The following is a 115,343-nucleotide window of genomic DNA, read 5'->3' on the forward strand; positions in this document are numbered from 1 at the left end:
AATAAGTTATCATCAACGATCGTTTCCTCTGCATACGTTCCAAAACGTGTTGTTTCTGGACGAGCAAAAACCTTGTCTCCAACTTTCCAATCCGTTACACCGCTACCAACTTCTGTGATAACACCCGCAACATCCCAGCCTAAAATAATCGGAAATGGCCAGTCAAACATTTGTTTTAAATAGCCTTCTCTTAATTTCCAGTCAATCGGATTGATTGATGTTGCATGTTCTTTAACCAGTACTTGATGTTCTTTTAATCCAGGTAATGTTACGTCTTGTTCGGTTAATTCATCTTTGCTTCCGTATTGATTGATGACTACTGCTTTCATATTTATGATTCCTCCGTCTATTAAATAAAATGTGAACTCAGTATACTCCTTATTTTTTATTTAGGTAAAAAATATGCTTGTTAATAAGAAAGCAGATATGACTTTGACTATGTCCCTCAAAATCATACTTACTTTTCACTTAAAAAATATAGTAGCGTTTCAAACTTACTTTTTTGACCTATAATCAATGGAAAATAGAGGCAACTACATCTAAGAATGCATCGCAACAAATACTAATAATCTCTTATATTGATCTGTTTTTGGACCATGAACCTTTATATATATAAGTCACTACTTAAAATTAAAACTAACTATTTTATTTCTTTCGTCCTAATTTCGTAATATTTTTAATTTTGTTTTCGTCACTAGAATGTGCCAAGAATATTCAAATTAATTATTTAGTAACTTATTTATTTCTTTAAACCATTTTAATTATATATATTAACCAACTTAAGAAATACTTAGATATATTGATGTTGTAAAAAATAAATGGTATTCTGATTAATATAATTTTTATTTTAATTATAAAAGGAGGAATTCGATGAAAAGGTCTAATATGGTTGTTTTTTTAGGAATCATTATTTTGGGTGTTTGTGGAGGTACTTTTAATGACGCTTTTGCAACTGAGGAAAATAATTTTCCAGTAAAAACAGAAGTGGTTAGTGAGAACATTAAAACTTATCTTGAAAATAATTTGGCAGTATATCTAAACGGTATGTTAGAAATTGAAGGGACCTCAGATACCTTAAAAGATTATGTATTAGGCGTTCCATTTTCTTTATTGGACGAAAATACTTCTAGTAATTCCATTGTGTTTCCAGTCTTAAAAAATGAGTCAGTTGTTTACACATTTTTTTGAAAGATGAGAATGGGAAGTATACAACTAAGTTGTCGAAAATGTTAGTTGATGAATTGAATTTTTTGAAAAGGAAGGATTTTTCAAAAGGGATATCTTTAATTGCTTCTGAAAATGGAGATATTTATTATGAAAACGATGGAGAAATCACCTTGTTGTGGTCTAGCCCAGAAGCTTTATCAGAAGGAAATCAAACAGATCCAGAGAACGTCTTATTAGAAAAAGTAAAGAATTCAGATTTGGAGATCATTAATTTAAATGAGAGCTTAGAGTACAATGTTGATGGCATAAAGTTACGTTCTACTACAGTTGATAAATTTGGAACAAGAATTAATTGGAAAATATCAGAAACTCAAGGTGACGATAAATGGTGTATCGCTTATGCCGCAGCAATGATATTAAATAATAAAAATGATGCACGCCCCACAAAAGCTTCTGATATAGGTAAATGGGGTAAAAGAGGTAAAAATGTTGGTTTTACTGATGATGAGATGGTTAAGTATGCAAATACCAGAGGGGTTTATCCAAAGCTTTTATCTCGACCAACCACTTGGAGTGAAACTATAACTCAGCTTAGAAAAAGTAACGGAGTGTTAGGAGTTTGGGAATCACAGGTCCATACTTGGCATGCAATAGATATAACAGGAACTTATATGTCAGATACAGCAAATGGGAGAAAAAATGTATTTGTAATTTGGAATCCTTGGAGAACGTATGTAGAATTAATTGATGCTCCTACTAATAAACCTATAAAATATATTGCTAACTCAGATCGTACTTATACTTGGAGAAGGTCCATAACGAATTGGTAGAAAATAGTTTATGGCTAAATAAAAAGAGGCTTGTTAGAATGAGTGTCTTTTTCTACAATAATTAGTTTGAATAGGATATAGATGGAAAAATACTCTAAAATGCAGAAAAGAGGAAGTATGAAAAAAAAATTATTAATTATAGTGGTTTTAACTTGTTCTATACTAGCTTCTTGTGGACTCACTACTAATAATAGTGTTGAAAATAATACATTTTCTGGTGTATGGGTGTTAGATTCAGAGCAAGATAAAAAAATGACTATATCTAAAAATGAAGCTATGCTATATGATTTAAATTTGAAAGAATTGGGTTATGAGGATTACAAAAATATGTCGATCGAACGAGAAAGTTCTTCTGAGTTAATAATTATTTCGAAAAATAAAGAGACAAAGATAAGTATATATAAAAAAAAATCAGATGAACTAGAAGTGTACATCGCTGATAATAAAAGAGCGGGGGAAACACCACCTTTAAAATTCAAAAAGGGTTAAATAATCATAGTGAAGAAAATCGTTACTATTACAATAATGAGCGTATGAAAAAGAAATTGAACTGGAAAAGCCCTGTTCGCTCTTGAAAAACAGCACAACAAACAGCTTAAAATATATTTCAATAAAGCAAAAAGAGGCTAGAAGATAACTCGTAGAGTTATGTTCTAGCCTCAATGTCTAACTTTTTTGGATCACTACATTTACCTAAAATCGTACCGGTTTTTATAATTATTTTTCTATTTAAAAGCTAATCCAACTATATCTTCTTATTCATAACGTAATGATTCAATTGGATCGAGTTTCGCTGCTCTACGTGCTGGTAATGTTCCTGCAAGGAATGCAATTCCCATAATTACCAAAATGATCACGGCAGATGAAGAAGCTGAAAATTGGATCAAGGTAAAGCCTGACAATGATTTCAAGAATGAATCAGCTGCGATTTGATTGATCAACGCACCTACACCGACTGCTCCTAAGATACCTAAGAGAGAGCCTAAAAATCCGATCAATGCCGCTTCTACACTGAAAATCGTAAAGACTTTCCCACTGCTTAACCCCATTGCTTTCATCAAACCGATTTCTCTTGTACGTTCTTGAACTGACATGTATAACGTGTTGATGATTCCAAAGCTTGCGGCTAATAATGCAATTGCTCCAAACATTGTTAAGACACCTGTGATTGCATTGATCACATTTCTGATCATGCCGATTTGGTCTTCAACAGTTTGACCCATATAGCCCGCTTTATCTAAACGTTCTTTTACATCGGCGATTTCTATTTTTGTTACATCTTTGCTCATCTCACCAATGATCAGTCCATATTGTCCTGTCATCGCTTCTGGTAAGCCTTCTTCGTTGATTTTTGAAATTTCATCAACAAGAGAACGGTTCAATAAAGACATTCCACCTTGGATCAAGCTTGTATTACGTACGCCCGTAATAGTAGCTTCCACTACTTTTTCTTCTCCAGTAGCTGCAGAAGACGCTGCAATTTTAACTGTTTTACCAACCGCATCTTCACTTGATTTATAGCCTAAAGATTTCACATATTCTGGCGCTAAATTGAGTTGAAATTCTGAACTATTTTGATCTACTGCCTTACCTGCTTCAAGATCTACACTCAATTCTTCTAGCATCGGCATTCCTGAAAAAACGTATTTTTCATTGTTCTTTCCTGAAATATAACTTGTCGAAACGGATTTCAATGCTTCTGCATTTTTGATTCCTTTGATTTTTTTTATTTTCTCAAGATCTTTACTATCTAAAGCTTCTTGTTGTTGTATTGAACTTGTCTTTTTATTCTCATCATATTTTTGTGGTTCACCGTCTTCACTAGGTCCCCCAGTCATTTTGGGCTGGATCATGATTTGATTTTGACCACCGACGCTTCCTACTTGTTTATCGATATAATCATTGACACCAATATTCACACCTGTTGTAAGTGAAATGGTAAATGCCCCTATAAAAATGGCTACGATCGTTAAAACCGTCCGCCCTTTATTGCGCATTAAATTTGAACTGGCTGATTTTAAAATATCACTAAATTTCATCTACTCGTTCCCTCCCACAATTAAACCGTCACGCACATGGATTTGTCGATCACAGCGTGCCGCAAGTTCTGGATCATGAGTGACAATAATCAGTGTGATCCCTTTTTCTTTGTTCAAATCAAATAATAACTGCTCGATCTTATCACCCGTTGTGGAATCTAAGTTTCCTGTCGGTTCATCTGCAAAAATGATCTTAGGATTATTGACCAAAGCACGCGCAATACACACGCGCTGTTTTTGACCACCAGATAAGTTGTTGGCCTTATTGTTGATTTTATCGTCTAATTCAACAGCTTTCAACGCTTCAAGCGCCATTTCTTTGCGTTTACCATTTGAAATGCCACCGATTTTTAGCGGTAACATTACATTATTTAAAACCGTATCTTTAGAATTCATAAAAAATTGCTGAAACACAAAACCGAATTGTTTGTTTCGTGTTTTGTCCAATTCTTTTTTGCCGATACTCGTTACATCTTGGTTATTTAATAAGATCTCTCCTGAAGTTGGTTTATCTAATAGTGCTAAAATATGCATAAAGGTTGATTTCCCTGATCCGCTTTTTCCGATGATCGCAACGGATTCACCTTCTTCGATTTTTAGATCTACGCCTTTTAATGCATCAAATTTTGATTCATTACGGCCGTAACTTTTTTTTATATTTCTTGCTTCAATTACAGACATTATTTCCCCTCCACTAATTCTCTCTCTTTTTTTATTACGTAATAATTGTCTACCATTATTCCTCTTTTTTCATTTTACATCTCCTTACTTCTCTTACCATTCTGAAGGAACTCGTCATTCTTGTCATGGTACTTAAGACCTATATTTTCTAGACTTAAGTAGGAGATAAAAAAACAACACCTAATAGCTATTCATACTAATAAGTGTTGTTTTTTTGTCCTTCTGATAACACAAGTTGAAGGATTATTTTTTTATTAATGTCAATAAATCCAAGGTTCGACTTGCTGCCATTTGTAAGTTTATTTTTGCTTCATTCATCGCTTCTTCTAACGTTGTGATTCTATCAACAATTGGAATGATCACAGAAATTCCTTTTTCATAAAAAAGCTTTTGATCTCCATTAAAACTTCCGACAAACGCAATAACTGGTACCTGATATTTTTTGGCAATGCCGCCAATTCCAACTGGGACTTTCCCTTGGAGACTTTGATCGTCCATTTTTCCTTCACCCGTAATCACTAAATCAGCATGTTTAATCGCTTCTTCTAAATCCGTCTGTTTTGAAATAAACTGAAATCCTGAGTGAACGTTTCCCTTTAAAAATACTCTGATAGCAAAACCAAGACCTCCTGCAGCACCATCTCCTGCTACTGACTCGTTCATTTCACACATTCTTTTCTGATAGTTCTTCATGCCACACTCATACTTATCCAATTCATTTTCGGCTAAGCCTTTTTGTCGTCCAAACATATAGACAGCACCTGTTTCACCTAGCAATGGACTAGTCACATCAGAAGCAATATGAAAAGAGATTCCTGACAAACGTGGATCTAAGTGTTCTGATGAGAAATAAGCAACTTTTTCTAAACTACTTCCCTTAGCTGGCAATAACTGATTTTTTTTGTCAAAAAATTCGACACCTAAAGCCCTTAACAGCCCAATCCCACCATCAACGGTTCCTGTTCCACCCAAGCCTATTACGATTTCTTGTGCGCCTTGATCGATTGCTGCTAAGATCAATTCTCCTGTGCCGTAAGATGAGGTATTCAGTGGATGAGTTGCTGTTGTTCCATCTAAATATTGAATACCAGATGCTGCAGCAGATTCGATCACAGCTATTTTTTCAGAGTGGAACCAGCCAAATTCAACTTTTATTAGCTCCCCGTTTAAAGCATGGATTTTTGTTTCAATTTTCTGACCATCACCATTTTTTACAATTGCCGCTACGGTTCCTTCACCGCCATCTGCAATCGCTACTTCTTTGACCATGTGTCTTTGTTCAGTAAACACTTTTGCAATGATTTGATTTGCTTCAATACTTGATAAAGAGCCTTTCATAGAATCAATAGCTGTTACAATATTCATATTCAGCCCTCCTTTGTCTACTTGTTCTATTCTTTATTTTATCATCCTTTGAGAAGTGATGCCCACAATAGATGACTGGATGTTCAATAAAAAAGCCCATAACAACACTAACGATCAGTTTTGCTTTGGGCTTTTTTCATACTATTTTTCTAACATTCGATAACCAATCCCAATTTCAGTCAAAATATACTCTGGTTCAACGGGATTATCTTCGATTTTTTTGCGAATATTAGACATGTTTACTCTAAGGGTCTGGCTTTCATTACTATACGGTCCCCAAACTTTCTGAGAAATAGAGGTGTGCGTCAGTACTTTTCCAATATTTTCACCCAGAACCTGAATGATCTTGTATTCGTTTGGCGTCAGATGGATCACTTTTCCTTTTTTGCTGACAGTGTGGTGTTCAATGTCGATGCACAAGTCACCATTATTGATTTGTTTCACTTCTAGTTTGGGATCAGAATTACTTGAGGCATGTCTTAACGCCGTTCTGATTCTAGCGAGTAATTCTGGTGTTCCAAAGGGTTTCGTAATGTAATCGTCTGCTCCTAGATCCAGCGCTTCAACCTTATTATTTTCATGATCACGAGCTGAAATAATGATGATCGGTACAGGAGACATTTCACGAATTTTCTTTAACACTTCTATTCCATCTTGATCTGGCAACCCTAAATCAAGTAAAATCAGGTCTACCGACCACATCCGAAAAGTCGACAATCCTTCCAAAGCTGAATGTGCTAAATGGATCGTGTGCTTTTCTTTTTCTAAAACAGCACCCATAAATTCAGCGATTACATCATCGTCTTCAACAATCAAAATCGTCGCCATTAATTTTGCTCCTTTCGCTCTAGTGGTAAAGTGAATGTAAAGATTGCACCGCCTTGTGGTCTGTTTTCAGCAGTAAGCGTTCCGTCGTGCGCTATGATGATCGTTTTGACAATCGATAAACCAATTCCCATTCCGCTCTTAGAATCCACTGGTGTACTTTGTTTGGTCAGCCCACTAAACAATAATTTGAGTTGCTCTTTGGTCAACCCTTTCCCTTGATCGGCTATTTCAAACGCGATTTCTTTTTCAGTTAAAGAAACTGTCACAACAATTGGAGACTCACTGTTTGAATGTCTTATGGCATTTTCCATCAAGTTAAACAAAACTTGCTCAATCAAGATAGAATCCATTGGCACTAGCACAAATTCGTCTGGTAGTGAAACATTGATTTCACTAGTTGGATAGCTTTTTCTAATGCGTTGAATCGCTGAGGCCACAACTTCTTCTGCAGCTTCTTTGCTTTTTGCGACTTTCATTGTTTCTTCATTGATCCGAGTGATCGATAATAGATTTTCTACCATGCGGATCAGCCAATCCGCATCATCTTTGATTCCCACAAGTAGTTTACGTTTGGTTTCTTCTGGGAGTTTGGCTGTGTCATTATCATTTAAAATAGTTTCAACAGATCCTGAGATTCCTGTAAGTGGCGTACGCAAATCATGAGAGATTGCTCGTAATAAGTTCCCGCGCATTCGTTCTTTTTCACTTTCAAATAAAATTTGCTGCCGCTCAGAAGTCAGTTTATTTTGTTCGATTGCTAGAGAGAGTTGAGTAGAAACCAATTCTAAAAAGCTGATGATTTCATCAGTAATCGGAATTTCTTTGCTTTTTTCGATCCCAATCACCGCTAATGTGACACCATTTGATAAAACCGGTAAATAGAGCGCTTTAGCCCCCATCAATGTGTCTGTACCGTAACCGGCTTCTTTTTGATTCATGAATACCCAATTAGCAACAGCTAACTCTTCCAAACTTCTTAAAGGTCCTTTAATTGGCGCCCCTTCTGGATTTTTCAATTCTTGCTCCCCATACAAAACGACTTCTCTATCGAGCATATTTGATAAATATTCAGCTGTTGTGGCTAAGATTTCTTTTTGATCATGGGTGACTAGATATTTTTTATTCAGTTCATACAAAATCTCTAATTGATGTTCACGTTTCATAGCATAAAAAGCTTGTTTTTTGATTTGCATCATTAAATTGCTGACCAATAAAGCAACTAAAAGCATAAAAATCAAGGTGACTGGATATCCTTGTTTATAAACAGTTAAAGAAAAAAGAGGGTCAACGAAAAACCAATTAAACATCAAAACACTAGCAATCGAGGCCAATGCTGCCCACAAATAACCTGTTGTGATCCGTGCCACTAGCAGAACAAAAAGAATATAGATCAAAATTAAATTCTGATCGCCGATATGATAATAGGAGCCTAATTCAGAAAGTAACGTTGCTACCGCAAGCAATCCCAAGGTCATATAAAAATCTTTCCAAGTAAATATACTATGTAAAGTCTTTTTCTTGACGGCGTACTTATTTAGTAAATACTTATTGGATTGATATGGAACCAAGTGGATATCAACATCTGGAATAAACGCGACTAGTTCGTCTTCCAAATCAGGTCGGTACAGGCGAATAAAACGAGAGCGTTTGATTGCTTTACCCATTACCAAATCAGTAACACCCCGCATTTTCACATACTGCACAATTGTATCCCGCTGGTTATCACTTTCTAAGGTGACGACTTCACCACCAAGTTTGGCTGCGAGTTTTGAATTATCCGATTCTGAATGCTCAGACATATCCTCTAAAATCTCTAAAGCGATCCATTCCGTGCCTAAAGCTTGCGCTAAACGAGCTGTCCAGCGCAGACATTTTTTGGTCATGTCTGGATTTTTTTCATCAATGATCGTCAGTAATTTCGAATGGATACCGGTACTTTTTTGGGTTTCCTGCTGATTGCTTGTATTGATATGATCTGATGCTTTTCGAATCGCCAGGCCTCGTAATAATGTTAGATTATCTGCTTTAAAAAAATTGGCCATGGCTTTTTTAGCATTTTCTGAATGATAGATTTTTCCTTGTTTCAGTCGCTCCAATAACTCTTCAGTCTCGATATCGACTACTTTCAATGAGCTCGTTTCAAAAAAGGTATCTGGTACTGTTTCAGAAATATGAACCCCTGTCACTTGTTCCACGATATCGTTCAAACTTTCAATATGCTGCACATTGACTGTTGTATAGACATCAATACCTACTTTTAGTAGTTCTTCAATATCTTGGTATCTTTTTCTATTTCTAGCTCCGATTGCATTTGTGTGGGCTAATTCATCTACCAAAATAATATCTGGTTTAGCTTGTAGAGCTTCGTCCACATCAAATTCATTGATTGTGATGCCTTTGTAGTCGTATTTTTTGGTTTGCATTGTAGGTAATCCCGCCACCAATGCTTCAGTTTCTGGACGAGCATGAGGTTCTACATAACCAAGTAAGACTGATTTGCCTTCTGCAAGTTGTTCGTGGGCTTCTTTTAACATAGCGTACGTTTTCCCGACACCTGCCGCATAACCGAAGAAAACCTTCAGTCGACCAGACCTCAGGCTTTGTTCGTTTTTCTTCCATTTTTCTAATAGCTGTTCTGGATCCAACCGTTCATCTTCCACTTGTTATTCCATCCTTTATTCAAAGGTTGAACCAGAAGTGCTTCACTCAGATAAACTAAGAAAATGTTCCTTCTGATCCAACTGTTTATTCAGACTCATCCAAAGATTGATTGACGCCTAAAACATTGACACGTTTCGAATCAATAGTCCCTATTTTAACGCCAGTGATATTTTGTTTGATTATAGCACGGACTTGGCTATTTTTCATATTTCTAGTGGTAGCGATTCGATCAACTTGCGTCATTGCTGCTTCTATTGAAATTTCTGGATCGACACCGCTTGCTGATGCTGTGACTAAATCAATGGGAACTTGCTTTTTGTCCGCTTCTTGTACACGTTTTTCCACACGCATTTTTTGCTCCTTGGAAACAGGGGACAGCTGACTGACTTGATCGGAGCGTCCATGTAGATATTTTTCTTCTGTAAAGGACTGTCCCATCAGTTTTGATCCTATGATACTTGTTTTCCCTGCGTTCTCTTCTTTGATCAGACTACCATTTGCTTGATTTGGAAATAAAACTTGTCCGACAGCCGTAACTGCTGCAGTGTAGATGACACCGCAGATTATGGTAAATAATAAAATACTTTTCAATGAAGTGATCATTATTTTTTTCATGAGATTTTCTCCTTAAATTTAAAGGTGAATAGGCTCGTTCTGCCTTGACAGAAAAATAGGAAAAATCGAGAATGGCGTTCTTTGCCATAATCTATTTTTATCTTTTTTCCGAAAGGCTAGCCTATGAACCTAGATAGAGTTAAAGGTGAATAGGCTCGTTCAACCTTGACAGAAAAATAGGAAAAATCGAGAATGGCGTTCTTTGCCATAATCTATTTTTATCTTTTTTCCGAAAGGCTAGCCTATGAACCTAGATAGAGTTAAAGGTGAATAGGCTCGTTCAACCTTGACAGAAAAATAGGAAAAATTGAGAATGGCATTCTTTGCCATAATCTATTTTTATCTTTTTTCCGAAAGGCTAGCCTATGAACCTAAATATAATAAGGTAACACTGTTCCGCTTCGCTACATCTTGTATTTTTCAATATCCGTTCATTCTATTCTCTGTGTGCAAAAGTACAAGCTTAATACAGCACAAAAGTCAAAATAATATCGATCAACTTGATGGCGATAAAAGGTGCTATAACACCGCCTAATCCATAGACAAGTAAATTGTGGCTCAAGATTTTGCTAGCTGGTTTTTCTTTGTACGAAACACCTTTTAACGCCAACGGAATCAATGCTACGATGACAACAGCATTATAGATGATCGCAGATAAAATCGCAGTAGTTGGGCTAGTTAGCTTCATGATGTTCAACGCATCTAATGCTGGATAGATACTGAAAAACAATACTGGAATGATCGCAAAATATTTGGCAATATCATTGGCGATACTAAATGTCGTCAAAGCGCCGCGGGTCATCAATAATTGTTTCCCTATTTTGACGATACTGATCAATTTGGTTGGGCTAGAATCTAAATCGATCATATTTCCTGCTTCTTTCGCTGCTTGCGTTCCAGTATTCATTGCTACAGCAACATCTGCTTGTGCTAATGCCGGTGCATCATTTGTCCCATCACCTGTCATTGCAACTAAGTGTCCTTTTTCTTGATAGTCACGAATCAAGCTCATTTTATTTTCTGGCGTTGCTTCTGCCAAAAAATCATCCACGCCTGCTTCAGCAGCAATTGCGGCTGCGGTCATCGGATTATCTCCTGTGATCATGATCGTTTTGATGCCCATTTTACGCATATCTTCAAATTTTTCTTTCACGCCATTTTTGACGATATCTTTTAAGTAAATCACACCAAACACTTGATTGTTTTTGACTACAACGAGTGGTGTTCCTCCTTCATTGGCAACACGTTGAACGATCGTATCACATTCTTCTGGATAAAGATTCCCCATTTCCTCCACATATTTTTTCATCGTGTCGGCCGCGCCTTTGCGAATTTCGTCTCCTTGGTAATTGATGCCACTCATTCGAGTTTTTGCGGTAAATTCGATAAATTCGACTTCCATATGATTTAATTCACGGCCGCGGATATCAAATTTTTCTTTAGCCAAAATAACGATACTACGACCTTCTGCTGTTTCATCTGCTAAAGAAGAGAGTTGAGCAGCATCTGCTAAGTCATATTCGCTTATACCTACAACCGGGATAAATTCACTTGCTCGGCGATTGCCTAACGTGATCGTTCCTGTTTTGTCTAATAACAAAATATCTACATCACCAGCAGCTTCAATTGCGCGTCCACTCATTGCAATCACGTTTTCTTTGTTTAAACGACTCATTCCAGCTATCCCGATAGAAGAAACTAATGCGCCGATCGTCGTTGGTGCTAGACAAACTAATAATGCAATAATCGTTGTTAAAGCTAATGCAGAGCCGTTACCGACAAGTTCACTTGAAAATTTGGTAAAAGGCAATAAAGTTGCTGAAACAACTAAGAAAATGATTGTTAGCATAATCAAAATAATTTGTAACCCAATTTCATTTGGTGTTTTTTTCCGTTCCGTTCCTTCTACCATGGAAATCATTTTATCTAAGAAAGATTCCCCATTTTCAGCAGTCACTTGGATGACTAGATAGTCAGAAACAACTGTTGTTCCGCCAGTTACAGCACTACGGTCACCACCAGATTCCCGAATCACTGGTGCAGATTCTCCTGTGATGGCACTTTCGTCCACCGAAGCCGCACCGTCGATTACATCCCCGTCCATTGGAATTTGTTCATTAGCTGCTACATAAACAAGATCCCCTTTTTTTAATTCTGATGATTTTATTTCCGTGAATTTTTTTATATTTGCTTCTTCTATTGAAGCTACCTTGTGCGCGACAACATCTTTCTTCGCTTGTTTTAAGCTTTCTGCTTGCGCTTTCCCACGACCTTCGGCAATGGCTTCGGCAAAGTTAGCGAATAAAATCGTTACCCACAAAATGACCGCGATTGCTAAAATAAAGAACGGTTCTGCATCTGTGTAACCTACAAATGTTAGAAAATAAAGAATCGTTGTTAAAATCGCTCCTAGATAAACCACTAACATGACTGGATTTTTTAGTTGAATCATTGGTGCAAGTTTTTTAAAGGATGAGTTGAACGCATCTATATAAACAGCATATTTATTTTGTGTATTTTTCACTTTGTTCCCCTTCTTTACTTTATTTTGTCATAAAGTGTTCTGCGATTGGTCCTAATGCCATAGATGGCAAGAAGCTTAACGCGCCAATCACTAAAATCACAATGATCAGCATCGTTACAAATGTTGCATTTGTCGTTGAAAGTGTTCCAGATCCAGTTGCTACGATTTTCTTTTTCCCTAAATTGGAAGCAAGGTAAATCACAGCTAACATCGGAATAAAGCGAGAAAGAATCATGATGATTCCGCCCAGTATATTCAAGAATGCCGTGTCCGTAGTTAATCCTGCAAAAGCACTTCCGTTGTTATTTGCTAATGAAGAAAAAGCATAGAGAATTTCAGAAAATCCGTGCGGTCCTTGATTGGTCAACCAAGACATGGCTTGAGGATTCAAAATGAACAACATTGTGCCGATCAAAGTCAATAGCAGCGGTGTTAAGATGACTAGACAGGCCATTTTCATATCGAAAGGTTCAATTTTTTTACCTAAATATTCTGGTGTTCTTCCGACTAGCAAACCAGCAATAAAAATAGCTAGTAAGATGAAAACGATCATTCCGTAAAGACCACTACCTGCACCGCCAAAGATGATTTCGCCCAACTGCATCAAGAACATTGGGATCAATCCGCCGAGTGGTGTAAAGCTATCAAGCATTGCATTGATGGAACCATTAGAAGCAGCAGTCGTACTAACAGCCCAAAGACTGGACCAACCAATACCAAATCGCGTTTCTTTTCCTTCCATGTTCATTTGACCGATCACATGATTGAACTGTGGTCCGTAATATTCACTTAACGTTACACCGATCAATGCTGCGATTAAAAAGCCAAGTGACACGATCATGATCGTTCTGCCTTGTTTCCAATTTTTCACAAATAGACCAAAGGCCACGATCAAGGCTGCTGGAATTAAGAGGATTGCACTATTTTCGATAAAGTTACTGATCAAATTAGGATTTTCAAACGGATGTGCAGAGTTTGCGCCAAAATAGCCACCGCCATTTGTACCTAATTGTTTGATTGCGACTTGACTGGCCACTGTTCCCAATGGCAAAAAGATTTTTTGTCCTAATTCCAAACTAGTTGTTTCAACTGAACTGGCGAATGTTTGAACCACGCCTTGAGAAATCAATAATAAGGAAACGACAAAAGAAATCGGTAATAAAATATAGAGAATAATTTTCGTTAAATCTTGCCAAAAATTGCCGATTTGTTTTGTTGTCCGATTTGTGAATCCACGAAGTAAAACAAACAATACCGCAATCCCGACAGCTGCTGAAACAAAGTTTTGCACGGTTAGTCCAAAGGCTTGTGTAAAGATCGATAGCATATCTTCTCCAGCATAGGCTTGCCAGTTTGTATTAGTAACAAAACTTGCTGCTGTGTTAAAGGCTAATGAAAAGCTAGTCCCAGGAAGTTTTTCTGGATTCAATGGTAGAAATCCTTGCCCTAAAAGCATTGTCATCAAAAGAATGAACGAAAAGAAACTAAAAAATAAAATGCTCAAGGCATACTGTTTAGCAGTCATCTCTTTTTGCGCTGATGCTCCTAAAAATTGATAGATCTTCGTTTCGATTGGGCTAACGATTTTTGTCATAAACGTTTTTTGATTAGTCATCACTTTATGGATATAAAAACCGAGCGGAACGGCTAAACCGAGTAAGACGATGAAAAAAATAGCTTGTTGGATAATAATTGCACTCACTGTTGATCCCCCCAAAATAGTTGGTAAAATAGATAAATAAGCAGTGTTCCTGCGATAATTCCAGTAATAATCGTCATCGAAATTCCTCTCCTTCACTTGATGGATTTAGGATATCAAATTTCATATAAAGATAGTGTTAAAGTTTGTATTAGGTCTTTATACCATCTTTACACTAGTAAGGGCTTTCATTTCAATTTAAAACATCCGCAAAAAAATATTCACTCTTAACTTTGCGTATTTTACTTTGTCGCCTATCTTACAGTCTTGCGACTGGATGGAGGTGTCCTCTTTATGTTCGTAGCGTTAATCTGTCCGCTTCTTGTTGGAATTTTAGTCTCGTTATTTGAGTATTGGCTGAATAAAAAATATAAGAAGTAACAGTAGATATGGCGACATTAGCCAAAAAAAGCCCCTGGAGAGTACCATTCTCCAGGGGCTTACTCTTTATGTTCTTGCATAGCAAATTCATTATACCATGAGATGATTATTGATATCAAGAACAAAAAAATTATTTCTTACAAAAATTTCTCAATATCCCCAGCAATTTTTTCTGGCTCAACAGTGGGCGCAAAACGTTTTACTACATTACCATCACGATCGACTAAAAACTTAGTAAAGTTCCATTTGATCGCGCCCCCTAAAAGTCCGCCTTTTTCACCTTTCAAAAAATCATACAACGGATCAGCATTTTCCCCATTCACATCGATTTTCCCGAATGTCTGAAACGTCGTTTGATACGTCATCTGACAAAAATCACTGATTTCTTGATTGGTTCCAGGCGCTTGATGTCCAAATTGATTACAAGGAAAGTCTAAAATTTCTAAGCCTTGTTCACGATACTTTTTATATAAGGCTTCTAATCCTTCATACTGAGGTGTAAAACCGCAACCTGTCGCTGTATTTACGATCAGGAGTACTTTTCCTCGATACTTTTCTAATGAAACGATTTCATCATTTGTCGTTTTTACTTGATAATCATAAATACTCATTTTACTACTTCCTCTCCAGTTATCTGTCTTAATTAAATAGTAGCTAGTTGGGTGTTTTTCGTCAAGGAAATAAGCTTTACTAGTCACGGATCAAAAAAATTTCTAAATAAAAGATAGAAGCTAAGACATAACTCTACGAGCTTATGTCCTAGCCTTAAGGAATCCGAATAAACGCTTCTGTATCAACTTCTATCTGGATCTAATTTTAACTAACCTTTCTTTTATTCAACGATTCCTTTTAGTTCAGCTACTTCTGTATCGATTTCATGCCATTCATTCATTATTTTTTTATATCGGTAACGAATGATTACTGCCGCAATAACACCAATCGCGGTCAACATGATATTCAATCCAAAAATCAGTGAAACATCGATTTTTTCTAGTTGGCCTGTAATATACGGTATAATCATTACAGACACCGACGTTGCAATCGAATAGTAACTGGTTATCCGCCCTTTCCCTTTTGAAAATAACTCTAACAGTACTGCTAATCCCAATTGCCAGATTCCACCTGCTGCAAAAACACCGATACCGATCGAGCCAATCAAAAACATCGGCACACTTGGAAATAATGTCATTCCAATCAGTAAAAATAATGAAATCAACGTACACCAAATAAGTAACAATGTCGGTGCAACACCCCGTTTTACGATCAATGACGTTAAAAATACTGATGCAAATGAACCGATACTATAAGCACTGACCAACACCAAACTATTGGAGTGATTCATAAGATGCAATGACTCTGCAAAAGAGGGAACCCACAAAATAAAAATATTGAACGTCGATACACACGTAAAACTGAAAACCAACAATGCCAGCCCTTCAACTTTAAATAGTGGTTGCTTTCTTTTCTTCGTCATTTCTTCTTTAACTTGTGGTGCATCTTCTTGTATCTCTGCTCTTTCTGGAAACCCAAGTTTCGAAATGTAGAGCAGATTAAGAAATAAGCCTAAAGCGCAACCGATAAAAACAAGGCCAAAGTAGATTCCATGATTCAACATAAAACGTGTTAGCAAAGGTAAAATAAATTGCCCTAAAGAAATAAACGCTTTATTCAAAACACTAAGAGAACTGTTATCTTTTTCGTCAGGATAAGCTTCCATCAATGTAGGATAGGTACTTGTATCTAAAAAAGCATTACTAAATCCTGCAAACAAAGCGAAAAAGAGCCCTTGTAAATAATTTTGACTTATTAAAATTCCTAGAAAAAAGATCAAGTAACTAATAATTCCCAACTGTACTGTTTTCTTACGTCCAAATTTATCTGAAGAATACCCAGCAAAATACAAAATCAGCACGCGTCCTAAACCAATACCACTAATAACCAATGTCACTTGCTGGACAGTTGCTTGCCAACTATCCATTAAAGCATTAAGATTTTGAGATAAAATAATTGCCGCCATACCTTGAAATATAAAATTCGTATATAAAGAGCCGATCAAAGGGGTGTAGTTTTTTTTCGTTGTCTCCATTGCCATTCTCCTAGCTATTTAAAATTGACTTTGCTCATCTTTTCACTATCTATAGTTTAAGAAGAATTGTCCATAATATCTAATGCTTTATTTTCATGTAATCGATAAATTCTATTTATCAATTGTTTTTTTTACTTACACTGCTTTACTGGTTAATTAATTATCCTATTATTGCTCACACTTAACTACAAGTCAACTGTTAATTTTTTGTCGTATAAATAATTAAACAAGAGGCCAGGACATCACTCTGCGAGATATGTCCTGGCCTCTTGTTTTTAGAAAAGATAACTCAAATCACTTGAGACTGTTGGATAAAGCATAATCATTTCGTTCACTTTATCAGCTGGTAATTTTTGGTTGACCATCAGAGTAAACAAATTGATCAACTGGTCTGCTTCATTGCCTAAGACTGTTGCTCCAACTAATAATCCTGTTTCTTTTTCTGTAACGATCTTGGCTTTTACCAGAGGCTCATTAAGATGCTTATAAGTAAACCATTGAGATAAATCTAATACTTCAACCTGATAGCTTCCATTTTCCAAAGTGACAAGCTCTGTTAAACCAACTTGTGCCAGTTTAGGTGAACTAAAAATAATAGTCGGTAAGGCCGGATATTTAATGGTTTCTTGTGTTTTTCCGCTAAGAATTTTAGCCAAGTATTGACCTTCAAAACTGGAAACTGGTGTTAATTTAGGCTCATTTTTTTCTAGGCAATCACCTAATGCGTAGATTGATTCGACCGCGGTTTGCAAAAACTCATTTACTCTGATTCCTTTATGCGTATAATCGACTCCAATTTTTTCCAAATCTAAGCCCTCAACATTCGGAATACGACCCGTTGCACAAAAGACACGATCAACGAATAACGTTCCTTGACTTGTTAAAGTAATTTCAATTTGCTCACTTTTTTTAGTAAGACCTTCAGCCGATTCGTTAAAATGAAAATGAATCCCTCGAAGTGAAAGATTTTCAATCAACTCTTTAGTCAGCGCTTCATCAAACCCTTTTAAAGGCCGATCATTATGATGGAGTAAATGAACTTCACTCCCACAACTTGCAGCAATATTGGCAAGTTCAAGAGAAATATAACCACCGCCGACAAAAGCAATTTTTTTAGGTAACTCTTTCATATTTAAAAAATCAGTACTCGTATCAAAATTTTCTTTTCCAGGAATATCTAAAATAGCTGGTCGTTGTCCAGTAGCTATAATAAATGCATCCGATTGATACTCTTTATTTTCTACGGTGATCGTATGCTTGTCTTTGAAAGAGGCAAATCCTGTGATTGTTTGAATCCCTGAACTTATTAATCCCGATTTTTGTTCAATCGGTACAGGCTGAGTAAAGGTTTCTTTGAACGCCATTAAATCACGCCAATTGATTTCAGGTCGCGCATCAAAGCCTTTATTTTTTAGTTGCACCACGTTGTCTCTAGCTTCAACAGCACCATAAAGAACTTTTTTAGGATCACAACCTCGGTTGGGACATGTTCCTCCCCACAAATCAGCTTCTACCACAGCAACTTTTTTTCCTTCTGCCACTAAATCATACGCCGCAGCCATTCCACCTGGACCACTGCCAATAATGATCACATCGAATCTTTCCATTGGGATATCCTCCTTCATTTTTTAACTTATTCAAGTTCTATAAATAATTAGTTTCATATAAACAATACGGGTTTATTATAGCAAGCGTTTAGAAAAAGTGCATATGATAGGACCTAAAAAAATCGCTTAATGTCAACAATCCAGACCATTAAACGATTTTTTAGTTTTCTACATATATTTATTTTGAATCAACATTTTACACATTGCGTCCATTTTCCTGAATGACTTTTTGGTACCAGTAGAAACTATCCTTTTTATAACGTTTTAGACTGCCATCTTGATTTTCATCTTGATCAACATAAACAAATCCATAACGTTTTTGATACCCATTCAACCAACTAAGTAAATCGGTATACGACCATGTACAATAGCCTAATACTTCAACACCATCCGTTATTGCTTCTCTGATTGCATGAACATGATCATTTAAATAGTTGATACGATAATCATCGTGAATTTCGTTATCCTTCGTTATTTTATCATACTCTCCAAGTCCGTTTTCTGTAATCAAGACAGGAATTCGATAACGACTGGTAATTCTTCTAAGACCGATACGCAGCCCTTCTGGATCAATTTCCCAATCCCAATTTGTCCGTTCAACAAAGGGATTTTCTACACGTTTAAAGACTCCAGGAAGTCCAGATTCTTCTGATGAACCTTTTTCTCCTGTCGTGTTCATTTTTCCTAAGCCGACACCATCTAGTGGATTAAAAACAACTGTATTGGTTTGATAATAATTGATTCCAAGAAAATCAGGTTTGCCTGCTGCTAAAAGTTCTTCGTCACCATCCTCTATGGTCGGGGCTAACCCTTGTTCTTTTAGCATTTTTAACGCTGAAATCGGGTATTTTCCGAATAAATAAACATCCATCCAAAAATGAGCATTTAAATCCTCTGAATCTTCCGCTGCTAAAATATTTTTGGGATCACTATTAAGTGAGTAATTAGGACCGTATGCAAAACTTGGCCCAATAGAGCCTGGCATATTTAGTTCATGGAATTTTTTTATGACCGATGCATTGGCAAGGTTAGCATAGTGATTCGCTTGGTACATTCGTTTAGGATCGCTCACAGCTGGCGGATGAGATGCCATCAAGTAGCCATGACTGATAAAGATATTTTGTTCATTCAAGCTGATCCAGTATTTCACTTTCCCTCGGAATGCTTCAAATAGCACTTGTGCATAATTTGTAAAATCTTCAACAATTTTTCGCGATTCCCATCCCTGATATTCGTCTTGAAGTGCTTGAGGTAAGTCCCAATGATAAAGCGTTACTAACGGTTCAATTTGATTCTTGATGAGTTCATCCACTAAATCGATATAAAATTGTAAGCCCGCTTGATTGATCTCACCACGACCATTAGGAAAAATACGCGTCCACGCTATTGAAAAACGGTACGCTTTCAATCCTTGTTCTTTCATTAAAGCAACGTCTTCTTTATAACGGTGATAATGATCAACTGCTACATCGCCATTCGTCCCTTTGAATGTCTTGCCGGGAATTCGGACAAATTCATCCCAGACAGAAACCCCTTTCCCCTCTTCATTCCAAGCCCCTTCAACTTGATAGGCAGCTGATGCGCTGCCCCATAAAAAATCTTCTGGAAATTGATCTAATTGTTTATGCTCCATCCTATTTACCTCCATTTTTATTATCTTTCTCTATTATAAGCTTAAAAAAAAGATTTGTACTACTATTTATCTATATAATTGTTTTAAAAACAATTACTCAAAACATGTTAAAAAATTATTTGTTCATAAATAGAATTATTTTTTAATTCACATGTTTTTTTATTTTCTTTTTCTCAAAATAAAAACTTGATAATATAATCAAGTTTTTTTCCTCTTTGAGTGTTACCTAACATTGTGCTATACTAATATCACCTTATAGTATAGTGTTTTTATTATAAATTTAGTATGAAAGGAGCGAGATTTTTTGGAAGAAGAATATTCACGTCGAAAACAACAACGTCCAACATCCACATCAAATAAAACAATCTTAATCGTTATTTTATTATTAATAATAAACACCTTTGTATTAGCTATATTGTTATTTTTAAATGTCCAAGCAACTTCTAAACAAGAAACACGATTGGAGAATATCGAAAAGCAAGTCAGTTTACTTGATAAAGAAAAAAAGACTAACAATAGTGCAACTTCAACAGATAGCACAAAACAAAATGATTCTATCAGTGAAAGTTCTACTAAAATAAGTAGCTCAAACGATACCAGTTCGACTATAGAGAGTTCTAAACAAGCAGTACAAACAACTCCTTCATCAGAGAATAATGAGGATGCTACAGAACCTACAACGGCCCATGCAGCAACTACTTATACCGTTCAGTCTGGCGATACACTGTCTGCGATTGCTGAGAAAAACAACCTGTCTCTTCAAGATTTAATGACAAAAAATAGTTTAACTGATTCAACTGTTTATATTGGACAAGTATTATCATTGCAATAGATCACTCTTTCCCCTACATAGTTTTATCTAAATGTTACAACAAAAATCTATATGAGGTATTAAACGCCTCATACAAATAGAATAAAAACAAATGTGAGTTGTAGGTCTATTATTTATTAAGGTTTTATTCAGATCACTCAAAAAGATTTCTAATTGTTTTAATAGCTACTACGTTTCTAAATAAAACAGAGAAAGTAGGTGAAAACTTACCCTTTCTCTGTTTTATTTTTATTAGTCTTCAATTTTTAAAGAGCTCAATCTATTTTGTAAGCATATTATTCATATCATCAATAAATTGAGAATAATTTTTTTGTAGTGAACTATCTGTTCTATCAATTTTTAGAGTTTGTTTGTTAAGAATTTCTTTTTGCAGTTCATCCGCTAGCTTTTTGAAATTTTGATTACTTTCTTCAGAATACGTACGTGATTGGTATTTACTTTGACGAGAGTATTGTTTTAAGTCGGCATCGTTGATCTCTTCTTGTGTGTCTGCGAAATACTCGTCATATTTGGCGTCTATTATTTTATTTGTGTCTTTATCTTTAATAATAATTAAACGTCCATATAATCCTTCGCCTAATTCCTTCGTCAATCCGTAATATTTTTCCTTTGACTCATTTGCTATTCTCTCTGATAGTTTGTTTGCAGCAGGAATGTATCCATTTCTAACGCTGTTAGACGACCCTCTAACAGAATAAAAATCTCCTGTTAAAGAATTTTGTTCCAACATTTGATGTTCAAGAAAAGTCATCGCATTAACAATGGTTACTAACGTAATATCTGTTCGATTGTTTGCTGCTTGAAAATCTGCGTACCCTGATAATCTTTTTGTTTCACCTGCCCAATCAGCAGAATAATAATTGTCTGGTCCTTTTTCATCAAACTCAATGGCAATCAATTGATCATCTTTCTTTACTACATCCAAACTAGCGACATATCCACCATCAAATTCATATTCTTCATGATAATAATCGCCGATAATTTCGCCAAGTTCTGGTCGGCCTGACCAATACATTTTTTCTTGTTTTTCTTTTCCAGTATAAGCTGTTCCCTCATACGCACCATTCGTTGCACCAGTTACAACATCAAAAGAATAAGTATGATTATTTTTAGAAAATTCTCCTAAAACAGTCTCTACTGGAGCATCACTTTCTTTTGATGAATTAGCTGTCACAGCAGTCGCACCTGTCGAAGCTTCTATAGGAGCTTCCGATTTTTCTGTAGATGCTGCATTGTTTTTATTCCTAGGTTCATCCGGTTTACATGCGCTAACTAAGAATAATGTTAGTAGTAGAGGGATTATCTTTTTGTTCATTTGTTTCTCCTTCTTGTTTTTTATTTACTAGAGGTTGGGACAGAAGCATTTAACTTCGAGAAATAAGAGAGAATTCACGAAAATTGTTCTTTAATTTTTTGTGAATGTCAACCTATGCCCGAAGGCGTTGCTTTTACTCCCACCGGTTATTCGGATTCCTTAAGGCTAGGGTGACTCGTAGAGTGATGTTCTAGCCTCGTTCTATTAATTTTTTTGAATAAACAAAAAACTTATTTTTATACAGTTCAAATAATTAAATTATGTGCTAGTATTGCAATGAACAGAATTCATTTAATTAGTAATTATAGATATCCATTGCTGAATTAGACACGATACTATTATTTTAGATATTTTTTTTACGTGTGAAAATAAATAAACTTGAATGTACTAACATGCCTAAAGTAAATAAAAGACTATTGCTTTGCTCTCCTGTTTCATCTCTAGGAGCATTCGAAGCCAACAGAACCCCTACTGTTAATAAAAGAATATAATTTTTCATTCTTAATTCCCACCTACCTTATCCTAAGAACTATAAGAAACTTAATTTTATCACAATAACATATCTATATATTCTCATTTTTATCTAAAATATTAAAAATAATTGATAAAAGAATCTACTGAGCAACTATTTTTAACGGTCATCTGGTTAAGTAAATAGGATTCAGCATATTATTTGTCTTAGATATTTTATGAACGAGCATTTTTAAGTAATAAAATAGGATAGAGAAAAATCTCTACCCTAAACTCTTATCTAGCATAACTTTGTGGACTACTCACACTTTTTACTTTAGCCGCTATTCAAATCTGAATAGTAGTTTTTAGATTCAGATCCATAGTCTTAACTTTAATTTATCTATTCTTTTTCAAAGTTAAATACGCTTCACGAGCATCTTTTGAATCTTGTGCCATCATAGGATAGGCTTTTTTTATGTCGTTTGCAGTAATAAAAAAGAAAATAATTGCTATAATTTCAATTGGGAAGACAATCAAGCCAATTAGCCCTAAAGTAGCATCTCCTGTTCCACCACTGGCAATTTCTACAAATATTGGAACTAAAAATACTATTCCTAAAGCATTGACTACATAAATTAGTATTGGTGCAACATACTTTCTTTTAGATATCAATTTTAGTTTACTTGCGCCAATATTTGCAAGAATAGTAAAGACAAAAAGAATCATTCCGACGTTACTCAGATTAACATCTAGGAAAGACAGTACAAATATCACTATATAGACTATAGGTATAGCTAAATAATACCCATACGTTTGATAGGGTCTCGTTTTTTCCTTCATTTCTTGCTTTGCAACCTTTAAATTTTCTTTCATCATTCGTTTACTCCTTTATTTAAATTCATTCCTTCAATTATACCATTTCTGATCCTTATAAGTACATATCAAAATGATAGTTAAAAAATAATTCTTCTTACCTTTAAAACGATTGTTTTAAAATAAAAAAATAGCATAAATAAATTCACCTTATAAAACATGTATTGAATTTAAATCAATACGCCACTTTTTGTATGCTATAATATAGTTATTATTATATTGTAAGGAGCATACTCATGATTATTGTACCCACTAAGAAAGCATTACCATTATTTAACGATTTTTCAGTATCAACAAATACGTCAAGTTCGAATGAACGTTCTTTCTTTTCTTGGCATGCTAATTACTTCACTTTAGATAGGAAGAAAATTTTAGTATTGGTTAATGACTTATCTTTTTCTCCGATTGTTCTAGCTGATATTAATGCAAAAAACAAACAACACCTTCCTACTTATATTAAGGAAGGCATTGAACATGTTTTTGGTTACAGCACTGATAAATCTTATCAAATAAAAAAATATTTTCTAAAAGCTGGTAGAATAGAAATTTCATATGCTTTCAATCGTTCTGTTATTAGTATCAATAACAATATGATTCAGCTGTTAAAATCTTATCCAGAAAATATTGATTTGGATTCAAAATTACAGCCTTCTGAAATGGAATTTCTTGCTAGAACACCTTACCGTAGTATGACTCCTGAATATTCATTTAGTACGGATGTTGTAAAAAAAGAGTTGGATAAGCTATAGTTTTTTATAGCTTATTCGGCTCTTCAACTTTAATTTTATCTTTTTTGACACAAATTACTTTTTCTTTTTACTAAACAATGCAAAAAAAACGGAATCATAAAAATTTACAATTGCTTCAATTAAATTTTCCATGTCAACTACTCCTTCTCACCCTTTTTGGGACACTATAAACTGAACTTATAAGTCAAATAACTAACAAGAATGTATAACCCATATAAACTACCGACTATAAGAACAGGGTAAAGAATATCTCTTATTCTAATTTCCCCCGACTTAATGGCGTTGTAACCTATAACAATTAATTGAACTAAGTATGCTAACATCGATATCAAGTTTAAAAAGTTCCATCTAATATTAAACCCCATACTTAAAATCAAACTGAGAACACTTACAATCCACCCAAAAAAGAAATATTTATATTTTAGTAATTTACTTATAAACTTTTCCATAAAAACATCCTCACCTAACTATTTGATCCATCCTTTTTGAGAAAACAAAGGATTTTTATTGAACTTCAAAATCATCTGTAATATAGGACATTCTATGATTATGAATTTCAAAAAAACCTTTCTGTGGAACATCTAAATATATTGATTCTTTATAGTCCAAACCTACTAGGCACCCTCTCAATACTCTCCCTAATAAGCCATGAGACATAACAATAATCGTTTCTTCTTTTGCTTGCTCAACAGTATTAATCCAACTTTTGCATCTTTTTATTACTTCTGTATAGTTTTCTCCATCGGGTGAACAAAAGTACCAATTGAACGCATCCACATCGGGCTCATTGTTTCTTACCTCTTGAACATTTTTACCATTCCAAGAACCTATGTTTACTTCCTCTAAGTCATTATCAAATGTAATATTAGCATTTGTTAGTCCTAACTCAGTCCTAATAATTTCAGCACTTGCTTTTGCTCGTCCTAAAGGGCTTGAATAAAATTTTATAGAATTTTCTTCTTTTTCGATATCCAACTTGCGCTTAAGCAACATAGCATTTTCCCTTACCTGTCTTACACCTACCTCTGTTAGTGGAGAATCGAGAATGCCTTGATACTTACCTAGTTTGTTATACTCTGTTTCCCCATGTCTTAGTAAAAAAATTTTCTTATCTTTTAATAGCTTCATTATTTAATTTTTTTAAAGTAATTTATTTACTGAAAAAAAATTTTAATATTAAAATAGCTTAAAATCATTTATTTTAATTTGAAACTTTAATTTTTTTTTTAGTACGAAGATTTATTTTTAAATTGCTATTAAAGAATCTTTATGTTAGGATTAAATTACTAATTAAAGGAGTGTTTAATATGAAAAAGAAATTATTTTTGGTTGCATGTCTATCAGTCTTTGGCTTGTTTGTAGGAGCTAGTTCAGTTACTGCAGAAGAAACAAACAACTTAACACAGGAGGTTTTTGGTAAAACTCCTCGAACATCTAAAATAATCCGTGAAATTGAATTAGATCCTGGAGAACAGATTGAATTTAAAATACCCACCTTTTGTTATAAATTAGACCAGAATTCTTATACGACAATGATGATCTTTAAGTTTAAAGCAGATAATCCAAACAACGATTTTTATTCGTTAAAAACTTATTACACGCATCCTAATCAGGACACTTACACAGTTGACTATATGCTAGACAACAAAGACAACTATGTCCATGAAACATATACAGATTTAACGTTTGTAGATACTATGGATTTCGATGAAGGTAAAGGGACGGAGACATTCCAACTCACCAATCTTTCAATTGTACCTATGAAATTTAAGATCGGTTATTCGTCTGATATATATGATACGTCAGCTGGTGAATCATCCAATTTTGGCAATATCAATTTCAAATTATAATAGTATAGAGAAGGAGAAAGCTCAACAGCTATCTCCTTTTTATGTTGTTCTGAAGCTTTACCCGGACTCTCCGAGCTGATTCTACTTTCGTTGAATCATATTCTTTTATTATAGAAAGTCCTTGAATCGACTATCACTTCTTTTCGTTTTATGTTACTCTGCCTACTGATTTTCTTTGAGAGTCTGGACATGTTGACGTTTTTACAAAAAAAGCAAAGTGTTAACATTTCATGCATTTGGTTTATTTTTGATCCTTTTTGGGTATCCCGTTTAGTCTTTTGTCTCAATGTTTCTTGAATTTATTAAATAAGCTGTATGTAAATCTTGTGAGTATTGAACGTAACCATCTGAATCGAAAGCTTCTTCCATTTCGTATTCTTCTGCTTCTAAATAGGCTAGTGCTTTTTCCTTAGTTTTGAATTTGCTAAATGTTGCATTCATACCATCCTTTTTAGGAAATTTTGTGTTTTATCCAAATTTTGAAATTAAAAAACTATTTTTTATTAAAATTGACACAATAGCCATGAAAGACCAAACATGACAACTATTTCTAAACCAACTTCAAACCACATATATTTCCTTTTTAGAAATGTATTGCCACTCTGATATTCTTTTGGCAGAGTAAGAGTCAATCCCAATCCGCATAAAAACAACATCGTATTGACTAGTATATAGCTGTTACGATGACTAGTATTAAATTCAGAACTGTTAAACATATAGTAAATATAGAAGGAAAGTAATAGCAATCGTATTACCTTTATCACTTTTATTTTTTTCATTGACATACTTTATTCTCCTTTACAATCCTTTTTGGGAACTCCTACTAGTCTTGGCTAATTGATTCCTTAAATTTAAATATGCCCTCTGAATACTCAAACTTCAAAATACAGCAGTTAGAAAATTTGATTGTTTTAATTTGCTCTTGAGATAGCCATTTCTGAATAAATCGATACATAGAACCTCCATGACTAACACATAGTACATTATGATGACATTCCTTTTCCATAACCTCAACAAGAGTAGCATTCATTCTGTTTTGTACTTGTTCACTAGATTCTCCGGCGTAATCTACAAAAAAGTCTCCATATGAGGTCTCACCTGCTTTTATTTTAGGATTTAATTCTTCACTTTCACTCTCAAATAAACCGAAGTTCCATTCTTTGACTCCTTTTAACCGTATAACACTTTTGTAGTCACATACTATTTCTGCAGTATCAACCGCTCTTTCTTGTGTCGACGAATACACATGATCAAAAATAATATCATAATCTAAAAAGTAATCCCTAGCAATCTGAGCTTGATTTATTCCTTGCTCAGTCAAAGGCGAATCACTTGCTCCTTGAATTTTGCCCAACACATTAAATAGTGTTTGCCCATGTCTCATCAAATATAGTGTTTTCATACTCCTTATACCTATCCTTCATTTTATATTTGTATTTTTACTTCTATTACTAATGGTTTTTATCTATTAAATTATTTACATTCTCAATAATATTATACCTTAATTCTTACTTTCTTTAACTTTTATATTCTCAATTAAATTTTTGACATGTACATCGTACTATACTAAAATAAACTAAATGTAAAATTCAGGAGGCATCTCATTGACAAATTTAATATTTTTTTCTATACTAACGTTTTTTGTAGTCACACTCACTTTCACATTTTTATTTTTCTTTAAATTAGTACAAAATAGGAATTCTGTTTTTAAGTTCTATGCTGAAACTTTTTCTATTACTTCAAAAAAGTTAATTCAGGAGAGACAAAAAAACAACTTACTTATTTTGAGTAATTCTTTAATTCAATTCAAAAGAAATTACATACTTTCTAAAGTATTTAAAGTATTTGCTATCCTTTTGTTCGTGTTAAATATTATTATGCTTTTAAACAGATTTAATATAAGCATATTTTTGATCTCGGATGCTCTTATGTTTTTATGTTTATCTGTTTATTTCACTTTTTACAGAAAATTAAATGCAATAAGTTACCATTTTAATAACTATTCGTCTGAGAATGATTCGGGTCATTCAGCACCTTCAGTAACAACAATTCCACAGTCAATATTTATTACAATAGATAATAATCTAAAAAAATTAGTAATATCCTTATATATGCTTACATTCTGCTTATGCTTATTCTCAATATTTGCCTATCTAATGATTTAAAAAGAGCTTGGGACGTAAGTCCCAAAAACCTTAAAATAAAAGACCGAAAATCGTAAAAAATGATTTTCAGTCTTTTATTTTTTAGATTATTGGGAGAATCCTTCATGTTTTCTAGCTTACTTAGCCTATATTTCCTTAAATTTACTGCGATTAACGCGAATCCAATTTCATTGTGTGCCTGTTGTTTCCCTCGAACAGAGAACCGAGTGAACCCTAAACAAGCCTTCAAATGTCCGAAAGCTGGTTCGACGTCAATTTTTCGTTGACGATAGAGTTTACCTGTTTCTTCTTCTGAAAGCAGCTGTTGAATTCTTGCTTTAAAGTATTCCCAATTCATGTTCTTTTGAATCTCACGATTCTTGTCACTCTTCGCTTTTGTACACTGGCTTCGAAGAGGACAATTCGAGCAGTCTTCACATTCATACCGTTTTAAATAACGTTTAAAGCCATATTTATCTGTACGAATAGAATAGTTTCGAAAATTCATTTTTCGTCCGTTTGGACAAAGAAACGTATCATCTAATTCCTGATACGACCAGTTTGCTGGAAGGAACGGATTTTGTTTAAACTTTTTCTTCTGTTCTTTATGGTACATGGCATAAGTGATGAGTGGTGTTCGCTCGTGATCCTCTAAAACCGCTTGATAGTTTTCTTCTCCTCCATAGCCGGCATCTGCGACAATATAGTTTGGCAGATCAAAGAAACGCTCTTTTAAAGTGGTTAAAAAAGGGCGCAATGTTCGTGTATCTGTTGGATTTGAGAAAAGATCATAGCCTAAAATATACTGACTGTTCGTGGCGATTTGAAGATTATAACCTGCTTTCAACTGACCATTTTTCATATGATCGTCTTTCATGCGCATAAAAGTGGCATCTAGATCAGTTCTAGAGTAACTGTTTCGTTGCCCTAAAATCTGTCTATGTTTTTGATAAGCGAGTTTTCGCTCTTTAAAGTCCTTGAAAAGTGTCCTTAATTTTTTAGGAATTTTTCGTTTAGAACGGATTGATTTGCGCGTAATTCCATCCTCTGCTTGTTCGATTTTTTCTGTAAACTTTTCGACAACATGCGCGAGATTTTCTTCAATCTTACCTAATTCAGTGACAGATAATTCTTTTGAGGACTCTCGCTCAATTTCAGGAATAATTTGATTCTTTAACAATTCATCGTAGAGAAAATTTGATTTTTCAGTAAGCTTTTTATTAAAGTTATCAATGGATTTTCTCCAAACAAAGGTGTATTTATTGGCGTTGGCTTCAATCTTTGTACCATCGATAAAAATGGCTTCTTCATCGATTAATTGTTCCTTGACTAATTGGCTACGGAACTGGACGAAGCACTCCCGAAGGAGTGCATTCACTAAAGGATTCACTCGAAAACGATTGATGGTTCGATAACTAGGTTGATAACTTTGAGTAAGCCACATCATGCGAATACTGTCTTTCGTCAAGGCTTCAATCTTGCGACCAGAAAATACAGATTGTGTGTAGGCACATAAAATCATCTTCATCATCATTTTCGGATGATAAGAAGAAGGCCCCATTTGATGATGAAAAGGAAGAAAGCGTTCCTCCGGAATACTTTCAACTAATTGATCAATGACAAACGCAATATCGTTTTTTTCTAACTGAAAACTAAAATCTAGAGGAAGAACGACTTGATTTGTGGTATAATTTTTAAACATAAGAACACCTCGCTGACTTATTTGTTTAGTCACTTTTATTTTAGCAAAGGTGTTCTTATTTTTGTACAAAAAAACAATCCAGATGCCAATCAATTTGACTGGTATCTGGATTTTTCGTTAGTACTTACGTCCCAAGCTCTTAAACTTTAAAGCTGTGTTAGCATTACTAAAAATGTTGCAGCTAATCCTCCAAGCACTTGGGCTGGCAGTGTTGCTACTAATAAAAATCCAGCTGCTACTAATGAAACAGCTCCTACTCCATATATAATTAGAGTATAATCAAATGAACCCACACCGTTTACATCAACAATATCATCATGTATTTCCTTATACTTGGGATCCGGAATTGGCGAAGGTGATAATGCCGTTAAATATATTTCAGCTGTTAATGATAGTTCAGATTTAATAGTACGTCTCCCAACAGATTCTTCTACTTCTTTTTTTATAATAAGCTTCAAGCCAATTTTACCATTACGAGCGCAGACCCCTGTCTCAACAACTCCATTTCCAATTGTAGGTGCTAACCCATTTATAATTTCATCAATTTGATTGTTTCCTTGAAGTTCTAAAATATTGTTGTATTTGTTTAATTCTGCTTGTAAAGGATCAGAATATTTAATTTTCTCAACTTTTCCATTAGATACAATAATAGAGTATCCAGCTTTGTTGTTGACTACTTTCCATGAAGCCTCTGCTTTAAAATAAATATCGACCAATGGTGCTGGCTTAATATGGTATTCCTTATCTAAACTAAAATCGACATCTTTTATAAACATATCCCACTTTAATTTTTTTAAAAGCTGTGTCGCATGATATTGAACTACACTTTCAGTCGGTGTGTTAAAGTATTTTGTTCCAAAATCTCTTCCAGATACTGCGACGTTATCAATTGGAAATCCTAGGTTACTATGTTCATAAAACTGATCAAATGCCCATTCTTTGGGCATCGAAAACCCTAAATTACCACTAAAACCAGTAGACATATCTGAAACAAAACAGTTAGTTACTGCACCTGAATCTACAGCTTTCTGACATACATTTCTAGTTCCGTAAATACCAACTTTATACATTCCATGTGCATCGATTGCTTCTTTTACTTTATTGATATAAGGAATAACTGTTCCCTGAATGTCACCGTCCTGAATATCTACATCAACTGCAAAATATATGGTAGTTCCTGCCGGAAACCCTAAAGAAAAAGCTGTTCGAAAAGCAATTGAACCATCATAGTTCCCTTGTCCGCTGCTAAAATATGACTCTTCCCATCCTCCATCCTGATAAATAGGAAAAATATTTAATCCTGAATCCGTGATATTTTTAATTTCGGTCAAGGTCAGATTCTTATCTCGCTTGTTGGCACCAACTCCTACACTACCAGTTAAGTATCTCCCTACAATTGAAAATCCATTATTTTTAATGACTTGTGCTTGCTGCTTTGTCAACTGTGTGGCCATATCACATGCCGAAGCTGATCTGTTTGTATTACCAGCACTTGAAAGTAATCCCTTGATTACCGTCATATCCGCCACCTTATTATAGGGTGGCAATTTCATAAAATATCTGAAAGAATAGACTTCTTCACCTAGACTAGCCGTAAATCTACCATCAAAATTTCCAGCTTCATTGAATCCGTTTACATACAATGCCCACTGCAAGATTTTAACAAAGTTTCCACTATTGCCTTCTACCAAAGTTGGTGTTTGAGCTGTAGTCCCTGGTCCATAATAACCATTTGCTGTTTCAGGTCCCATACCAAGCTCTGCCTGAAGAGCGTAAATTAACGCCTCATTTGTTTCTCGTTGGTAGATTCCATCACAAGGAAGTAGTCCAAAGTATTTGTTATACTTTTTATTTAGTTCTTGTTGCATTAAACGAATATTGACATCACCTAATAAGGCAAAGGCACTCATATCCAATAATGCTTTCATTAACATTGCTGTTAAATAGCCATCCGGACTTAAACCAGCCATTTTTTGAAACTCTTGAACAGCTTGTTTAGTAAATTTAGTATAGACACCATCTAGTGCTTCTGTACCACTAACTCCAGGATTGATTCCTTTGCACCAAAATCCACCTTGTAAAATTTTAACAATATTTTTTTTAGGATTGCCACCATCTTTAAATGTAGGCTCTACCTTTTCTTTAAAATATCTTTCCGTTGTGGGTCCAAAATTATCAGAGGTCGCTGTGATCCCCATCTCTTGTTGCAATGCTCTTCTTAAAGCATAAATTGTACGCCATCCAGTTTTACCATCTTGAGGTACCATACCAGTTTCAAAAGAATAAGTTTTATTTAACCATTTTTGTGTTTCAAAAACCATTTGATCCATATATATCCTTCTTTCTTGTTATAATTTTTATATCACTGCGCAATAATATAATTTGAGTATAACAAGAACAATATCATCTAACCTGTTGATTCTCTCCCCAAAATCTCCCAATAAAAAGAATAGTGGAATTGTAAATTTTTAGATAAATACTCTCCTTACAATATCTTTTTTATGCTCAAATTTCTGATAGCGGATTTAGTAAACTGCACGATAAAAAAGCCAAAAAGATTCCCATCTTTTTGGCTCCTTTTGGGTAGATAATACATTGCTTGCTTCTACTTCATATTGAATGTTTCTTCTATAAAAATCTAAAAATATAATTTAATATTTCAATTAGTCAATATTTGCTATTTGAAAGCCTTGATGTTGCACATTTGAACTTGAATAGTGAGTATACATAGTATTTATTCCAGGAAAATATCTGTATGTATCAGCAGATAAAAAATTTCCTGATAGGCTTCCTGAAAAAGTTCGTGTAGCTTGTTGTGCAGTGCCCACCATCGCAGAATCATAACCTGAATAATATCTTAAATATGGTCCTCCTCCTGTAGATTGGTAGACTGTATTTAACGAGTTCCATCCAACGCTTCTTGAAAAATGACCATTCACACTAGCTCCGTAAGGCATACTTTTATAATTAAATGACCAAGAAACACCTCTAAGCATTTGATTGAAGTTACTTTCACCTTCATTTTCCGATAATATCTCTTTGGCAGCTTCAACTGTCACAGCATTTGGTGCTGTTTCGCTATCAACAGTGATCATTTCATCTCTGTTAGCACCCAACATTCCAATAGTAGCTTTCCCATGTAAAAATGTACCATCTTCCAATTCCACAACTTTATCAGTGTCTTTTAGACCATTGAAAGCAGCACCCTCTGCTGATACTTTAGCTACTTTTACTGGATCTTTGTACTCAGCAGCCTCAACTTTATTATTGGAAATAAAGAACATTGAACCAAATAAAACAACAAATATTAATTTTTTCACTTATAACTCTCCTTTTTTAAGTAACATATACAAATAAATTAACTATGTTTATTAGCCAATTCATTTATTTCATCTTTATGAGCTTCAATCAGGGCTTTGAGATTATAGACTGTTATACCATTAGGATCAGTAGCAGTATCTATATTTTTTTCGTCAGAACCTATATTTTTAATACCAAACTTTCCATTTAAGACCTCTCCATCAGAAGTTACAACCACCCTATCCGAATCTTTATTAAATTGATCTAACAACGATATGATATCAGCAGCATTGGCGTCTTTAAAAATAGTATAAAGTTTTTCTCCATCGGCATCTTCAAAATCAACAATATAATCATCCTCTATGGTATTACTTTTTGAGCTTGAGTCAACATGTGAATCTTCAGTTACTGTATTCTCTGTAGCACTAGCTTTATCTGCATCTTTAGTTTGTGAAGTGTCTCTACTAAAAACAAAGCTTGTTCCTAATAATACCGCTGATACAGTAACTACTAATACGCCTACTATTTTGGCTTTCATATTGAACATCTCCTTTTGCAAATTACACTACTTTAATTAATATATAATATACCATATGCCAATTTAAAAAACAATTGGTAGATTTATAGCGACTTATAAAAAGTACTCTCATGTTCTTTTCTGCTAATGTATTGTTTGTTTACACTTTTTTGTTAAAGATTTGCCTATGTTATTACAAAGAAGCATATCTAGATAAAGTCAACTTTTTTATTTTTAAGTCATACCTTTTATGTACCTATATCTCAACTTTTTTTACACCTAAATTTCATTCACAAAATAGTCCTAAGCCACTACTAACAATAGCAAAATATACCTATACTCTATTCAAACTTTTTTACCCTATAGAATTTCTTTCATTGAAAACCTGACTCAACGTACTTATGTAAGATTCTGATTATTTACACATATAATTTACAACAAAAAAGTGATCTCGTTGCAACTGCACAAGATTACTTTTGACTATACCCTATTTTTACAAACGGAAGTTTTGTGTTTTATATGATTTTCCATAACCTTCATAAAATTTATCTATACTTTCTACAGAGGTATCTGTCAATTCATATACGGATTGGATAAATCTTTTCTTAATTCTTGTTGGAATAGTTTCGTACATATTATATTTATGTTGGAGTAACTGATATTGATAGTTCAATAAAAAATTAGTATAATTTGTTGGAAAATGACTTTTCAATATAGATAATTCACGATAACTAATTATTACTTGTTGATATGGATTAAATTTTCTTTTATCTAATAAGTCAACCACAGAATAACCAGAATGAAAATAATAGTGAATGAACTTATCTAGAAAAACCTGTCCTTTTTCTATTGTTAGTCCACTTAATAAAAAAAATTTATCCCATGAAAGTCTATAGTCACTTTCAGGATAAATATAAGTTTCTGGATCTGCAAATTTGCTGTATCTTTCTCTTTTTATAGCTATTAGATAATTTCGACTTCTAAATTTTTTTCTTTTACTATACTTAATCATATTATTTTCCTTTCCAAAGCATAAATTCTATTAACTTGATAAACAAAGCGAAAAAATGCTATAATAAAGACGAAAAGAGAGATATGCGCTAACATATCCCTCTTATGTAGAACCGTTTAAGACGGTAGCATTGTTTAATTATCTAAAAGATAACCGCACTCGGCTAAAAGTAGACGGTTATTTCTTACGATTAGTCAATAGCAAAAGTGGTCTTTTTTGGCTCTTTGTCAACTAATGTTGGTGAAGAAAATCCAAAGAATTAAATCAATGATGAAGCCTAGAGGGAAATGCCTCTAGGTTTTTCTATTTGGTTGAAAAAGAACAGACCCAAAGCATAAAGTAATTCTCAATTTAAAATTATAGAAGTTACGGAAGCCGTAGGCATTTCTCTTTAATACTTTGATATGGTTATTCAAGCATTCTAACGGTCCGTTGGAATAAGGCAAATCCAACGCATTTTTAATGCCCGTTTGAACTTTTTTAAAGGTAGTAATTGTTGTTTGATAATAAGCTGGAAGCCTAGAATAATCTTGTTCTAATAACACGTGAAACCGTGTGTAATCTCTTGTTTGTATGGCATAGAGAAAATCCTGATAACAGGTATAGCCAGCTTTTAATTCTTCATCATAGGCAAGTAATCGATCCACGAGTTCGGTTTCTGTTAAATAAGCACGGAAGGAAGGACGCCATTGGCGTTTTTCAAAATGGAGCTTCGATTGATTCTTTTGAAGTAGTTTCCAGTATTTCTTCAAGTGACGGTATTTTTTTGCTTCTACAGATCCTTGATGGAGAAAGGTATTCATTCGTTGAATGCGGTGTTTTAAGAACGTTCGCCCAATATGTTGCACAATATGAAAGCGATCAAGAACAATCTGAGACTTGGGAAATAGTTTCTTAATTAAAGAAAAATAAGGCGCATACATATCGCAAACAATGTATTTTACACCTTCACGAACAGATAAAGAAAATCGTGAGAAATAGCGTTCTAAAAAAGGCAACTGGCGGTTTTCAACGACATCGAGTAATTGCGTTGTTTGTCCATCCATCATAATGAAACTCATAGAGGCAGCGACTTGTTTCACTGATTTAAATTCATCAAAACAAAGAACTTCTGGCAAGATGAGTCGATTGATTTTTAGGGGTTCGTAAAACTGTTTCAATACGCGATAAACAGAGGAAACAGAGACCTTCTTTTGACGGGCAATTTCGGTCATAGACGAAGTGTTTCGTAGACGCTCGGCAATCGAAAGCTTAACTTTCTTAGAGATCGAGCAACACTTTTCGATAAGACTTGTTTCAGCGACAAAAGTTCTATCACAAGAATGGCAGAAGAAACGACGTTTCTTCAAGCGTAAGTATGTTTGGTATTCAGAAACATCATTCAGTAAAATCAGACAGGTTGTAAAGCTCCAACGAATAATCGATCCGTCTTCATGGGCACCACAATGAGGACAGGAGTGCGCTAAATAGTCCAACGTACCAGAAAACTCCTGGCAGATCCGTCCTTTAATGCGTTCTTTTTTTAAAGAATTTTCATTAAAAGTAATGTTTAAGTCTAGAATATCTAAGGTTTCTTTGATAAGATTTGTATAGGACATCTTGATTTCCCCTTTTGATTGGTTTTAGACGACTTAATTCTAAAGGATATCAGGGTGTCTTTTCTATTATTTTGCATTAAAAAAGATGCCGGTGATTGTTCACCAACATCAAAAAGTATAGAGCCTCTTTTTTCTTTATTGAAATTAGCCTTTTTTTATTGCCTTTTGACCTATTTTAAACAATTGGAATGTAAATATCGGTAAAACTCTTATCCTTTAGATTTTTAGGTGGTTCTGTTATATACATTTCAAATGGTACTGCATCTCTTGGTTTAGCTTTATCTTTGAAGAGCCATTCTTGATACATATACTGCCAAGCTTCTCCATATTGGTTACTTGACATTTCAAAATGACCCACAGCAAATTTTCCTGAAATGCTAGTTTCACAAATGTTTCCACTTTCAACAACTTTTGCATTTTTCGGTATAGTCATACCCACACTGGTTCTAAGATTTTTTTCATCTGTAATGAACGGATTATCATCATAAATTGTCAAAACTTTTGTTTTGTCAGGGTCAATTAAATTATTTGTAGTAGCAAAATCGAATAATTCATTGAATAGCTTCTTACTCTTTCTTCTAAACTCAACGTAACTTCCTCTAAATCGAATGTAGATAATTCGTTGGTTTTTTAGTTCCTCTGTAGTGATATTGATTGGTTCAATCATAATAATTCCTCCTTATTTTTTATATACCTATTATTTCATGAACCAATTACTTTTTCTTGTCAATTCTTGCTGTTTTCTGTAATTAACAGGACTTATTCCAAAATGTTTTTTGAATGTCCTACTAAATGAACTAGAGTCATTATATCCATATTCCACAGAAATAGTAATTATGGAAATCTTAGGATTAACACATAGAAAAATGGCAGCGCGTTCCATTTTAAACCTAGTCACAAATTCATTTACTGTTTCAGAAGAATATTTTTTGAAAATTCTATGGAAATGGAATTCAGACAAATGAGCATTTCGTGCTAAGTCTTTTAATGATATTGCTTCTTTCAAGTTATTTTCTATGTAATCTTCAGTTTTATTTATTAATCGAATATATATTTGCCTGGAGCTGACATTTTCAGTTTTATCATCCATATTTATCTTGTCCTTATTAAAAGTATTCATTAATTAGATAGATTAGTTCACTATTTATATCTAGCCTATACAGATTTATTATAACAATCTTTTCTAAGTTTAAACACGTTATAGAAGTTTTTTTAGTAAAATCATATATCTTGTAAAAAGGGTACAGTAAATAAACCTAGCCCAATACTCAAAAAATTTATTAAGCTATAGCTTTTTCATAACTATACAAAGTCTCTTTTTTTATTAAATAAAATAATATCCTTAAGAATTTATTTATGGTAGCTATGACTGCAACTTTATGACATTTATTCATTGGCTCTGATTTTAATCTATAATAGTGTTCCTTGATATGATTATCTTCTATAGTCTTTGTCCGAATCATATTTATAATTACTTGATATAAAATTTTTCTAAGAATCTTATTTCCTCGTTTGTTTATCTTGTCACGCATTTGAAACTTACCTGACTGATATCTTCTTATATCTATCCCAACAAAAGCATTTATTTGTTTTGAATTATCAAAACGTCTAATATCCCCTAATTCAGCAATTACTCTTACTGCAGAGTTTATGCCTACTCCAGGGAAACTAAGGAGAACATTATACTCAGGTAATGATTGAGCTATGTTATCCATTAACTCCGTAATTTCATTCTTTTGATCTACAAGTTCTTGATATCTATAGGCATAGTGTTTAACTTGTAAAATTACTGGATGGAATTCATCGACAGCTGGAAAACTATTTTGTGCTGCTGTAATTAGCATTTCAGCCTTTTTTTGTGCTCGAAAAGAAGATAGATTTTTTTAGTATTTTTTAATATTTTATTTTTGATAATGGTTTTAGAATCCTTAAGAACAAGATTAGGATGTGGATATATCTGTGCTATGTTTAAAAACAAAGAACTTTTAGTTGTGAATACTTGCTCTAATTCGGGAAATGTGGCTTGAACACAACTATGAAGTCGCCCCCTCATAACCGAAAATTCCTCATCTATTTCAGAATAGTACCGTGAAAGCTGTTTTAATTCGTCATATTTTTGATCAGATTTTTTATAAAAATTACTTTTACTTTTCATATGAGACAAAGCAAGGTTATGAGCATCTACTTTATCATTTTTATTACTACGTAAAGTTTTAGATTGAAAACTTGCTTCCAAAGGATTCAATTTTGTATAGCGATATCCTTCTTCCATAAAAAATCTCTCTAGTGCTTTGGAGTCTACACCCGTGGCTTCAAATACTATTTCTAACGTGTTTGAATCAACCTTGGTGTATTTCGCAAACAACTGTTTTAAATGTATGAACGATTCAACTGTGTGCGGAATCCACTCTTGATTAATACAATTTTCTTCATCATATAAAACCATAAAACTTTTTCCCATACTAATATCAAACGCTGCAACATACTTCATAAAATATCCTCCTACATTAATTAGTTGAAGAACTTTACCTAGCTCTACCGATTCCACTTTCTTTACACGATCTTGTAGATCCAACATATTAAAAACTGATTCAATTAGAGATAGTAAAGACACCCTGTTTTTTTTACGAACTTATCGTTCTAATAACCGTTCGAGTTATTCTTCACTTTAACTATAAAAAAAATAGTTATGTAAGCCAATGCCTTAGCTTACATAACTAATCTTAATATGTTTTTTTTGTCTTTTTTAAGCAAGTCTACAACCAACTTAATCAAAGCAATAGTAAACATACCAAAGCTTATAATCAGTTGTATTGTTTCCAATGCTGACAAAAGGCTTCTCCTTTCGTAGATTTAGTACATACAATCATATGCACCACCTCCTCAAAGATAGCCACCGTCTCAACTTCTCTACTATTAAATTATAGCATAATACACGCCTTCATAAATTATTTTTTTATCTTGCCCCACAAACGAATGTTTTTGGTATAAGTATATTTAAGTTTATCTGACACAATCCGTTTGTATCAGATTTATTTTTAGAGAACTTGATTTTATTTTTTAAACTTTACTATAGATTTTTTTAAAAGAATAAATATTTTATAAATTCTAGAAGTATTAAATGAAGTGGATAAAAAGCATAAAAACCCCATTTAATCCAACTTGGAGAATATCCTCTATTTCCATTGTAATTTAATAATAGATAGCCTACCGCTAAAAAACCAGTTGCCCCTATAAGTTCAGTTATGTAACTTAAAGAATTCGAGGCAACGAAAACCCCTACAACCGCTATTACTTCAATAATTAAAAATAACGTGAACATGATTATTTTAATTCCTCTATCATTATGAAATTTGTAGAAAGCCCATATCAACATAATACCTAAAACATTCCAATCAGATAGGATAGTAAGAAAAATGAACAATACAATTATAAGAAAGTGACCCCATGAACTTTTAATTTTTTCATAATAAATTAACATTATAAGCCCCATAAGAAGAGTAAAAAAAACGTTATTTGGTATATCGATAAGAGAAAATGGATAATCAGGATTACGCAGCAAATAAAATGGATAAATAGATATTATCCAAAATATTGCTAGTCTTATTACGTATTTCTTAACATTTTTCGTATAATGATATCCTTCTACCAATAGATATGCCATGATAGGGAAAGTAAATTTTCCTACAAATTCAGAAATGATATATAAAGGTAATGTTTGAATAGTATGACCCCATTCAAATAAAATACCCATATGGTTTATTAGCATTGCTATAATTGCAATTATTTTCAAATGAAAGCCATCTAATCTTTTTTCCATGAGTTAACACTCCTTATTTTAAGTTTTTTTTATTTTTGAAAACTGTTAAAATACCTACCAATATCATTAGGCTCCCTAAAACTATTAATAAAAAAGACTTTTTTTCACCTGTCTTTGGTAAATATTTATCATTGTCAGTTGAACTTATAAATATATTATTTTTACTTGGTTCTGTCGTACTCGGTTCTGTCGTACTTGGTTCTGTCGTACTTGGTTCTGTCGTCTCCTTTTTATTACTTACTAAAATCTCTATAGTTTTTAAAGATGATTCTTCTGTTTTACTAAAAGGAAAATGTTGCTCTATTAGTTTATATCCATCTGGAGCCTTTGTTTCTTTAAAGTAATAATCCCCTGTCTCTAAATTTTCACAAATAACTATTCCTTCTTTATTTGTTTTTAAATGCTCTTTGACTAACACGCCGTTTGATTTATATAAACTAAATTCAGCTCCTTCTAAATATTTATCTTCATTGTCAGAATCTACTTTTATTAATTTAACACTACCTTTTTTTAATAACGGAGGTTGCCAATCCCACTTATGTGTTTCTCCTGCTCCTAAAAATTCATTAACTATAATATTTCCATCTATATTTTTACTTCCCTCTAACTTTGCTTTGGGTGCTAAAATACTGCCTAACCAAGTTGAGTTTATAAAGATATCTCCATTATAAACATTCATATCTTTAGAAAAAGTCCATAAAACAGTGCTATCTGTAAAATTTGTTGTTTCTTTGTTTCCTCTATAACTTCCATCAGTATATTCAAATTTTATTTCAGAATTAATAATATAGTTATTATAAGATCCTACATCAATTATTAAATATATATTTTTGAAAGAGCTTTTACCATCATTTTTTTCAATACCTTTAAGTGTTAGAGGTGTGTTGTATATTAAAACATCTGGATCTAAATGAATATAAACATTTGATGAGTTTATGTTGCTTACATCTATCTCTCTTTTGTTAACATCGGAAAAATCGCTATTGCTTACATTAATATGTTTTGTTGTATTATTTATAATTTTATAGCTAAAATCAGATAAATTTGAAAATTCTGAATCAAAACAAATATATTCTGGAAGATTATATTTATCTTGGTATATATCATCTCCACTTAATCTATCTAGACTCACATTTTCTACCAGTGGTCGATCAAAATTTGTTAAGTCAATAGATGTATCTTTTCCAAATATCATCTTCGTATGATTCTTTATTCCTGAAGCAGCATTTATTTGTTTCACTTTCTGAACATAATTGATCTCTGTTCCTTCAATACCTTGCGTTCCAAAATTAGCATCCCCACTTAATTTACGTGTAGCTATATTTCCGTTAGTATGATTTTTTAAGTTTATTTTGTTAGCAAATATATGAAAATAATTAGCAGCACCTAGATAAGTGGTCTCAGAGCCAGAAACATCATTATAAAAAGTGCCCCCATAACCTGTATCATCTTTATTGGCTACTGAATATACTGCATCTGTTGAATTCATAAAAATCCCTACCAAAATTAAAACACTAAACAAACAATTACAAATAATCTTTTTCGTCATTTTTATTCTCCACTTTCTAATAAATTTTTTTAGTTAATCTATTAAGATATACTCCATAATCCACTCCCTTCTTAATCAGCTTGTCATATGTATTGAATTTTAGTCAAATAGTATTTTATGTAGTGAAAAGGTAGCTGCGAAAGTAAAAAGCTCTTTAAAATTAAATGAAACAATTGCTAATTTGTCTTAACTTACAAAAAATAAATTTGGTTAGCTTTTTTAAATAGTTACTACTTAACGGAAATTCTATGGCACCAGAATTTCCGTTAAGTAGTATCTTTCTTAATTTAAACCAAAAAATTCATACTAATAAAAGGTTATTCTCAGATAATTAGATAGACAAATATTTATTATAATATATCAGAAAAAGAAATTTATTTTGATAAGTTTTTTGAAAGTTATCAACAGTTAAAGAACATAATTGAAACTTGTACGTATTACTAAGATTAGAATCTCTTAAAATACAACTCAAGTCACAAAATCCTTTCTAGTTCAATTAGAAACAATAATTAAACAAAAACTATAGTGAAGAATTTTCTCCATAAAAAATCAAACTTTTTGAAGTCACTACACAAAATTAGAAAAAGATAGTCTTTTTCTAAAACCTATATACAAGTGAAATTTTACTATTGAAGAAATTCTATAATTTTATCAAAAGCTAGTTGTTTTGCTCCAACTTGACAATGTTTTTCTCCTCCATCTTTCTTTGTAAATAGAACAGTTTCTATCTTGGACGCCTTAGTTAGTTTACTTTGTAAAAAACCTGTTCTATAGGTGGGAACGTACATATCATCATTACCAGCTAATAATAAAACATCCTGAGTAATATTTTTTTCAATACCTTCTAAAGTAAAATCTTTTAAATTGATTAATACCTCTGAGATACTACTTCTACCAAGTATTTCTTTAGCTTTAGTCAATTTAAATTGTAGATCAATATTTTCCTTAGCATATTGACCTACCAGTTCATCAAACTTAGATTTAACACTAGATTGAGACAAATCAGGAATTCTTTTCAATTCGGAGGGTGCTTTCATCAAGAAAGAATCAATCATGCAGTAAAATGTATCAAAAGCAATTACTGTTTTAACTCTATTATCAAAAGCCGCTGCTCGTAATGCAAGATACCCACCCAGAGACATTCCCATTAATGTAACCTCTTCAAGCTTTAAATAGTCTAAAACAGCACCAATCGGTTTTTCCCATTGATAAGTCATGGTTAATCCTTCTTTTAATGGAAGACCTTGACCAGGACCTTCAAACATCACAATATTATAGTTTGTTAGACTACTAAGATGAGATATGGATAATCTGATTAATTCTTCTATATAAGAATCAAACCCCCCGTGAAATACCAACCATTTTTTTGCATTTTTCTTTTTTATTATTGATACGGGCAATTTCACCCCTTCATAAGGAATTTTTAAAAAATCTAAATTGCAATATCCATCTATACTCTTATAAAAATTTTTCTTAATTAAATTATATGTTACCTCTTTTCTAGGATCTGTTTCTGGTAAAAAGAATTCTGCTAAATTATAGTAAGCAGTCGCTAACTCAAACTGCTCGTTTTGGTGATTTTTTTTACCTAAACTAGACCATTCTGTATACCAATCTTCAAGATCAAAAATTCTCTCACAAGATTGTTGTATTTGAGCTTGCACTTGATTATTATGCAAATAGGGTTCCATAAAACGATTAATTTGGAAGTCCAATTGCTCGTTTTCTAAATATTTTTTAAACATATTAATCCCTCCTTGTTTTAAATACTATAGCACTTATAGTGTGATATAATAGGTGCAATAAACACAAAATGTCCAATATTGGACACTTTGACTAATTTTGTATAGTTAAGAGGTATAAAATGGACTTACGTGATAAGAGAACCTTACTCTCTATAAAAAAAACATTTTTCGACTTACTTTTAAAAAAAGACTTAAAAAAAATTACTATAGATGATATTTGTAATCAAGCAATGATTGGGCGGTCTACATTTTACAATCATTTTCATGATAAATATGAGTTTTTAGAAAGAGAAAACCAAAAAATTTGTGAGATTATAAATGATACTCTTAAAGAAAGGTTTCTATTTGAAGATGTAGAAGATATATTTACAGAACTTTTTAATTCTATTGATACTGATTCTTTTATGATTTTAATTGAAATACAAGAAGAAGGAGTAAATCTGAAAAAAGACATCCATAAAATTCTTGAAACTCATTTCACAAAATTTGCTACAGAGATTTATTTAGAAAAAAATGGAGTATATCAATTGAATTTTCAAAAGAACTATTTTGTTCTATTGCACTTACGTTTATTGAAAGTACGATAAAATCGGGAAATATAAAGCAAAATAGTAAATTTATTAACAAAGTTCAAAAAGAATTATTTTACTAAAAACTCTAATTTGACCAATTATTTTGAGTTCATTTGAAAAGTTTAATTACTCATAGAATTGCAATCCCCTTCGAAATCAAGAAATTTTTAATCTCCTTTTTTTATTTTGAACAACTCTATTAAACACTAAAGAACCTTACAACAGAAGTATTCATAAAATGATCAATTACCTATACCCTATTGAACTTTTGTCTAACGAAAAAGCATCATGATTTTATTCATGATGCTTTTCTCCATTTTAAGCTGATTACTGCTTTTACTACTCAATCCATTGATTATCCGTGTTTGAAATCGATTGAAAGAATCGTTAATAACTCTGTTGCTCTTATTTGTTCTTATTCACTTCTACATATGTCCCTGCATGTGGCACATATCTACGTTCACACTCTGGACAATCAAAATAGGAATGTTGGTATACTTTTCTTGCCAGTTTACCACAATTACACTCCACGTAAAATGGCGTGGTTCTATTGTAGTTATCGATTGGAATTTCCCAACTATCATATACTGCTCGAGCCATTCTAACTTCCTCCTATCTATCCTTTTTGAGAATATTTTTCCACGTTCTCAAATGTGGTGGTAACATCTCTCTTTTTATTTCAATTTTCCAAATAAAATATAAAGCATATATACTTAAGAAAAAAATACCTACTAATATTGATAGTCGTAATAACAAGAATAACAAGTAAATCATTTTGAACCTCCTACCTATCGTTTTGGGGAAATCCTACTAGTCTTGGCTAATTGATTCCTTAAATTTAAATATGCCCTCTGAATACTCAAACTTCAAAATACAGCAGTTAGAAAATTTGATTGTTTTAATTTGCTCTTGAGATAGCCATTTCTGAATAAATCGATACATAGAGCCTCCATGACTAACACATAGAACATTATGATGACCTTCATTTTCCATAACCTCAACAAGAGTAGCATTCATTCTGTTTTGTACTTGTTCACTAGATTCTCCGCCGTAATCTACAAAAAAGTCTCCATATGAGGTCTCACCTGCTTTTATTTTAAGATTTAATTCTTCACTTTCACTCTCAAATAAACCGAAGTTCCATTCTTTGACTCCTTTTAATCGTATAATATTTTTGTAATCACATACTATTTCTGCAGTATCAACCGCTCTTTCTTGTGTCGACGAATACACATGATCAAAAATTATATCATGATCTAAAACGTAATCCCTAGCAATCTGAGCTTGGTTTATTCCTTGCTCAGTCAAAGGTGAATCACTTGATCCTTGAATTTTGCCCAATAAGTTAAATAGTGTTTGTCCATGTCTCATTAAATATAGTGTTTTCATACTCCTTATACCTATCCTTTATTTTATATTTGTATTTTTACTTCTATTACTAATCTCTTAAGGTTACTAGTCCTTTTTCTGTCATGTCACCATAAAAAGTTAATCCTAGTATATTTTTCTTTTGAAAATCTTTAAACTCCATTTATTCGCCTGCTTTCTTAAGATTTTTGGTTTAATTAAAAACACCATATATGTCATAAAAAGTTTTTTTGTGAAAGTTAATTTCATAAATTTGATTAATTTAGAAAAAGATCCTTATTAATTTCTTTTTTTCATAATAATTATAACTAGTACCATAATTAAAACCAGACATCCTAATATAATGAAGCCAATAGAAACTTTTTCACCTGTATTTAATAATCTACCTGAAGTTGGAGGGTCATTTAGCTTATTCATCTCATTGGGTTTTGTTGGTTCATCAGGAATCATTACCTTTTGTGTATTTCTAATAAGAATATTCCCCTGATTCTCATTATTAATGGATACGTCATACTCAGAAGGTACATCCACTTCTTTAACTGTATATACGATGTTCTGATTATTTTCTTTTTCTACTAGATCCGTCCATGTTGTAGTCCATTCGTTAACTTCATTTAGTTCTACTGGATCTCCTGATTGTTTCCCGTTTACATATAGTTGAACGTGAATACTGTCAGGACGAATTCCATCCTGATTGTTATTATCATCCCAAGATTTTGTCACTGTTACGCTTGTTTTTCCTGGCGTATATTGATTAGTGATCTTTGTTCCTTCAATAGTGGTTGAGTATTCGGGTACATTATCTTCTGTTACAGTGTATATAATTTCATAGCCTGCTTGATACTTTGGTAAGTTTGTAAAACTATAGGACCAATTATCTTTTTCACTAACTTCTTTAGAGTCAATTTTTACACCATCTGATAATAAATTAACTGTAATTTTATCAGGTCGTTTGCCATCTTGGTTATTTCCATCTTTCCAAATTTTATTCCCGCTGATTTCAGTTTCTTCAGTTATGTGTTTATTCGTTATAATGATATTCCCTTGATTTTCATCATTGATTGTAACTGTATAATGAGTATTAGTGTCTACTTCTTTCACAGTATAAATTATAATTTTACCTGATTCTTTTTCTGCTAGATCCTTCCATGTTGTAGTCCAGTCATTGCTTTCATTTAGTTCTACTAGATTTCCTAATTCTTTCCCGTTTGCATATAGTTGAACGTGAATATTATCAGGACGAATTCCATCTTGATTATTATTATCATCCCAAGATTTTGTCACTGTTACGCTTGTTTTTCCTGGTGTGTATTGATTGGTAATCGTTGTCCCTTTAATAATGGTTGAGTAGTCTGGTACATTATCTTCTGTTACAGTGTATATAATTTCATGGCCTGCTTTATATTTAGCTAAGTTTGTAAAACTATAGGACCAATTGTCTTTTTCACTAACTTCTTTAGAATCAATTTTTACACCATCTGATAATAAATTAACTGTAATTTTATCAGGTCGTTTGCCATCCTGATTATTTCCATCTTCCCATATTTTATTTCCATTAACTTCAGTGATTTCTGGTATATGTGTATTCGTTATTGTTGTTCCGTCGATAGTTGAAGTGTATTCTGGAACTTTAGTTTCATTAACTGTATAAATGATTTCCTTTCCATTTTTATATTTTGGTAAATTTTCAAACTGATAGATCCATCCTTGTTGTTCAGTCACTACCTTTGTTTGGACCCTCTCTCCATCTGCGAATAAATTGACTAAAATAAATAATGGTCGCTTGCCATCTTGATTATTCTCATCACTCCACTTTTTTGTTCCTTCTAAATTAATTGTTTCTGGATTATATGAGTTTTTTAAGAGAATAGCTTTTCCTTCGTCTGTATCCTTAATTGTTAACTCATAATCGGAATCTAATTCTTCTCTCGAAGTGTAATATAATTTATTTTCTTGCTCATCTTCAATCGGTAAATTGGCCCAAATATATTCCCATCCATTTTCTTCATTCAATATTTTTCTTTCACCAACTTTGATTTCATTACCCGTAGTTGTAACATCATTAGTAGTATATTTATATGGTTTATCGCTTTGATATAGTTGTACGAGTAATTCTACGGGACGTTTTCCATCTTGATTATTTGAATCATCCCAGTGTTTCAATACTGAGAATGAAGTTTCTGATGAATTTAAAATAATACTACTTCGTGTAGTTAAAACTTGTTTAATTTGTTGATATCCTCCTATAGGTTGTACGCCATTAGAAACAAATATCAAATGAAATGGCTGTCTAGTTTCAAGTATTGTATCCATATTAAAATAAATAGCTGTATCATCTGCCTTGTCATCATCGATAAATGATTTCGGTATATTAATATAAATTGTACGATCCTGATAATTTTTTTCAATCGTTACTTCTTTTGTGATATTTATTGTTTTAGAATGTTTATATAATTCTACTGTAATATTTGTTTCTTCATCCCTGATTTGAAAAAGTTTTTCTGTTTCAGAGTCTAAATTGTCTTCAAAACAAAGTTTATAATTATAATTTTCTCCATCCTCTCCATTCGGTTTTATTTCTTTCGCATTTATTTCTATATTTTTCATTTTGTCTATAACCTCTTGATAAGAAACATCATTAACTGGTTTCGTTTTTGCCTCCTCGTATAGTTCTTTCACTAACGGGTTAGAAGTAATCAATTTATCATCAAATTGTCCACCAGTAAATTTCCAAATAACAATTTGAACAGCCGCATATCGTGTCAACTCGTTAGCATCACTATATGAAGGAACATTTTCAATAGAAGCTTTTTTTTCTTGATTTTCATAGAATGTATCCATTAACCATAACACGGGGCCTGACATCTTTTCATCCAAATCAACTTTATACTCATTTCCAGTTGGATAGTATTTACTCTCATCTAAACAAAAATACAAATTATTATCATCATCTACTATTGTATATAACCTGGATTTTAACATGTCCAAATGTTTTAAATTGACATCTGAATTATCCTTAAGATTTACATCCCGTCGAACATTGATTATTGGACTAGGAGGTAATATGGTCGATTCCGCTTGCACAACTTGAGAAACACTAATAAATCCTGCTATTATGAATACTGAGTATATAAATTTTTTCATTTTTTTTCCTTCTTCCTCATTATTTATTAAAAGAATACTTTAAAATATAGATAAAAAATATTTAAATATTGTCGTAAACTCAGACATTTTTCATTTAAAGTCAAAAAAGGCGTTATTTAATAAATTAATTAACAGTAGGTAAGTTCTTATAAAAATGAATTATATACTTCAAATTATATAATATCATTAAAAACATTAGTTACATAATGATTTATTTTCTATTCTTAATATATACTGATTATCTCTGGCTATAAGTAAAAAAAACTAGTATACACTCAATTTTTCATTTATAATTATTTATTGTGAAAAGATAGCGATTTCATTGATATTTATATTTATTGTTACAACAATCATAACAAAATATTGAGAATCGACTATTTTTATTACATACATGTTTTTCACTAACTTCAATTCATAAAGATATCCCACGTATTTTCTATACGTGGGATACTCAATTTAATATGGCTCTATACTTTCTGATGTTGGTGAGAAATCACCGGCATCTTTTTTTAATGCAAAATAATAGAAAAGACATCTCGATATCCTTTAGAATTAAGTCGACTAAAACCAATTAAAAGGAGGAAATCAAGATGTCTTACACCAATCTTATCAAAAATACCTTAGATATTCTAGACTTAAATATTACTTTTACTGAAAATTCTTTAGAAAAAGAACGCATTAAGGGACGAATTTGTCAGGTATTTTCTGGTACATTAGACTATTTAGCCCACTCCTGTCTTCATTGTGGAGAGAAAGAAAAAGGAAAGATTATTCGTTGGGGCTATACGACTTGTCTTATTTTAATGAACGATGTGTCTGAGTATCAAACGTATTTACGCTTGAAGAAACGCCGTTTCTTCTGTTATTCCTGTGAAAGAACGTTCGTCGCTGAAACAAGTCTGATCCAAAAAGGGTGTTCGATTTCTAAGAAAGTGAAGCTATCCATTGCCGATCGATTAAGAAAGGTCACGTCTATGAGTGAGATTGCGCGTCAAAAGAAGGTCTCTGTTTCTTCTGTCTATCGCGTCTTGAAACAATTTTATGAACCGAAAAAAATCAATCGCCTGACCTTGCCTGAAGTCCTTTGTTTTGATGAATTTAAATCGGTTAAACAGGTCGCTGCTTCTATGAGTTTTATCATGATGGATGGTCAAACAAAGCAGTTAATTGATGTCATTGAAAACCGTCAATTGTCCTTTTTACAACGTTATTTTTCACGATTCTCTTTGTCTGTTCGTGAACGTGTAAAATATATCGTTTGTGATATGTACGCTCCTTATTTTTCTCTCGTCAAAAAATTGTTTCCTATGGCTCAGATTATTCTCGATCGCTTTCACATTGTCCAACACATTGGACGAACCTTTTTAAAACACCGCATTCAACGAATGAATCTGTTTCTCCAGAAAGGAACTGTAGAGGCAAAAAAATATCGACACTTGAAGAAGTGCTGGAAACTTCTTCAAAAGAACCAATCGAAGCTCGATTTTGAAAAACGCCAATGGCGTCCTTCTTTCCGCACCTATTTAACAGAAACAGAACTCGTTGATCGACTCCTTGCATATGATGAGGAGTTAAAATCTGGTTACACCTGTTATCAGAACGTTCTTTATGCGGTACAAACACGAGACTACACAAGATTCCACTCGCTATTAGAACAAGATTGTTCTGGACTTCCCGTCTATTACCAAACAGTTTTTTCTACCTTTAAGAAAGTTCAAAATGAAATTAAGCATGCTCTAGAATTATCCTATTCCAATGGCCCATTGGAATGCTTGAACAACCATATCAAAGTGTTAAAGAGAAATGCGTATGGGTTTCGTAACTTTTATAACTTTAAATTGAGAATTGCTTTATGCTTTGGTAACGTTCTTTTTCAGCCGAATAGAAAAACCTAGAGGTATTTTCCTCTAGGCCTTACAATAATTGATTTAATTCTTTGGATTTTCTTCACCAACATTAGTTGACAAAGAGCCTTTAATATCTATTAGAAGATTAAATAACTAATGAATTACAAACTTACTAGATTGTTCCATTTAATATTTTAAAAAATTTTTTATTCAAACATTTTCTTTGTGGCCTTCAGCAACGTAGGAATATCCTTATCATATCTTGGCGTTTTTACTAATTTAGACATTGGCACACCTGAAAAGTGGAAAGCTGCAATTTCACCAGAACGAACGGCACTTTGTTCGGTAAAAATCATTTGATAGGGTTGTTCTACAAACTCTCCAGTAAATGCTAGGTTTGTTGAATGTTCTGGAATAACTTTCGGTCTGTCTATCTTTGCTCTATTATTAAATAAAGCTGAAGCATATGGCATGTATACCGGTATATTATTAATAACACTATCTAATATTTTATCTTCTTTTTCAGCAATATTGATTGGACCAGGATCCACTTTAGATAATTGACCAATCAATTCTTGTACCATTTCTTTACCGGTCATTTTAATGTATTCCTTCTCAACAAATTCACCTTGACGTCTAGGATACAAGAAATATCCCCAAATAACTGTTTCATTTGGTTTTTGTGTTGTAAAGTGTGGTTGATGATGAACCACGATAGACATATTGACATCTTTTTGTCCTAATGGTGTTATTGGTATAGTTGAAACAAATGAATTTAGCGCATTCCCCGGAGTTTGAGTCGTGATTCTGATGATTTCATTTAGTAATAAATGATCTTTAGAAGTCAATGTAAAACTTACCCATTCACTTGCATCTCGGTCGGTAAAAAATTTATCCGGATTACCTAAATTATAAAATTTTTCACTGATATTTTTCCAAAGTGAGGAAGCCGCGCCATAATCCATATTTTCTGCTGCTGGCGTATCATAATCACCTAAGGTTGCTGAATCAGTAATCGAACCATTTGTGAAAATAACAGCTGTATCTTCATCAATTGACAAGTAATGATGTTCATTTGTTACTGTATCAATCATTTTAATTCCCGTTACAGTTATTTCATCTTGCATTTGAGTTTCTTTAAAATCAAAATCGGTCACTAAACGATTCAAAATAATTTCGCACCCTTGATCTTTCAAGTAGTTAATCAATGGCAACATGATACTTTCAAATTGATTATATCTCGTACGATTTACCCCTACTAAATGTTCAATTTGAGTGAATTCATAAATCATTTGGTGCATATACCGGCGAAATTCTTGTGCAGAACTTCTTGTTCTAAAAGCAAACGTAGTTTCCCACATAAACCAGAAGTTTGTTTCAAAAAAGTGCGGATCATCTTTAAAATATTCTGCAATTGTTATATTATCTAATTTTTCTTCTTCAGTGTCAGGCATGGAAATTAGTTTAGTCAATAGTGCTCGGTCAGTATTATTAAAACCTAATTTGCCACCATCGATGATTCCTTTTCCCCCTTCAAGTAAACGTGCTTTGTCGTATGTTCGATGTTTCGAATCAAAATCTCTGGTATCTTCTTCAGCCGTCATATTCGGTTCAGTTGCTGAAGGGATTCTACTCAATAAGTCCATCAAATCAACATACGTACGGTAGTTCAACATTCGACCACCACGTGCAATATACCCTTTGGTATTTTCCATCGGATGATTTTCATTCCAATATTCATCAATTACGGTATCAGTCGGTGCTCCATCATTTGATCCATGATCATCTAATGAATAAAATTTGATTTGAGAGCCACTCCAACCTCCTTCTTGAATGAGATAAACGGCCGCAGCCATATTTGCGATTCCAGCACCGATCATTACAGCTTTATTTTTTTTCATGATATTTTCTCCTTCCTATCTTGATTTTTATTTACTAGTATCATATTCATCATACAAATAACTATCATTGTCGAGCAAACCAGTTTTTTTACCTAAATACAGACTGCCAAGTGTTAATACTCCAAGACCTACACCAAATACGAATAATTTGTTTTTCATAAGATTACCTCTTTCTTCAATTTTTTCATGTAGCTATAAAAATTTAAATCGAATGTATATTTTTATTTAATAACTATTAGTAACTATAGCTTATTGTATTAAAATTATAGAAAAACTAATAAATTATTTTGAACTTACTTACATTTTTTCAAAGTGAATAGTATTTTGACTAGATTGATTAAGTTGCTCAGAATAGTTTCTAGTATCTACAATATTAGAAGGTTGACAAAGCATAACCACTAATATAATCCATCCTATTATAGGGATTAAACCTATCAAAATCCATGCAGCAGATCGGTTTGTATCGTGTAAGCGACGAGCTGTAAGTGTTATTTGTGCTATAAACATAATTAAACCAATAATCATTGTAAATGGATTAACATTTGTAAAATCTAAATAAGAAGTTCCTACTATAGCAATACCTGTACTATAAAATAGAATATTGAACAATATACTATAAACTATAGTTGGTATCCAGTATTGCTTCCTTGTAGCTGTGTAATTCCATTTAAACATGTCTTTCCAAAAATCTACTAATGCATTCATTGCCATCGTCTCCTTAAACTATTTATAAATTAATTATATTGCAAGTAACGGTTTTTTTTCATTAAAGTTTGTCGTTCTTCACGACAATTATAGCAGTATTTATATTTAGCTAATTGGATAATATCTAATTTAGTGGACAGGATTATAGATATTTCTTAAATAGACAAAATAAAATTATAAAATGATTTTTAGGTTAGATTCGCTATATCAAAAACGAATGTTTTTGGTATAGATAAAAGACTATCTATTAAAAATAGTCTTTTCCAAATTCAATAGTCAGTTAATGAATGACTAATTCTTCTCTTCTTAAAGTTTGAAATTCAAATAAGATAGGATTTATTCTTTGCCTAATTTCTTCATATTGATTTTTGTACTCTTCTATATGCTCTTCATTGACATCTAATAGCATAAATATTCCTTATTCAGTTTTTAATTATTTCTAATTTGATTAGCGGTAACTTCAATCACACCCAACGTAGTATTATTATCATCAACAAATTCCACTTCATAAATGCCATTGGTTTCATTCAAAATCATAACAATAACACCTCTTGTATTTGTTGGAATTTTTTTTGTAATATCCTCAGTACTATAAACAATATCATATTCTTTAAACATTATTTACTCCTATCTTTTTGTTGGTATTGAGGTTACTAACCTAATAATACCATCATTATTTTGAATCCATACAAATTCTATATTTATTGTTTTTCCATTTGCTCCTTTGACTGGAATAATTTGACTATATTTAGTTCCGTATTCAGTAACTGATGTCTGTTTTGCTTGATCACGACTAAATACTATTTGCTTACTTAACTGACTACTATTACTTTTGTTGAATCCTAAAGCTTTTTCAAACCAGTTAGCTTTTGAACTACCTACTGGATGTTCTTTGTTTAATAGATATCCATTTAATTTAGTTTCAACACTTTGTTGTGTGGCAATAGGATTTTTAAGTTGATTTGCATGATTAAATGTTTGAGCATTTCTAATGGCTGCAACAGTCAATCCTACCGACCAGACAGCATCCAAAACACCTGATTCTTTTAATTTTTCTACAAGGTCTTGTCCATGAGATAATGCACCTAATCCATAGATACGATCGTTTTTATCAAAGTAATTGTGTCCTGATTTTTGAGCATCATTTACACGTTTAGATAATTCTGTAGGCGATAATTCGAGAACATCCAATCCGTACTTTTTAACTAACAATCCTAAATCATTTGATAATTCTTTTTCATTAATTCGAAACGAGTGACCATTTTTCTCTAACATATAATAATCGACACCGTAATCTTTATCAACGACATGGATAATCGTTGCATCTTTTAACAATTCTTTATCACGTTTTTCAATCGTTTCTTCTCGAGCTGTCCACTGACTATTCAACGCTGTCGCCCATGTCATATCCGTAATCTTTGTATGATCAAAGGTTCCTGTAGACGAATTCCACGCTTTACCCGCCTGCGATAGCCCTGTAGCTATGGAACTATTTATTGAGGATATCTCAGAAAATAGTTGTGGCGATTGCGCATGGAACTCTCTCAATTTACGTAGTTTTTCTTCAATTTTCTTTTTTGCTGATTCATACATACCAATGACCATCGCATTTGATGCAAGTTGAAATGATTTTGATAAATCAGGTGTTTTGCTAGAATTAATTTCATTTCGTGTAGCCTCTGCTCGACCTAATAGTTGACTCACTTCACGTAATTGCTCTTCAAGTTCTGATTCTTTTAAACTAGCAGAATCAACCTTTGCTACATAATCTTCTGGAAACTTCTTTACTGCTTTTTCTACTGCCTCAGATAAAAGAATACCGCCTTTTACAAGCGGTGCTAATACCGCACTAAAATAATTTTTCCCTGAATCATAGGCTTTTCCTTTTAATGAAGGAGAACTCGATACAAAGTCCGTGATAGCTTTCGTTGCTTGATTATACCCCTCCACTTGATTTTTACATAGCTTACTAACACTTGATGCCTGCTCTTGAGAAGCTGATAGATACATATCAATACTCATTCTCTGATTCCTCCTTTTGGAATCGTTGTTTCTCATAAGCAAGATCGTCTCGTTGTCTTTCAATGGTTCGTTTTTGCATGTGCAGTTCATCACCATCTAATTCCAAACGTTCCATTATTTGTCTTGATTTTTGAGAAAATTCATCCAATAAGGATTCGAAAAATGAGCGTTCGTTGCTCTGTTGAAATTGATACGTCAACCGTTCGAAGAAACAGGTTGCATCCCTAAATTGGTCACTGTACTGTTCTTGGATTCGTTGTAATTGCTTTCCCTCAGAAATAAGTGTATCTTCCTTATCTAACAACGTTCGTTCTTTTTGTTGTATGTCTTCTAAACGGGTCATTTATTCCCACCGCCCAAATTAAAAGACTTAGATAATTCATTGTCCATTGCCTCAAAATCCTTAGCGACACTTTGGATATTCCCCGAAGCAGTATGAATCGCCTGTGCTATTTTAGTTGCACTTTGTTGGCACATAGTAATCGCTTCTTGCGCCTTGGCATTACCTGCGACTGTCGTTTGAGAATCTTGTGTGACAGAAACAGATTGAATTAATTGGTCTGTCGCATTCTTTAAAGATGTTGCTTTTTGACTTGCTGTCCCTAAATCACTTTGAATCGCCATCTGTCCATACTCCTTTAATTACTATATGTAATTAAATTGTACCACAATAACAATTAAAATTTAATAAACAATAAAAATAGGTAAATACTTGTCGAATTTCTATAGTCTAATTTTTTGAGCTTGCTTATGTTTCCGATAGCTTTTGCAAACTAAAAAATATAATTCAATACTTTATTTTATGCAATATAGGTATACCCTATTGAACTTTTGTCTAACGAAAAAGCATCATGATTTTATTCATGATGCTTTTCTCCATTTTAAGCTGATTACTGCTTTTACTACTCAATCCATTGATTATCCGTGTTTGAAATCGATTGAAAGAATCGTTAATAACTCTGTTGCTCTCATTTGTTCTTATTCACTTCTACATATGTCCCTGCATGTGGCACATATCTACGTTCACACTCTGGACAATCAAAATAGGAATGTTGGTATACTTTTCTTGCCAGTTTACCACAATTACACTCCACGTAAAATGGCGTGGTTCTATTGTAGTTATCGATTGGAATTTCCCAACTATCATATACTGCTCGAGCCATTCTAACTTCCTCCTATCTATCCTTTTTGAGAATATTTTTCCACGTTCTCAAATGTGGTGGTAACATCTCTTTTTTTATTTCAATTTTCCAAACAAAATATAAAGTATAGATACCAAAGAAAAAAATACCTAATAATATTGATAGTCGTAATAACAAGAGTAACAAGTAACTCATTTTGAGCCTCCTATCTATCCTTTTTGAAACTATAATTTTTTATCTAGCTACAGTGTGAGATCTAGCGGAGGATATGAATAAAAAAAACGAACTATCGACAATGTCAACCTCTGATCTGCCTTTTAAAAGTTGCACCCTATATGAATTTAGGTGGCAGCTTACATAGCAAAATAACTTCTATATACAATACTTGAACATCCCAAATTATATAAATACAATTTGTATTCTAATGTGTTTCGGTGAAAATATTTTTACTTTTTCATCCTAAAGAACGATTTCCTCCAGATTCTACCCTTCTTTATGATTAAAATGGTGAATGATTTTAGGAATAACCACTCGTGTATATAACCAAATAATAATAAAAAAAGTACCAGGAAGTATCCAAACAGTAAATGATTTTATTGGCTCATCACGAATAAGCTCATTAACAATATAGGTTATATAACAACTACAGAAAAAGCATAATAACATATTTTTAATATAATTTATTTTTAATTTCAACTTTCGACTTACTTCTTCATTGTAATTCAACTCATAATTATCGGTATTTATTAGCAAGGTAATAAGTGTCCCAAAAACACCTAATTTCCCAGTTTTGTCAGCAATTATGACTAAAAAAGACAACACAATAATTATAGGTAAAAATACTAAAATACCTTTTATCTCTCTTTTCATTTTACACACCTCTATCTATGTCATACAATTATAATATATAATGTAAATTTAATGAAATGGAGTGGGAATTTTGATTGCAAACTTTAGAGATTTAGGTGGACTTACTGGTTATAATAATCAGATTATAAAAACAGGAAAAATTTTTAGGAGTTCCCAATTGAGTGGATTATCAAAAGAAGAAATGGATGATTTAATCCAGCTAGACATTAAAACAATTGTTGATTTCAGAAACAAATCTGAAAGAGAGCAAAATCCTGACGATCCTATTCCTAATGCAACATACGTATCTATTGATGTTCTTGATAATTCCAACGATTTAAGTCCAGATATAACTACCATAATGAATAATGCCAATCAAATAAACAAGCTTATGGATACAATCTATGCAAGTTTTGTTACGTCTGAAACTGCCAATAAAGGATACAGCAAATTTTTAGAATTAATTTTAAGTGATGAAGGAACTCCGCTTGTCTTTCACTGTACTTTTGGTAAAGATAGAACAGGGTATGGTGCAGCCCTTATTTTAAAAATATTAGGCGTATCTGAAAAAGATATTTTATCTAATTATATAGACAGCAATCAGGAGCTCAAACAATTCAATCAAGGACTTTTAGATCAATTAAAAAAAGCATATGGATTCTCTGATGAAAACATTCAGGAAATTACCCCTCTTTTGCAAGTCAATAGTAGTTATTTAGAGCATACTTTTTTAACAATCAAAAATGAATATCAGGATTTTGATTCTTATTTAGAAAAAGCATTGGACTTCGATCAATCAAAATTAACTCTATTTAGGAAAAAATTTTTAGTTGATGAGTAAAAGAATGGTCTTACATTAGAATTTGTTCTCCTTTACTAAACTAAACAAGGACCTAGAGAAATTTCTCTCTAGGTCCTTGTTGAATTAGTATACCTTTTTAAATTTTTTCCAACTAATTCAATACGTCATTTCATATTATAGTTTCGGCACTTCTGATAAAGTCCATTGGATCGTTCCTACATAATCCCCAAGAGTATTTCCCGTACTCATTGATGCTGGATTATAAATTAGCTTCACACCATTTGACTTATCTGTTTCTCCCCATTCTGAAGAAATATTCACACTGCCTTTTTTTGTTCCATTTTCAATAATAGAATCTGATTCGCTCAACATTATTGAATTTTCACCATTGTTGTTATTATATTTCAAGGCGTTTGGCATAATCATGTTCGTGGTATCATTCGTCATTGATTTTGTCACCTTTGCAGATAAAACCCAGCCAGTCGTTTTAGAAGACCTTGTATCTAATACTGTTAAGTCATTATCTATAGTTGGATTATCAACGGTTTGCACATCACTCGATACCTTTAAGGAACCAAAATCGATTGTTTGTGGCGTCGAGGTTATTTTTAGCACCCCATCAAATGTATAGGTTGCTGTATCCCCTTTTCCCGAAATAGTGATCGTTGTCATATCAGGTGATTTAATTAATTGATGGTTCGAGGTAGTTAAATCATTGATTACCTTTTGAACGTCACTATTTTTATTTAGGTCTATTGCTGTTCCTACTGGAGCTTCTATAACAATAGGAGCATGCAGTTGATTGTCATCTAGATCAACAAAATTGATCGTCAATGACGTGTCTAAAATAACATCTGTGGTAACAGTATTTGACTCCTTCTCAAAGGTACTCCCTACATCATCTTTTCCAGTGGCCTTTGCTGTATTACTAATCGTAGTTAAAAGATTCGTTCTATTAACTTTCGCTTTGAATGTAATCGTAGCAATATTTTCACCAGAAGCCGTTTTTGGTAGAATCGTTCCTAGAGGTACTGTTAATTTACGAGAAACTTTTTCATAGGTCGCATTGCTAACTGAAGTGCCATTGACCTTGACATCTGCTGTTGCTGGATCATAATCTAATCCTTCATCCACAATATCTGTCAGATTAACATCCTTCCAATTAATTCCACTACCTGCTATTTCATCATTCGAAACGTTTATCGTAAAGGTAAGTGTACTTCCTACTCCTATTTTATCCGTATCTGATGAAAAACTTTTCGCTACAGTCGCTTGAGTAATCACACCTTTTTCTACAACATAAACAGTTGCAGGGGCAAACTCAGCATCTCTGTATGTTGTTTTATTGATTGGATTTCGATTACTATTACCTATGCGAGTATTTTCTAGCCCTACTGTATTGAAATCAGCTGGTAATTCTGATGTATTCTCCAAATATATACGAACTTTGTCCCCAATTTTATATTTATTTGCTAAATCAAAATGCCAATTCCCAGAAGCATCAGCTTTTCCTGCTTCTTGAATAGCCCCATCATTGACTTGAATGTAAACATTAGCATTTTCTTGAATCCCAGAAGCAGTTAATTCAGAGTCAACATCTGTTATTTTCCCTTTCGTTAACTGGATTGGATCTGGCGGTGACACTAGAAGTACTTTAGTGCTTGATTCATCTGCAGTTCTGTAAGGAATCATTTGGCCATTGCCATTGTCGATTTTAGAAGCAATCCCAGTTACATCATCATTGCCAATTTGGAATCCTGGTATCTTATGATTTTCTTTTGTCCACGTTACATAATTATCTGAGCCACTGTACCCTGTATACGTATTTCCTAATGTATCCGTAAATGCAATTTGTGCTATTCGATTTGCATCTGCGTATACATTATTCATTATCGCATCCCCATTAGGATCAAATGGATTAGACCCACCGGCAGCTACTTGACCTAATAAGACTTTTGCTTTTTGACTATAATCTGCTGTGGTCACATAATCCCATTGAATTTCAGGAACAGAATTTAAACCATTGATACGTCGATATTGATTTCGTACGAATGTATTTTGTAACCCACTATTGGAACTAGTTGCTTTAGCAGCATTTGAGTTACTATTAATACTAAATGTCTCTACATTTGGATACGTCAAATCTGGCGCAGCTGTTGTAGCTGTTGCTGTCTTCCATAACGAAATATCAGATGAATTAACATTAAAATTAAACGTACCACTCGTATTAAACCCTAACGCTCCAGCAGATGCTAAATTTGTTATGTCAAAACTGTCAGGATTATTAATAGTAACAGTTGCATTTGAACTACTACGATTAGGGGCGTAATAGCCAATAACACCTGAATAACCACTAGTATTTCTAGAATTATTTCCGACAATATTGACATTACTGTCTTTATTAAATTCAACTGAAATATTGTTAGGAGTAGAATTTGTTCCTCCGTTTGTACTATTTGACGAACCTAAAGCAATAGTTGGAGAATTAGTACTTCTTGAAAGTAAATTCACAGTAGAATTGTTTTGTGCTATAAATTTCGCATTATCTACGTTAAAACTTACAGCTGAACCAGCAACATTTGCATTAAATGTCGCACTTTCTCCAACATTTATCTCATCAAAAAATTCATAAATCGCAGGATATCCTGTTCCAGTATTCGTATTGTGTAAATAAACGAATGAACCTTGTCCAACTTCAAATTTTCTGCTACCAGTAGAATTTGGATCACTTGCTTTTAACGTATTATCGATAAACCAGATCGTTGAATAGTTGTAGGCTGCTATTTCACCTCTATAATACGTATGCGGATCAATATCTATCCCACCTGCATAAAAATTTTCAGCTCCAGTGACAATTTGATTATATCCCCACATACTAATTTGAGCACGATTTCCACCAATTAATCGTCCACCTACTCGTTGATTTGATGTAGGTCTACTTGAATCATAAGGAGTGGTTACATTTCCTACTCGATAGCGCCATAATCCTCTTTGTACACCATAACCAGCGCCCGGTCCCCATTCTCCATTCCCATTAATAAAAGACCAAGCAGTTGATAAATTACCTTCTAAAGCACCTACAGAAGAGTTGTTGATAATACTAATATCATGCATATGAAAAACGGGAACATCTGAAAAGTTTTTAGTAAATACGTCCAAACTTCTTAAAGTATCAAAATTCAAAGAACCATTGGTCATAGTCAATGTATAGTTATTTCCATCTAATTCTAATGATTCTGTTCTATTTAGTCCAATAGCCGTATTATATGTGATATTGGCGGTCAATATAATTTTAGAAACGGTATTGTCTTGAAACGCTGCCCTAAAATCTGCCCATGTCCCGACACTTTTAACATTAGTTTCTGGCCTAAAATTGTATTTTTTATTCCATGCATCATTTTGTGTTGCATTTAATGGAGAAAATTTACTTTGATAAGTCGTTTTCGTCATTGCGCCAGTAATTTTATCATTTTCTAGTGATCCAGCGCTCGGACTAATCGAACCAGATACAGTTTCAGCTGATTCCTGATCTGCTTTTATTTTACTAGTTGTTACATAAGTAAACAAAATAGATAAGCTCATGCAAATAAACACTGTAGCTATTACTATTTTTTTTATTTTTTTCATTTAATTCTTCCCTCCTAATTTATTTATACAAAAAGTCGTAGGAAGTTAATTGAATATAGTTGACTTTCAAAAATTACTATGAATAATATTCTTGTTCTATTTCTTTGTCTTCTATATTTTTACTACACTTAAATAACATGAACCATTAAAAATACTACTTATTTATCCGACAACTTACTTCCTATTCTTTAAAGAGGCTAGGACATAACTCTTCGAGTTATATCCTAGCCTTAAGGAATCCGAATAAACGGCGGGAGCATAAGCTACGCCTTCTGTTCCAAGCTTAAAATCATTTATAAATAGTGATTAAATTAAGCACCTGGTGTAGCTTCTGGTTCAGTCGGTGTAGCTGGTGTAGCTGCAATTGTCCATGTCACAGTTGAAGTATAGTCACCTAATGTCATTGACGCTACTGTTGCTTGAGGAACAGTTAGTGTAACGGATGAACCAGTTGTGTCAGTTCCAGCTGGCGTAACGCTTGTTCCAATTACAGCATTCGATGCATCGTAATCAGCACTTTGGCCGAATTCCATTACATACGTACCTGCACCTTTACCTTTAGCTGCATTTACTACAGTTACTGCACTTCCATCTTCACCTAATGTGAATGCTGAAGAATCAAATGCAGGAGCGATGTCTTTATTGATTGATTTTGTTTCAATCAACGAATTAGTATAACTAATTGTTGCACCACCTAATTTTTTAGAACCATCAGCAAGCGCGAATTGTTTTGTCATCGCTGCAGTGATTGTATAGCCTTCGTTTGTACCTCGGATATCAGACCAAGAAACTAATGCACCACGTTTTTTATCAGAAGGTTTTCCTTCGCTATCTAAAAGTGTAATTGCCGCCGCATTATTTTTAAGCTGAGCATTACCTGTTTTAATCGTTCCAAATTCTAGATCTGTTGTATTTGTGATCGCTAATGGTCCAGTTTCTCCTGGTTTTACTCCTGGTGTACTTGGATCAATATCTGGTCCTTGATCTGGATTTTCTGGATCAACGATTGGATCTTCAGGTTTTGCTTCCCCTACTTCAACTTTTACGTGACCATTTGATTCTGCAGCATTAACAGCGCTTGGTGCTACAAGACCCAGTGCCAATGCAGATAATAATGTGATAGAGCTTAAACTTCTTAATTTCATTTTGTTTTCCTCCTTGGAAAAAAGTTATTTATACAAAAGAGAGATTCTCTGATGCCGATATTAAGTTGGACCTGCAAGCAATGTCCATGTTAAAGTTGTTGAATATTCAACAGGATAAATTTTTGTCTCTTTAGGAATAGTTAAAGAGATGGCCGAATTTTTAAATTGCGGCTTGTTATACGCTTCGTTTATTAATTGATTTCCCTCCGCATCTTTTAAAGGCGTAAGCGTAGGTTTTTGGCCTTGCTTATTTTCTTTAGAAGCGCCAAATGCGATTGTCCAAGAACCTTTTCCCTCATTCTTACCAGCGGAAGCAATGGTATAGGCTGTATTAAATGCATCTACAGAAACAGAATCTCTTGTAACCAAAGGTGTTTGACCTGTTCCATTAGTATTCGCCCATCCATTATCAAAAGATAATACAGCACCTTTTAATTCTTGGTTACTAAGATCTTGAATAATTGAATTATGGAATTGATTTTTTTGAGTCAACTGTAATTGCCAACCATCATCTGGACGAAAATCAGATACTTGAATGTAGTATCCACGTGCTGAAGTATCATCTAAAAATAATTGAGCTAATGAATTAAATTTTCTATCTTTAGCATTCAAATCCTCAGAACCAAAATTCAAAGAAGAAATATAATCAATTCGCAATGCCCCAGTAGTTGATGGTCCTTGTCCTGGATTTACAATATTTTGAGGATTTTCAGGATCAATAATACCAGAAGTACCCGAGTCCTCAACTGAAACTCTGCCATTTTCCTCAGCAGCAAAAGCTGGGACTGAATTGATTGTAAGAAGAACTAATAAGAAAAGAACAGATTGAATTTTATTCCTCATTATTAGACCTCCTTTTTTTCAAAAACCATACAAATAAAATACCTATACCAAGAATTAAAACACCTAAGAGTATAATGAATCGGCTGGCTTTTTCACCTGTATTAGGAAAAAGTCCCTGTGGTTTCTTGTGCGGCGTACTTGAATTTGAATCACTTGATGCCTTGCTGTCGGTACTACTGGTACTGCTAGTATCATAGAAAATAATTTTCCCATCTACATCTGCTTGTCCACCATTATCAGCAGTGGCAACAGTAGGAATAAAAATGGCGATACATAAAATACATAGTAATACTACTTTTTTTATCAAATTTAACACCCCTTTACTTTTCTAAATAATTGAAAAATTACTTTTTAATACTCCTTTGATATCAGAACTTTCTATTAGACCATATCTACGGCTATCATTTTTAAAAAAACGATTATCGTTTAACACTAAATACTGATTATTCGGAATTTCCATTTTGTTAATAAGATCATACAACGTAAAATCTTCTGTAAAAAAACCTCCCGCCAATTCGCTTTCACTAATTTCTTTACGAATAAATAGCTCTGACTGTTCTTTTCCATTTACATAAAGGATGTCATTTTTATACCGTATGTTTTCTCCTGGCAATCCAATAACTCTTCGAATTGAATACGTAGAATTCTGTTTCATCAAAACAATGTCAAATCTTTTTAATTCATGATCTCCTTTTTCAAAAAGAGCAATATCATTTATACTCAACGATGGACTCATTGAATACTCTCCAACTTTTTTTACTGAAAATTTAATATTAAACAAACAAAGAAAAATAAGAGTAGAGATTGTTAAAATAGATACGACTCGAATCATCAACTTCATTTCTAGTCCTTCTCTTTTGCACCATTTTCTAAAGAATTTGCATTGATTTTATAAAATTCAAACGCTTTGTTCTCACTATCTTTAACTCTTGCTAATTCAGCTTTATAGGATTCTAATACGTTGTTTTTATTGCCGTAAAAAGAATTCATATCTCTTGTTGCATTCATCCCTAATTGCCCAACCATGCTATAATACTTATTGATCAATCTCTGCCCTTCCTTCGTATTCGAAGTATCTGCTTGCTTATTTGAATAAGTGGCCATTGATAAAGCTAAGTACTTGATATTTTGTTTGCTTGACTCTTCATCTTCAGAAACAGAAGCTTTTTCTATTTCTTTAGAAAAGTCATCCACTAAAAAATACCCTCGAACAATCGAATCGGAATCTAAAGATGCAACATTAATTGTTTGATAATAAATAAAACCAAATAATCCAGATAATACAACTATCTCTAAAATAGATAATAAAATTACTTGATTTCGTTGCTTTCTCACTTTTCTTTCTAACTGAGCTCTTCTTTTCTTAAATCTTTTTTTATTTTTCTTCTTCTTTTGTAAAAAAATGTTCAATTTTTTTTTTTTCAAAATCACTAATACTATGCTAAGAATCCATAAAAAGAATAATATTAACGCTGTAGTAATTAATGTTACTTGAATCATTTGAGAAATCTTCATACGTCAGACTTCGACTTTCTTTTTTTCTTTTGAACGTTGTTCACCTTTTTTTTCTTTTGCGCTTTATTCGCTCTTTTTTTCTTTTTCACAAAAAAATAGTAAATTGCTGTAACGATACCAACAATAACTATAAAACCTGTAACGATCGCTAGGATCAACTTCCAGTCAACGGTCTCTTGCGTTAATGCTGAATTTTTTTCATTGTATTTATCTGCATCTTTTTTTGTGATTTCAAATTCTTCTTCCCAATTCCAAGATTGACTACCGATCAGAGCATTTACTCTAGCTACGTACTTTCCTGGTACCATATCCTCATTATTCATTGATATCGGAAAATCAAAATAGCTATTCGGTGCCATTTCAATTCCTGTTTGTCGCGCTTCATACAGAATTTCTTTACTACCCGATTTAGATATTTGAGCTTCTAATGTCATGTTTGCTTCATATGTTGGGACACTATTTGCTATACGAGTAAAAATAGTATTGTTATAATTTCGGTCTGCTGCATATGTCTTTCGATAGGCTAAATCAGGTTTAACTTCATTTTTGTTTTCTCTCAATAAAATCGCTATTACATAAGCATATTCATTCTTCACTCGAGATCCATTTGCTTGTTTTTCAGTCGTATCATCGTCTTTCGCTTTTAATGTCAGCCCACCTGCAATCACTCCGTCATAAGCAATTTCAGGCATCTTAATTGATACTTCTAACGTTTTTGTTTCTTTTGGCTTCAATACTATTTCTTTTTCGGTAGTAACGATATTGTTAAAATCTATAGTCATTGACTCATCTTTATCGATATTTTTTTGATTGTATTCTATGACCCCGTTACTGTTCGTTTTTGCTGAATCTAATGTTGTTTCAATTGTTTGCTCTTTATCAGACAAACTAGTAATATTAATTTTTAATTTTTGCTCTTGTTTTGGAGTCATCATTAAATCGAAGTATCCAATTTCTGCGTCTAATTGATTATCAGGTTTTTCTATCCTATATGTATAAGCCATTCCAGTATCTGTTGCATAAGCAACATTTGGAGATTGCCAAATTATAAATGCTATAAAAAAAAGCGATAATATACTATTTACTATTTTTTTTTTCATATGAACTCCTTCAGTATCTTGATTAAATTAATAAATTGAAATTTCAACTATACTGTAACGAATTTTTTAACTAGCTTAAAGATATCGCTATTTTTCCGTCAACCTATAGCCTTTACTTCTTGTAGTTTTAATTATAAATTCATTACTTTCTTCTATTTTCGCTCGCAAATGAAAAATAACATTCGAAATCCTAAAATTCGAATCCTCTTTATCGTAGTCTATTTTAGGCCAGATCTTTTTAAAGATATCTTCATAACTCAACGTTTCATCAAAATGACTAAATAGCAGATGAATAATTTTATATTCATTTCGAGTCAGTTGTTTTTCTTTTCCATTTATAAGGACAGATTGATTCGTTGTACTGAGAAAAGAAGAATAGTTTTTTCCAAGAGTAAGCTTTGTTTCTTGCTGTTGAACGCGAGAGAGTGTATTCTTAATTACATACGAGCGTTTTTTTAATTTCTCATAAGAAGTGAATATATCATTTGCTCCTAATTTAAATAAAATATCTTGCTCTTGTTCTAACAATTCAGGGATCAATATCCATATAAATACACTAGGATTCAATTTCGAATGTAATAACCAGTTAATAGTTTCAGCCAGTCGGTTATCGTTGTTTAAATTAACAATCAATCCATCTACATGATAAAATTGTTTTTTATCATTGAATGAAACTAATTGATAACGTTCTTCTGGAAATAACTGTGTCAATTTTTGTTCTAACTCTTTTTGATCTGATAAAATGCCAATTTTTGACACATCATTCACTCCTTTTCCATTTATTAAACAATAATATTCTATCTTTTTTTATCAAAATTCTATAAAAAAATTATCTTAATTGTTTCTTGGAATTTTATATACTAAGTAATCAACTGTAAAATCAAGTTAGGTAAGTTATTCAACTGCTTTTTTGACTATAAATGACGGCTTAAAAATAAAAAGAAAAATAAAAAAGCATCTGTTTTAAAAAAAAACAATACTACATAGTTCATATTTTTTATAAAACACCAAATATAGAAAACGCTACCAAAAAAGAGTATGGCAAAAAGCCATAAATAAAAACGACTGTTTTTTTATTTACTCTTTCAACTGTATTTTTTTATTTTGCTTGATCCATCTGTGCAATCACTCGTTGTCGACTTTCAATCAACGAGTCTGTATAAACATCCAATGTCGTCTGGGTGGAACTATGTCCTAATAATTTGCTTACGGAAGCGACATCCCCGTTGGTCTCAATACATCGCGTCGCAAAAGTATGCCTTAATTGATGAAAATGCACGGAAATAATCCCACATTTCTTTCGAATTTTGTGGAAATAATAGGTCAATAGTCTTGGCTCACACGGGGTACTTTTATTCGAACAGACATATCTACTTGTGGTTTTTCTCTTCCATTTTTTTAAGTATTTATACAATGTATGACTTATCGGGACTATTCTGTCGGAACAGTCCGTTTTTGAACGATCAAAAATCAATTGTGTGCGTTCCCCTCCTCCTATGATAGGCACACGTTGCAATGTTTGGTGGACATGAATCGTTCGGCGCTCTAAATCAATATCCTCCCAGCGTAATGCAGCGATTTCTCCAATACGAAGTCCTGCATTCAGCGCTAACAAAACGGGTAATCCTTTATACAGCGGTAATGCTTTGACGTTTGTTTCTAATTTAGTTTGTTGGGCTCTGGTTAATGCTTTTGCATGGACTTTTTGCTTTTTGGGCAATCGAATTCGCTGACAGGGGGTTTGGATGATCCGTTCTTGTTCATAGGCCTCATTTAATGATTTTTTGATGATCTGATACAATACATGAATGGTGGTCGGCTTCAAACCCTGATATTGCCACTGATCAATCAGTTTTTGTAGCTGTTCGCTCGTTAGTTCATTTAACGAAATCAGTCCGATCGTTGGAAACACATATTTTGTCAATTTATAAAGATATGTGCTGTAAGTAGCACTTTTTAGACAATGTTGGTGTTGCGTCAGCCACTGAAGAGTCCATTCCTCATAAGTACACGTACTTTCTCCACGGAGTTGAACAATGGTTTGGTACTTCAATTTATAAGAATATAAGCGATTTTTCACTTCAGTATATGTTTTTCCATAAAGATAGCCATATTTTAACTGGCCATTTTCTTTACGTCCTTTTTTATAACGGCCTTCCCAACGACCATCTTTTCGTTTATAGATATTTTCACCTTTACGTGCCATGTGATTCTTCCTTTCTTGACGGCTTATTTGACGGCATTAAAATAAGTAAAGCAAAGTCTTGTTAATAAAGGGTTATCGACGTTTTTTATGAAACATATAAAAAAACTATTGTATTTTCCATTTTTTTTATCTATAATTAATAAAGAAATCACAATATTTTACTTAGTATATAAAATTCCAAGACATAAATCTTTCTCTCATTTACGTCTATTTATAAATTTCAATGAACTCACAAGAGAGCTATTTTGCTTAAAATAGCTTATTTTTGTGTCTTTTCGGGTTTATATTCTAAATTCTATCTATAATTATTTCATTCAAAAAACATTATGACAAAATATCATTTTATTATACTATTCATATAAATCATTCATAATTATACAAAATTATACTTTTCTTATACTTTATATATCATTTTTTTGGGACACGATGATTAGCCACTAAAAAAAGAAGCTAAGATATAACTCGTAGAGTTATGTCCTAGCCTTAAGAAATCCGAATAAATAGTGTGAGTAGAAGCAACGCCTTCTAAACTAGAAGCACTTTAATGAATCGTTGTTCTTTCCTTCATATTCAACATAATAATCTGCTAATGTGGTTTAGTTCCGCCCCTTTGTGTAACTGTCCCTTTCAAAAGAACTACTTGCTATGTTTCCAAAACGTTTGACTCTCTGAAAATTTTATCGCATTTGTTGTGGTTATTACGACCACATTGAATAGTTCATACCCTTATACTTTTGATTGCAGCGAATTTCAACTCTTCACACTATTTTAGACAAAAAATTGGTTTATCTAGAATAGTGCAGCGGTATACCAACTTTATGTTATTACATTATCAAAAACTGTACTATTGATTAACACATCGTGAGACTCATTTTGTATGCTCATCGCTAAGTATGGAAGTAGCTGCTTTATTTCTCTGGATACATTTGATCCGCTAATTTTTCTATTCCTTCTAATGATTGATAGCCATAGCCAAACATATAATTATAATCAACCGCATAAATTTGTTTATTTTTAACTGCTTTCATACTAGAAAGTTTTTTATTTTTCAGTACAGAATCAATCATTTTTTCACCGGAGATTCCGCCTTTCATCGTTTGCCAATCGGCCACGATCAAGACATCAGGATCTGTTTCAATCAATTTTTCCACGCTGACTTCGCCTTTTTCCTCTTTAAAGACATTATCCAATTTTACCATTTTAAAAATATCGTTGAAAAATGTTTCGTTGTGAGCAGGATAGACATATAATTCGGCTGGATCTGTTGTATGAAGATAGGCAAAGGTTTGATCGTCTTTGATTTTAGTTAATTTTTTATCTAAGGTTGCTTGACGTTCTTTCAGCTCAGATTTGAATTCATCCGCTTTATTCGTTACATTGAAGACTTTGCCTAAATTATCAATATCATCATAAATCGAGTCAAACGTACCGTTCGTTACAGAAGAGTTCAATACGAAGGTTTTTATTCCCATGTCATTAAGTGTATCAACGGTACCTACACCCCAATCTTGATTATCAAATAATCCACCTCGCCCGTATACTAAATCTGGATCAACGCTTAAAGCCACTTCTTTGCCAATATAGTCCGTTGATAAATGATTCAATTCATTAAACTCTTTTTCGACTGATTTATCTGGCTCACCGAAAACAGCACCTACACCGACAATTTTATCTTTTAATCCTAAATGCAATAAAAGTTCTGCGGCAGGCTGTGTGTTCGCTAAAACTCTTTCAGGTGCTTTATCAAACGTTTGATCTTTCTTTTGCCAACTTTCTGCGCCTTCTGCTTTGGAAAAGTTCTGAATCGTTATAGGATACCCTTCACTTTTTGGGGTTTCAACAGTTTTTTGTTCTTTTGGACTACAAGCTGTCAACATTGTAAAACCTAATAAACTAAGAATAAGTGCTTTTTTCATTTTTTTCGCTTCCTCTACATATAAATTTAAATATAATCACTAGTCCAACGAATAGGCAAACCCTATACGATGCGTCACGGGATTTTGATAAATCGTACATTTGACGCTATATATTTCTTCGATCAATTCAGCTGTAAATAAGTCTTCTGGTTTTCCTTCAGCAATTATTTTTCCCGCTTTCATCGCATAAATATAATCACAATAATGTGCGGCTAATTCTAAATCATGAAGTGCGGCTAAAACACCAATTCCAAGATTTTTCACACAACTTAATATTTCTAGTTGATAGCGAATATCCAAATGATTGGTCGGCTCATCCAGTATCATATAGCTAGGTTGCTGTGCAATCGTTCGAGCTAAAATCACACGTTGCTTTTCACCACCAGATAATGACAAGAAACTTCGATCAGAATAGCTGGTCAAATTCGTCTTAGCCAACGCATCCATCACAATCTCAATATCTTCTTGTGTATCCGATTCTAATAATTTTTTATGCGGTGTTCGACCTAATAAAACCATTTGAAAAACGCTTAAATCAAAATTCAATTCATTGAATTGATTCACTACGCCTAATTTTTGAGCTACTTTTTTTTCAGAAACAGCTAAAAGATCCAATTCATCTAAAAACACACGACCCGCTTTTGGCTTAATTCCTTTATAGATTCCTTTTAACATCGTTGATTTACCACAGCCATTCGCTCCGATGATCCCCACAAATTGTTTCTTTTGCGTTTGAAAAGAGATGCTTTTAACGATCGATTCTTGCCCAATCAATATTTCTAAGTCTTTTACAGTTAATTCCATTGTTAGCCTCCGAAATTGTAGCCTTTTTTGACAATAATGTAGATGAATAACGGTGCACCGATCACTGATGTAATAATTCCAATCGGCAGTTCAACACTTGGAATCATGATTCGTGACAGTAAATCAGCCCAAATCATAAAAAGAGAACCCGACAATGCCACGATCGGTAGCAGCTGTTTATGATTTGACCCGATAAACCCACGTACGATATGAGGAATAATCAATCCCACAAAACCGATCATACCAGAATAGGCTACAATCACACCCGTCAAAAGAGCAGCTAAAAGTAAATATAATTGACGGTATTTGCTCAAAGGAACACCTAGCGTAATTGCCGCTTCATCGCCTAATAACATGACATTCAAAATACGATGTTGGAATAAGAAGAAACCTGTGATCACAATAACCGTGATCGATAAAACAGCCAGCTTGTTCCAACTCGCAGAAGCCAAACTCCCCATTGCCCAAAAGGTTACGGTCTTCATGCCTTCAGCGTTATTCGCAAGATACACAATAAAGCTAGAAATAGAGCTGCACAATGCGCCAATCACTGAACCCGATAGAACCAATTTGATCGACGTCATCCGACCACCGATTCCTGATAAAATAAGTACACCAAAAGCCGCTGCCATCGCACCGACAAAGGCACCAAAAGCCAAGCCAAATTGTGCAAAAATACTTCCCGTGCCAAATCCAACTAAAATGGCAAAGGTCGCTCCCAATGAAGCGCCAGAAGAAATACCTAGAATATACGGATCAGCTAAAGGATTTTGAACAACAGCCTGCATTACAGCACCCGTTATTGCCAACCCCATTCCCACAAAAACAGCTAGGATCACTCTTGGCGTCCGAACAAACCAAATAATGTTTACTGCAGAGTTACTGGTGATTCCATCAAGGGATCCAAGTCGTCCGCCAGATAACTTAGTTAAAAGTATCTGAAATACATCTTCCATCGAAATATTCGCTTGTCCATTAATCAATGAATAGAGAATCGAAAAAAAGATCAATAGTACTAATAATAATAGAATCCACGGAAAAAGATGTTGATTTTTAGTCTTGGATTTTGTATTACTTACCTTGATTACCTGCAAAAAAATACGCCTCCTGTATATCTGAGCTACCCATTGTTTTCACTCATCTTTGCTATTTTCTCAGACAATTGTGTTGTCCATTGTTCCACCGGTTTTCGACGACTTGTCGGTAGTTTCACCTTTTCCTCTACTGCGCTGATATCAAGTAAACCGATGATTTGTCGATTAGTTTCCACACCGACTGCTTGTTTGAATACTTCGTCAAAAATCACTGGGATCGTCCGCCAAGTGACACCGATTTTTTTGGGCCAAGCCGCTAGTTGAAAATTTTGGATAAAGGCTGAAACGGCCCCAATTGCTTCCAAGTTCAATTTTTCACTTTCATGTATGGGCGCTGTGACAATCAATGTCACAGGGACATCCAGAAAATACTCTTGTGTTCTTTTTTTAGCAGTTGCTAGATTTTTCTGATCGTAACGTGCCCAAATGTCTAATCTATCATAGCTTTCCATAATTTTTTCTACAAATAACTGACGATCTGCTGTATCCTTAATGATAATTACATCCCAAGGCTCTTCTTTCGAATGATAAGGGGCATAACTGGCGCTTCTTAATAGTTCATCTATAACTTCCATAGAAATCGCTTGATCCGATAATGTTCGAATTGTTCGGCGCTCTCTAATGACTTGTTCGATTGATTCAATATCCATCATTTACTCCTATTCTTTTGTCATTATATATTTGGTAGCTCTGTAGAATAAAACTTCGTATTAATTGAAATTGAAAATCATTCTCAATTAGAATTTAAGAGTACCATTTCACTATTTTTTTTGCAAGTTTCTTTTTCATTTTGAGAGCATAAAACTTTACTTATTTTAGACTATAGAATGTTCTTCTATCTAAACAAATAGGCAGCTACTTTTGAGAGAATATTTTCAGTTCGTCAATACATAGGAATGAATGTATTTGCCTTAAAATTCTTTTCTGCTTACAAAAAAACTATAGCTAAAATCGTTAGATCCGATTTTAGCTATAGTTTAACTTTTATACGATCAACTCTTAATTGATTTTGCGTAACTGGAAGAACGAAACAAATTCGCCAATTCCCATAAAAATAAGAATACCACCAAATAATTGGAAAAGTACCAATAAACTGCTGAATGGATTAAACGTTAAAACTAATCCAGCAATAATTAAAATCACACTGTAAATCAACATTGGTAACCAGCTGACATTTACATATGCACGTATATTCACAGCTTGAATTGCACGAATGACTCCAACAATTACAATTATTAAACCTAAGAAAATCGGTAAAATACTTACAATTCCTTTTGCAAACACAAGTACGATCCCTGCAATCACTAATAACACAATTCCACCTAGAAAGCTCATGCCATAGGTACCTGTTGCCTTTTTCACTTTAAACCCATCATAAAGATTTAAAACACCCATAATCGCAATATACGCTGATATAAAATAGACAGCTACTTGAAATACACTTCTTGGATTAAACAAAATCAATAATCCAAAAATCATATACACAATTCCACGTAACAGTGCATATTTTCTTAGTTGCTCCATAACGTTATTCATTAGTATCTCCTCCAGTAAAACTTTACTTGATTCTAACTTATATTGTATCGAATTTCTTAAAATAAAACGAATAATATGAATTATTTACTGTTATTTTTATGAACTATGATAGATTAATTAGCTATATTTGAGAGGTATATCTTTTATAGGATACGTTTTAAATATAGTTGATTGCTATTTAAGGATACTGATTTAGCAAAACTAAACTGCTTGTATTAGTTCTGAATGGAACTAGACTTGTTAGAAGTGGTTAGTATGAAAGCTTATATTAGTATTTTAATTTACTAGGTCTATATAGAGCTAGACATAAAAACGGCTATGGAAAATCCAAACGAATCATATTTCAATCCACTAGCTCTATACAGAGCTAGACAATTTGACCCAATAGCGTTGGGTAAATGGGAAGTAATTTCAATCCACTAGCTCTATACAGAGCTAGACGAGAGAAAAAGGAGATCATTAAAATGACTAAATCAATTTCAATCCACTAGCTCTATACAGAGCTAGACGTGCTTTTGGCATCGCACGGTGTTGCCTCTTAGCAGGATTTCAATCCACTCGCTCTATACAGAGCTAGACTGCCTGAATTATTCCTTAACGGGACTGTTGGCTATATTTCAATCCACTAGCTCTATACAGAGCTAGACAGATACATACGAGTTAGAGGTGTACCCGAGATAGATTTCAATCCACTAGCTCTATACAGAGCTAGACTGATATCACTCATTTTTGTCATCCTTTCTTTTGGATTTCAATCCACTAGCTCTATACAGAGCTAGACTTGCTTCCGTTTGGGTTTTTGTCTTGTTGACCCATTTCAATCCACTAGCTCTATACAGAGCTAGACTTAGTACAATTATTGAACAAATGGTTTTTGAGAAAATTTCAATCCACTAGCTCTATACAGAGCTAGACTAAAACGCTAAGCGAACAGGCTCAAATAGAAAAAATTTCAATCCACTAGCTCTATACAGAGCTAGACGAGTTCACGCACAATGTTGATAAACCAGAAGAAAAATTTCAATCCACTAGCTCTATACAGAGCTAGACGTAATTAGTGATACACTTCTAACCAGGTAAAAAGTATTTCAATCCACTAGCTCTATACAGAGCTAGACCTTATCGAGCGATATTATGGACGCTGAACAAGCTATTTCAATCCACTAGCTCTATACAGAGCTAGACATATTCGATTGGTCAGATACAGGCGTTGACTTGGAATTTCAATCCACTAGCTCTATACAGAGCTAGACCGTGAAAATGGCAAAAATATATAACATATTTTTGTTATTCCACAAAATAATATTTTTAAAATTAAATTTAAATGAGAAAAGAGCCTTTCTTTGCTGAAAAACAGTTAAATTATGGTGCGAATCTCCCAGTAATTTCATGTGCACTTAGGGTTCGCACCAAATTATATTTACTCTTTTAAAATATCAATGGTGCTTCTACATCAAAGCTTTCCTTTGCACCTATATGCTCTACTTTATTTTGATAATTATTGCCTAATCGATATATACGCAAACTATCTAACTCTTCATCAATTAAATCAATCAATTCGTTTTTTAATTTCACTAACTCAGTTGCATCAACAACACATTCAAAAACAGAGTTTTGAACCCGTTGTCCGTAGTCTTGGCATTTCTTTGCTACTTTTCTCAAACGACGAGGACCATTTTTCGAACTGGTCGCTACATCATAGGTAATCAATATCAACATTTAACGTCACTACTTTCCTAATTTAAGCTAGTCCACAAAGTTTTGTAATCACTTGTGCCAACACGCCACTTACCGTATTTTGAAAAAGATCAGAAAGAAATTCAGTTTTATGCGCTCTAATTACTGCTTCAAATTTACTGGTATTTTCTTCTTTAGCTGCCAGCAAAGCTTCTTGACTTGCTTGTTTTACTGGGCTGTCGATTTTAATTGTTGCTATAATTTTTTCTAATGAATCTTCTATTACTGGCCAGTCATAGGTTTCCATCGTTTCATTTTGTACAGATGTATCCATCTTACTTTTTGAAGTAGCTGATTGAATGGAACTATTTGTCATATCTCGGCCTACCTTAAATGAATGATCATCTGTTTGATTAAAACTTTCTGTAATATGATTCGTTTGAGAATGATCTTGTTGAACCCCAAAATTCACATTACTATGGCTTCCATTAAACACCTGCTGATCCCCATTCAATATTTTTTGTTCTGCTATATTTATAGTATAGTCACCGTGTTTACTATTAAATGCCGCTTCAATCAATGATTTCACTTGATCTAAAAATGTTTTATCTTTGAACATCAAACGATATGTCTGCCCTGAATTCAAAATAAAGAATAAATAAATTCTATTTTCCATGTATTTCTGATAAACGAAGAAAATATACCCACCAGAAATAAGTAATCCCACTATTCCAATCGTTTTAAAATTTTCGCTAAATAATCCAACAAATGAAATTAGCAAAAGAATAATGATCCATTTAGAGATTTTAAATTTTAATTTACCATCATAAATTTGCGAAATATTGCTTAGTTGCATCGTCATATCTTTGAATTTCAACAAATTATCCTTTATTGTTAATTGTTCTGTGATTATTTCTTTATCTGATGTTCCAAAAATTTTGCCAAGTTCTTCATTCATTCTAAAAACTCCTTTTCTTACTCCATTATAGTAGCTACTTACCAACTTAAAACAATCATCACTTCCATAAAAATGGGGGATAGCCATCTAAATCATCTCTTAAAAAACGACTTAAAAGCAAAGCTTGAACATAAGGGACTAACCCCCAATTGATTTTTTCTCCTAAAAATGGATGCTGAATGCTTTCTTGCTTCTTTTCTTGCCAATGCTGAAAGAATCTTCGTCTGCCTTCATCCGTCAAAATAACAGCACCACTTTCTTTTTTAAGAAAATCTTTTCCAGTGATCATTTTCTTGTTAATCAACGTTAATACAAATCGATCCGCATAAATACCTCGTAGTTCTTCCATTAAATCTAATGATAAAGAAGCTCGTCCTGGGCGATCTTGATGCATAAACCCAACATAGGGATCAAGTCCGACCGTCTCTAAAGCGGCTGCACATTCTTGTGCCAGCAGAGTATACGCTAAAGAGAGCATAGCATTTACATTGTCTAAAGGTGGTCTGCGATTTCTACCATAAAAACCAAAATCAACTTTTTGCTGTAAAATCATTTGATCAAACAATAGAAAATAACGGTTTGCTGCTTGTCCTTCGATCCCTCTTAGTGATTCTAGATCTCCCACATGGCGAATATCACCAATATATTTTTTTAGTTCACCAGAAATCTGTTTAAACCGTTCAACATCTATCCGCATCGGATTATCTCTCGTTACTCGCTCTAACATCCAGCGCTGGTTATATAATTTACCAATAATAAAATGCTTTGCAATCGCCAAACTTGCTTCTTCGTTGTCAGATATACGATATTGTTTTTTTCGTAAGGTTACATTTCCAGTCGTTCCACCTGTGACCCGGCTGCCAAACTTTCCTGTCGTTGTTAAAAATGTCAGCCCAATATTTTTCTCAGCACATTTACGCATCAATGCTGGACTTGCCCCCAAATAACCAGTTGTTACGATTGCTTCTAGATTATGAAGAGGGACTCTTCCTAGCTTTGTCTCTGCTTTTAAAATAACAATATTTTCTCCATCTAAAGCTAAATACGTTTCAGGTGTTGTGACAAATAACGTATTCAATAACTTTCTCATTCACATAACCTCCGATCTAAATAGCCTTTGACGGTTTGAACATTCATCAGCTTAGGCAAACAGATATTTTGTAGAGAACATTTTTTACAGAAATTGCCTGTTTTTACTTTAGGTGTGTATCGTCTTTGCCAATATTGATGCATTTCTTCAACATTTTTTTGTAGTTCTTCACGTAAAGCTGGTGTAACCGCAATTTCTTCTCTACGTTTTGTTTCATGATAATATAAATATCCTTTAGGAACGTCACAGACTAGCATTTCTTCTAAGCAAACAGCTTGAGCCGTTAATTGTAAGATATCGCTAAGTTCCTGTTTCGGTTTGCCATGTTTGTACTCGATTGGAATAGGTGAAAAAGTGCCTATTTCTCCGTTTAAAGATACACCATTTGAGTCTTGAACAAATTCAACTACATCACAGATTCCAGTAATTCCTAGGGTTGGCGAATGGATAGGCAATGCACGAACAATCAAGTGATCTTTGCGCTTTTCTCTAATCGTCGGCTGATCTGCTTTTTCGTGTAAATATTGTCCTTCTAGTGTTAAAACATTTTCTTGCCATTGTTGTTCAATATGGATCAAGGCCCATTGTCGGCGGCAAAAAAGAAAATGCTGGATACCTGAAATCATTAAATAATCTTGTTCCTCATACATATCACAGACCTTCGATGACGGTGAGCTCGATTCCTTCTAGTGATTCCACCGTTACTCTGTAATCGTCAAATGATTTCGCGCGATCAACTTCAGGAATTTTTTCAATTTTTACTGAACGATGAACTTTTGCTGAAGAAGCTTTGCCCATCTTACTTGGATGTTCCCACCAGTAAACTTTTTCGACAGCCATACTACCATCTGGGCGAGCAGATGATGCGTCATTTTCGAATAAAGTGGTTAGAGCTTCTTTGATTTTTTCTGCATCATCCGTGGTGAAGCCCGTTTTTTCTGCTAGTTGAACGTTGATGCTGCCATTGAAGACATATACGCCGAAATCTACAAAGTGTTTGGTGCCCATGGTATCAGAACCTTTTTTATCTCCAGTAACGGAATTCACACTTTTGGTGATTTGCATCGTGTTGATATCGATCGGTTCTATACTTACAGCCGTCTGTATCGAAACAGGACCACGAACACCAACCGACAAATCAGAACCTTTAAACGCAAAGACTTGGCCAAAACTTCTAGTATCCATAAAGGTCTTACAAGCGACTTGTGCGTAACGATCGGCATCTTTTTTCTTATCTTTATTGATTGCTTCTAGTTCTTCAACTGCATCTGCCCGATCTTTTAAACTTTTAAACCCATCATCCGCACGAACATCAGACTGAACAAAAATGTGTTCCCCTAAGTCTTGTAGTCGATTACGAATTTTACGTTTGATTGCGACATCTGATATCTCACCAAAACCATCAAAATTTTGACGTGGTCGATTGCCATTTAATGGATCTCCATTTGGATTGGCGTTGGTTACTGATGTGATTACTTTAAAATCGATTTTGTGTGTTAAAACTGTCATGACTTATTCCTCCGTTTTCTCTTCTGTTTTTTTCTTCAAATCTGCTCGTTGACTATAGTAGCCTAATAAATATTTTCCGTCTAAAGCCTTATCTGTAAAATGTTCAAACTCAAAAGACTCACCAATTTCATCTAATAATTTTTGATAATAGCTTCCTTTACCTCTTAACCTTGCTTGATACGGAATCAAATTTTCTTGAATGATTTTCCATGTTTTTAATGGATGGTTACTAAATGCATTCATGTAACGAATAGCATTGGTACTTCTATTGATTCCTGCTTTATACAAAGCATATTCTTCCAAAACATCTGCCACTGCTAACATTCTCCCAAACAAATAACTGCGATCCGTTTCATTTTTATCTAATGCCACATTTTTTTCCTCCTCTTTAAAATTAAAGTGCTTTTTCATTACAGCACAAGCAATACTTAACGTTTTTTCCCATTCCCACTTTTCCATGCTTACTGGATTTGACGCTCTTTGCAAGAGAGTTCGAACTAGATTTATCGGAATCCTTTTTCCATCTACAACACAAGGAAATAGCTCATGAATTGTATTTTTTATCAGCGTATCACTCGCTCGCAAACCATAGACAGCTTCAGCGATATCCCTCAAAGATGGCGCTCCCCAAAAAGTGTAACGGTGCTTATTTTTGCTGCCATAAGTATGACGCCAGAAACAAGTTTGATGCCAGTCTTCAATTCGAGCAAAGTACTGTTCTTTTTCAATCGAGCGATAATAAAGAATTCCCATTCTGCCTGGAGTAGCTGCATCTAAAATCATGATGTAAATTGGCTCATGATAAGCAAGCTTCACGCTATAACCATTCAAGGCTTTTTTAAATAACTCAGAAAATTGCTGATGGGTCGTGTCTGGACTTAGTAAAATTTCTGCTTCTTCATCTTTGGCAAAAATAGCGTCAAAATCAAGAAAATCAGCACTTGATTCTTCTGGATTAGGAACATCGGTTTCTTTTCTCCCCCAAGTTAAAAAGACTCGCCCATCTAAAATAAATGCTTGTTTACCGATCAACCATTTTAATGCGTTATGTCCTTTTTGAGAGACTTCATAACTAATAGAAGCAACTTGATTTTTATCTGTAAAACGACCTTTATACGTGAAATTTACTGAATCATTACCAGAAATTATTTTTGCCATATCTCCGCCATAACGTACCTTTGAAGGATGATTTTCTGTCAGTGGCAACATTTCTCCTGTCACATAATCCAGCCCTTCATTTGTCAGTTCTTTTGTATAATAAGCGACAAATGAGTCAATGATTTCTGAATCGCCCCATAGCGGTCGTTTACCTGTCCCATGTTCTTGAACAGCAAATCGAACAAAAGAAGTTGCTTGTTCTCCAACTACTACACTAAATAGAGCTGGTTTCTCTCCAAGTTCTGCTTCAAGCTCTTTTGACCATTTGGGAATGAGTTGATGATTTTTCTCAACCATTACCCTCTCTTGTACTAGATCTTGAATTAGTCTACCTTTTTCTAAATAGCTTAAAACACTTTTAACGACCGGCTGAGAATAATCGGATTCACACCATGCCTTTAAGTTTTCTACATACATCTGATAAGAATTTTTCCCAGCTTTATTCTTTTTATAAATACCACCATATTCTTCAAAATCCCCAGCAACATAAACTAAGTTGTCATGGATTAAATGTGGTGCAGAAGTTGAGCCTGACCTTCCAGCAGATTCGATCGTTACTGGAATCATTGTTTGTGCCTCGTCTTTCGGCACGACACTTGCCGTATAAAATTCACCTTCTGGCGTTATTGTTACTTCGATTTGAGCGTTTTGGTAAGCATGTGCAATTGGTAAAAGAACAATTTCTTTACCATAAGATGTTCGTTGAACTTTTCCTACTTGCTCTACATTTTCTTCATACGTTCGGTATAAATCATTCAACCAACTCATCATTCAGCCTCCTGTTCCAAGGTTTCAAATAACTGATCGACGGATTCTATTTCTGAAGGTTCAATTATTTTTGCTTGCATCGCTCTAAGTGGTCGAACTAAGGTACATTCTTCTGGGCGTTGAAACTTAATAATCCCTTTTTTCATGATCGGTCGCCACAAACGAACAGCTAATTCCTCTTTTCCTGTCTCATCTGGATAAGATAATCCATGCACCATTGTGCCAAAATGCAGCTCCCCCTCGTAGTCATCATAATCACCATTGGCTGTACCAAAATCAACAGGTTCCACATATCCCTGACATTCTCTGGTTCCTAAAAAAATATCTCTGCGTCCACCTGCTTTGATTGAACGCTTTAAAATTTGATAATGTTTGTCTTCATTCCAATCGCCTTTTAAATCAGGACGATGTTGATTAAATTCAAAATGCACTTTCACTTCATAAACAGGCTTTTTCAAATACGTATAATACGCCAGATCACTGGCACTGCTGTCGTTGTATTTCATCGGCCGCATACCTTTAGATTCCATTTGAATTGATTTCATTATGCGAACTTCATCAATATAATAAACAATTGATGGTTTCCAGTAGATGCTTTCTGTGATTCCTTTTAGTGCTTGATACGTGGGAATTTGATAGGTCATTTTTTCACCACCCATTTTTGTCAAAGGATCCGTAAAAAGAGCATATTCTCCTTCAACTCTAAATGAGATTTGATTTTTATATTTCATCGTTGAGTCCTCCTTAATTTAAAAGCGGAATGGGCTCATTCAGTCTCGACTGGAAAATAGGAAAAATTGGCTGAGGTGTTCTTTACCTCACTCCATTTTTATCTTTTTCCCGAGAGACTAGCCCATGCAGCTAGATAATACTAAACTCCTAAATAACTGCTCGCAGCTTCAGCTTCTATATCTATACCAAATTTCAAATCGTATGCATTACTCGTAAGGGCTAAAATATCGCCATTCAATAACGGATAAATCCCCCCATTTTTTTGAAGTTCCATCAGTTCATGCTGAAAGACATTGACTATATATTGTTGTGCTTTTTTTAATGTCGGTGAATACTCTTCTGGTCTCAACTCCCCATTCAAATCAGCGATCAGCTCGTTCCCTTTTCCATATGGAACAAGTACTGAAGTTGTTGGACTATCAATGACTTGAAAATATTTCCCTACCGTTTTAGGACTACTTCTAAAAGCCAAAACAGGAGCAGATCCATGTGTTCGTTTATAATGTTCAAGTGCATTAGTGCCTTCACCTAATAAACTAAATAGATTGAGTGATGTCTTTTTTACGGGATAATTTAATTCATTCTTAAAACGAGCGTAATATTGATCAAAGTAGCGTTTTTGAACCGAATGAGAAAGTAGTTCCTTTTGCGCAACTTCACTTTTTTCTTTAAGAATAGCTAGCGTAATTTCTTGGCCTTGTTTGATCTCTGGTAAATGAGTCAGATTTTCAAGATCTGCTGAAAGATTGACTAGGTAGACGGGTTGTTGTCTGGTTTCTCCATGTCGATTACAACGTCCTGCCGCTTGAGCAACTGAATCTAAACCTGCTACTGAACGAATAACCGATTGAAAACTGATATCCACACCAGCTTCAATTAACTGTGTCGTGATACAGATCAGTTTTGTATCACGACTTTTCAGCTTTTCACGTAACTCGTCCAACAAATTTTTCCGATGCTTGGCGCACATCGAGGTGCTTAAATGATACAATTCAATAGTATCTAGTTGCTGATTCTCTAAATACTGATATAAACTTCGAACAGCTTTTTTTGTATTTAAAATAATCATCAGGTTATTCTTTTCGGCTAAAATTTCTTGGCTGAAAGTTCCTAACTTCTCAAGCGTCCATGCTTTATCCGTTGTCCGATCAATCACTTCTACTCGTTTAAATTTTGATTCTACTTCTGACAAATTGGAGACCATTTCACCATCAGATTCTTTCGCTAATGCTCTGCCTACATTTTCTAGAGATGGCTGAGTTGCTGTACACAAAATACTTGTCGTTGTACCGTAATTTTTTAAAAAATTCAAGCTCTCATTAAATAAATGCGTGCAGTTTGTAGGAACGCCTTGTGCTTCATCAAAAATAATCACTGCATTCGTTACGTTATGAAAACGGCGTGGATTTCGAGTTCCTCGACTATATATAGTATTTAGAAATTGCACCATTGTAGTAAAGATTATTGGGCTTTCCCAATTGTCTTTCATTAATGCTTGTTTTTGCTCCAACGCTTCTTTTTCTGCTTCTGACTCTTCCGACTGTCTTTCTTTGGTTTCTTCCTGATCCGTAAAAACATTGGAATGATGTTCTAATATATTGATCTCATCCTTTAAAATCTCTCGAATCGTCGCAGCGTTTTGTTCAATAATTGTTGTAAATGGCACAACATAAATAATGCGCTCCTTGCCATGTTTGATAGCATGATTCAATGCAAATCGTAAACTAGCTAACGTTTTACCGCCTCCTGTTGGAATCGAAAGAGTATAAATTCCGCTCTTTCTTTCAGCAAAGACTTTACACTGCTCAGACATCTGACTACGAAGTTGATTGATTGGTGTGTCAGCGGTAAATGTTGAAATATATTCTTCTAAACTTCGACTATAGGATTGAAGTAATGCATCATTTTCATGCTGTTTAAATTGTTTATTTTCTTCAAATAGCATCGTATTTGTTCTGTCCGCATCCAAAAGGCAACTATAGATGAATTTCAAAAGAAAAAACGTATCATTTTGTTTGACTCTGCTCTTTCCATCCGTTTGATAAAGCCCTTTCACTTCTTGTGTTGCTTCCAACAATAATCTCTGAAACTGTTCTTCTGAGATTACTTCTTGGAAAAAACGACTTTTGATTTGTTCATAATCGACAACCTCGATTTCATCTACTCGTCTAAGATAATCAGAAGTCGCTTCTCCTTCTGCGGTAAAAAAGTCTTGCAGCCCTCGGCTACTATGATGAGAAATAATCGCATTGCCTACTAGTTCAGCTAGGATATATGAAAATGGATCACGACTATTTTTGTGGCAATAATCAAAAAGAAGCTTCCCACCAGCTGTTGAATGATCGACACTACCGCGTGTTACGCTTTTCGGATCATCCACAGCTTTTTTCAAATACTCTTGGAATTCACTAGAAAACTTTCCTAAATCATGAAGTAAACCAGCTAAATAGCCCGTTTTTCTTAGCCCGATTTTTTCGCCCCAATCTGCACTTAGTTCGGCGCATTCTACTAGATGATTCTTTAATAATTGCTTTTCTTCATCTGATTTCCTTACATGTGCTACATACATACTTAAACTCCTTAATTATTTATCTTAGTGTTTTAAATACATTATATCACTTATGAAAAAAAGAACTATCTAAAATTTAAAATAGTTCAATTAATTTTTTTGATTGTAGAAAACAAGATAAATAATAAAATGAACAGTAACAACATAAACAAAACAGAAAGCTCAATTGAAACATTCAACTAGTTCAAAAAAGTTTTGTTATTTTCTCTTATATATAAGGAGCCTGATTTTCGTGTTATTTAATCTCTTTCCACAAAAAAATTCGTTGTGAATAAGCCACTCTTTATGTATAATGAAATGCATAGGATAGAAATAACTAACATTAAAAATAAATAAATTGGCTCTTCGTGGTCTGGCGCCAACCAAACCAGAAGCCTTGTTTAAACAGCAGTATCTGTAAAACAACTTTGCCAATAGCGTAAGGATCGATCTATTTTGTGTTGTGCACTTCTATAGTCACGACATAGTTCATAGTCTCTTTCTCTTGCCTATTTGTAGACGATTACAGGTCACCTGTAGATCGTCTTTTTTAATTTCTATCCTGCTAGATTTGAGACAAAGAAAAATAGGCACTTCATTGATCGGCGCCAACCGTTCAATGAAGCCCTGAATAGAAAGCAGTATCTCTCTATCCAAGTTGCCCATTTGCCAGTACCGTAGTATCAGCTTCTTTATTGTACCTAATTCTTGTAAGAATTTCTAGACACTTTTGAAATTTTTCTCTGAATGCTTAAAGAAATCCACTCCTTACTGGCATATTTCAACAATAGAGACGGACAGCTTTCCCCTTTTTCTTTTACTCTACATCAAAAATCAAACAGAGAAAAGGAGCATTACCATGGAAAATTCTACAATCTGTATCAAAACTGTCCCGTATCAAGAGATTCTAAACCTTCGTGATTCACTCGATCGTTTAGAATCTTGGAAAGAGCCGTTGGAAGTTCTAGAAAAGTATTTTACCAATCCAACTACGCCAATCAATAAAAAACGCTTAGTCAAACAATATTATGCTAGCGCAAAATTATTTGAGACGTTCAATAAAGAGTTTGAGTTACTGATAGCCGATTCACAAAAGCAATTAGCTACGATTATCCAAAATCAAACGTCTACCTCAATAAAGACTTCTCTATAAGTTTTAAATAGACGATTATTTCCAAATGGATTTTGTTTAAAAAAAGAGGCTAGGGATCCGAAAAACGCTTCTGTCCCAACCTCTTTCCCTATTATTATTTATAAACATTTTCCCTGCTCCTTGCCATGAACAGATTTAGTATTGTCTTACACACCCTAATGAAGCGCCTATTGAACGACTCACAGGATGATATTATCCTTCAAAATCTCCATATCCATGATCACTATCTTCCGATCCTTGATCTTGATAGCCCCTAAATCCTTCAACTGCTGCATCATCCGATTCACACTACTGGCAGAAGTGATCCCACAAAAATGAGCGATCTCTTCATTTGTCACCACAAAATCAATTAACAATCCATCGTCCACAGTAACACCAAACGTATCATATAATTCATAAACCTGAGTACAAACCGCACCAAATTTTCCATTCATTAACATCTGCTGCATCTTTTTCATCGAATACATCAAACGAACACGATAATAATCTTTCACGTACATCTGTAATTCTTTGCTTTGATTAATATCCTTCCAAAACTGAACCCGATCGATCTGATACAATTCTGCTTGCACTGACTCGATCCGAATATTAAACGGTGCATCAATAAACTGAGAATATTCATCTCTTAATAGAGACACGATTTCCAAACTATTGATATACCTGAGGTTGAACTCTCGACCATCTGGTGAAATAACGCTGGTTTTGATGATGCCGCTTTTCAAAATATAGGCATATCGATCTTGTAGTCCTTCATAAGTAAGATACGTCTTTTTTTTCTTAACTACTATTGGAAATGAATGTGCATCTAAGTATTCTTGTAACACATGACTGTCCATTTAGTAACTCCTCACCATTTTTTGAAAATTTTCTGTAAAAAAATCGCTACCCTTATTTAAGATGATAACACATTGAAAAGCAACAACAAATGTATATGACTTTTGTTGTGTTTTTTTGTTAGTCACTTTTTTTCAATACAAATCCACATTTTTTTTTACTCATTTTTTTGTATAGTACTCAGTATAACTAGCTTTCAGAAAAGAATTGTAATTTCCAGTTCAACCCTATCACAATAAGAAAGAAGGATCGTTCAACGATGTCGGAACATTCAGAAGAAAAATTATTCAACAAAGGCTTTATCAGTATTACTTTGATCAATTTTGTGGTGTATTTAGTGTATTATTTGCTAATGGTGATCATTGCCGTAATCGCTCAAGATACGCTTCATGCAACACTAGGGCAAGCTGGACTTGCCTCCGGTATTTATATTATCGGTACATTATTTGCCCGATTGTTTATGGGTAAGATGTTGGAACTGATTGGGAGAAAGACCGTACTAAGATACGGCGCTTTGTTTTATCTCGTTACCACGATTGCTTATTTGTACATTCCAAGTATTGGGATTCTTTACCTGGTCCGCTTGCTAAATGGTTTTGGGTATGGAGCGGTCTCAACTGCAACAAATGCAATCGTGACAGCTTACATTCCCAAATCAAAACATGGTGAAGGAATCAATTATTATGGATTAAGTACCAGTTTAGCTGCAGCCATTGGTCCCTTTATTGGAATGGTATTATTAAATACTATGAGTTTTTATTTTATTATCCTATTTTCGATCGTCCTTATTTTAATTACTACAATTGCGTGTTTTATCTTCCCTGTTAAAAATATTCAATTAAGTTCAGAACACAGAGCAAGCTTAGCTCGTTTTAGTATTGATAGTTTCATTGAAAAAAAAGTATTGTTTATTTCATTTATTGCATTTTTGATGGGTCTTTCTTATTCTAGTGTTTTATCTTTTCTATCTTCCTATGCTAAAGCAATCGATCTTGTCAGTGCAAGTTCCTTTTTCTTTGTAGTCTATGCTTTAGTGATTACAGCGACTCGTCCCTTATCTGGCCGCATTTTTGATGCTCGTGGTGAAAATGCTGTAATGTATCCTAGTTTTATTTTTCTAACGGCTGGTTTACTTTTACTGAGTGTGACGACTAGTAGTTGGATGTTGTTGGTTTCAGGTGGTCTGATCGGTTTGGGTTATGGTACGTTCATGTCTAATGGGCAAGCCATTTGTTTAAAAGTCAGTCCAAACAGTCACCGTATCGGGATTGCATTGTCGACTTACTTTATTGGTTTAGATCTTGGGCTTGGTGTCGGGCCTTATCTTTTAGGAGAATTGCGTAATGTCACGTCATTTTCAGGCTTATATTTAGTCGCAAGTATTATTCCTGTGATCTGTATCATTCTTTATGCTTTGTTTTATCAATCAAAAACAACAGATCAGACGGTAATTCCAGCAAAATAATAACCAAAATAGAAATGAACGAATCACTACCATATTAAAGGAGAATAAAGATGAATACAGATGAACGTATGTTAGAAGTTTTACAGAAAACCTTGGTAAAGATCGAAGAATTGAATGCTCGTTTAGGACATATTGAACATGACCTTACTGCTTTAGACCAGCATCAAACAACGATGGATCATTACGCTAGAGCAATTGAGCGAACATCTAAAAATAATAATATTATGGGATAACTCAAATCACTAGACTAACGATAAAAAAATCAGAACGCACAATCCTTTTCAATCACTCACTGAAAATGACTTGTACGCTCTGATTTTCTATTTTTTAAAACGCAGGTGTTGACGTTTCACCATATTTTGTTTCAAGTAATTCTCGAACTTTATCGCTTGTCATCGCTTTTTTTAGGGCGTTGATTTTATCTGAGTCCTTGTTATCTTCTCTAGCAACTAAACTGATTGCGAAACGATCATCTACTTTATTTTCCAAAAGAATCGCATCCTTTGGTGTCAAACCAATTTTAGCAATATAGGTTGGATAATTGTAGACCATTGCAATGTCTTTTTCATTATATGCTTCGGCTAAGTTTAATAAATCAACAGAGACCCAATCGAAATTTTTCGGATTTTCCACGATATCTTTGATTGTTCCATCAAACCCAACGCCTTCTTTTAATTTAATCAAGCCAGCATCATCTAAAATTGCCAGTGCACGTCCTTCATTGGAAACGTCACTTGGTAATGCGATTTTGGCTCCTTCTGGAAGCTCTTTGATGTCTTTGTATTCTTTAGAATAAAACCCGACTTTAGCATTATAAATTTTTTGCACTGCTACTAAATGACCATCTTTTTCTTTATTGAATTTTTGCATGAATGGCTCATGTTGGGCAAGGTTTGCATCGATTTCTTTAGCATTTAGTAATTCATTATATTGAATATTGTCGTTGACTTGAACCAATTCTACTTTATATCCGTCTTCGATATTTTTTCCTGCCAACTCGACTATATCAACCGTTGACGGAATATGTGATGCAACTTTGATGACTTTATCTTCTTTTTTCTCCGTATCGGCTGCTTTTTTCTGACCTGTGCATCCTACAATTGCGACTCCTGCTAAAACAAAAAAACTGATCAATGCTTTTTTTTTCATGGTTTTGCTCCTAACGATTATTTTTTATTTATTCTTTTAGCAAACCAACTACCGCTGATTTGGATAAAACTAACAAAAATGATCATGATAACGATTGCTGTATACATTACTGCGTATTCATAACGCTGATACCCGTAACGTATTGCAAAATCACCAATCCCACCACCACCGATCACACCCATCACGGTTGAATAAGAGACCATACTAATAACTACCGATGTCAATGCTAAAACTAAACCCGAACGCGCTTCAACATACAAAAAACGAAAAATCAATTGAAACTTGGTACTGCCTAAAGATCGTGCAAGTTCTAAAATATCATTAGGTATTTCTAAGAGCACTTGCTCCACAAGCCTGGCATATATTGCGACTGCTACAAAACTTAGCGGTAAAGATGCTGCATAAGTGCCAAAGGCTGTTCCTAGTATAAATCGGGTAAATGGAATCAATGCCACTACAAACAATAAGAAGGGAAATGAACGAATAATATTAATATAGCCATTCAAGAAAATTCCTATCCAATAATTAGAGTTAGTCGGTATTTTTTTTGTTAAGTAGACGAAGGTTCCAAGTGGTAAACCAAGCACTATTGCCGCAACAAGCGAAATCAGAATCATTATGCCACTTTCCGACAATGCTTTGGACAATTCGGGAAGGTAATAACTGATTTTATCTATATACACTGTTATCATCCTAAACTCTCCTGTACTCTCTCATAATAGGTGCTAAATTGTTGTTGTTCTTCTTTTTGAATAGCTATCGTTTCCAATACTTTGCCCTTTTCTAAAATTGCTGTTCGATTACACAACTGCTTGATCAAATTTAATTCATGACTCACAATAACCATCGTCGTACCAAATGTTTGATTGATTCTTCGTAATAATGCCATGATATCGTACGCATTTTGTCCGTCTAAGGCAGAAGTTGGTTCATCACAAAGTAAAATTTTAGGGCGTGTAATCAATGCTCGAGCAATCCCCACACGTTGTTTTTCACCACCGCTAAGTTGTTTAGGATAATGCTCTCCCTTATCTGTTAAGCGCACAAATTCTAGGACTTCTTGAACCTGCTGGCTATTATAAGCTCCATTCAAGCGTAAAGGAAGTGCGATATTTTCGTTCACCGTTTGGTTCCCAAGCAAGTTAAATTGTTGGAAAACCATACCGATTTGTTTACGATTTTGCCGTTGTTCGACTTCGCTCAACTGCATCAAATCGACTCCAGCAACTTTGACTTTACCTTGACTTGGTTGTTCTAATGTATTGATCATTCTTAATAGGGTTGATTTTCCAGAACCACTTTCACCGATCACACCAAATAATTCATGCTCTTTTATTTGTAGATCAACATGATTCAATGCTGTAACGACCGTTTTATTGTGCCTATAGCTTTTTGAAACTTTTTCAAATGTGATCATGTTATTTCCTCCAACTTAATCAACCAACAACTGAATAAATTCAGCTTTAGAAACATTGTTAAAATAATCCTCGACTGTGATTTCAGCCAACACTTGCTTGATTGCTTTTTGCTCATATTGGCATCCAATCAATAAATTCTCGATTTCCTTCGTCTCTTTTTTGCTAAAATAGTCACCATAGATCGTGACTGCTGAGATCCGTCCTTTTTCTACAGAAATATTGGCTTCAATTAATCCACCTTTAAATTTCTCTTCTCTTTTTATCGTATATTTAGGTTCTTCACCAAATATCCAAGCATCATTTCCATAGATGTCTGCCACTAATTGATCGATTGCTTGCTCGTCTTTTTGCGTTAGCTGATATTCCTGTGATTTGATTTCTTCCATTGTTTTAGCGTTAAATAGATGCAACAATAAGCGGTCTCTAAATGCTTCAGTGGAGATTTCCTGAAATTTCTTTTTTAGATAAGGCTTGAGATTTGTCACACGGCTTCTGACAGACTTCGTCCCTTTTGAGGCTAGTTTTTTCTCAGAAACGGTCAATACTCGATTTACTTCATCTAAATCGACATCTAGCATCAATGTCCCATGAGAATACATTTTTTTATTTTTCGTGTACATGGCATTGCCTGAGAATTTTTTTCCATCGATCAGTAAATCGTTTCGGCCGCTAATTTCTGCACCCGTTGCGCCCATTTCATGTAAAGCATCAATGATCGGCTGCGTGAATAACTTAAAGTCTCCAAAAGTTTCATGCTCTGCATTCACAACAAAACTAAAACTTAAATTCCCCAAATCATCATATACTGCTCCACCACCCGATAATCTTCTGGTAATCGTGATTTCGTGCCTCAAAGCATAACTTAAATCAACTTCCGCTCGTACATTCTGGTTACGTCCAACGATGACACATGGTGTTTGAATATAAAATAAAACAAGTGGCTCATCAAATATTCGCTGATTTAATAGATACTGCTCCGTCGCTAAATTCCGACGAATATCACGAGAGGGCATAATAACATACTGCATTTTATTCCTCCTTTCTATAAAAGGGCTTTCAATATGAACGCTGAAAATTCTGATAATTCTAACAACAAACTTAGTCTAACATTCCAATTAATATTATTACATATATTTGCTCAAAAAACCTTGATTTTATAAGGAAAATCGATATATTATATAACAGAAATTTGAACATAGAACAGTTTTTAGTACACAAAAACAATACATCATTAAGACATCTTTGATAGATATAAAATAAAAAACACAATAATCAGAAGTACCTCTGATTATTGTGTCATTTTCCTGTTATGACGATCAATTCTTAAATGTACATCTCAAAAGAATACATGAGACTCATCCACAATTATTTTTTTTCTACTAAACGAATTTGAACGGCTTCCATTCGAAGTGATTTACCTGTTGTTCCAGCTGTTGCACCGTTTGAAACATATTTGCTCCAACCTTCGCTTTTAGAATGAGCGCGATATTCAACATCATATCTTTTCGCTAATTCTCCAGTTAATTTAATTTGGATGGCTTCCATTTGTAATGATCTACCAGTTGTTCCTGCTAATGCACCATTTGCTTGGTAATCTTGCCAGCCAAATTTGCTGACATGTGCACGGTATTGAATGCCACCGTCAATTCCCTTAACTGAAGTTAATACATTTAGATCTTCTAAATTCAATTTAATTCCTTCAAGGGCTAATTTTCTACCTACTGTACCAATAATTTCATCTGTGCTAACAGTAGGTTGCCAACCGATTTTGCTGACGTGCGCTGTTCCTTTAACAGCTGGTACTACTTTTTGAGCGTTTTCTAGCTGTTTTTGTAATTTAGCTTTTGTATCAGCATCACGGATTTTATCAATTGTTTTGGCTGCTTTATCAAATTCTTTTCCATTGATTTGTGCTTCTGCTAATTCAATCAACGGTTGATCGTGAATAAGGTCGTCAGCTTTTACTAATGCTTTAGCTTCTTTTTCAACCGCTGCTTTTGTTGTTAATTTAGAAATTTTTTCTTTGGCTGCTGTTTTTTCTTCAGCAGTCATATTTTCTAATGCATCGATTTGTTTGTTTGCATCAGCTTTTGCTTCTGATAAAGCAATACTGTCATTTAGTTTTTCTTGGTATTGTTTACGTGTGCTATCAGATTTTAATTGGTTGATTTTTTCTTGCGCTTGCACATACGAACCAGAAGCGATTAAAGAATCAATTTCATTCGTTAATTTTTTATCATATATTTTGATGGCTTCTGCTTTCGCTGATTCATAAAGTGCTACCATGTCTTCTTTTTCTGTTAATTCGTTTAGTTCAGATTTGTAATCACCTTTTTGAGAATCAGTTAATCCTTCTAATCCATCAATTGCAACCCTAATTGCAGCTTTTTTATCGGCTGGATTTTTAGCGTCTGCAACCTTACGATCATTGATTAATTGCTTGACTTTACTTTCAATAATATTAATTTCATTCTCAGTTGTACATTTATAAACTTGATCTGAGAACTGTTTCTTTTCTGTTAAGGTTAATTCATTTGCACCATTAATTGCATTTACTAACGCTACTTTTTCACTTTGAATCTGAGTTTGTGCATCTCTTATAGCATCGTCCGCCTCTTTAGCTTTACCTTCAATAACTTCAATATCAGAAATGCTTGTTTGAGCATTGATTTCAGCTTTATATCTTTCTTTTGCCGAAGCTGAAAGATAGTTCATTGCATCAATTTTTTCTTTGGCTTCATCTTTTGCTTTTGTTAGTTTTGCAGCATCTTCTTTTACCTGTTTATTGGATTCGTTTAATTCATAAGCAACTTTTAGTGCTTTTTTAACATCATTTGGTGTTTTTGCATTATTAATAGATTTTAACGCAGAGTTTGTTTGTGCTGGCGTCAAATCTGCTAGATCCTTAAGTGCTTCTTTTGCAATGGATTGCGCCGATTCCAAATCAGCCACTTGAATTTTTTTGAGATCATTTTCATAAATAGCCTCTGATACGATTGCTTCGATTTGTTCTACTGTAGTAGTATTGGCTGAATGGATCCTTACTATATAACCATTTATTTCGCTCGAATCTAGAGCTGCTAATGCCTTAATTTTTTTAGTTGCATTATCCTTTTCATTCTGTACTTTCTTAGATTGATCCGCTGTTTTAGCATCTGCTAATTTAGCTTTCACAGTTTTTGAATTCGTTGCATCGTTGATAGACGCAATGAGTTGGTCTTTCTCAGTTTGTAAAAGATTTGTAAGTGCTTGGATCGCTTTAACTGCTGCCTCTTTTGCAACAATTAAATTTGCTATTTCTTTTTTTCTAGCAGCTTGTGCTTCAGCTAAAATTTTAGCAATCTCCTCTGCTGTATTACTTAAGTCAATATGTCTTGCGTAGTTAGGCGCCGTCATATTAGATTCGAAACCTAAAGCGTCGATTGCTGATTTTGCCTCATTCCGTGCGGCAGCTAAATCTAATTGTTTGATTTTCTCAACTTCTAAGAATTGCTTCCAATCCTTTTTAACAGCTTTAACAGCTTCTTCGGTCTTAGCTGAATCTACTTTATTATGGAATCGTTTTACATCTGCAGCTGTGACTATAGTACCTGCTTCTGAACTAATTAGAGTTTTTACTTCGATTTTTAATCCATCTAAATCAGCAACTTTTTGATCGTCGATCGCTTTATCTACTTCAGAATCAATAGTGGCTAAGGTTACTAAGTCTTCATCTGTTTTTTGTATTTTCGAATCAATGATCTCAATACGCCTATTAAACGTGGCTTTTATAGGATCTAGTAGAGAAGAAGTATCCAATTTATTATTTATTTTGGTAATTTTATCTGAAACTAATTCTGCTAAAATCTCTTGATCTGCACTAGTTGCAGCATCCATCACTCTTTGTACATCTTGTGTTGACTTAGCATCTGTAATTTTAGCGATATAATTAGCTTTTTCTATATCTGAGATATATTTCATCCCCTGAATGATTGCTTTTTGCTCATCCTTATATTTTGGAAAATCAGCTCGAGCGTCATTTTTAGCTTTTGCAGTGGCTACAACTTTGTCTGCTTCCGCTTTATTAGCTTCTAATGCAGATTTAAAAGCTGCTTTTGCTTGACCATATTTTTCAGGGTTATTATGCAGGTCTGTATTAAAAGCTGACTCTAGTCTTGTTAATCCAAGTGCTAATGTGATTTCACCTTTAAAATCAGTTTTCTCAGTTTCTTCTAAAAAACTAAAAGCATCAATTTGTTTCGTATATCCTTCTGAAAGTTTACTAACTTCTTTGGCAATATCAGCTTGATATACTTTTACTAAAGCATCGTTTAACTGAATTTTATTTTCTGCCTTGTTTACTGCTTCAATATATGGTGCTTTTTCTTCTGTTGTTAGAGAAGTCAATTCTCCAATACTTGTAATCGCTTGGATTATCAATTTCTGTAATTCGTCATCTACGACTCTCATTTGCGCTGTTTCAACGTCTGCTTGCTCAGTATCTGTTACTGCAAATGCAGCCATTGGAGTAAGTGCATTAAGTGACATTAACACTACCACAGGGGCTACCACCCACTGTTTTTTTCTCTTATACATCTTGTAAATTTTCTTTGTGTTGCTTTCAGGACTTAAATCGTCTTTTCGGAAATTTTTGTTGCTCTTCATGAATCATTACCTCCATAATAATAATTTTTTTAAATACCAATTTAAAATTAGTACTCACGCAAAGTAAAATAATGGACACAGCCAAAAAAATCCATATAATAAAGTACATAGCATATTAGATTAAGGCGCATCCAATTCCACTCCCATTTCTTCTTTTTTGTAGGAACAAGAAATGTTTTTTTGTTATTGATTTGATGCCTCTCTTACTCGGCTTGACGGCTCAGTTGACGGTCATAAATCAGTATTATAAGTAATAAAATACAAAAATAAAAAACCACTTAAGATCATCAAGTGGTTTTTAATCATTATTATTGTGTTTTTTTTAAAGAGTTATTAGGTTAAATAATAGAAATTTTTTCAATCGCTTGCCGCTCATCTTTCATAAATGAATTTGTGTAGACATCTAACGTCATTTTGGTTGATGTATGTCCGAGCATTGAACTTATTGTAGCAATATTTACACCCATTTCTAAACAACGAGTTGCAAATGTATGCCGCAACGCATGGAAGGGTAGTTCTGTTATTTGAAGTTGTACCAGAAGTTTTTTAAACCGATACGTAATGGTTCTTGGTTCTGTGCAAGAATTTGCTAGACCAACAACATACACACTTGCTGAATGTTGTTTGATCTTGCTTAAATAGATTTCAAGTTGGGTTGACAAAGGTAATATCCGCTTAGATTGAAATGTTTTTGGAGATCCTTCAACAAGAGCTGTTTTTCCTGCATCCACCTGTAAACGTTGTAGCGTTCGCTGAATATGGATTGTTTTTTCACAAAAATCGATATCGCTCCATCGTAACGCACTGATTTCACCTATTCGCATGCCTGTTTCTAACGCTAGAATAATGGGTAAATATTTTTCGTCTAAACGAGCGGCTTCTTTGATCTTCTTTTGTTGTTCTATAGAAAAAGCACGAATTCTTTGCTTTTCAAATTTAGGTAAATCAATATTTAGTGTGGGATCTTTTTTTAACAAATCTTGTCGGACAGCTTGTGCTAATCCATTTTTCAAAACACGATGAACCGCATGAACAGAACTTGATGATAACGACAAGCTCAATTGTAAAATCCACTGATCAATATCTGCCGGCATTAATTCACGAAGACGAATCTCTCCAATATTCGGTAAAATGTGCAATTGGACTTTACTTTTATAGCTATTATAAGTACTTAATTTAACTTTGGGCTTAACAATCGTATCTAGCCAAACGTTTAGCCATTCAGCCAACGTTCCAGTATACGTCGAGTGAAACTCGGGTTCCCTTAGAGAATCGGCTTTTAACAACATTAGCTTCTGTTTGACCTCTAAATATTTTCTGGAATATATGTACCCATAATGAATTTTACCATCTATTTTTCGTTCCTTTATATAGCGACCTTCCCAACGACCATCTTTTCTCTTATATATGTTTTCTCCTCTTTTTGCCATAATAAAATTCCTCTCTCATTTTTCGATTTGTGACGGCGTATTTGACGGCGTTGAAGTGAAAGAACTGAATCGTTGATTTTTAAGTACTTTTCCAACTAATTATACGCATTCCCAATTTTCAGGGGAGAATTATTTATTCATAAAATATCAAAGTAACTGCTTATGTTTTTTTATAAACCGATCTTATGTCTATAGCAGAATAAAATTATGAATGTTTTTTAATAACACAAGAGAGTAAGATTTTTTTTTATAAAAGTAATTACACCAACACCTATTGACATTGAACCTACTTAAATAGTACAATACTATATGTTGAGTGAATAAGTCTGTTTATAAAATCAACATTTTTTATTCATCAAAATTTCATTTTCTCATTTCTTGTTCCTACAAAGAACAAGAAATAATCCCACTAAATTTCTCTCTAACAATAGACCTATTTAATTTAGTTATGTCTATTCATCACTTTTTTCATTTTTCTCTCCATTATGTTTTTTTTGATTAAATCGCTACTCCTTATATCTCATAAATAGGTTTTTACTGCTTCTTTTTTAATTCCTCTATAACCAACAGTTAGTTCACCTAATTATTTTCCATTTATCACCCACTGTTATCGTTTTTTTTGGTTGCTTATTCATAACTGCTAAACTAAAATAACTTGTACCGAAAAGCATCTTATAATCACAACTGTTATTGATTATAATGTTACAGTATTCAACCTAAATATTCCAACTAATGTTGGCTTTTCTACTAAAAAAGAAAAAAAACTATACTTTTTTTCAGTTCCCTTTTCTGTTTCAACCGAGCAAAATTTTTTTATTAATACCCATCCGTTTATTTCTATATTGACTACATACTTTATATATTATTCAAAAAAAACAAGCATTTCTGCAAAATAATTAACAGAAGTGCTTTTTCAATTTGATTTTTTTATAGTTATTCTTATTTTGCTATCAATCACTTTTTTTTACTCCCTTTTATTTTTTCCTCATAACGAAAAAAATTTCCATGGAAAATTACTTATTAGCAGTTTGTTCCTATGAGATCGATCCTAGTCTTCAACTTACTTTCCATTCTACCTTATAACTAAGATAATATTTAAATCAATATCATTTTGAACATAAAAGCGATACAAAAAGTGGAAGAAAAATTCTTACACTTTTCTTCCACTTTTTTATTTGCTCATTTTGATAAAAGGCAATGCACCATCCGTATAAATTTCGTCCCCACCGCCATTACGACCATGATAACTAGTTGTAAAATGTTCCACTAGTTCAATTGAAACAGATTCAGTCGATTGTTTAAACGATTCTAAAACAAAATCTCGTTCTTGATCAACATCTGAATTGATTTTGTGTGTGACTTGGCCTGTAAAAAATGAAAATCCAACTTTTTTATCATAAGTTGCACCGCCCAGCCAATCTGCTTCTCTTCCTCCAGGTAAATACCAGTTATCAGGTGTCTTCCAAAAGCGGACATGATGTCTTCTTCTTGGGTTATTTTCGATTTCCTTTTCAAACGCAATATCCTGTTTCTTATTAAACAAAAATAGGGAACTGACTGGCGCACTGGGATAGGACTTCCCAAATACACTTGCAGCGACCATATGTATACTAGAGCGTAATGACAATGATTCAGCTTTCGTCCAGCCAGAGCTTAAAAAAAGTGTTTCTAATTCAATTTTAGAGCCTGTAAAAGCCAAATTGATAGGATCTCCAAGTAACCCATCACTTGTTCTAGAACGACCAATAAAGTAGTCTGGCAAATAGCGTCCTGTCAGGAATTTATTAATAAAAGGAATTATCAAGTAGGAACTAAACAACCACAAAAAAACATAAAGAAAAATGTGGATTTTCCTTGTTAAAATTTCTGAGAATAATGATGTATAAACTAAATAACCTAAGATAATAACAAAAATGAATCTAAATACCCTAAACATACTGTTCAGTAACGTTTGCTTTTTCATTTAATTTCTCCTACTCTTTTTGTTCTGGATCATACGGAACATACTGACTGTAATTGTCTAGTTCACCTTCAAATACATCATTGACGAAATTACTATAGGATCCCACACCCATCGTTCCCAACTCAGCGCTTGTTTCTGTCATATTATTCATGATTTTTTCTTGATATTCTGCTGAAGTGATCACTGCTCCTGTTTTAAGGTTTTTGTAGTATTTAGGCATTTCACTTCCTCCTTTCTTGAATAAGGTTCCTCTACTACAAATTATACTCATTTCTCAGGTAAAGTCTTCTATTATTATTCAGATTGTTAAATTAAAAAAGGCTAGAACATAACTCTACGAGTTATATCCTAGCCTTAAGGACTCAGAATAAATGCTTCTGTTCCAACTTCTTTTAAAAATATCTAGTTTATTGATGCTTGTCTATTTTTTCTTAATACCAGCCATTAGCCATCCAGAACGCTTGCGCTGCTTCCCATGATCCATAACGACCCGCTACGTAGCTATCCGCTACACTTTCTTGATTTGCTTCAGAGTAGTCTCCATTTAAGTAAGAAGCATCTAACTGATATCTACCGATATACTTACCATTTGTTGCGCTGTATGAACCGCTAGATTCTTTTTGTGCAATCCACTCTTTTGCAGAAGAGGTCGTCGCAGCTGTTGTTGGTGCAACTGTTGTTTCTTCTACAATCGTTTCAGCTTGTACTGGCGCTTCTTGTGTAGGAGTAGCTTTTACTTCTTGTTGAGCTGCTTCTTCAGCTGTACGGATCGTTAGCTTTTCTCCCTCAAAAATCATATTTATATTCGTAATATTGTTGTCTTTTGCAATTAAATCAATCAAGCTATCGTCTCCGTTAAATTGATGAGCGATAGTAGATAATGTATCACCAGATTTTACTGTATATAAGCTATCAGCGTGCGCGTCAGTTGTTCCCATAAAAATTCCAAATCCTGCAGTCAAAGTTGTTGCTAATAAAATCGTTTTAAGTGATTTCATGTTGTTTCTCCTTTGTAAAAAATATTTTCGTCGTTTATTTATCGACTTTGCATACTTTAACATCTAAAAATATTTCATAGGTGAATATATAGTGACAATTCGTTACGAGTATTTTCATTGCGTAACAGTCTGTAAAATACGATCAAAGAAACATGCGTTCGCACTATGTTTGTACTTAATTTGGCGAGTAAAAAAAATCATGATATTTTCTGAAATTTTTCTTCCAACTATATTAATAACAATTGTAATATTACAAAAAAGTAGAATTGTTACAAAATTTCCACCTAATTTTTCCTTTGATAACTGATCTTTTTGAAAAAAAATTGTTTATTTTCAACAGAATAGTGTTTATATATCTGGCATTTTTTCTCATTTATCCACACAAAAAAACAGAAACACATCTAGTTTCCTAGTGTTTCTGTTTCTTAATTGAAGCTTATGCATTAAGTTCTTTTTGTTCGATCACTGATTCTAACAGTCGATTTTCGGTTTGAATAATATCAAAGAATGCACTAATTTTTTCTAATTGTTCATAATCGATTTGATATAATTTTACTCTAGGTTTCAAGAAGAAGAACCCTGGGCGAATTTTTACTCGTTCATTAATCAAATGACATTGTTCCATCATTGAACGTAAATCCATTTCTGATACACTGTTCTTGATTTTTTCAACACGTGCTCGTTCATAGATCCATTGATCTTTGGTTACAGTCATTTTTTCAGTGGTCGTTACCAATTGTCGATTTAACCGCCAAGACTGTTCAATAAATTTTGCTTTTTTATAAAGATCATCATAATGAATCAAATCAATACGAACACGTTTGTACCAGTCTTCTTCATCAATCGACGTATTCTGATGCTTCTTAAATCGTTTTAAGCCACTAACGAGTAAGGTGTTTTCTATGGCGAGCAGCTCGTACTCCAATTTTTCTTTTGCTACCCGCACACGTTCCTTTGACGCTTTCTCTCGCTTTAAACTTTCTTTTAAGAAAAGGACTTCACTTTCTTCTGAGCGAGCTAAATCCATTAGTTCAATTTCATCGCTTGGCTCAATTTCGAGTCTTTCCTCGTCCTCATGCTCTTCATCGCTTTCATCTTCATCTAATAATGAGTCTGTAAAAGCTGCCTTTTTTTCACTATTTTTTCCTATAGATACTTCTACTGGAAAACTAAGGGTTTCACCAGAAAAGGGTACCTCTTCTTCATCTTGAAAGACCGAAAGAAGTTTTGCCTCTAAGATATTGCTGACAGATTCATCTTTTGAATACCCCATCTGTTCTAAGCTAGTCGAAACGACGAATTGAATCGGTTCTTCCTCTGTACCAAAAGATACAGGGATCAATTCACAGAAATATGTACTAAAAATACCATCGACTTCTTCAACTATCTTTGTCCATACAAATTGCGGGAAAAGTTCTTCCAATTCTTCTAATAAAACATCCCAATTTAATTGAGCCTGAAAAAACTGAATTTCCACATGCTTTTTGATAGGCGAAGAAGTAACTTTTCGGGAAACTTCATTATTCTCCCGAAAAGTAAGAAAATCTCCTGTTGAGTGTTCATAGAGTGTCTCACACGCCTCAACGATTTTGTCCGTGTTATCTTTTTGATAGAGAACGGTCCCCATGTTTAATGGGATTGCTTGCTGATGAAAAAACACATCGAAATAATCATTCATTTAAACCGTTCTCCTTTCTTTTTTTTACGATTCAAGGTCATAAACTGGCGCTAAGATAAGCTGTTGTCCTTCAGTTAAAAAGTACTGTTCTAAGTCGTTCCACTCTTTTAACGACCACACAGAGACACCAGTCTTTTTAGAAATACTTGCTAAAGTATCTCCTTTTTTCACTTCATATACTTCTTTTGTTTTCTTGCGAGTTGCACTTACTTGGTAATCTTTTGTTTCTTTTTTACTTGTTGTATCGTTTGTTTCTTTCGTCGCTTTTGTTTCTTTTGTTTCTCTTGTTTCTCTTGTTTCTTTTTTAGTTGAGGATGCTATTTTTGCTTCTTTTTTGTTGGTGGATTGACCGGTTTCTTGATCATTAAATGTATTGGATATTTTTTGAACCATATCCAATGAACGGTCTACAGCATCTTCTTTTACTACAGTCGTACTTTTGTCTTCTTGTTTAGGAATACTTAATTTTTGACCAATGAACAACATACGTCGATCTAATTGATTTTTTTCCAAAACAGCTAATGTAGAAATATTGTATAAGTCGCTAATTGATTTAAGTGATTCACCTTTTTTCACAATGTGCGTAAGGTATTCGATATTTTCATCTTTTTGATCGTTTTTCTTCTCTAACTTATCAAACGATGTATTTAATGTGATTTTTTTAGCTTTTTTTGTCTTCTTCTTGTCTTTTAACGTATCATATTGCGTCAAATCATACGCATCGATCAAACCATTCAATTTTGAATTATAGCTTGTATCTGTCGCATAACGCCCTGTTAAAAACTTCGTCGCATCTTTATGTGATTTTGTGTTACTTTTCCAAGTACCACTGTAAAAGCCACTACTAGAATCAGTTCCACCACGAAGTAACTTCACATAATCGCCAAGAGATTCTTTGTAAGATGGATACTTTCTAAAATCGGAACGAACCGTAAACATACCACCAGAACCATTATCTTCACTCGTTAGGAAATTAGCACTTGCTCCTTCATAGCTACCTTTGATACCAAACAAATTATAATTTGGTGCAGAAGCTAGTGCGCTGTTACCAGATGCACTTTCTAAGATTGCTTGTGCGATCATTACAGATGCATACAAGTTATTCTCACCAGCAATTGAGCGGGCATCCTCACCAATTACTTTAACAAAACTTTTCGTTGTCAAATTAGGACTGATATGGAATACCTGATCGGATCCACTAGCCAAATTTCCATTCGTATTGCTTCCAGTGACCGTTCCAACAGTAGAACCTACACTTGGTCTGTTTGTTTGCGGAGTTGTAACACTCGGCTGTTGGACAGGCCCTTGAACTGGCGGTTTTGGTTTGCTAGGTGTTGGTGTTGGCTTTGGCTTCGGTGTTGGCTTCGGCTTCGGCTTCGGTTTTGGCTTTGGCGGAGTTGTTGTATCCGTCGTATTTGATGTTGTATCTGTCGTATTTGTCGTTGTATCCGTTGTTGATGTATCCGTTGTGGAGCTAGTGTCATCTGATTCACTGGACGACTCACTACTAACTTCTTCAGTCGAATCCTCCGTTGAAGAAGTTGTGCTATTTTCGGTAGAGGAACTAGACTCTGTCTCTTCTACTGTACTTTCTGTTGATTCATGTTCCTTAGTTGAAGATAAAACTGCTACATCTTCATGTTCTTCAGAACTTGAAGTTGCCTGATCATCAATTTCTTTAGCAACTATTGGTTTTACATCGGTAACAGAAAGGACAGCACTTGAAGTAAGCAACCCTACACTCAATAAACGTAATTTTTTACTGTTTAGATTTCTTTTTTTCACTCTGTGTCCTCCCTTTCTTATTCATATGGATCATCTTTCACCAAGCTGATGATTTGGTTGAATGCTTGTTCTGATTCTTCCTTAACATCTTTGATGCGTTTGTAGTAGTTTTGGTATTCGTGTTCTGCGCGTTCTAAGCGTTTTAAGACATTCGCTTTCTTCTTCGTTTCTTCATTGATCAGTTGCGCACGTTGATTTGCTTGGTTTATGATTTCTTTTGCTTGTCTTTTAGCATCCAATAAAACTTCGCCAATGTCTTCTTTAGACAACTGTTGATCGATATCGATTGATTTTTGAGCAAGTTGACGTTTCGTCATTTCTAATTCTTGACGAACTTTTGCTAATTCTTCATAGGCCCCTGTATCTGTTGGTGTATCTGAAGCCATGATCACGATACGATCTTCTGAAAGTTTATCGATTTCTTCTTGTTTTGCCAAAAGCTCTTGTTCGTATTGTCTGATTTTATTTGCAAAGCGCTCTGCTTTCTTTCGGTTTAAGTCTGTTTCGTCGATTTGACGATTGCTTTCACGTAATAAACTATTGTATTTACTTTTTACTTGTTCAAGTTCTGCCATCCGAGCGTCGTAATCTTTTGGCACAGCTTGCACCATCGATAATTCGTTTTCTAATGATTCGTTTGTTTGATGTGCAGCTTCTACTTCATTCTGTAATTGAGAATTTTCTCTTTTACTCTTACGTAGTTCAGTTTTTAGCTCTCGAAGTTCACTTTCAAGTTGTTCAATTTCTTCTTGAAGTTCTTCTAACTCTTCATCGTCGATTACTTCATGAACTGGCGGTCTTTTTTTCTTTGATTTAGGTTTTTTAGACGCTGGTGACTGTTTTTTCTTTTTCAGCGAGAATAATGGACGTTCATCTTCATCTTCATCATACTCATCGTCGTCATCTTCATAATCTTCATCGTCGTCATCTTCATCGTCGTATTCGTCATCATCATCTTCATCTTCATCATCGTCATACTCATCGTCGTCATCGTATTCGTCATCATCGTCATACTCATCGTCGTCATCGTATTCGTCATCATCATCATACTCATCGTCGTCGTAATCTTCGTCATCATATTCATCGTAATCATCATATTTTTTTCTTTTTTTACCTTTGCCAAAAATTTTTAGCATATGCTCACTTCCTTCTACAAAAATGGGATATCTCTTGTTATTGATTATTTTTTAACGTGCTAATTTTAAATACTAAGTACATTATGTGAATTGATATATGTAACTATAGTGACAAGTGCCGTAATCTTTTTTGCAAAAATAATCAACTTCACTCTTAAAGTATCGTTTTCCATAGTTATCAATATAGTATATCTAACTAATCATATTTTAATGACAATCAACTACTTACCTCAATCTGATAAAAACGATTCTCTAAAACCCTACAAAAACAGACCTACCTCTTTCTATTTTATCAGATAAAGGCCAAACAAACAAACTGAATTAGCGCTTTATTTTTACTTTTGTGAAATTAAAAATCATACTCCAGTATTTTTTTCAACAAAAAACGTCCATAGTAAATGAAAATCATGTTTTTTTATTATAAAAATACGAATACAAAACGCATTGAATTTTATTTCTTATAAAAAAAAAGAAACTAATTTAGATATTAGAATTATACGCTGTCACGCAGTTCAAATTACTAATCCTTCTCCATTCTTTCGCTATAAATAGCATTAACATTGAGTTTTATCGAATTCCCAACTCTAAGACTAATTAGAATAAAATAGAATTTTAAAAAAAATAAATGAAAACACACGCTTTTTTAATCTTTCTATTTTTAATAAAAAAGTAGATAAAATCTTTTTTTCCATTGGTACTTATCTTAATATGCATGTTATTAATTTAAGTACAGTGAAAAAATAAAATTAATTATTCTCTTCTATTATTCATTATTTTTTCACATAAAATCTCTGTTTCGTTCACAATCTACTAACGTATTTTCTAATCTAATTATACTCCGACGCTTTTTACTATTCAATTATTAGTTTTTGATAGTGCAAAATACTTGGGTTGTTATTTGACATTTATTTTATAACTAGATTGCTACTATAGCGAGTGTAACAAGCGTAAAATCCATTTTTATTTCACCCCTTAATACAAATAAACGGTGGGACAGAATCAACCTGTTCGGAAATATTCTGTCCCACCCTATACTTCTATTGCTTTGACGGAATCAATAAGCGTAATCCGTTCAAAATAACTAGTAATGTACTTCCTTCATGTGCGATAACACCAATCGTAATGTCCATTTTCCCTAAAATATTCAACGTGATCAATAGAACTACGATAAACATTGAAAAAATGATATTTTGCCAAACAACTCGATCCAAACGCTTAGAAATCTTATGTGCATAGCTGAATTTAGTCAAATCATTTTGCATCAATACAGCATCTGCTACATCGATCGCGATGTCCGTTCCATCTCCCATTGCGACACCGATATCTGCCGTTACTAGAGCAGGAGCATCGTTGACGCCATCACCTAGCATCGCTACATTACCAAAACGCTGTTGTTGTTCTTTGATGATTGCTGCTTTATTTTCCGGCAAGACATTCCCAACAACTTCGTCTATTCCGATTTGACGTCCCACTGCTTGCCCTGTTAATTCTGCATCTCCGGTGATCATTGTTGTGTGGATACCTTGTGATTTTAGATAGCTGATCACATTTTTTGCATTTTCATTTGGTACATCCATCATAGCGATCAACCCAATTACTTCGTTATTTTCAGCAAAATAAACAACCGTTTTGCCTTCTTTTGCATATTGTTCATTATGCGCATTGATTTGAGCATCAACTTGACTAAACATTTCTGGTTTACCGATTTGATAGGTATTTCCAAGATATTCTGTCACTAACCCTTTACCTATTTCGTTTTCCACCGTTAGTGTCAATTCTATTGTAGGGTTAAATTTGGCTAAGATTGCATTAGCTAAAGGATGGTTGGCTGTTTTTTCCATCGCAACAATTAAATCGATACACGTTTGCTCCGTTAATTGTGCCTTATCTGTTAAGAAATAAAAATCAGTTACGGATGGTTTGCCTTTCGTCAACGTGCCAGTTTTATCAAAAGCAACTGATTTAATCGTTGCCAAGTTGGCTAGATAAGAGCCACCTTTAAATAAAACACCTCTTTTCGCTAAATTAGAAATTCCTGATAAGGTTGCTGGTACAGCACTAGCTGCCAGTGCACATGGTGAGGCAGAAATCAAAAATACCATGCCGCGATAAAAACTCTCATCCCATGACCAGTTAAATAAAAACGGTCCCACTGCGATAAAAATCGGCACAACAATCAAGACGATCGTCACATAATAAGGTTCTAGTTTTTGAATCTTCGTAGCTGTTTTTGACAAGTTGGATTGCGACTGATTGACCAATTGAAGAATTTTCGCAAATACTGTGTCACTAGTGTCTTTTGTCACTTCCATTGTAAACGTGCCACTGCCATTGATGGTACTACCAAATACTTCATCACCGACTGTTTTTTCTCTAGGGATACTTTCACCATTGATAGAGGACTCATCGATCGACGTCTGCCCAGACAGAATAATACCATCGGTTGCAATTTGATCTCCATTCAACACTTGTAGTTTATCCCCAATTTTCAATGTAGCAACATCAACTATTTTCACATTACCATCAGCTTGGATCAAACGAGCTTCTGTTGGATTCATTTTCAGTAAATTAGTAATTTCTCTTTTACTGCGGCCTTCTGCATATTCTTCAAGAAAATGGGCTGCTGCAAAAATAAGGATCAACAAAGCGCCTTCTTCATAATTCCCAATGATCGTTGCACCAAATGCAGCCAACGTCATTAAAATATGGACGTTTGGAACAAATTTTCTTTGTTCTTTAGATTCACTGATCGTATCAACAATACCTTCTAAAATTATGTGATAGCCTGATAATAACATTGCACTTGTAAAAAGAATATTTTGTCCTAACGAACCTTTGTTTAAAAAAAAGGCACTAATAAAAATAGCAAAACCTATAAAATATAAGATAACTGGTGATTTGCCGTGATCGTGATTGTGTCCACTACAGCTTGTGTGATCGTGGTCATGTACTTTTGTTGTATCCATTTTATATTTCCTCCTTTACGGTTGTTTTTCCGAAAAAACTTTTTAAATGAACAACCATTCATATATCTTATGTTTATAATACATGAACAAACAATCATGTGTCAAGTGAAAGTAGACATTTTTTTACAAAAAATAAGGCTAAGATACAACTCTACGAGTTATATCCTAGCCTTAAGGAATCCAAATAAATGATGGGAGCAAAAGTAATGCCTTCAGAAATAAACGCTTCTGTCCCAATCTCTTCTAGTTATTTTATTTCTTCTACTTTAATATATTTAAAACTGTACGGTGAACCAAAACTATGTTTTACGACATCATGAATATTTTTCTTTTGCAATAAAGCCGTTTGTTGTTGATAGATCGGTGCAATCGTGTAATCTTCTGCTAATAAAAGTTGTTCTGCCTGTAGGAGATCTGTCCATCTTTTTTCTTCATCTGCAGCGTCTGTACTAGATGCAGCTTGGATCAAGCGATCATATGATGGATTCTTATAGTTGACATGGTTCAAGCCAGAAGTGGAAGCAAACATGTCTAAAAATGTAATGGCATCTTTGAAATCAGGCATCCATTGACCAAAAGCAATGTCATAATCTCCAGATAAATAACGTTCTTGTAAGTTATTACTTGGCAATGTAGTAATTTCAAAATTGATACCTGGAAGTACTTCAGCTATTTGACTCGCTAAGTATTCAGCTGTCTTTTTCTCCGTATCTGTATCCTTTGTCAGATAAACCAATGTGATCTCATCTTTATTCAGTTCTTCTTTTGCTTTTGCATAAGCTTCTTGTGCGGCGTCTTTATCAAATGTTTGCTGCACACCATTCTCTTTACGAAAATCTTCGCCTGTTTTGGGATTTTGAACAAAATTTTGGGGAACAAATCCTTCAGCTGCAATAGATCCGTCTCCTAAGACATTCTTTACAAATATCTCTCTGTCGATGGCCAACGAGATCGCCTTTCGTAAATTGACATTTTCTAATAGTTTACCTTGATCTTGATTGAAACGGAGATAGCCCATTTTTGTGTCATTTTGATTTTGAAAATCAGGATCGTTTTTATATTGTTTAGAGAATTCTCCATCTAAAACAACACGATCTAGTTCGTCGGTTTGATATAAATTAACAGCTGTACTTGTTGATTTTACAACGGTCGTTTGAATTTCATCGACTGTAACATTCTTTTTATCCCAATACTCTGGATTTTTCACATACTGCCAAGTATCAGAATTTTGTTCCCAACCTTCTAGAATAAACGGTCCATTATATAGAGTTGTTTTACTTGAAGTTCCGTAGTTACTACCTTGTTTTTCCGCGAATGCTTGGTTGATCGGGAAAAACGTTTCAAAGGTCAGTAACGATGTAAAATAAGGGATTGGCTTAATCAAGTGAATTACTAGCGTATGTTCATCTGGCGCTTCTACACCTAATTGATCAGGCTTCATTTTCCCTTGATAAATGGCCTCCGCATTTTGTATAGAAGAAACAAACAAACTAGCGTAAGAAGGTGCCGTTTCTGGTGTGACTGCTCGTCTCCAAGCATAAAGAAAGTCGTCTGCTGTGACGGGTTCTCCATTTGACCATTTTGCATTTTCTCTTAAAGAAATCGTATACGTTTTTTTGTCGTCACTGATTGCTGGCAATTCTTTCGCTACAGCTGGGACTGCTTCATCTTTTTCATTTAATTGGTAAAGGCCTTCAAGAACTTGATTTTGAGCATTAAAACTAGTAAAATCCTCTTCTTGTGTCGTATCTAGCGTTAGCAATTCTGCTGGCTCGGTAAAATGAACAACTGCCTTTTTCGATTCCTTTGACTCTGTGTTTTCAGCGGAATTACAGCCGGCCATAAAAAATAACAGCACCAGTGCGCTAATGGCGAACTTTTTCATTTTGTTCCTCCTATTTCTCTATCGAAACTAGCTTATTAATTTAGATAACATCTAATCACAGCTATTCCTTTAAATAAAAATCAACTCTTCAACAACAGCTATTTCTGGATCTAATGATTGTATGACGGGACAATTTTTTCCTATCAATTTTAATGCTCGTTCTGCTTTTCCTTGTTCATCCTCAGAAACTTTGATTGAAAAAGTGATTGCAACACGACTTAACGGTTTGGCTTGTTTGTCTTCTGCACGCTCGTATGAGATATCTACCTTTTCAATCGTGAAATCGATGTTAGAGTTAGTCAATATTTTCTCATAAACATAGGCTCCACATGCACTAATGGATGCAACTAACAATTCAACTGGAGAAAAACCAATCTCTTTTTTTAATACCCAGTTGCCACTTTGATGCACCAATTCAAATCCTTTTTCACTTGAAATCAATTCCATGTTTTTCGCTCCTTTATTATTTTAGCGTTTTCTTTATTTTACAATGATAGTACAAAATACACGAAACGGATAATACTTTATTCATTAGTATGATAACCAAAAGCTATCAATAAAAAAGCTTCCCACATTCACTTAGAATCCAGAAAACTTTATTAGTAATAATGTAATCAAAATTGTATTTTCAACCGATTATCGTCTTGATTTTTATCTTGAATGATCGAATCGATATATTCTTTTAAAAATTTACTATTTTCAGCGATGATCTGATAGCCAGATTCTGCTTTGATTTTTGCCACCTCTTCATCCGTGATAAAATCATTACCTGAGAAAAAGCGATAGTTTACTTGTCCAACAAATTCAGCTGCTGTGTCTAGTTTTTCGCTATCTGACAATCCAGCATCGATCAATTGAGAATAGCCGAGTCTTTTCCCATCGTCAATAAACAGTTCTTTGATATATTGCGGATAATTTTCTATTTTAGAAATGGCAGCGTTGTTTTCTTTTTTTTGGTAATCAAATGAATCACCGTCTAGTTTCACTATACCGTACCCTTGGGGAGCGATCGAAAAGGAGCTAGATACGATTTCGGTTATTTTTTGATTATTGATTGTTTCGGTCATGATATCTTGCGCGTGAATATGGCCTGAAAAAACAATCGGCACTTGATAATCCGCCAAGACTTGCTTGAATTCGTCCGCATTATTAAGGACAAATCCACTTGATAATAGTTTGTTATGTGCATAAATATTGTGATGCATAAAAACCAATGTTTTTTTATTTTCTTGCTTCGCTATGTCTAATTGTGTTTTGATCCATCTCATTGTTTTTCCTCGAATCGTTCCGCCTGTGTTAGGTCTTGATCGAGGTTCTTTGTCTTCAGGATAAATGTTGGAATCGAGGAAAAGAAAATTATACTGTTGATTAACCGCTACTGAATAACTCAATGAATTTTTATCGTAGTTCGTCGCATTGCCATACCCAAAATCGGCAAAAATTTCTTTAAAGTCAGCAATCGAAATGGCTTCTGTTTTTTCTTGCTTATCCTCAACAAATTTCCTAGCCCAGCCATCATTGACATCGTGGTTTCCTGGAATCACAAAAACATTGATGCCTTTATTCGTTAATTGTTTTAATAATCCAGCCAATTTTTCTGCACTGATTTTTTCACCATTTAATGTTAAGTCACCTGTAATGATCAGCATATCAGGCTTTTTCTCAATGGCTTTGTTGATAAAGGCTTGAAAGCTTTCTTTTTGATAATCCAGTTCTTTGCCTGCTGCTGTTTCTTTAATTTTTTTAAAAGCTGAACCTGAATCCGTTAAACTTTTATCAATATAATGAGGATCACTGATTACCCAAAATTCAATAGCCTCTTTTTTAAATAGCGTTTCTTCTACCTGGCCTTTACCCTTACCAAAATAGATGATCAGCAACACTATTACTAGTATACTGAACAAAATAAACCCGATTTTTTTCTTCATTTATTAATTCCCCATTCTCTATTGTTCCATTTCATTTTATGCTTTTTTCCGAGAAAAAGCGAGAGTACGTTAAAATCGTATAGTCTGGGTTTCTTATTCTAAATTTTGTTTCTCTATTTACCTCATAAAAAACTGCGTAAGTAGCTTATTTAAAATCGGCTACTTACGCAGTTTGTTTGGGTTTTTAACGTTTAGTTTCACTATAAATCGAAATCTTAATACCAAGTATCTATATTTTTTTAGCTCTTCTTTCGATGTAGACACTTGCCACTATTATTATCAAAATCAACCCAATCAGAATAATAGTTTTTGAGCCTTTTTCACCTAATTTGGCAATCAAACCTTTTGGTGCATCATCTGAATTATTATTGGGATTTGTTGTTTCTTTTTCCTTTGGTGTATGGCTATTGGTGATGATGATGTTTCCAATAGTTTCTGCTGTGATCGTCGTGTCATAACCGTTTACTTTCGTTACTTCTTGAACGATATATTCGATTGTTTTTCCGTTGCTTTTTTCATCTAATTCTTGCCACGTATGGGTCCAGTTATTTTCGGCATTTAAGGTTACTTCGTTTCCTGATTTTTCCCCATCCGCATATAATTGTACTTGAATACTTTGTGGACGCAGGCCATCTTGATCCTCTTTATCGTCCCATGCTTTCGTGACCGTAGCGCTGGTTACTCCTGGCGTATAATGATTTGTAAGATCAAACCCGTTAATCTCTGTTGAATACTCGGGAACGGTATTTTCGGTCACTGTATAAGTGATTTCTTGGCCATTTTCATATTTAGGTAAGTTGGTGAATTGATAGGCCCATTGTTCCTTTTCTCCAACTGTTTGTTCGTCTACTTTTACGCCATTCGCCAATAGATTAACTGTTACGTTCGTTGGTCGAATCCCATCTTGGTCATTTTTATCGTTCCATGTTTTAGTCCCAGAAACTTCTGTTACTTCTGGTGTATGGCTATTGGTGATGATGATGTTTCCAATAGTTTCTGCTGTGATCGTCGTGTCATAACCGTTTACTTTGGTTACTTCTTGAACGGTATATTCGATTGTTTTTCCGTTATTTTTTTCATCTAATTCTTGCCACGTATGAGTCCAATTATTTCCGGCATTTAAGGTTACTTCGTCTCCTGATTTTTCCCCATCTGCATATAATTGTACTTGAATACTTTGTGGACGCAGGCCATCTTGATCCTCTTTGTCGTCCCATGCTTTGGTGACCGTGGCACTGGTTACTCCTGGTGTATAATGATTTGTAAGATCAAACCCGTTAATTTCTGTTGAATACTCGGGAACGGTATTTTCGGTCACTGTATAAGTGATTTCTTGGCCATTTTCATATTTAGGTAAGTTGGTGAATTGATAGGCCCATTTTTCTTTTTCTCCAACTGTTTGCTCGTCTACTTTTACGCCATTCGCCAATAGATTAACCGTTACGTTCGTTGGTCGAATCCCATCTTGATCATTTTTATCGTTCCATGTTTTAGTCCCTGAAACTTCTGTTACTTCTGGTGTATGGTTATTGGTAATAGTGATGTTTCCAATAGTATTGGTTGTGATCGTCGTGTCATAACCGTTTACTTTCGTTACTTCTTGAACGGTGTATTCGATTGTTTTTCCGTTATTTTTTTCATCTAATTCTTGCCACGTATGGGTCCAATTATTTCCGGCATTTAAGGTTACTTCGTCTCCTGATTTTTCCCCATCCGCATATAATTGTACTTGAATACTTTGTGGACGCAGGCCATCTTGGTCCTCTTTATCGTCCCATGCTTTCGTGACCGTAGCACTGGTTACTCCTGGCGTATAATGATTTGTAAGATCAAACCCGTTAATTTCTGTTGAATACTCGGAAACGGTGTTTTCGGTCACAGTATAAGTGATTTCTTGGCCATTTTCATATTTAGGTAGATTGGTGAATTGATAAGCCCATTTTTGCTTTTCTCCAACTGTTTGTTCGTCTACTTTTACACCATTTGCCAATAAATTAACCGTTACGTTCGTTGGTCGAATCCCGTCTTGATCATTTTTATCATTCCATGTTTTAGTCCCTGAAACTTCTGTTACTTCTGGTGTATGGCTATTGGTAATGGTAATGTTTCCAATAGTATTGGTTGTGATCGTCGTATCATAACCGTTTACTTTCGTTACTTCTTGAACGGTATATTCGATTGTTTTTCCGTTATTTTTTTCATCTAATTCTTGCCACGTATGAGTCCAATTATTTCCGGCATTTAAGGTTACTTCATTTCCTGATTTTTCCCCATCTGCATATAATTGTACTTGAATACTTTGTGGACGCAGACCGTCTTGGTCTTCTTTGTCGTCCCATGCTTTCGTGACATTTATACTGGTTTTCGAGCTTATTTCATAGTTTTTGTATGAACCAATCTGTTTATAAATAGGTTGCGCAGCATTGTCATACAAATCTGTGGTCTCTACCGTGAAGTTAAGTTTCTCTTCTGATTGTAGATATCCATTTGGGGCCTTTGTTTCAATAAAATAGTAATTTCCAGTCGTTAACCCTGTGACGCTTACTTTCCCATTTCCATTGGATTCTATCCCACTTTTGACTTTTACTTCATTTCCTTGATTATTGACTTTATACAAGTCAAACTGTGCTCCGTCCAATGGATTATTTGTGGTTCCATCTATTTTTTCAAACTCTACAGCTGCTGTTTTCCCGGAAGCATTTCCATCAGCAACATTCCAAATAACACTTTCTTCCAGTACCCAATTATTTGATTCACCATTTTTATAGTTTATTGTAATTTTTAAATTGTTATAAAATTCTTGATCTGCAATAATATTTTCTGAATCAATTGGGACTGAGTAATACTCTAAACTAAATTCTTCAGTTTTAGCATTTTTGCTATTAGCCAAGTCTTCCCATACTAAAATTTGTGGCAAAACATTCATTTTGAAAGAGCTAGCAAAGTCTTGACCATCTTTATAGATAAGACCCATATCTTCTTTAGAAACTCCTCCGTATTCGAAACCAATAGTATCAAAGAAGCCTCTTTTCCAAGCAAACGCATCTGGCCAGTTACCGTCGAACTCATTCATCCCGATTAATTTTTGGTTTTCTAACGTATCTTCCAAAACTATAGAATCAATCTCATCAAACGAATTGGCCTTTCCTAATAGCGTGTTCCTTCCCAGCCCAACGTTCCAAGAAAATACACGTGTTGGTGTGTCAAACTGTTGCGTATCCGGATTGTAAAGATCTCTTGTATCTAATCTACCTACTTTTTCATTATTTTCTGGTTTTCCAGCTCCAGTACCGTCTCCTCCAACGTTACCATTACCACCTTCCCCAACAGATTCACTGTCATCAGGTATGATTTCCGTAGAGATTATTTTATCTGGATACTTTATATCGATATTCTCACCATCAGAAACATATCGTTCATTTAACGCAACTGATATAGAAAAATTACCCTTGATATTGGAGTGCGTTTCTACATAATCAGTTGTAAATGTTAATTCATAATAAAAACCTTCCGTTGCATTTCCTTTAATTTTTACAATACCAATCTCCTCTCCATTTTCTTTCAAAGGAAAACTGGAAATATCATGAACGACAAATTCTTTCGGAATATAGAATTCTAATACATCTCCTTTTTTGAAGGTGTTATCAGGAATTGCCCACTCGTAATTTAAAGTATATATTTCTTTTATTTCTAGTTTATTTCCATCAATCACTTCACTTCTACTATTTTCAAGCCAACTATCCGTGACGTATTTGTCTCCAGACCTACCAGACTCTCTTGTAGACTCTTTAGCAAAAGCAACTGACAAACTTGACAGATTTGTCCCTACCATTAGTATTAATATCAATAATAAATTTACAGATTTTTTGTTCATGAAGTTCTCCTCTCAATTATGTACCTCGAAATAGTGGAAAAATATAGGGATACTCTCTTATCCTTTCACTATCCTACGATCAACCTAAGTTATTTATAATGATATAGCAAAATAATAAAAGAACAAACATTATATATAATATATATAAAATTATTCACAAAAAACACATATTAAAACGTTCGCATATAATATATTTATCATTTTTAAATCATCTTTTTTTAATATGATGGAAAAATATCGATGATTTCAAGTTACAGATAAATAACACGTTATATTTTTATGATTAGTTCAACTTATTTTATTCGGATTTAAAAATCGAGAAAAACATGCTTTATTTATTGTACTCAATCTTTTTTTACTCGTTTCCCTCAACATGTCATTGCTATTTCTAATTAGTAATCGTCTGAAATCAATAACAAGCTAAACTAGTTTACTCAAATGAATTAAAATTCTTGATTGAAAAAAACCAACTAATTTCCAGCATACTTAAAATAAATATTTTTTATATAATTCCACTCTATTTTTCAATCAAATCGAAAAAAGTGTAGAAGAAATTCCTTCTACACTTCATATTGGCATTATTTATTTTTCCAGCTAGTTCTCACTAGCATCTAGAATATCGTTTAGATTTCCACTCCATTTGTTGCGATCAATTGTTTATACCACTGAAACGAATCTTTTTTTATCCGATTCAATGAACCGTTGCCTTGATTGTCACGATCTACATATATAAAGCCATAACGCTTGCGCATTTCGCCTGTGGTAAACGAAATAGGATCGATGCAGCCCCAAACCGTATAGCCTAAAACATCTACTCCATCCAGCTCGATGGCTTTTTTCATTTCTTTGATATGCTGGCTGAGAAAATCGATTCTTTCTACATC

Annotated in this window: 99 protein-coding genes and 1 CRISPR repeat array (2 of these 100 only partly in view); of the genes, 13 read left to right on the forward strand and 86 right to left on the reverse strand. The window is 33.8% G+C overall.

All coding sequences use genetic code 11. The annotated features are described in order from the left end of the window. A protein-coding gene (locus IGI43_RS08030) for an NADP-dependent oxidoreductase (RefSeq protein WP_438757289.1) crosses the window boundary here: on the reverse strand, positions 1–329 show its beginning. The gene continues 613 nt to the left of window position 1, outside the view; only the first 329 of its 942 coding nucleotides appear in the window; the start codon lies at positions 327–329; the stop codon falls past the left edge of the window. Between the two features lie 541 nt (positions 330–870). On the opposite strand from IGI43_RS08030, the gene IGI43_RS08035 reads away from it, so the two are divergent. From IGI43_RS08035 to IGI43_RS08045, 3 genes are all read left to right on the forward strand, one after another. After that, positions 871–1,188: a hypothetical protein gene (locus tag IGI43_RS08035; protein ID WP_438757290.1), complete on the forward strand. Its 318-nt coding sequence runs from the start codon at positions 871–873 to the stop codon at positions 1,186–1,188. A 38-nt stretch (positions 1,189–1,226) separates the two neighbouring features. Beyond that, entirely contained in the window at positions 1,227–1,997 is a 771-nt protein-coding gene (locus IGI43_RS08040; protein ID WP_438757291.1) for a C47 family peptidase, read from the forward strand. 117 nt (positions 1,998–2,114) lie between these two features. Further along, positions 2,115–2,486: a hypothetical protein gene (locus IGI43_RS08045; protein ID WP_438757292.1), complete on the forward strand. Its 372-nt coding sequence runs from the start codon at positions 2,115–2,117 to the stop codon at positions 2,484–2,486. Between the two features lie 266 nt (positions 2,487–2,752). On the opposite strand, the gene IGI43_RS08050 is transcribed toward IGI43_RS08045, so the two are convergent. The 8 genes from IGI43_RS08050 to kdpA form a co-directional block, all read right to left on the reverse strand. Next, positions 2,753–4,036, reverse strand: coding sequence for an ABC transporter permease (locus tag IGI43_RS08050; protein ID WP_438757293.1), 1,284 nt, complete (start codon positions 4,034–4,036; stop codon positions 2,753–2,755). Next, positions 4,037–4,717, reverse strand: a complete 681-nt coding sequence (locus IGI43_RS08055; protein WP_069645775.1) for an ABC transporter ATP-binding protein — start codon at positions 4,715–4,717, stop codon at positions 4,037–4,039. A gap of 243 nt (positions 4,718–4,960) precedes the next feature. Continuing rightward, positions 4,961–6,082 (reverse strand): glycerate kinase family protein, encoded by a 1,122-nt coding sequence (locus tag IGI43_RS08060; protein WP_438757294.1) that lies wholly within the window; start codon positions 6,080–6,082, stop codon positions 4,961–4,963. A 141-nt stretch (positions 6,083–6,223) separates the two neighbouring features. Next, positions 6,224–6,910, reverse strand: a complete 687-nt coding sequence (locus IGI43_RS08065; protein ID WP_438757295.1) for a response regulator transcription factor — start codon at positions 6,908–6,910, stop codon at positions 6,224–6,226. Beyond that, positions 6,910–9,570 carry a DUF4118 domain-containing protein gene (locus IGI43_RS08070; RefSeq protein ID WP_438757296.1) on the reverse strand — a complete coding sequence of 887 codons (2,661 nt, stop codon included), beginning with the start codon at positions 9,568–9,570 and terminating at the stop codon, positions 6,910–6,912. The genes IGI43_RS08065 and IGI43_RS08070 overlap by 1 nt, the downstream gene beginning before the upstream one ends. A gap of 85 nt (positions 9,571–9,655) precedes the next feature. Then, on the reverse strand, positions 9,656–10,186 hold the full coding sequence (locus IGI43_RS08075; protein ID WP_438757297.1) for a potassium-transporting ATPase subunit C: 531 nt from the start codon (positions 10,184–10,186) through the stop codon (positions 9,656–9,658). A 463-nt stretch (positions 10,187–10,649) separates the two neighbouring features. After that, entirely contained in the window at positions 10,650–12,710 is a 2,061-nt protein-coding gene (gene kdpB, locus IGI43_RS08080) for a potassium-transporting ATPase subunit KdpB (RefSeq protein ID WP_438757298.1), read from the reverse strand. A 19-nt stretch (positions 12,711–12,729) separates the two neighbouring features. Beyond that, positions 12,730–14,412, reverse strand: coding sequence for a potassium-transporting ATPase subunit KdpA (kdpA, locus tag IGI43_RS08085; RefSeq protein WP_438757299.1), 1,683 nt, complete (start codon positions 14,410–14,412; stop codon positions 12,730–12,732). 291 nt (positions 14,413–14,703) lie between these two features. Here kdpA and IGI43_RS08090 point away from each other — a divergent pair, with 291 nt between their 5' ends. After that, positions 14,704–14,790, forward strand: coding sequence for a type I toxin-antitoxin system Fst family toxin (locus IGI43_RS08090; protein ID WP_438758831.1), 87 nt, complete (start codon positions 14,704–14,706; stop codon positions 14,788–14,790). 137 nt (positions 14,791–14,927) lie between these two features. On the opposite strand, the gene IGI43_RS08095 is transcribed toward IGI43_RS08090, so the two are convergent. The 4 genes from IGI43_RS08095 to IGI43_RS08110 form a co-directional block, all read right to left on the reverse strand. Continuing rightward, a complete protein-coding gene (locus IGI43_RS08095; protein ID WP_438757300.1) occupies positions 14,928–15,401 on the reverse strand; it encodes a glutathione peroxidase in 474 nt (157 codons plus the stop codon). Between the two features lie 221 nt (positions 15,402–15,622). Beyond that, positions 15,623–16,876, reverse strand: coding sequence for an MFS transporter (locus tag IGI43_RS08100; RefSeq protein WP_438757301.1), 1,254 nt, complete (start codon positions 16,874–16,876; stop codon positions 15,623–15,625). 275 nt (positions 16,877–17,151) lie between these two features. Further along, positions 17,152–18,483 (reverse strand): dihydrolipoyl dehydrogenase family protein, encoded by a 1,332-nt coding sequence (locus IGI43_RS08105; RefSeq protein ID WP_438757302.1) that lies wholly within the window; start codon positions 18,481–18,483, stop codon positions 17,152–17,154. A 196-nt stretch (positions 18,484–18,679) separates the two neighbouring features. Next, on the reverse strand, positions 18,680–20,116 hold the full coding sequence (locus tag IGI43_RS08110) for a glycoside hydrolase family 1 protein (RefSeq protein WP_438757303.1): 1,437 nt from the start codon (positions 20,114–20,116) through the stop codon (positions 18,680–18,682). 304 nt (positions 20,117–20,420) lie between these two features. Between IGI43_RS08110 and IGI43_RS08115 the strand changes: the two genes are divergently transcribed. Then, positions 20,421–20,948, forward strand: a complete 528-nt coding sequence (locus tag IGI43_RS08115; protein WP_438757304.1) for a LysM peptidoglycan-binding domain-containing protein — start codon at positions 20,421–20,423, stop codon at positions 20,946–20,948. Positions 20,949–21,207: 259 nt separating this feature from the next. On the opposite strand, the gene IGI43_RS08120 is transcribed toward IGI43_RS08115, so the two are convergent. The 3 genes from IGI43_RS08120 to IGI43_RS08130 all read right to left on the reverse strand — a co-directional run bounded on the left by IGI43_RS08120 (position 21,208) and on the right by IGI43_RS08130 (position 23,592). Next, complete coding sequence (locus tag IGI43_RS08120) at positions 21,208–22,263, reverse strand: hypothetical protein (RefSeq protein ID WP_438757305.1); 1,056 nt, start codon at positions 22,261–22,263, stop codon at positions 21,208–21,210. A gap of 343 nt (positions 22,264–22,606) precedes the next feature. Beyond that, positions 22,607–22,762, reverse strand: a complete 156-nt coding sequence (locus IGI43_RS08125; protein ID WP_438757306.1) for an LPXTG cell wall anchor domain-containing protein — start codon at positions 22,760–22,762, stop codon at positions 22,607–22,609. Positions 22,763–23,112: 350 nt separating this feature from the next. Beyond that, positions 23,113–23,592, reverse strand: coding sequence for a hypothetical protein (locus IGI43_RS08130; protein ID WP_438757307.1), 480 nt, complete (start codon positions 23,590–23,592; stop codon positions 23,113–23,115). A 233-nt stretch (positions 23,593–23,825) separates the two neighbouring features. Here IGI43_RS08130 and IGI43_RS08135 point away from each other — a divergent pair, with 233 nt between their 5' ends. Beyond that, entirely contained in the window at positions 23,826–24,338 is a 513-nt protein-coding gene (locus IGI43_RS08135; protein ID WP_438757309.1) for a DUF6933 domain-containing protein, read from the forward strand. A 504-nt stretch (positions 24,339–24,842) separates the two neighbouring features. On the opposite strand, the gene IGI43_RS08140 is transcribed toward IGI43_RS08135, so the two are convergent. Beyond that, positions 24,843–25,466 (reverse strand): histidine phosphatase family protein, encoded by a 624-nt coding sequence (locus IGI43_RS08140; protein WP_438757310.1) that lies wholly within the window; start codon positions 25,464–25,466, stop codon positions 24,843–24,845. A 179-nt stretch (positions 25,467–25,645) separates the two neighbouring features. Here IGI43_RS08140 and IGI43_RS08145 point away from each other — a divergent pair, with 179 nt between their 5' ends. Next, on the forward strand, positions 25,646–26,188 hold the full coding sequence (locus IGI43_RS08145; RefSeq protein ID WP_438757311.1) for a hypothetical protein: 543 nt from the start codon (positions 25,646–25,648) through the stop codon (positions 26,186–26,188). Positions 26,189–26,458: 270 nt separating this feature from the next. On the opposite strand, the gene IGI43_RS08150 is transcribed toward IGI43_RS08145, so the two are convergent. The 16 genes from IGI43_RS08150 to IGI43_RS08225 form a co-directional block, all read right to left on the reverse strand. Beyond that, positions 26,459–26,629, reverse strand: coding sequence for a hypothetical protein (locus IGI43_RS08150; protein WP_438757313.1), 171 nt, complete (start codon positions 26,627–26,629; stop codon positions 26,459–26,461). A gap of 382 nt (positions 26,630–27,011) precedes the next feature. Next, positions 27,012–27,590: a histidine phosphatase family protein gene (locus IGI43_RS08155; RefSeq protein ID WP_438757314.1), complete on the reverse strand. Its 579-nt coding sequence runs from the start codon at positions 27,588–27,590 to the stop codon at positions 27,012–27,014. Between the two features lie 713 nt (positions 27,591–28,303). Next, on the reverse strand, positions 28,304–30,034 hold the full coding sequence (locus tag IGI43_RS08160; protein WP_438757315.1) for an IS1182 family transposase: 1,731 nt from the start codon (positions 30,032–30,034) through the stop codon (positions 28,304–28,306). A gap of 146 nt (positions 30,035–30,180) precedes the next feature. Next, positions 30,181–32,364 carry a glycoside hydrolase domain-containing protein gene (locus tag IGI43_RS08165; protein ID WP_438757316.1) on the reverse strand — a complete coding sequence of 728 codons (2,184 nt, stop codon included), beginning with the start codon at positions 32,362–32,364 and terminating at the stop codon, positions 30,181–30,183. 333 nt (positions 32,365–32,697) lie between these two features. Then, a complete protein-coding gene (locus tag IGI43_RS08170; protein WP_438757317.1) occupies positions 32,698–33,354 on the reverse strand; it encodes a hypothetical protein in 657 nt (218 codons plus the stop codon). A gap of 38 nt (positions 33,355–33,392) precedes the next feature. Next, a complete protein-coding gene (locus IGI43_RS08175; RefSeq protein WP_438757318.1) occupies positions 33,393–33,872 on the reverse strand; it encodes a hypothetical protein in 480 nt (159 codons plus the stop codon). A gap of 472 nt (positions 33,873–34,344) precedes the next feature. Beyond that, positions 34,345–34,863 (reverse strand): hypothetical protein, encoded by a 519-nt coding sequence (locus tag IGI43_RS08180; RefSeq protein WP_438757319.1) that lies wholly within the window; start codon positions 34,861–34,863, stop codon positions 34,345–34,347. Positions 34,864–35,156: 293 nt separating this feature from the next. Then, on the reverse strand, positions 35,157–36,461 hold the full coding sequence (locus IGI43_RS08185) for an ISL3 family transposase (protein WP_438757320.1): 1,305 nt from the start codon (positions 36,459–36,461) through the stop codon (positions 35,157–35,159). A gap of 175 nt (positions 36,462–36,636) precedes the next feature. Continuing rightward, positions 36,637–37,128, reverse strand: a complete 492-nt coding sequence (locus IGI43_RS08190; protein ID WP_438757321.1) for an AraC family transcriptional regulator — start codon at positions 37,126–37,128, stop codon at positions 36,637–36,639. Between the two features lie 30 nt (positions 37,129–37,158). After that, positions 37,159–37,551 carry a helix-turn-helix domain-containing protein gene (locus IGI43_RS08195; protein ID WP_438757323.1) on the reverse strand — a complete coding sequence of 131 codons (393 nt, stop codon included), beginning with the start codon at positions 37,549–37,551 and terminating at the stop codon, positions 37,159–37,161. 190 nt (positions 37,552–37,741) lie between these two features. After that, on the reverse strand, positions 37,742–38,305 hold the full coding sequence (locus tag IGI43_RS08200) for a transposase (RefSeq protein ID WP_438757324.1): 564 nt from the start codon (positions 38,303–38,305) through the stop codon (positions 37,742–37,744). Next, positions 38,299–38,952 (reverse strand): IS110 family transposase, encoded by a 654-nt coding sequence (locus tag IGI43_RS08205; protein ID WP_438757325.1) that lies wholly within the window; start codon positions 38,950–38,952, stop codon positions 38,299–38,301. Before IGI43_RS08205 ends, IGI43_RS08200 begins: the two co-directional genes overlap by 7 nt. Before the next feature lie 218 nt (positions 38,953–39,170). Continuing rightward, positions 39,171–39,314 (reverse strand): type I toxin-antitoxin system toxin PepG1, encoded by a 144-nt coding sequence (gene pepG1, locus IGI43_RS08210; RefSeq protein ID WP_438758832.1) that lies wholly within the window; start codon positions 39,312–39,314, stop codon positions 39,171–39,173. Between the two features lie 229 nt (positions 39,315–39,543). Next, entirely contained in the window at positions 39,544–40,281 is a 738-nt protein-coding gene (locus tag IGI43_RS08215; RefSeq protein ID WP_438757326.1) for a TraX family protein, read from the reverse strand. Positions 40,282–40,294: 13 nt separating this feature from the next. Beyond that, complete coding sequence (locus IGI43_RS08220) at positions 40,295–41,830, reverse strand: SpaA isopeptide-forming pilin-related protein (protein WP_438757327.1); 1,536 nt, start codon at positions 41,828–41,830, stop codon at positions 40,295–40,297. Positions 41,831–42,456: 626 nt separating this feature from the next. Continuing rightward, positions 42,457–43,575 (reverse strand): alpha/beta hydrolase family protein, encoded by a 1,119-nt coding sequence (locus IGI43_RS08225; RefSeq protein WP_438757328.1) that lies wholly within the window; start codon positions 43,573–43,575, stop codon positions 42,457–42,459. A gap of 119 nt (positions 43,576–43,694) precedes the next feature. On the opposite strand from IGI43_RS08225, the gene IGI43_RS08230 reads away from it, so the two are divergent. After that, on the forward strand, positions 43,695–44,162 hold the full coding sequence (locus tag IGI43_RS08230; RefSeq protein WP_438757329.1) for a TetR/AcrR family transcriptional regulator: 468 nt from the start codon (positions 43,695–43,697) through the stop codon (positions 44,160–44,162). Positions 44,163–44,552: 390 nt separating this feature from the next. Here IGI43_RS08230 and IGI43_RS08235 read toward each other — a convergent pair whose 3' ends face one another. The 3 genes from IGI43_RS08235 to IGI43_RS08245 form a co-directional block, all read right to left on the reverse strand. Continuing rightward, entirely contained in the window at positions 44,553–44,747 is a 195-nt protein-coding gene (locus IGI43_RS08235; RefSeq protein ID WP_438757330.1) for a transcriptional regulator, read from the reverse strand. Between the two features lie 210 nt (positions 44,748–44,957). Further along, positions 44,958–45,536, reverse strand: a complete 579-nt coding sequence (locus IGI43_RS08240; protein WP_438757331.1) for a histidine phosphatase family protein — start codon at positions 45,534–45,536, stop codon at positions 44,958–44,960. 258 nt (positions 45,537–45,794) lie between these two features. Next, entirely contained in the window at positions 45,795–48,659 is a 2,865-nt protein-coding gene (locus IGI43_RS08245) for a Cna B-type domain-containing protein (RefSeq protein WP_438757332.1), read from the reverse strand. 590 nt (positions 48,660–49,249) lie between these two features. Between IGI43_RS08245 and IGI43_RS08250 the strand changes: the two genes are divergently transcribed. Then, on the forward strand, positions 49,250–50,554 hold the full coding sequence (locus IGI43_RS08250; protein ID WP_438756467.1) for an ISL3 family transposase: 1,305 nt from the start codon (positions 49,250–49,252) through the stop codon (positions 50,552–50,554). A 158-nt stretch (positions 50,555–50,712) separates the two neighbouring features. Here IGI43_RS08250 and IGI43_RS08255 read toward each other — a convergent pair whose 3' ends face one another. The 9 genes from IGI43_RS08255 to IGI43_RS08295 form a co-directional block, all read right to left on the reverse strand. Next, the gene (locus IGI43_RS08255; RefSeq protein WP_438757333.1) at positions 50,713–52,407 is read right to left on the reverse strand and encodes an oleate hydratase; all 1,695 of its coding nucleotides are present in this window, start codon (positions 52,405–52,407) and stop codon (positions 50,713–50,715) included. A gap of 27 nt (positions 52,408–52,434) precedes the next feature. Continuing rightward, positions 52,435–52,566, reverse strand: coding sequence for a methanol dehydrogenase (locus tag IGI43_RS08260; RefSeq protein WP_438757334.1), 132 nt, complete (start codon positions 52,564–52,566; stop codon positions 52,435–52,437). Between the two features lie 138 nt (positions 52,567–52,704). Beyond that, positions 52,705–53,112 carry a DUF805 domain-containing protein gene (locus IGI43_RS08265; protein WP_438757335.1) on the reverse strand — a complete coding sequence of 136 codons (408 nt, stop codon included), beginning with the start codon at positions 53,110–53,112 and terminating at the stop codon, positions 52,705–52,707. Between the two features lie 429 nt (positions 53,113–53,541). Then, positions 53,542–53,730: a DUF4926 domain-containing protein gene (locus IGI43_RS08270; RefSeq protein WP_438757336.1), complete on the reverse strand. Its 189-nt coding sequence runs from the start codon at positions 53,728–53,730 to the stop codon at positions 53,542–53,544. A gap of 9 nt (positions 53,731–53,739) precedes the next feature. Next, the gene (locus IGI43_RS08275; protein WP_438757337.1) at positions 53,740–55,134 is read right to left on the reverse strand and encodes a DUF6883 domain-containing protein; all 1,395 of its coding nucleotides are present in this window, start codon (positions 55,132–55,134) and stop codon (positions 53,740–53,742) included. Next, complete coding sequence (locus IGI43_RS08280; RefSeq protein WP_438757338.1) at positions 55,124–55,477, reverse strand: DUF3958 family protein; 354 nt, start codon at positions 55,475–55,477, stop codon at positions 55,124–55,126. Before IGI43_RS08280 ends, IGI43_RS08275 begins: the two co-directional genes overlap by 11 nt. Further along, positions 55,474–55,758 (reverse strand): TIGR04197 family type VII secretion effector, encoded by a 285-nt coding sequence (locus IGI43_RS08285; protein ID WP_438757339.1) that lies wholly within the window; start codon positions 55,756–55,758, stop codon positions 55,474–55,476. Before IGI43_RS08285 ends, IGI43_RS08280 begins: the two co-directional genes overlap by 4 nt. A gap of 344 nt (positions 55,759–56,102) precedes the next feature. Further along, positions 56,103–56,297 carry a transcriptional regulator gene (locus tag IGI43_RS08290; RefSeq protein WP_438757330.1) on the reverse strand — a complete coding sequence of 65 codons (195 nt, stop codon included), beginning with the start codon at positions 56,295–56,297 and terminating at the stop codon, positions 56,103–56,105. A 462-nt stretch (positions 56,298–56,759) separates the two neighbouring features. Beyond that, a complete protein-coding gene (locus IGI43_RS08295) occupies positions 56,760–57,146 on the reverse strand; it encodes a hypothetical protein (protein ID WP_438757340.1) in 387 nt (128 codons plus the stop codon). Positions 57,147–57,216: 70 nt separating this feature from the next. Here IGI43_RS08295 and IGI43_RS08300 point away from each other — a divergent pair, with 70 nt between their 5' ends. After that, entirely contained in the window at positions 57,217–57,966 is a 750-nt protein-coding gene (locus tag IGI43_RS08300; protein ID WP_438757341.1) for a tyrosine-protein phosphatase, read from the forward strand. Positions 57,967–58,101: 135 nt separating this feature from the next. On the opposite strand, the gene IGI43_RS08305 is transcribed toward IGI43_RS08300, so the two are convergent. The 22 genes from IGI43_RS08305 to cas3 form a co-directional block, all read right to left on the reverse strand. Further along, on the reverse strand, positions 58,102–61,554 hold the full coding sequence (locus tag IGI43_RS08305; protein WP_438757342.1) for a pectate lyase-like adhesive domain-containing protein: 3,453 nt from the start codon (positions 61,552–61,554) through the stop codon (positions 58,102–58,104). A 311-nt stretch (positions 61,555–61,865) separates the two neighbouring features. Further along, complete coding sequence (locus tag IGI43_RS08310) at positions 61,866–62,699, reverse strand: WxL domain-containing protein (protein ID WP_438757343.1); 834 nt, start codon at positions 62,697–62,699, stop codon at positions 61,866–61,868. 60 nt (positions 62,700–62,759) lie between these two features. Beyond that, positions 62,760–63,542: a WxL domain-containing protein gene (locus IGI43_RS08315; protein ID WP_438757344.1), complete on the reverse strand. Its 783-nt coding sequence runs from the start codon at positions 63,540–63,542 to the stop codon at positions 62,760–62,762. Further along, complete coding sequence (locus IGI43_RS08320) at positions 63,532–63,849, reverse strand: LPXTG cell wall anchor domain-containing protein (RefSeq protein ID WP_438757345.1); 318 nt, start codon at positions 63,847–63,849, stop codon at positions 63,532–63,534. The genes IGI43_RS08315 and IGI43_RS08320 overlap by 11 nt, the downstream gene beginning before the upstream one ends. A gap of 21 nt (positions 63,850–63,870) precedes the next feature. Beyond that, positions 63,871–64,383, reverse strand: a complete 513-nt coding sequence (lepB, locus tag IGI43_RS08325) for a signal peptidase I (protein ID WP_438757346.1) — start codon at positions 64,381–64,383, stop codon at positions 63,871–63,873. Between the two features lie 2 nt (positions 64,384–64,385). Then, positions 64,386–65,057, reverse strand: coding sequence for a hypothetical protein (locus IGI43_RS08330; RefSeq protein ID WP_438757347.1), 672 nt, complete (start codon positions 65,055–65,057; stop codon positions 64,386–64,388). Next, positions 65,054–66,157 (reverse strand): DUF916 and DUF3324 domain-containing protein, encoded by a 1,104-nt coding sequence (locus IGI43_RS08335; RefSeq protein WP_438757348.1) that lies wholly within the window; start codon positions 66,155–66,157, stop codon positions 65,054–65,056. The genes IGI43_RS08330 and IGI43_RS08335 overlap by 4 nt, the downstream gene beginning before the upstream one ends. Before the next feature lie 87 nt (positions 66,158–66,244). Beyond that, on the reverse strand, positions 66,245–66,916 hold the full coding sequence (locus IGI43_RS08340) for a winged helix-turn-helix domain-containing protein (protein WP_438757349.1): 672 nt from the start codon (positions 66,914–66,916) through the stop codon (positions 66,245–66,247). A 340-nt stretch (positions 66,917–67,256) separates the two neighbouring features. Continuing rightward, positions 67,257–68,363 carry a tyrosine-type recombinase/integrase gene (locus IGI43_RS08345; protein ID WP_438757350.1) on the reverse strand — a complete coding sequence of 369 codons (1,107 nt, stop codon included), beginning with the start codon at positions 68,361–68,363 and terminating at the stop codon, positions 67,257–67,259. Positions 68,364–69,271: 908 nt separating this feature from the next. Further along, complete coding sequence (locus IGI43_RS08350) at positions 69,272–70,279, reverse strand: ABC transporter substrate-binding protein (RefSeq protein ID WP_438757351.1); 1,008 nt, start codon at positions 70,277–70,279, stop codon at positions 69,272–69,274. A 39-nt stretch (positions 70,280–70,318) separates the two neighbouring features. Further along, positions 70,319–71,083 (reverse strand): ABC transporter ATP-binding protein, encoded by a 765-nt coding sequence (locus IGI43_RS08355; protein WP_438757352.1) that lies wholly within the window; start codon positions 71,081–71,083, stop codon positions 70,319–70,321. A gap of 2 nt (positions 71,084–71,085) precedes the next feature. Beyond that, complete coding sequence (locus IGI43_RS08360; protein ID WP_438758833.1) at positions 71,086–72,168, reverse strand: FecCD family ABC transporter permease; 1,083 nt, start codon at positions 72,166–72,168, stop codon at positions 71,086–71,088. Between the two features lie 35 nt (positions 72,169–72,203). Then, entirely contained in the window at positions 72,204–72,827 is a 624-nt protein-coding gene (locus IGI43_RS08365; RefSeq protein ID WP_438757353.1) for a nitroreductase family protein, read from the reverse strand. A gap of 349 nt (positions 72,828–73,176) precedes the next feature. After that, positions 73,177–73,713 carry an HdeD family acid-resistance protein gene (locus IGI43_RS08370; RefSeq protein WP_438757354.1) on the reverse strand — a complete coding sequence of 179 codons (537 nt, stop codon included), beginning with the start codon at positions 73,711–73,713 and terminating at the stop codon, positions 73,177–73,179. A gap of 273 nt (positions 73,714–73,986) precedes the next feature. Then, a CRISPR array of direct repeats spans positions 73,987–74,966; the repeat unit is 33 nt; unit sequence ATTTCAATCCACTAGCTCTATACAGAGCTAGAC. A 175-nt stretch (positions 74,967–75,141) separates the two neighbouring features. Further along, positions 75,142–75,432 carry a CRISPR-associated endonuclease Cas2 gene (gene cas2 / locus IGI43_RS08375; RefSeq protein ID WP_438757355.1) on the reverse strand — a complete coding sequence of 97 codons (291 nt, stop codon included), beginning with the start codon at positions 75,430–75,432 and terminating at the stop codon, positions 75,142–75,144. 22 nt (positions 75,433–75,454) lie between these two features. Next, positions 75,455–76,348 (reverse strand): hypothetical protein, encoded by an 894-nt coding sequence (locus IGI43_RS08380; protein ID WP_438757356.1) that lies wholly within the window; start codon positions 76,346–76,348, stop codon positions 75,455–75,457. Positions 76,349–76,406: 58 nt separating this feature from the next. Then, positions 76,407–77,438: a type I-C CRISPR-associated endonuclease Cas1c gene (gene cas1c / locus IGI43_RS08385; protein WP_438757357.1), complete on the reverse strand. Its 1,032-nt coding sequence runs from the start codon at positions 77,436–77,438 to the stop codon at positions 76,407–76,409. Beyond that, positions 77,435–78,088, reverse strand: a complete 654-nt coding sequence (gene cas4, locus IGI43_RS08390; protein ID WP_438757358.1) for a CRISPR-associated protein Cas4 — start codon at positions 78,086–78,088, stop codon at positions 77,435–77,437. The genes cas1c and cas4 overlap by 4 nt, the downstream gene beginning before the upstream one ends. A gap of 1 nt (position 78,089) precedes the next feature. Beyond that, entirely contained in the window at positions 78,090–78,947 is an 858-nt protein-coding gene (gene cas7c / locus IGI43_RS08395; protein WP_438757359.1) for a type I-C CRISPR-associated protein Cas7/Csd2, read from the reverse strand. Positions 78,948–78,950: 3 nt separating this feature from the next. Next, a complete protein-coding gene (gene cas8c / locus IGI43_RS08400) occupies positions 78,951–80,873 on the reverse strand; it encodes a type I-C CRISPR-associated protein Cas8c/Csd1 (protein WP_438757360.1) in 1,923 nt (640 codons plus the stop codon). Then, positions 80,873–81,604: a type I-C CRISPR-associated protein Cas5c gene (cas5c, locus tag IGI43_RS08405; RefSeq protein WP_438757361.1), complete on the reverse strand. Its 732-nt coding sequence runs from the start codon at positions 81,602–81,604 to the stop codon at positions 80,873–80,875. The genes cas8c and cas5c overlap by 1 nt, the downstream gene beginning before the upstream one ends. Before the next feature lie 140 nt (positions 81,605–81,744). After that, complete coding sequence (gene cas3, locus IGI43_RS08410; protein ID WP_438757364.1) at positions 81,745–84,174, reverse strand: CRISPR-associated helicase Cas3'; 2,430 nt, start codon at positions 84,172–84,174, stop codon at positions 81,745–81,747. A gap of 838 nt (positions 84,175–85,012) precedes the next feature. Between cas3 and IGI43_RS08415 the strand changes: the two genes are divergently transcribed. Then, complete coding sequence (locus IGI43_RS08415; RefSeq protein WP_438757365.1) at positions 85,013–85,306, forward strand: hypothetical protein; 294 nt, start codon at positions 85,013–85,015, stop codon at positions 85,304–85,306. Positions 85,307–85,485: 179 nt separating this feature from the next. Here IGI43_RS08415 and IGI43_RS08420 read toward each other — a convergent pair whose 3' ends face one another. After that, positions 85,486–86,142, reverse strand: coding sequence for a Crp/Fnr family transcriptional regulator (locus IGI43_RS08420; RefSeq protein WP_438757366.1), 657 nt, complete (start codon positions 86,140–86,142; stop codon positions 85,486–85,488). Between the two features lie 257 nt (positions 86,143–86,399). Between IGI43_RS08420 and IGI43_RS08425 the strand changes: the two genes are divergently transcribed. Then, on the forward strand, positions 86,400–87,605 hold the full coding sequence (locus IGI43_RS08425) for an MFS transporter (protein WP_438757367.1): 1,206 nt from the start codon (positions 86,400–86,402) through the stop codon (positions 87,603–87,605). Between the two features lie 50 nt (positions 87,606–87,655). Then, positions 87,656–87,838, forward strand: a complete 183-nt coding sequence (locus tag IGI43_RS08430; RefSeq protein ID WP_438757368.1) for a hypothetical protein — start codon at positions 87,656–87,658, stop codon at positions 87,836–87,838. 94 nt (positions 87,839–87,932) lie between these two features. Here IGI43_RS08430 and IGI43_RS08435 read toward each other — a convergent pair whose 3' ends face one another. From IGI43_RS08435 to IGI43_RS08520, 18 genes are all read right to left on the reverse strand, one after another. Continuing rightward, positions 87,933–88,754 carry a MetQ/NlpA family ABC transporter substrate-binding protein gene (locus tag IGI43_RS08435; protein ID WP_438757369.1) on the reverse strand — a complete coding sequence of 274 codons (822 nt, stop codon included), beginning with the start codon at positions 88,752–88,754 and terminating at the stop codon, positions 87,933–87,935. 17 nt (positions 88,755–88,771) lie between these two features. Beyond that, positions 88,772–89,446: a methionine ABC transporter permease gene (locus IGI43_RS08440; protein WP_438757370.1), complete on the reverse strand. Its 675-nt coding sequence runs from the start codon at positions 89,444–89,446 to the stop codon at positions 88,772–88,774. Beyond that, positions 89,443–90,171: a methionine ABC transporter ATP-binding protein gene (locus IGI43_RS08445; protein ID WP_438757371.1), complete on the reverse strand. Its 729-nt coding sequence runs from the start codon at positions 90,169–90,171 to the stop codon at positions 89,443–89,445. Before IGI43_RS08445 ends, IGI43_RS08440 begins: the two co-directional genes overlap by 4 nt. Positions 90,172–90,186: 15 nt before the next feature. Then, the gene (locus IGI43_RS08450; RefSeq protein ID WP_438757372.1) at positions 90,187–91,200 is read right to left on the reverse strand and encodes a lipoate--protein ligase; all 1,014 of its coding nucleotides are present in this window, start codon (positions 91,198–91,200) and stop codon (positions 90,187–90,189) included. A 337-nt stretch (positions 91,201–91,537) separates the two neighbouring features. Beyond that, positions 91,538–94,816: a KxYKxGKxW signal peptide domain-containing protein gene (locus IGI43_RS08455; protein WP_438757373.1), complete on the reverse strand. Its 3,279-nt coding sequence runs from the start codon at positions 94,814–94,816 to the stop codon at positions 91,538–91,540. A gap of 338 nt (positions 94,817–95,154) precedes the next feature. Beyond that, on the reverse strand, positions 95,155–96,246 hold the full coding sequence (locus IGI43_RS08460; RefSeq protein ID WP_438757374.1) for a tyrosine-type recombinase/integrase: 1,092 nt from the start codon (positions 96,244–96,246) through the stop codon (positions 95,155–95,157). Between the two features lie 1,171 nt (positions 96,247–97,417). Beyond that, a complete protein-coding gene (locus tag IGI43_RS08465; protein WP_438757375.1) occupies positions 97,418–98,209 on the reverse strand; it encodes an LssY C-terminal domain-containing protein in 792 nt (263 codons plus the stop codon). A 10-nt stretch (positions 98,210–98,219) separates the two neighbouring features. Continuing rightward, on the reverse strand, positions 98,220–98,429 hold the full coding sequence (locus IGI43_RS08470; protein WP_438757377.1) for a hypothetical protein: 210 nt from the start codon (positions 98,427–98,429) through the stop codon (positions 98,220–98,222). 211 nt (positions 98,430–98,640) lie between these two features. Further along, the gene (locus tag IGI43_RS08475; RefSeq protein WP_438757378.1) at positions 98,641–99,207 is read right to left on the reverse strand and encodes a LysM peptidoglycan-binding domain-containing protein; all 567 of its coding nucleotides are present in this window, start codon (positions 99,205–99,207) and stop codon (positions 98,641–98,643) included. Positions 99,208–99,643: 436 nt separating this feature from the next. Then, on the reverse strand, positions 99,644–100,885 hold the full coding sequence (locus IGI43_RS08480; protein ID WP_438757379.1) for a hypothetical protein: 1,242 nt from the start codon (positions 100,883–100,885) through the stop codon (positions 99,644–99,646). Between the two features lie 24 nt (positions 100,886–100,909). Continuing rightward, the gene (locus IGI43_RS08485; protein WP_438757380.1) at positions 100,910–102,670 is read right to left on the reverse strand and encodes a glucosaminidase domain-containing protein; all 1,761 of its coding nucleotides are present in this window, start codon (positions 102,668–102,670) and stop codon (positions 100,910–100,912) included. A gap of 17 nt (positions 102,671–102,687) precedes the next feature. Continuing rightward, positions 102,688–103,806 carry a hypothetical protein gene (locus tag IGI43_RS08490; protein ID WP_438757381.1) on the reverse strand — a complete coding sequence of 373 codons (1,119 nt, stop codon included), beginning with the start codon at positions 103,804–103,806 and terminating at the stop codon, positions 102,688–102,690. Between the two features lie 1,037 nt (positions 103,807–104,843). Next, a complete protein-coding gene (locus IGI43_RS08495; protein WP_438757382.1) occupies positions 104,844–106,772 on the reverse strand; it encodes a heavy metal translocating P-type ATPase in 1,929 nt (642 codons plus the stop codon). A gap of 247 nt (positions 106,773–107,019) precedes the next feature. Further along, positions 107,020–108,657, reverse strand: coding sequence for a peptide ABC transporter substrate-binding protein (locus IGI43_RS08500; RefSeq protein ID WP_438757383.1), 1,638 nt, complete (start codon positions 108,655–108,657; stop codon positions 107,020–107,022). 69 nt (positions 108,658–108,726) lie between these two features. Then, the gene (locus IGI43_RS08505; RefSeq protein WP_438757384.1) at positions 108,727–109,104 is read right to left on the reverse strand and encodes an OsmC family protein; all 378 of its coding nucleotides are present in this window, start codon (positions 109,102–109,104) and stop codon (positions 108,727–108,729) included. A 167-nt stretch (positions 109,105–109,271) separates the two neighbouring features. Then, positions 109,272–110,585, reverse strand: coding sequence for a metallophosphoesterase (locus IGI43_RS08510; protein WP_438757385.1), 1,314 nt, complete (start codon positions 110,583–110,585; stop codon positions 109,272–109,274). A gap of 229 nt (positions 110,586–110,814) precedes the next feature. Next, positions 110,815–114,459 carry a Cna B-type domain-containing protein gene (locus IGI43_RS08515; RefSeq protein ID WP_438757387.1) on the reverse strand — a complete coding sequence of 1,215 codons (3,645 nt, stop codon included), beginning with the start codon at positions 114,457–114,459 and terminating at the stop codon, positions 110,815–110,817. Between the two features lie 623 nt (positions 114,460–115,082). Beyond that, positions 115,083–115,343, reverse strand: the 3' end of a protein-coding gene (locus tag IGI43_RS08520; protein WP_438757388.1) for a 6-phospho-beta-glucosidase. It continues 1,164 nt past the right edge of the window; 261 of the gene's 1,425 nt are visible here — the last part of the coding sequence; the start codon falls outside the window, past its right edge; the stop codon is at positions 115,083–115,085.

The organism is Enterococcus sp. AZ126 (assembly GCF_051714545.1).
Taxonomy (GTDB): Bacteria; Bacillota; Bacilli; order Lactobacillales; family Enterococcaceae; genus Enterococcus_L.

Excerpts from the sequence above, each read along its gene's own strand:
- IGI43_RS08035 (WP_438757290.1), top strand. The coding sequence starts at position 871 with ATGAAAAGGTCTAATATGGTTGTTTTTTTAGGAATCATTATTTTGGGT.
- IGI43_RS08040 (WP_438757291.1), top strand. The coding sequence starts at position 1,227 with ATGTTAGTTGATGAATTGAATTTTTTGAAAAGGAAGGATTTTTCAAAA.
- IGI43_RS08045 (WP_438757292.1), top strand. The coding sequence starts at position 2,115 with ATGAAAAAAAAATTATTAATTATAGTGGTTTTAACTTGTTCTATACTA.
- IGI43_RS08050 (WP_438757293.1), bottom strand. The coding sequence starts at position 4,036 with ATGAAATTTAGTGATATTTTAAAATCAGCCAGTTCAAATTTAATGCGC.
- IGI43_RS08055 (WP_069645775.1), bottom strand. The coding sequence starts at position 4,717 with ATGTCTGTAATTGAAGCAAGAAATATAAAAAAAAGTTACGGCCGTAAT.
- IGI43_RS08060 (WP_438757294.1), bottom strand. The coding sequence starts at position 6,082 with ATGAATATTGTAACAGCTATTGATTCTATGAAAGGCTCTTTATCAAGT.
- IGI43_RS08065 (WP_438757295.1), bottom strand. The coding sequence starts at position 6,910 with ATGGCGACGATTTTGATTGTTGAAGACGATGATGTAATCGCTGAATTT.
- IGI43_RS08075 (WP_438757297.1), bottom strand. The coding sequence starts at position 10,186 with ATGAAAAAAATAATGATCACTTCATTGAAAAGTATTTTATTATTTACC.
- IGI43_RS08090 (WP_438758831.1), top strand. The coding sequence starts at position 14,704 with ATGTTCGTAGCGTTAATCTGTCCGCTTCTTGTTGGAATTTTAGTCTCG.
- IGI43_RS08095 (WP_438757300.1), bottom strand. The coding sequence starts at position 15,401 with ATGAGTATTTATGATTATCAAGTAAAAACGACAAATGATGAAATCGTT.
- IGI43_RS08100 (WP_438757301.1), bottom strand. The coding sequence starts at position 16,876 with ATGGAGACAACGAAAAAAAACTACACCCCTTTGATCGGCTCTTTATAT.
- IGI43_RS08105 (WP_438757302.1), bottom strand. The coding sequence starts at position 18,483 with ATGGAAAGATTCGATGTGATCATTATTGGCAGTGGTCCAGGTGGAATG.
- IGI43_RS08110 (WP_438757303.1), bottom strand. The coding sequence starts at position 20,116 with ATGGAGCATAAACAATTAGATCAATTTCCAGAAGATTTTTTATGGGGC.
- IGI43_RS08120 (WP_438757305.1), bottom strand. The coding sequence starts at position 22,263 with ATGAACAAAAAGATAATCCCTCTACTACTAACATTATTCTTAGTTAGC.
- IGI43_RS08125 (WP_438757306.1), bottom strand. The coding sequence starts at position 22,762 with ATGAAAAATTATATTCTTTTATTAACAGTAGGGGTTCTGTTGGCTTCG.
- IGI43_RS08130 (WP_438757307.1), bottom strand. The coding sequence starts at position 23,592 with ATGATGAAAGAAAATTTAAAGGTTGCAAAGCAAGAAATGAAGGAAAAA.
- IGI43_RS08135 (WP_438757309.1), top strand. The coding sequence starts at position 23,826 with ATGATTATTGTACCCACTAAGAAAGCATTACCATTATTTAACGATTTT.
- IGI43_RS08140 (WP_438757310.1), bottom strand. The coding sequence starts at position 25,466 with ATGAAGCTATTAAAAGATAAGAAAATTTTTTTACTAAGACATGGGGAA.
- IGI43_RS08145 (WP_438757311.1), top strand. The coding sequence starts at position 25,646 with ATGAAAAAGAAATTATTTTTGGTTGCATGTCTATCAGTCTTTGGCTTG.
- IGI43_RS08150 (WP_438757313.1), bottom strand. The coding sequence starts at position 26,629 with ATGAATGCAACATTTAGCAAATTCAAAACTAAGGAAAAAGCACTAGCC.
- IGI43_RS08155 (WP_438757314.1), bottom strand. The coding sequence starts at position 27,590 with ATGAAAACACTATATTTGATGAGACATGGGCAAACACTATTTAATGTG.
- IGI43_RS08160 (WP_438757315.1), bottom strand. The coding sequence starts at position 30,034 with ATGTTTAAAAATTATACCACAAATCAAGTCGTTCTTCCTCTAGATTTT.
- IGI43_RS08165 (WP_438757316.1), bottom strand. The coding sequence starts at position 32,364 with ATGGATCAAATGGTTTTTGAAACACAAAAATGGTTAAATAAAACTTAT.
- IGI43_RS08175 (WP_438757318.1), bottom strand. The coding sequence starts at position 33,872 with ATGAAAGCCAAAATAGTAGGCGTATTAGTAGTTACTGTATCAGCGGTA.
- IGI43_RS08180 (WP_438757319.1), bottom strand. The coding sequence starts at position 34,863 with ATGATTAAGTATAGTAAAAGAAAAAAATTTAGAAGTCGAAATTATCTA.
- IGI43_RS08185 (WP_438757320.1), bottom strand. The coding sequence starts at position 36,461 with ATGTCCTATACAAATCTTATCAAAGAAACCTTAGATATTCTAGACTTA.
- IGI43_RS08190 (WP_438757321.1), bottom strand. The coding sequence starts at position 37,128 with ATGATTGAACCAATCAATATCACTACAGAGGAACTAAAAAACCAACGA.
- IGI43_RS08195 (WP_438757323.1), bottom strand. The coding sequence starts at position 37,551 with ATGGATGATAAAACTGAAAATGTCAGCTCCAGGCAAATATATATTCGA.
- IGI43_RS08200 (WP_438757324.1), bottom strand. The coding sequence starts at position 38,305 with ATGCTAATTACAGCAGCACAAAATAGTTTTCCAGCTGTCGATGAATTC.
- IGI43_RS08205 (WP_438757325.1), bottom strand. The coding sequence starts at position 38,952 with ATGAAGTATGTTGCAGCGTTTGATATTAGTATGGGAAAAAGTTTTATG.
- IGI43_RS08215 (WP_438757326.1), bottom strand. The coding sequence starts at position 40,281 with ATGGAAAAAAGATTAGATGGCTTTCATTTGAAAATAATTGCAATTATA.
- IGI43_RS08220 (WP_438757327.1), bottom strand. The coding sequence starts at position 41,830 with ATGACGAAAAAGATTATTTGTAATTGTTTGTTTAGTGTTTTAATTTTG.
- IGI43_RS08225 (WP_438757328.1), bottom strand. The coding sequence starts at position 43,575 with ATGTTTAAAAAATATTTAGAAAACGAGCAATTGGACTTCCAAATTAAT.
- IGI43_RS08230 (WP_438757329.1), top strand. The coding sequence starts at position 43,695 with ATGGACTTACGTGATAAGAGAACCTTACTCTCTATAAAAAAAACATTT.
- IGI43_RS08235 (WP_438757330.1), bottom strand. The coding sequence starts at position 44,747 with ATGGCTCGAGCAGTATATGATAGTTGGGAAATTCCAATCGATAACTAC.
- IGI43_RS08240 (WP_438757331.1), bottom strand. The coding sequence starts at position 45,536 with ATGAAAACACTATATTTAATGAGACATGGACAAACACTATTTAACTTA.
- IGI43_RS08245 (WP_438757332.1), bottom strand. The coding sequence starts at position 48,659 with ATGAAAAAATTTATATACTCAGTATTCATAATAGCAGGATTTATTAGT.
- IGI43_RS08250 (WP_438756467.1), top strand. The coding sequence starts at position 49,250 with ATGTCTTACACCAATCTTATCAAAAATACCTTAGATATTCTAGACTTA.
- IGI43_RS08255 (WP_438757333.1), bottom strand. The coding sequence starts at position 52,407 with ATGAAAAAAAATAAAGCTGTAATGATCGGTGCTGGAATCGCAAATATG.
- IGI43_RS08260 (WP_438757334.1), bottom strand. The coding sequence starts at position 52,566 with ATGAAAAACAAATTATTCGTATTTGGTGTAGGTCTTGGAGTATTAACA.
- IGI43_RS08265 (WP_438757335.1), bottom strand. The coding sequence starts at position 53,112 with ATGAATGCATTAGTAGATTTTTGGAAAGACATGTTTAAATGGAATTAC.
- IGI43_RS08270 (WP_438757336.1), bottom strand. The coding sequence starts at position 53,730 with ATGTTTAAAGAATATGATATTGTTTATAGTACTGAGGATATTACAAAA.
- IGI43_RS08275 (WP_438757337.1), bottom strand. The coding sequence starts at position 55,134 with ATGAGTATTGATATGTATCTATCAGCTTCTCAAGAGCAGGCATCAAGT.
- IGI43_RS08280 (WP_438757338.1), bottom strand. The coding sequence starts at position 55,477 with ATGACCCGTTTAGAAGACATACAACAAAAAGAACGAACGTTGTTAGAT.
- IGI43_RS08285 (WP_438757339.1), bottom strand. The coding sequence starts at position 55,758 with ATGGCGATTCAAAGTGATTTAGGGACAGCAAGTCAAAAAGCAACATCT.
- IGI43_RS08290 (WP_438757330.1), bottom strand. The coding sequence starts at position 56,297 with ATGGCTCGAGCAGTATATGATAGTTGGGAAATTCCAATCGATAACTAC.
- IGI43_RS08295 (WP_438757340.1), bottom strand. The coding sequence starts at position 57,146 with ATGAAAAGAGAGATAAAAGGTATTTTAGTATTTTTACCTATAATTATT.
- IGI43_RS08305 (WP_438757342.1), bottom strand. The coding sequence starts at position 61,554 with ATGAAAAAAATAAAAAAAATAGTAATAGCTACAGTGTTTATTTGCATG.
- IGI43_RS08310 (WP_438757343.1), bottom strand. The coding sequence starts at position 62,699 with ATGAAATTAAGAAGTTTAAGCTCTATCACATTATTATCTGCATTGGCA.
- IGI43_RS08315 (WP_438757344.1), bottom strand. The coding sequence starts at position 63,542 with ATGAGGAATAAAATTCAATCTGTTCTTTTCTTATTAGTTCTTCTTACA.
- lepB (WP_438757346.1), bottom strand. The coding sequence starts at position 64,383 with ATGAAGTTGATGATTCGAGTCGTATCTATTTTAACAATCTCTACTCTT.
- IGI43_RS08330 (WP_438757347.1), bottom strand. The coding sequence starts at position 65,057 with ATGAAGATTTCTCAAATGATTCAAGTAACATTAATTACTACAGCGTTA.
- IGI43_RS08335 (WP_438757348.1), bottom strand. The coding sequence starts at position 66,157 with ATGAAAAAAAAAATAGTAAATAGTATATTATCGCTTTTTTTTATAGCA.
- IGI43_RS08345 (WP_438757350.1), bottom strand. The coding sequence starts at position 68,363 with ATGGCACGTAAAGGTGAAAATATCTATAAACGAAAAGATGGTCGTTGG.
- IGI43_RS08350 (WP_438757351.1), bottom strand. The coding sequence starts at position 70,279 with ATGAAAAAAGCACTTATTCTTAGTTTATTAGGTTTTACAATGTTGACA.
- IGI43_RS08355 (WP_438757352.1), bottom strand. The coding sequence starts at position 71,083 with ATGGAATTAACTGTAAAAGACTTAGAAATATTGATTGGGCAAGAATCG.
- IGI43_RS08365 (WP_438757353.1), bottom strand. The coding sequence starts at position 72,827 with ATGGATATTGAATCAATCGAACAAGTCATTAGAGAGCGCCGAACAATT.
- IGI43_RS08370 (WP_438757354.1), bottom strand. The coding sequence starts at position 73,713 with ATGAATAACGTTATGGAGCAACTAAGAAAATATGCACTGTTACGTGGA.
- cas2 (WP_438757355.1), bottom strand. The coding sequence starts at position 75,432 with ATGTTGATATTGATTACCTATGATGTAGCGACCAGTTCGAAAAATGGT.
- IGI43_RS08380 (WP_438757356.1), bottom strand. The coding sequence starts at position 76,348 with ATGAATGAAGAACTTGGCAAAATTTTTGGAACATCAGATAAAGAAATA.
- cas1c (WP_438757357.1), bottom strand. The coding sequence starts at position 77,438 with ATGAGAAAGTTATTGAATACGTTATTTGTCACAACACCTGAAACGTAT.
- cas4 (WP_438757358.1), bottom strand. The coding sequence starts at position 78,088 with ATGTATGAGGAACAAGATTATTTAATGATTTCAGGTATCCAGCATTTT.
- cas7c (WP_438757359.1), bottom strand. The coding sequence starts at position 78,947 with ATGACAGTTTTAACACACAAAATCGATTTTAAAGTAATCACATCAGTA.
- cas8c (WP_438757360.1), bottom strand. The coding sequence starts at position 80,873 with ATGAGTTGGTTGAATGATTTATACCGAACGTATGAAGAAAATGTAGAG.
- cas5c (WP_438757361.1), bottom strand. The coding sequence starts at position 81,604 with ATGAAATATAAAAATCAAATCTCATTTAGAGTTGAAGGAGAATATGCT.
- cas3 (WP_438757364.1), bottom strand. The coding sequence starts at position 84,174 with ATGTATGTAGCACATGTAAGGAAATCAGATGAAGAAAAGCAATTATTA.
- IGI43_RS08415 (WP_438757365.1), top strand. The coding sequence starts at position 85,013 with ATGGAAAATTCTACAATCTGTATCAAAACTGTCCCGTATCAAGAGATT.
- IGI43_RS08420 (WP_438757366.1), bottom strand. The coding sequence starts at position 86,142 with ATGGACAGTCATGTGTTACAAGAATACTTAGATGCACATTCATTTCCA.
- IGI43_RS08425 (WP_438757367.1), top strand. The coding sequence starts at position 86,400 with ATGTCGGAACATTCAGAAGAAAAATTATTCAACAAAGGCTTTATCAGT.
- IGI43_RS08430 (WP_438757368.1), top strand. The coding sequence starts at position 87,656 with ATGAATACAGATGAACGTATGTTAGAAGTTTTACAGAAAACCTTGGTA.
- IGI43_RS08435 (WP_438757369.1), bottom strand. The coding sequence starts at position 88,754 with ATGAAAAAAAAAGCATTGATCAGTTTTTTTGTTTTAGCAGGAGTCGCA.
- IGI43_RS08440 (WP_438757370.1), bottom strand. The coding sequence starts at position 89,446 with ATGATAACAGTGTATATAGATAAAATCAGTTATTACCTTCCCGAATTG.
- IGI43_RS08445 (WP_438757371.1), bottom strand. The coding sequence starts at position 90,171 with ATGATCACATTTGAAAAAGTTTCAAAAAGCTATAGGCACAATAAAACG.
- IGI43_RS08450 (WP_438757372.1), bottom strand. The coding sequence starts at position 91,200 with ATGCAGTATGTTATTATGCCCTCTCGTGATATTCGTCGGAATTTAGCG.
- IGI43_RS08455 (WP_438757373.1), bottom strand. The coding sequence starts at position 94,816 with ATGAAGAGCAACAAAAATTTCCGAAAAGACGATTTAAGTCCTGAAAGC.
- IGI43_RS08460 (WP_438757374.1), bottom strand. The coding sequence starts at position 96,246 with ATGGCAAAAAGAGGAGAAAACATATATAAGAGAAAAGATGGTCGTTGG.
- IGI43_RS08465 (WP_438757375.1), bottom strand. The coding sequence starts at position 98,209 with ATGAAAAAGCAAACGTTACTGAACAGTATGTTTAGGGTATTTAGATTC.
- IGI43_RS08470 (WP_438757377.1), bottom strand. The coding sequence starts at position 98,429 with ATGCCTAAATACTACAAAAACCTTAAAACAGGAGCAGTGATCACTTCA.
- IGI43_RS08475 (WP_438757378.1), bottom strand. The coding sequence starts at position 99,207 with ATGAAATCACTTAAAACGATTTTATTAGCAACAACTTTGACTGCAGGA.
- IGI43_RS08480 (WP_438757379.1), bottom strand. The coding sequence starts at position 100,885 with ATGAATGATTATTTCGATGTGTTTTTTCATCAGCAAGCAATCCCATTA.
- IGI43_RS08490 (WP_438757381.1), bottom strand. The coding sequence starts at position 103,806 with ATGCTAAAAATTTTTGGCAAAGGTAAAAAAAGAAAAAAATATGATGAT.
- IGI43_RS08495 (WP_438757382.1), bottom strand. The coding sequence starts at position 106,772 with ATGGATACAACAAAAGTACATGACCACGATCACACAAGCTGTAGTGGA.
- IGI43_RS08500 (WP_438757383.1), bottom strand. The coding sequence starts at position 108,657 with ATGAAAAAGTTCGCCATTAGCGCACTGGTGCTGTTATTTTTTATGGCC.
- IGI43_RS08505 (WP_438757384.1), bottom strand. The coding sequence starts at position 109,104 with ATGGAATTGATTTCAAGTGAAAAAGGATTTGAATTGGTGCATCAAAGT.
- IGI43_RS08510 (WP_438757385.1), bottom strand. The coding sequence starts at position 110,585 with ATGAAGAAAAAAATCGGGTTTATTTTGTTCAGTATACTAGTAATAGTG.
- IGI43_RS08515 (WP_438757387.1), bottom strand. The coding sequence starts at position 114,459 with ATGAACAAAAAATCTGTAAATTTATTATTGATATTAATACTAATGGTA.